General features: G+C 33.1%; 94 protein-coding genes and 3 tRNA genes (1 of these 97 running past the window's edge). 48 read left to right on the top strand and 49 right to left on the bottom strand.

Annotated elements, in window-relative coordinates:
• From RMO53_RS11345 to RMO53_RS11330, 4 genes are all read right to left on the bottom strand, one after another.
• Window positions 1–1,005 carry the 5' portion of a hypothetical protein gene (locus RMO53_RS11345; RefSeq protein WP_310380712.1) on the bottom strand. The gene continues 27 nt to the left of window position 1, outside the view, so 1,005 of the gene's 1,032 nt are visible here — the first part of the coding sequence; the start codon lies at window positions 1,003–1,005; its stop codon lies beyond the left edge, outside the window.
• Window positions 1,006–1,035: 30 nt separating this feature from the next.
• Window positions 1,036–1,752, bottom strand: a complete 717-nt coding sequence (locus RMO53_RS11340; RefSeq protein ID WP_310380710.1) for a hypothetical protein — start codon at window positions 1,750–1,752, stop codon at window positions 1,036–1,038.
• Window positions 1,739–2,299: an RNA polymerase sigma factor gene (locus RMO53_RS11335; RefSeq protein ID WP_310380707.1), complete on the bottom strand. Its 561-nt coding sequence runs from the start codon at window positions 2,297–2,299 to the stop codon at window positions 1,739–1,741. Before RMO53_RS11335 ends, RMO53_RS11340 begins: the two co-directional genes overlap by 14 nt.
• 118 nt (window positions 2,300–2,417) lie before the next feature.
• Window positions 2,418–3,395: a polyprenyl synthetase family protein gene (locus RMO53_RS11330; RefSeq protein WP_310380704.1), complete on the bottom strand. Its 978-nt coding sequence runs from the start codon at window positions 3,393–3,395 to the stop codon at window positions 2,418–2,420.
• Between the two features lie 263 nt (window positions 3,396–3,658).
• Between RMO53_RS11330 and RMO53_RS11325 the strand changes: the two genes are divergently transcribed.
• Window positions 3,659–4,537: a hypothetical protein gene (locus RMO53_RS11325; RefSeq protein ID WP_310380701.1), complete on the top strand. Its 879-nt coding sequence runs from the start codon at window positions 3,659–3,661 to the stop codon at window positions 4,535–4,537.
• Window positions 4,538–4,586: 49 nt separating this feature from the next.
• Here the strand turns inward: RMO53_RS11325 and rlmN are convergent, their stop codons facing one another.
• Window positions 4,587–5,630: a 23S rRNA (adenine(2503)-C(2))-methyltransferase RlmN gene (gene rlmN / locus RMO53_RS11320; RefSeq protein WP_310380698.1), complete on the bottom strand. Its 1,044-nt coding sequence runs from the start codon at window positions 5,628–5,630 to the stop codon at window positions 4,587–4,589.
• A 100-nt stretch (window positions 5,631–5,730) separates the two neighbouring features.
• Between rlmN and RMO53_RS11315 the strand changes: the two genes are divergently transcribed.
• Complete coding sequence (locus RMO53_RS11315) at window positions 5,731–6,372, top strand: O-methyltransferase (RefSeq protein WP_310380695.1); 642 nt, start codon at window positions 5,731–5,733, stop codon at window positions 6,370–6,372.
• Window positions 6,373–6,379: 7 nt separating this feature from the next.
• On the opposite strand, the gene RMO53_RS11310 is transcribed toward RMO53_RS11315, so the two are convergent.
• From RMO53_RS11310 to RMO53_RS11300, 3 genes are all read right to left on the bottom strand, one after another.
• Window positions 6,380–6,943: a phosphatase PAP2 family protein gene (locus RMO53_RS11310; RefSeq protein ID WP_310380693.1), complete on the bottom strand. Its 564-nt coding sequence runs from the start codon at window positions 6,941–6,943 to the stop codon at window positions 6,380–6,382.
• Complete coding sequence (locus tag RMO53_RS11305; RefSeq protein WP_310380690.1) at window positions 6,943–7,347, bottom strand: twin-arginine translocase TatA/TatE family subunit; 405 nt, start codon at window positions 7,345–7,347, stop codon at window positions 6,943–6,945. The genes RMO53_RS11310 and RMO53_RS11305 overlap by 1 nt, the downstream gene beginning before the upstream one ends.
• A gap of 148 nt (window positions 7,348–7,495) precedes the next feature.
• Window positions 7,496–8,230: a hypothetical protein gene (locus tag RMO53_RS11300; RefSeq protein WP_310380687.1), complete on the bottom strand. Its 735-nt coding sequence runs from the start codon at window positions 8,228–8,230 to the stop codon at window positions 7,496–7,498.
• Between the two features lie 136 nt (window positions 8,231–8,366).
• Between RMO53_RS11300 and pepE the strand changes: the two genes are divergently transcribed.
• Entirely contained in the window at window positions 8,367–9,074 is a 708-nt protein-coding gene (gene pepE / locus RMO53_RS11295) for a dipeptidase PepE (RefSeq protein WP_310380684.1), read from the top strand.
• A 29-nt stretch (window positions 9,075–9,103) separates the two neighbouring features.
• Here the strand turns inward: pepE and RMO53_RS11290 are convergent.
• Window positions 9,104–9,176: transfer RNA gene (locus RMO53_RS11290), tRNA-Gly, on the bottom strand.
• A 207-nt stretch (window positions 9,177–9,383) separates the two neighbouring features.
• A complete protein-coding gene (locus tag RMO53_RS11285) occupies window positions 9,384–10,106 on the bottom strand; it encodes a murein L,D-transpeptidase catalytic domain family protein (protein ID WP_310380683.1) in 723 nt (240 codons plus the stop codon).
• A gap of 186 nt (window positions 10,107–10,292) precedes the next feature.
• Between RMO53_RS11285 and RMO53_RS11280 the strand changes: the two genes are divergently transcribed.
• From RMO53_RS11280 to RMO53_RS11235, 10 genes are all read left to right on the top strand, one after another.
• Complete coding sequence (locus tag RMO53_RS11280; RefSeq protein WP_310380679.1) at window positions 10,293–12,689, top strand: DUF5916 domain-containing protein; 2,397 nt, start codon at window positions 10,293–10,295, stop codon at window positions 12,687–12,689.
• 184 nt (window positions 12,690–12,873) lie between these two features.
• Entirely contained in the window at window positions 12,874–15,291 is a 2,418-nt protein-coding gene (locus RMO53_RS11275; RefSeq protein WP_310380675.1) for a DUF5916 domain-containing protein, read from the top strand.
• A gap of 137 nt (window positions 15,292–15,428) precedes the next feature.
• Window positions 15,429–16,946 carry a 2,3-bisphosphoglycerate-independent phosphoglycerate mutase gene (gene gpmI, locus RMO53_RS11270; RefSeq protein ID WP_310380673.1) on the top strand — a complete coding sequence of 506 codons (1,518 nt, stop codon included), beginning with the start codon at window positions 15,429–15,431 and terminating at the stop codon, window positions 16,944–16,946.
• 145 nt (window positions 16,947–17,091) lie between these two features.
• The gene (locus RMO53_RS11265) at window positions 17,092–17,802 is read left to right on the top strand and encodes a DUF2490 domain-containing protein (protein ID WP_310380670.1); all 711 of its coding nucleotides are present in this window, start codon (window positions 17,092–17,094) and stop codon (window positions 17,800–17,802) included.
• A 7-nt stretch (window positions 17,803–17,809) separates the two neighbouring features.
• Window positions 17,810–18,484: a TetR/AcrR family transcriptional regulator gene (locus RMO53_RS11260; protein ID WP_310380666.1), complete on the top strand. Its 675-nt coding sequence runs from the start codon at window positions 17,810–17,812 to the stop codon at window positions 18,482–18,484.
• A 2-nt stretch (window positions 18,485–18,486) separates the two neighbouring features.
• Entirely contained in the window at window positions 18,487–20,163 is a 1,677-nt protein-coding gene (locus tag RMO53_RS11255; RefSeq protein WP_310380663.1) for an ATP-binding cassette domain-containing protein, read from the top strand.
• Window positions 20,156–21,505: a biotin/lipoyl-binding protein gene (locus RMO53_RS11250; protein ID WP_310380661.1), complete on the top strand. Its 1,350-nt coding sequence runs from the start codon at window positions 20,156–20,158 to the stop codon at window positions 21,503–21,505. Before RMO53_RS11255 ends, RMO53_RS11250 begins: the two co-directional genes overlap by 8 nt.
• Entirely contained in the window at window positions 21,505–22,899 is a 1,395-nt protein-coding gene (locus tag RMO53_RS11245; protein WP_310380658.1) for a TolC family protein, read from the top strand. Before RMO53_RS11250 ends, RMO53_RS11245 begins: the two co-directional genes overlap by 1 nt.
• 44 nt (window positions 22,900–22,943) lie before the next feature.
• The gene (gene map, locus RMO53_RS11240) at window positions 22,944–23,762 is read left to right on the top strand and encodes a type I methionyl aminopeptidase (RefSeq protein ID WP_310380655.1); all 819 of its coding nucleotides are present in this window, start codon (window positions 22,944–22,946) and stop codon (window positions 23,760–23,762) included.
• A 124-nt stretch (window positions 23,763–23,886) separates the two neighbouring features.
• The gene (locus tag RMO53_RS11235; protein WP_310380651.1) at window positions 23,887–24,657 is read left to right on the top strand and encodes a methyltransferase domain-containing protein; all 771 of its coding nucleotides are present in this window, start codon (window positions 23,887–23,889) and stop codon (window positions 24,655–24,657) included.
• Window positions 24,658–24,721: 64 nt separating this feature from the next.
• On the opposite strand, the gene RMO53_RS11230 is transcribed toward RMO53_RS11235, so the two are convergent.
• Window positions 24,722–27,532 carry an insulinase family protein gene (locus RMO53_RS11230; protein ID WP_310380649.1) on the bottom strand — a complete coding sequence of 937 codons (2,811 nt, stop codon included), beginning with the start codon at window positions 27,530–27,532 and terminating at the stop codon, window positions 24,722–24,724.
• A 183-nt stretch (window positions 27,533–27,715) separates the two neighbouring features.
• Here RMO53_RS11230 and RMO53_RS11225 point away from each other — a divergent pair, with 183 nt between their 5' ends.
• The 3 genes from RMO53_RS11225 to pruA all read left to right on the top strand — a co-directional run bounded on the left by RMO53_RS11225 (window position 27,716) and on the right by pruA (window position 31,292).
• Complete coding sequence (locus tag RMO53_RS11225) at window positions 27,716–28,960, top strand: DUF5103 domain-containing protein (protein WP_310380646.1); 1,245 nt, start codon at window positions 27,716–27,718, stop codon at window positions 28,958–28,960.
• A 79-nt stretch (window positions 28,961–29,039) separates the two neighbouring features.
• Window positions 29,040–29,426 (top strand): Co2+/Mg2+ efflux protein ApaG, encoded by a 387-nt coding sequence (apaG, locus tag RMO53_RS11220; protein WP_310380644.1) that lies wholly within the window; start codon window positions 29,040–29,042, stop codon window positions 29,424–29,426.
• Window positions 29,427–29,663: 237 nt separating this feature from the next.
• Window positions 29,664–31,292, top strand: coding sequence for an L-glutamate gamma-semialdehyde dehydrogenase (gene pruA, locus RMO53_RS11215; protein WP_310380642.1), 1,629 nt, complete (start codon window positions 29,664–29,666; stop codon window positions 31,290–31,292).
• A gap of 192 nt (window positions 31,293–31,484) precedes the next feature.
• Here pruA and rsmG read toward each other — a convergent pair whose 3' ends face one another.
• Complete coding sequence (rsmG, locus tag RMO53_RS11210; protein WP_310380639.1) at window positions 31,485–32,114, bottom strand: 16S rRNA (guanine(527)-N(7))-methyltransferase RsmG; 630 nt, start codon at window positions 32,112–32,114, stop codon at window positions 31,485–31,487.
• 109 nt (window positions 32,115–32,223) lie between these two features.
• On the opposite strand from rsmG, the gene RMO53_RS11205 reads away from it, so the two are divergent.
• From RMO53_RS11205 to fabD, 7 genes are all read left to right on the top strand, one after another.
• Window positions 32,224–33,324, top strand: a complete 1,101-nt coding sequence (locus tag RMO53_RS11205) for an acyl-CoA desaturase (protein ID WP_310380637.1) — start codon at window positions 32,224–32,226, stop codon at window positions 33,322–33,324.
• A 24-nt stretch (window positions 33,325–33,348) separates the two neighbouring features.
• Complete coding sequence (locus RMO53_RS11200) at window positions 33,349–34,533, top strand: pyridoxal phosphate-dependent aminotransferase (RefSeq protein WP_310380634.1); 1,185 nt, start codon at window positions 33,349–33,351, stop codon at window positions 34,531–34,533.
• A 278-nt stretch (window positions 34,534–34,811) separates the two neighbouring features.
• Entirely contained in the window at window positions 34,812–35,135 is a 324-nt protein-coding gene (locus RMO53_RS11195) for a DUF6370 family protein (protein ID WP_310380631.1), read from the top strand.
• A 7-nt stretch (window positions 35,136–35,142) separates the two neighbouring features.
• Window positions 35,143–35,718 carry a Crp/Fnr family transcriptional regulator gene (locus RMO53_RS11190; RefSeq protein ID WP_310380629.1) on the top strand — a complete coding sequence of 192 codons (576 nt, stop codon included), beginning with the start codon at window positions 35,143–35,145 and terminating at the stop codon, window positions 35,716–35,718.
• Between the two features lie 166 nt (window positions 35,719–35,884).
• Window positions 35,885–36,601: a pirin family protein gene (locus tag RMO53_RS11185; RefSeq protein WP_310380627.1), complete on the top strand. Its 717-nt coding sequence runs from the start codon at window positions 35,885–35,887 to the stop codon at window positions 36,599–36,601.
• A 175-nt stretch (window positions 36,602–36,776) separates the two neighbouring features.
• Complete coding sequence (locus tag RMO53_RS11180; RefSeq protein WP_310380626.1) at window positions 36,777–37,304, top strand: NAD(P)H-dependent oxidoreductase; 528 nt, start codon at window positions 36,777–36,779, stop codon at window positions 37,302–37,304.
• 93 nt (window positions 37,305–37,397) lie between these two features.
• Complete coding sequence (fabD, locus tag RMO53_RS11175) at window positions 37,398–38,270, top strand: ACP S-malonyltransferase (protein WP_310380623.1); 873 nt, start codon at window positions 37,398–37,400, stop codon at window positions 38,268–38,270.
• Window positions 38,271–38,493: 223 nt separating this feature from the next.
• Here the strand turns inward: fabD and galE are convergent, their stop codons facing one another.
• Together galE and RMO53_RS11165 are read right to left on the bottom strand one after the other, a co-directional pair.
• Window positions 38,494–39,507 carry a UDP-glucose 4-epimerase GalE gene (galE, locus tag RMO53_RS11170; protein WP_310380620.1) on the bottom strand — a complete coding sequence of 338 codons (1,014 nt, stop codon included), beginning with the start codon at window positions 39,505–39,507 and terminating at the stop codon, window positions 38,494–38,496.
• 49 nt (window positions 39,508–39,556) lie between these two features.
• A complete protein-coding gene (locus tag RMO53_RS11165; RefSeq protein WP_310380617.1) occupies window positions 39,557–40,687 on the bottom strand; it encodes a DegT/DnrJ/EryC1/StrS family aminotransferase in 1,131 nt (376 codons plus the stop codon).
• Window positions 40,688–40,871: 184 nt separating this feature from the next.
• Between RMO53_RS11165 and RMO53_RS11160 the strand changes: the two genes are divergently transcribed.
• Both RMO53_RS11160 and RMO53_RS11155 read left to right on the top strand, forming a co-directional pair.
• Window positions 40,872–42,098 (top strand): glycosyltransferase N-terminal domain-containing protein, encoded by a 1,227-nt coding sequence (locus RMO53_RS11160; protein WP_310380614.1) that lies wholly within the window; start codon window positions 40,872–40,874, stop codon window positions 42,096–42,098.
• 250 nt (window positions 42,099–42,348) lie between these two features.
• The gene (locus RMO53_RS11155) at window positions 42,349–42,507 is read left to right on the top strand and encodes a hypothetical protein (RefSeq protein WP_310380610.1); all 159 of its coding nucleotides are present in this window, start codon (window positions 42,349–42,351) and stop codon (window positions 42,505–42,507) included.
• Between the two features lie 213 nt (window positions 42,508–42,720).
• Here RMO53_RS11155 and RMO53_RS11150 read toward each other — a convergent pair.
• The 3 genes from RMO53_RS11150 to mutS form a co-directional block, all read right to left on the bottom strand.
• Window positions 42,721–42,806: transfer RNA gene (locus tag RMO53_RS11150), tRNA-Leu, on the bottom strand.
• Between the two features lie 284 nt (window positions 42,807–43,090).
• A tRNA-Gly gene (locus RMO53_RS11145) sits at window positions 43,091–43,163 on the bottom strand.
• 144 nt (window positions 43,164–43,307) lie between these two features.
• Window positions 43,308–45,887 (bottom strand): DNA mismatch repair protein MutS, encoded by a 2,580-nt coding sequence (gene mutS / locus RMO53_RS11140; RefSeq protein ID WP_409024832.1) that lies wholly within the window; start codon window positions 45,885–45,887, stop codon window positions 43,308–43,310.
• A 192-nt stretch (window positions 45,888–46,079) separates the two neighbouring features.
• Between mutS and RMO53_RS11135 the strand changes: the two genes are divergently transcribed.
• The 4 genes from RMO53_RS11135 (at window position 46,080) to RMO53_RS11120 (ending at window position 51,626) form a co-directional block, all read left to right on the top strand.
• Window positions 46,080–46,556: a DUF1573 domain-containing protein gene (locus RMO53_RS11135; RefSeq protein WP_310380604.1), complete on the top strand. Its 477-nt coding sequence runs from the start codon at window positions 46,080–46,082 to the stop codon at window positions 46,554–46,556.
• 68 nt (window positions 46,557–46,624) lie between these two features.
• Window positions 46,625–47,161 carry an RNA methyltransferase gene (locus tag RMO53_RS11130; protein ID WP_310380601.1) on the top strand — a complete coding sequence of 179 codons (537 nt, stop codon included), beginning with the start codon at window positions 46,625–46,627 and terminating at the stop codon, window positions 47,159–47,161.
• Window positions 47,162–47,223: 62 nt separating this feature from the next.
• The gene (locus RMO53_RS11125) at window positions 47,224–49,269 is read left to right on the top strand and encodes a T9SS type B sorting domain-containing protein (RefSeq protein WP_310380598.1); all 2,046 of its coding nucleotides are present in this window, start codon (window positions 47,224–47,226) and stop codon (window positions 49,267–49,269) included.
• Window positions 49,270–49,439: 170 nt separating this feature from the next.
• Entirely contained in the window at window positions 49,440–51,626 is a 2,187-nt protein-coding gene (locus tag RMO53_RS11120) for a T9SS type B sorting domain-containing protein (RefSeq protein WP_310380595.1), read from the top strand.
• A gap of 2 nt (window positions 51,627–51,628) precedes the next feature.
• Here RMO53_RS11120 and folK read toward each other — a convergent pair whose 3' ends face one another.
• Entirely contained in the window at window positions 51,629–52,762 is a 1,134-nt protein-coding gene (folK, locus tag RMO53_RS11115) for a 2-amino-4-hydroxy-6-hydroxymethyldihydropteridine diphosphokinase (RefSeq protein WP_310380592.1), read from the bottom strand.
• Window positions 52,763–53,061: 299 nt separating this feature from the next.
• Here folK and sppA point away from each other — a divergent pair, with 299 nt between their 5' ends.
• Both sppA and RMO53_RS11105 read left to right on the top strand, forming a co-directional pair.
• Window positions 53,062–54,825 carry a signal peptide peptidase SppA gene (sppA, locus tag RMO53_RS11110; RefSeq protein ID WP_310380589.1) on the top strand — a complete coding sequence of 588 codons (1,764 nt, stop codon included), beginning with the start codon at window positions 53,062–53,064 and terminating at the stop codon, window positions 54,823–54,825.
• A 116-nt stretch (window positions 54,826–54,941) separates the two neighbouring features.
• Window positions 54,942–57,512 (top strand): AsmA-like C-terminal region-containing protein, encoded by a 2,571-nt coding sequence (locus tag RMO53_RS11105; RefSeq protein WP_310380585.1) that lies wholly within the window; start codon window positions 54,942–54,944, stop codon window positions 57,510–57,512.
• 22 nt (window positions 57,513–57,534) lie between these two features.
• Here the strand turns inward: RMO53_RS11105 and RMO53_RS11100 are convergent, their stop codons facing one another.
• Window positions 57,535–58,329: a DUF2797 domain-containing protein gene (locus tag RMO53_RS11100; RefSeq protein WP_310380582.1), complete on the bottom strand. Its 795-nt coding sequence runs from the start codon at window positions 58,327–58,329 to the stop codon at window positions 57,535–57,537.
• Window positions 58,330–58,490: 161 nt separating this feature from the next.
• Between RMO53_RS11100 and RMO53_RS11095 the strand changes: the two genes are divergently transcribed.
• Window positions 58,491–60,017, top strand: coding sequence for a GH3 auxin-responsive promoter family protein (locus RMO53_RS11095; protein ID WP_310380580.1), 1,527 nt, complete (start codon window positions 58,491–58,493; stop codon window positions 60,015–60,017).
• Window positions 60,018–60,227: 210 nt separating this feature from the next.
• Here RMO53_RS11095 and serB read toward each other — a convergent pair whose 3' ends face one another.
• From serB to RMO53_RS11070, 5 genes are all read right to left on the bottom strand, one after another.
• Window positions 60,228–61,463: a phosphoserine phosphatase SerB gene (gene serB / locus RMO53_RS11090; RefSeq protein ID WP_310380577.1), complete on the bottom strand. Its 1,236-nt coding sequence runs from the start codon at window positions 61,461–61,463 to the stop codon at window positions 60,228–60,230.
• A 132-nt stretch (window positions 61,464–61,595) separates the two neighbouring features.
• Window positions 61,596–62,828 carry an ATP-dependent Clp protease ATP-binding subunit ClpX gene (gene clpX / locus RMO53_RS11085; protein WP_310380575.1) on the bottom strand — a complete coding sequence of 411 codons (1,233 nt, stop codon included), beginning with the start codon at window positions 62,826–62,828 and terminating at the stop codon, window positions 61,596–61,598.
• Window positions 62,829–62,942: 114 nt separating this feature from the next.
• The gene (gene clpP / locus RMO53_RS11080) at window positions 62,943–63,614 is read right to left on the bottom strand and encodes an ATP-dependent Clp endopeptidase proteolytic subunit ClpP (protein ID WP_310380574.1); all 672 of its coding nucleotides are present in this window, start codon (window positions 63,612–63,614) and stop codon (window positions 62,943–62,945) included.
• A gap of 205 nt (window positions 63,615–63,819) precedes the next feature.
• Window positions 63,820–65,145 (bottom strand): trigger factor, encoded by a 1,326-nt coding sequence (locus RMO53_RS11075; RefSeq protein ID WP_310380573.1) that lies wholly within the window; start codon window positions 65,143–65,145, stop codon window positions 63,820–63,822.
• Between the two features lie 85 nt (window positions 65,146–65,230).
• Window positions 65,231–65,575 (bottom strand): phage holin family protein, encoded by a 345-nt coding sequence (locus RMO53_RS11070; RefSeq protein WP_310380571.1) that lies wholly within the window; start codon window positions 65,573–65,575, stop codon window positions 65,231–65,233.
• A 96-nt stretch (window positions 65,576–65,671) separates the two neighbouring features.
• Between RMO53_RS11070 and RMO53_RS11065 the strand changes: the two genes are divergently transcribed.
• On the top strand, window positions 65,672–67,030 hold the full coding sequence (locus RMO53_RS11065; RefSeq protein WP_310380570.1) for a T9SS type A sorting domain-containing protein: 1,359 nt from the start codon (window positions 65,672–65,674) through the stop codon (window positions 67,028–67,030).
• Window positions 67,031–67,086: 56 nt separating this feature from the next.
• Here the strand turns inward: RMO53_RS11065 and RMO53_RS11060 are convergent, their stop codons facing one another.
• Complete coding sequence (locus RMO53_RS11060) at window positions 67,087–67,878, bottom strand: alpha/beta fold hydrolase (protein WP_310380832.1); 792 nt, start codon at window positions 67,876–67,878, stop codon at window positions 67,087–67,089.
• 94 nt (window positions 67,879–67,972) lie between these two features.
• Window positions 67,973–68,689 carry a pyridoxine 5'-phosphate synthase gene (locus RMO53_RS11055; RefSeq protein ID WP_310380568.1) on the bottom strand — a complete coding sequence of 239 codons (717 nt, stop codon included), beginning with the start codon at window positions 68,687–68,689 and terminating at the stop codon, window positions 67,973–67,975.
• 113 nt (window positions 68,690–68,802) lie between these two features.
• Between RMO53_RS11055 and RMO53_RS11050 the strand changes: the two genes are divergently transcribed.
• From RMO53_RS11050 to murI, 9 genes are all read left to right on the top strand, one after another.
• On the top strand, window positions 68,803–69,462 hold the full coding sequence (locus RMO53_RS11050) for a CBS domain-containing protein (protein WP_310380566.1): 660 nt from the start codon (window positions 68,803–68,805) through the stop codon (window positions 69,460–69,462).
• Window positions 69,463–69,538: 76 nt separating this feature from the next.
• Window positions 69,539–70,423: an NAD kinase gene (locus tag RMO53_RS11045; RefSeq protein WP_310380564.1), complete on the top strand. Its 885-nt coding sequence runs from the start codon at window positions 69,539–69,541 to the stop codon at window positions 70,421–70,423.
• A 216-nt stretch (window positions 70,424–70,639) separates the two neighbouring features.
• Window positions 70,640–70,834 carry an RNA-binding protein gene (locus RMO53_RS11040; protein ID WP_310380562.1) on the top strand — a complete coding sequence of 65 codons (195 nt, stop codon included), beginning with the start codon at window positions 70,640–70,642 and terminating at the stop codon, window positions 70,832–70,834.
• Between the two features lie 264 nt (window positions 70,835–71,098).
• Window positions 71,099–71,779 carry a DUF6089 family protein gene (locus RMO53_RS11035; RefSeq protein WP_310380560.1) on the top strand — a complete coding sequence of 227 codons (681 nt, stop codon included), beginning with the start codon at window positions 71,099–71,101 and terminating at the stop codon, window positions 71,777–71,779.
• A gap of 3 nt (window positions 71,780–71,782) precedes the next feature.
• On the top strand, window positions 71,783–72,523 hold the full coding sequence (locus RMO53_RS11030; protein ID WP_310380558.1) for an isoprenyl transferase: 741 nt from the start codon (window positions 71,783–71,785) through the stop codon (window positions 72,521–72,523).
• Window positions 72,456–75,203, top strand: coding sequence for an outer membrane protein assembly factor BamA (gene bamA / locus RMO53_RS11025; RefSeq protein ID WP_310380556.1), 2,748 nt, complete (start codon window positions 72,456–72,458; stop codon window positions 75,201–75,203). Before RMO53_RS11030 ends, bamA begins: the two co-directional genes overlap by 68 nt.
• Before the next feature lie 33 nt (window positions 75,204–75,236).
• A complete protein-coding gene (locus RMO53_RS11020; protein ID WP_310380553.1) occupies window positions 75,237–76,664 on the top strand; it encodes an OmpH family outer membrane protein in 1,428 nt (475 codons plus the stop codon).
• Between the two features lie 42 nt (window positions 76,665–76,706).
• On the top strand, window positions 76,707–77,207 hold the full coding sequence (locus RMO53_RS11015; protein WP_310380550.1) for an OmpH family outer membrane protein: 501 nt from the start codon (window positions 76,707–76,709) through the stop codon (window positions 77,205–77,207).
• 113 nt (window positions 77,208–77,320) lie between these two features.
• Window positions 77,321–78,103 (top strand): glutamate racemase, encoded by a 783-nt coding sequence (murI, locus tag RMO53_RS11010; protein WP_310380549.1) that lies wholly within the window; start codon window positions 77,321–77,323, stop codon window positions 78,101–78,103.
• Window positions 78,104–78,110: 7 nt separating this feature from the next.
• On the opposite strand, the gene RMO53_RS11005 is transcribed toward murI, so the two are convergent.
• Both RMO53_RS11005 and RMO53_RS11000 read right to left on the bottom strand, forming a co-directional pair.
• A complete protein-coding gene (locus RMO53_RS11005) occupies window positions 78,111–78,629 on the bottom strand; it encodes a gamma carbonic anhydrase family protein (RefSeq protein ID WP_310380547.1) in 519 nt (172 codons plus the stop codon).
• A gap of 13 nt (window positions 78,630–78,642) precedes the next feature.
• Window positions 78,643–79,641 (bottom strand): type IX secretion system membrane protein PorP/SprF, encoded by a 999-nt coding sequence (locus RMO53_RS11000; protein WP_310380545.1) that lies wholly within the window; start codon window positions 79,639–79,641, stop codon window positions 78,643–78,645.
• A 165-nt stretch (window positions 79,642–79,806) separates the two neighbouring features.
• Between RMO53_RS11000 and RMO53_RS10995 the strand changes: the two genes are divergently transcribed.
• The 3 genes from RMO53_RS10995 to RMO53_RS10985 all read left to right on the top strand — a co-directional run bounded on the left by RMO53_RS10995 (window position 79,807) and on the right by RMO53_RS10985 (window position 83,343).
• Entirely contained in the window at window positions 79,807–80,706 is a 900-nt protein-coding gene (locus RMO53_RS10995; protein ID WP_310380543.1) for a NifU family protein, read from the top strand.
• Between the two features lie 226 nt (window positions 80,707–80,932).
• Window positions 80,933–82,954 carry a thioredoxin domain-containing protein gene (locus tag RMO53_RS10990; protein WP_310380541.1) on the top strand — a complete coding sequence of 674 codons (2,022 nt, stop codon included), beginning with the start codon at window positions 80,933–80,935 and terminating at the stop codon, window positions 82,952–82,954.
• A 32-nt stretch (window positions 82,955–82,986) separates the two neighbouring features.
• A complete protein-coding gene (locus RMO53_RS10985) occupies window positions 82,987–83,343 on the top strand; it encodes a hypothetical protein (protein ID WP_310380539.1) in 357 nt (118 codons plus the stop codon).
• Here RMO53_RS10985 and tsaB read toward each other — a convergent pair.
• Genes tsaB through RMO53_RS10970 form a run of 3 tightly spaced genes read right to left on the bottom strand, consistent with a single transcriptional unit; the run spans window position 83,340 to window position 86,741 of the window.
• Complete coding sequence (gene tsaB / locus RMO53_RS10980) at window positions 83,340–84,008, bottom strand: tRNA (adenosine(37)-N6)-threonylcarbamoyltransferase complex dimerization subunit type 1 TsaB (protein ID WP_310380537.1); 669 nt, start codon at window positions 84,006–84,008, stop codon at window positions 83,340–83,342. The two genes, RMO53_RS10985 and tsaB, sit on opposite strands and share 4 nt — an antisense overlap.
• 55 nt (window positions 84,009–84,063) lie before the next feature.
• Entirely contained in the window at window positions 84,064–85,365 is a 1,302-nt protein-coding gene (locus tag RMO53_RS10975) for an efflux RND transporter periplasmic adaptor subunit (RefSeq protein ID WP_310380535.1), read from the bottom strand.
• 5 nt (window positions 85,366–85,370) lie between these two features.
• Window positions 85,371–86,741 (bottom strand): TolC family protein, encoded by a 1,371-nt coding sequence (locus tag RMO53_RS10970; protein ID WP_310380533.1) that lies wholly within the window; start codon window positions 86,739–86,741, stop codon window positions 85,371–85,373.
• 161 nt (window positions 86,742–86,902) lie between these two features.
• On the opposite strand from RMO53_RS10970, the gene RMO53_RS10965 reads away from it, so the two are divergent.
• The 3 genes from RMO53_RS10965 to RMO53_RS10955 all read left to right on the top strand — a co-directional run bounded on the left by RMO53_RS10965 (window position 86,903) and on the right by RMO53_RS10955 (window position 92,004).
• Window positions 86,903–88,312: a DUF4403 family protein gene (locus RMO53_RS10965; RefSeq protein WP_310380531.1), complete on the top strand. Its 1,410-nt coding sequence runs from the start codon at window positions 86,903–86,905 to the stop codon at window positions 88,310–88,312.
• A 158-nt stretch (window positions 88,313–88,470) separates the two neighbouring features.
• Entirely contained in the window at window positions 88,471–89,040 is a 570-nt protein-coding gene (locus RMO53_RS10960; protein ID WP_310380529.1) for an RbsD/FucU domain-containing protein, read from the top strand.
• A gap of 195 nt (window positions 89,041–89,235) precedes the next feature.
• Window positions 89,236–92,004 (top strand): GH116 family glycosyl-hydrolase, encoded by a 2,769-nt coding sequence (locus RMO53_RS10955; RefSeq protein ID WP_310380527.1) that lies wholly within the window; start codon window positions 89,236–89,238, stop codon window positions 92,002–92,004.
• Between the two features lie 54 nt (window positions 92,005–92,058).
• Here RMO53_RS10955 and RMO53_RS10950 read toward each other — a convergent pair whose 3' ends face one another.
• The 18 genes from RMO53_RS10950 to RMO53_RS10865 all read right to left on the bottom strand — a co-directional run.
• Complete coding sequence (locus tag RMO53_RS10950; protein ID WP_310380525.1) at window positions 92,059–92,325, bottom strand: hypothetical protein; 267 nt, start codon at window positions 92,323–92,325, stop codon at window positions 92,059–92,061.
• Entirely contained in the window at window positions 92,315–92,857 is a 543-nt protein-coding gene (locus tag RMO53_RS10945) for a DUF420 domain-containing protein (RefSeq protein WP_310380829.1), read from the bottom strand. The genes RMO53_RS10950 and RMO53_RS10945 overlap by 11 nt, the downstream gene beginning before the upstream one ends.
• Before the next feature lie 2 nt (window positions 92,858–92,859).
• Complete coding sequence (locus RMO53_RS10940; RefSeq protein ID WP_310380523.1) at window positions 92,860–93,546, bottom strand: SCO family protein; 687 nt, start codon at window positions 93,544–93,546, stop codon at window positions 92,860–92,862.
• A gap of 12 nt (window positions 93,547–93,558) precedes the next feature.
• Window positions 93,559–94,200, bottom strand: a complete 642-nt coding sequence (locus tag RMO53_RS10935; RefSeq protein ID WP_310380521.1) for a hypothetical protein — start codon at window positions 94,198–94,200, stop codon at window positions 93,559–93,561.
• Between the two features lie 75 nt (window positions 94,201–94,275).
• Window positions 94,276–94,626 (bottom strand): cytochrome C oxidase subunit IV family protein, encoded by a 351-nt coding sequence (locus tag RMO53_RS10930; protein ID WP_310380520.1) that lies wholly within the window; start codon window positions 94,624–94,626, stop codon window positions 94,276–94,278.
• Between the two features lie 18 nt (window positions 94,627–94,644).
• Window positions 94,645–95,673, bottom strand: coding sequence for a cytochrome c oxidase subunit 3 (locus RMO53_RS10925; protein WP_310380518.1), 1,029 nt, complete (start codon window positions 95,671–95,673; stop codon window positions 94,645–94,647).
• 42 nt (window positions 95,674–95,715) lie between these two features.
• Window positions 95,716–96,303 carry a cytochrome c oxidase subunit 3 gene (locus tag RMO53_RS10920; protein ID WP_310380515.1) on the bottom strand — a complete coding sequence of 196 codons (588 nt, stop codon included), beginning with the start codon at window positions 96,301–96,303 and terminating at the stop codon, window positions 95,716–95,718.
• 2 nt (window positions 96,304–96,305) lie between these two features.
• The gene (gene cyoE / locus RMO53_RS10915; protein ID WP_310380513.1) at window positions 96,306–97,208 is read right to left on the bottom strand and encodes a heme o synthase; all 903 of its coding nucleotides are present in this window, start codon (window positions 97,206–97,208) and stop codon (window positions 96,306–96,308) included.
• Window positions 97,209–97,297: 89 nt separating this feature from the next.
• The gene (locus RMO53_RS10910; RefSeq protein ID WP_409024831.1) at window positions 97,298–99,397 is read right to left on the bottom strand and encodes an energy transducer TonB; all 2,100 of its coding nucleotides are present in this window, start codon (window positions 99,395–99,397) and stop codon (window positions 97,298–97,300) included.
• Window positions 99,398–99,495: 98 nt separating this feature from the next.
• Window positions 99,496–99,879: a VanZ family protein gene (locus RMO53_RS10905; RefSeq protein ID WP_310380508.1), complete on the bottom strand. Its 384-nt coding sequence runs from the start codon at window positions 99,877–99,879 to the stop codon at window positions 99,496–99,498.
• Window positions 99,872–100,252 (bottom strand): glycine cleavage system protein GcvH, encoded by a 381-nt coding sequence (gcvH, locus tag RMO53_RS10900; RefSeq protein ID WP_310380506.1) that lies wholly within the window; start codon window positions 100,250–100,252, stop codon window positions 99,872–99,874. The genes RMO53_RS10905 and gcvH overlap by 8 nt, the downstream gene beginning before the upstream one ends.
• 81 nt (window positions 100,253–100,333) lie before the next feature.
• The gene (gene sprA, locus RMO53_RS10895; protein WP_310380504.1) at window positions 100,334–107,557 is read right to left on the bottom strand and encodes a cell surface protein SprA; all 7,224 of its coding nucleotides are present in this window, start codon (window positions 107,555–107,557) and stop codon (window positions 100,334–100,336) included.
• Between the two features lie 3 nt (window positions 107,558–107,560).
• Complete coding sequence (gene ruvA, locus RMO53_RS10890) at window positions 107,561–108,142, bottom strand: Holliday junction branch migration protein RuvA (RefSeq protein WP_310380502.1); 582 nt, start codon at window positions 108,140–108,142, stop codon at window positions 107,561–107,563.
• A 109-nt stretch (window positions 108,143–108,251) separates the two neighbouring features.
• A complete protein-coding gene (locus RMO53_RS10885; protein ID WP_310380499.1) occupies window positions 108,252–110,540 on the bottom strand; it encodes an NADP-dependent malic enzyme in 2,289 nt (762 codons plus the stop codon).
• A gap of 151 nt (window positions 110,541–110,691) precedes the next feature.
• Window positions 110,692–111,117 (bottom strand): CBS domain-containing protein, encoded by a 426-nt coding sequence (locus RMO53_RS10880; protein ID WP_310380498.1) that lies wholly within the window; start codon window positions 111,115–111,117, stop codon window positions 110,692–110,694.
• A gap of 153 nt (window positions 111,118–111,270) precedes the next feature.
• A complete protein-coding gene (locus RMO53_RS10875; RefSeq protein ID WP_310380497.1) occupies window positions 111,271–113,214 on the bottom strand; it encodes an OmpA family protein in 1,944 nt (647 codons plus the stop codon).
• An 11-nt stretch (window positions 113,215–113,225) separates the two neighbouring features.
• Window positions 113,226–114,140, bottom strand: a complete 915-nt coding sequence (locus RMO53_RS10870; protein WP_310380496.1) for a type IX secretion system membrane protein PorP/SprF — start codon at window positions 114,138–114,140, stop codon at window positions 113,226–113,228.
• 49 nt (window positions 114,141–114,189) lie between these two features.
• Window positions 114,190–115,343 (bottom strand): gliding motility-associated C-terminal domain-containing protein (locus tag RMO53_RS10865; RefSeq protein ID WP_310380495.1); only part of this gene is annotated, 1,154 nt, incomplete at its 5' end.

Raw genomic sequence — 115,343 nt, 5'->3', positions numbered from 1 at the left:
TGAAACATTATTTTGCTTGATAGCATTGTCTTTGAACAACGGATTCAAATCATATTTTAAATACAAACTCGTTTCTTTATAGCCTATATAAGTACTCAAACCGTAAATGAAATTACTGGTGTTGAAATCGCCTTTGGTTTTTACATTCGTTTTAAGATCATCATTGTCGTATTTAATAAACTGTTTTGATTTTAGATTAATTCCTGCATAACCGCCAAAACCTATTCGAACACTCTTGTGGCTCTGATAATAGGATTTATCTCCACTTGTTTTCTTTTCAGAGAAATCGAATTCTAAATGAACTGGCGCAACTAAATACACATTTCTAAAACGAGAATCATCTATATTTATAGCACTTGCTTGCAAATTTGTCTGGTTACCAGTAACTACAAATACACGATCATCTGTTGGACGTAAATTATTATACATTACAGAAAATCCGTATTTGAAATGCAATAAATTATGATCTTTTGCAATTCGTGTGTTTGAGGTAAAACCCCATTCGTAGAAATGAGAACCTAGAAAACGAAAATCCGAGTTTTCTATTTTTCCATCTGTGGCGAGATTGTTTAAACCTGTGGCAAAAACAAATTGCGAGGTCGTCCTTTTTTCGCCTACAAACTTCTTTTTAGAATTAAGTTTGTTATTCCAATGGATTACAATTTTTCTAGTCGAATCTGTTTCGGTGATTTTTCCGTCTACTTTTTCTTGAACCAATGCTCTTAAATCGTCTTGAACTAAATTCACTCTTGTTTCAATATTTTTTGCTCTTACTTCTGCTAATTGCATTTTTTGTTCATCGGCTTCTTTGGTAGATATTAACCCTTTTTCAAGTTGTTGATTTACAGCTTCGACCTCGACTTTAAGTGCCGATTTTTCCTCTTTTGTGATTTGTTCAATTTTAAAAGCAATAGTTTTTGCTCTTGATTCGAAGGTTTGTTGTGCATGAAATTTACTTACAAACAAGATTGTAAATGTGATTAGATAAAAGATAATTTTTGACATGATTGTTGATTTTTAAAGTGATTGATTGATTTACTCGTTGTTTCTGTTATTTACTGCAACTTTTACTTCTTTGTAATTTTTTGCTACAGTATTGATTACTTTTTCTCGAAATGAAAGTTGTAGTTCTCCATCAACTTGCGACAGTAAGCTACTTGCGTCAATTTTTATTGTTGATTTTTGATTTAATAGAATTTCATTTTTTGAAGGTTTTTCTGCAAATGTTATACGTTCGTCAACAATAAAATTTGTAGCTTTTTCTGTGATTGTTTTTTGTTCGTTTTTTTGATTGATGATTGAATTCTCTGCTAACTTTTCATGATTTATGCTGTTTTTTGCATTTACCTTATTAGATTTTGATATTCCCTTTTTTGACTCATTACTAACGGTAACACTTTTTGTTTTTAAATCTGTATTGGGTGTAATTATTTTATTTGAGTTTTTATCCATTTTATGGTCTAAAACAATAGGATTTATTGAGTTTTGATTCACAATTCCAGCACTATTAACTACAACTGAGCTGTCATTTTGATTAAAAAAAACTGTTATCGAAAGTAAAACACCAATAAAACTAGCTGCAATAAAAAGCCATGTAAGTTTTTTCTTTGGCTTTTGTTTCGCCAGTTCGCTGTAGCTCGGGTCAGCTATGGTTAACATGGCATCTAATCTATCCCAGGACTGAGCAGAAGGCTTAATTTCTCTTGAATTTAGTTTTTTTCTAAACTGATTTTCTAATTTATTCTGTTCCATTTTGAGTGCTATTTAGTTTAGCAATTTTTGTTTGCAATATTTTTCTGGCGTGCGACAACTGTGATTTTGAAGTTCCTTCGTTTATACCTAACAGTATTGCGATTTCTTGATGTTTGTATCCTTCGATGGCATATAAATTGAAAACCATTTTATAACCGTCGGGCAATCCATCAATCAAAAATTGTAGGTCTTGTACTGAAAATTGACTTTCGATATTATTAAAACTTTCCTCAAAAAAATCTTCCTCTTCAATGAATTTCTCTTTTTTCTGAACTCGAATAAATGAAATGCATTCATTTATCATTATTCTACGAATCCAACCTTCGAAACTTCCTTTGTGTTCAAAATTTTTTAAATTGGTAAACACTTTCATGAAAGCGGTAATCATTACATCCTCTGCTTGGTGAATATCTTTAATGTATTGTCGACAAACACTTAGCATTTTTGGAGAAAAATTTCCATAAATCTTTTGTTGGGCAGATCGATTGTTCTCGATTGCCAAATGAATGATTTTAGTTTCTTCTTGATTTAAGTAAAATACTTTCAATTTTGTTTTATAAGTGTATCTATTAGCATAGACGATTTAGAATGCAAAAAGGTTGCATGAAGATAAAAAAAAACAAAAAATAATGAGATTCCTCCTTTGTAGGAATGACAAACTAGGGTTATTTTTTTCTTTCAATAACGTAGTTTACCATCAAAACCAGAGCTTCTTTATAAACTGAATTAGAATAATTTTCTAGTAATAAAAGTGCTTCTTGCTGAAACTGTTGCATTTTTTGTTCCGCATAAATCAAACCGTTGTTATCCTTTACAAAAGCAATAACTGCTGCAACCCGTTTTTTGTCTTTGTTGTGATTTTTTATGGAATTGATTAGCCACGATTTTTCTTTAGAAGTACAATTATTCAAAACATGAATCAATGGCAAAGTCATTTTTTGCTCTTTGATATCAATTCCTGTTGGTTTACCAATAGCATCTTCGCTATAATCAAATAAATCATCCTTTATTTGAAAAGCCATTCCGATGAGTTCACCAAATTTTCGCATGTTTTCTACCTCATCTTCGTTTTCGATTACTGATTTTGCACCAAGAGCACAACAAGCAGCAATAAGGGTTGCTGTCTTTTTACGAATGATTTCGTAGTAAATAGTCTCCGTAATATCAAGCTTTCTGGCTTTTTCAATCTGCAATAATTCGCCCTCACTCATCTCTCGAACTGCTACAGAAATAATTCGAAGTAAATCAAAATCACCATTATCAATAGAAAGCAATAAGCCTTTGGAGAGTAAATAATCACCCACTAAAACTGCAATTTTGTTTTTCCAAAGTGCATTTATCGAGAAAAAACCTCTGCGACGATTGCTGTCATCTACCACATCATCATGTACCAAAGTTGCAGTATGAATTAGTTCAATAACACAAGCTCCACGATAAGTTCTCTCGTTTACAGTTCCATTAGAAACCATTTTTGCGGTTAAGAAAACAAACATGGGTCGCATTTGTTTTCCTTTTCGATTCACAATATAATAAGTGATTCTATTTAACAAAGCCACTTGCGAAGTCATGGATTCATAGAACTTTTTTTCGAAAAGTTCCATTTCATTAAAAATAGGCTGCTTTATTTGTAGAGTGATATTCATTTGAGTTCAAATATACTATTTTCGAATAAAAAAACGTTATCTATTTAAGGCAAGTGACATAATTATAAACTCGTGTTTACATTGCGCAATTTACATATTAATAAACTGATGAATTTGTTAAACAATTATAAATCAATTGTGTAGTTCGTCGATTTTAAATTGTTAAAACGCTTTGTTTAATTTTTTTAACATAATTTTGACTTTCACATTTAAACCATTTAATAATTTCTCTGTCAAAGAAATCAACCTTAAAACTATTTATTATGAAAACTAAATTATTATTAGGAATGTTTATAAGCATTCTTACCTTTTCAAGTTGTACTACAGATTCAAAATCTGAAACTACAGATACAGCACTTACAAATGAAGAAGTTACTGTAACCCAAAAAATGGATAATGACATTGATGATATATCCGTTATTGCCGATAATCAATATGAAATAAGCGAAGGTTCTCCAACTGGTAAAATTTCGTCAGGAGGTTATCATTCATTATTACCTGAATGTGCAACCGTGAGTGATTTAGGTTCTACCACTACTACTAGAGTTTTGACAATCACTTTTGGAACAGAAACTACAGCATGTAAATTTAGAGGTCGTTTTCTAAAAGGGAAAATCATTTTAACGCGAACTATTGGCATAGCATTTCCAAAAATTATGACTATTACCTTTAATAATTTTTTTATAAACGAAAATAAAATAGACGGAACCACTTCATGGAAAAGAGAAATGATTGGTGACGGAAGTTCATTACGTCCCAAAACAACATTAACCATGACCAATATGACTCTAACTACTAACAGCGGAGTTTACACTCGAAATGGCAATCGCGTGAGAGAAATGATTGCTGGTTTTTTGACACGAACTAGCCCAACAGATGATGTGTTTTCTACTTACGGTACTTTTACAACTACAAAAGGGGATGCAGTTTTCACTTCATTAATTAATGTAGAAACTCCTTTAATTAATAAAACGGCTTGTGGTATGCAACAAAATCCTGCGCCTTTTCCTGTATCTGGTATTTTGAAACTCTCAAGAAATTCACATTACGTAACAATTGATTACGGAAATGGTGAGTGTGATAAATTTGCCATGAAATCTGTTGATGGCGGTGCACCAGTTCAGATTATATTAGCAGACTAAAATTTTAATAGATTATAATACAAAAGGAGTTCAATAGGAACTCCTTTTTTTATGCTTCCTTGTTAGCCAGTTGACCACAAGCTGCATCAATATCTTTACCACGGCTTCGTCTGACTTTAACCACAATTCCTGAAGCTTCAAGCGCTTTGATGTAAGCATTTATTGCTTCATCCGAAGCTTGTTGAAACTCACCATCATCAATGGGATTGTATTCGATTAGATTGACTTTGCAAGGAACATATTTGCAAAATTTAACTAATGCATCAATTGAAGCTTTGTTGTCGTTAATATCTTTCCAAACCACATATTCGTAGGAAATTTTACTTTTGGTTTTTTTGTACCAATATTCTAATGATTCTCTCAAATCGGCTAAAGGAAAATTAGCACTAAAGGGCATGATACGAGAACGAATTTCATCGATTGCCGAATGTAAAGAAACCGCCAGTTTGAATTTTACATCATCATCAGCCAGTTTTTTTATCATTTTAGGAACGCCAGATGTAGAAAGCATGATTCGTTTTGGCGACATTCCCAATCCTTCTGGTGATGTAATCATTTCAATAGCTTTCAAGACATTGTTATAATTCATAAGTGGTTCACCCATTCCCATGAATACAATATTTGACAACGGATGATTATAATACAACCTACTTTCTTTATCAATAGCAATTACCTGATCGTAAATTTCTGCTGGCTCAAGGTTTCTCATTCTTTTTAACCGAGCTGTAGCGCAAAAATTACAATCCAAACTACAACCTACTTGGCTCGAAACACAGGCTGTTGTTCTAGTATTTGTAGGAATCAAAACACTTTCAACAACCAAACCATCGTGCAAACGAACCGCATTTTTTACCGTTCCATCCTCGGAGCGTTGAATCGTATCCACATTTATGTGATTAATAACAAAATTTGATTCCAGCATTAACCGAGTATCTTTTGAAACATTAGTCATGTCTTCAAAACTATGCGCACCTTTGCTCCACAACCATTCGTATACTTGGTTTCCGCGAAAGGCTTTTTCGTTTTTTGCAATAAAAAAATCACGTAATTGTTCCTTTGATAAAGCTCGTATGTCTTTTTTGTCGATATGCATGGTGCAAATTTAATGACAATTTGTTGATTTTTTTCATCAATTTGCAAAAATGCACGGGTGTTGTTTTGATAATTTAATAACTTTGATAAAAATTAAAATAATGCATTTCCTCTCTCAAGATTTAGAAGATTATATCGAGCAACATTCGCAAGTTGAACCAGAATTATTAGCACAACTCAACAAAGAAACTTATCAGAAGGTTTTGTTGCCAAGAATGTTGAGTGGTCGTTTTCAAGGGCGAGTTTTGAGCATGTTGTCTAAATTGATTCGACCCGTAAATATTTTAGAAATAGGCACTTATACAGGTTATTCTGCTTTATGTTTATGTGAAGGAATACAAGAAAACGGGCAACTCCATACGATTGACATCAAAGAAGAACTGGTTGATTTTCAGCGAAAATATTTTAATAAATCACCATGGTCAGAGCAAATTGTGCAGCATCTTGGCGAAGCAATAGAAATTATTCCAACACTTGATTTAAAATTTGATTTGGTTTTTATTGATGCTGATAAAGAAAACTACATCAATTATTTTAATTTAATTCTGCCCAAAATGAATAAAGGAGGAATTATTTTATCAGACAATGTTTTGTGGAGTGGAAAAGTAGTCGAGCCATTGCAACCAAATGATTTAAGCACCAAAACACTTTTAGAATACAACCAATTATTAATAAATGATTTGAGAGTAGAAACCGTTTTGTTGCCTATCAGAGATGGATTGACCGTAAGCAGGGTTGTTTAAATCAGAACTATACTGGAAAATACTTTTTTTGAACGGTTTGATATATTTTGTACATCAAAAACCCTATTGTAAATCCAAACAAATAACCACAAAAAATGTCAATTGGATAATGTAATCCTAGATAAATTCTACTGTAAGCAAAGATTAGTGGCCATAAAAACAACAGCCCAAAGTATTTAAAATGACGTTTTAGAATTAGGTATAAAAACCCAGCAACAGCCATGGTATTTGCCGCATGTCCAGAAAAGAAACTAAACGATTTTCTGACCTGAACTACTCGAATGAAAGAGTTAATTTCGGGATTATTACAAGGTCGCAATCGTTGAAATCCGTTTTTTACTAAATTGGTGGCTTGATCTGTAAAAGTTACTAAAATTGCCACAAATAGCAGTAAAAATAAGGTTTGTTTTGTTCCTATTTTTTTAAAAATCAAATAAAGTAAAAGCAGGAAAAACGGAGTCCAATTTGTTTGCTTGGTAATAAACAACCAAAATACGTCATACGTTTCTGAACCTAAACCATTTAAATAAATCAATAAATCAACATCTAAAATCTTTAATTTTTCTAGCATTACATTTGGCGTTTTACAGCACCTAAACTGTCTTCAATTTCTTCATCCATTTTAGCCTTTTGTATAGAAGCTTCACTAAACAAACTGTCTTTGGTAGTGTTTACTTCGGAAGTGATTTCATCCGAAAGTTTTGAGATTCCAGTTCCGTTTTCACCCAGAAGATTGTCTTTGGCTTTATTAATTTCGGCTTTTATGTTGCCTGTAAAATCGGTAAATACTTTTGTGTCAATGCCATTAGATTCGGCTCCTTTTTGAATTTCACTTTTTATATCGTTTGTTGCATTTTTTAATTGAGCCATAACTTTGCCCATAGTTCGAGCCATTTCTGGAATTTTGTCAGAACCAAAAAGCATGAGTATTATAAACACAATAAAAATTAATTCGCCACCACCTATTCCAAACATAATCTAATTATTAAATGTGTTAAAGTGCAAAGTTACAAAGTTGCAAAGTTATAAAATGTGCTAATTGCTAAAATTATACATTTAGCAAATTATTTTATACAAATTACTTTTAATAATTGTTCTAAAATAGAAATCGCATAGAGTAATTTTATTTTTCGCTTGCAAGAATTTCAAAGTATTTTGCGGTTAATTGTCCCATTACAAACTCAATATTGGTTTTATTTTTAGATTTTAAAACCCGTACAAACCTTTCATTTTCAATGATATAATATTGAAACCCCATGACATAATCGACAGGAATTTTTAACTTTTCGATAAAATAGGTCTTTTCAAATAAATTGCTTAGTTGTATTAAATAAAATTCTTTTTTCTCTACTTGTATTTCTTTTTTGAGCATCGCAGTTCGACCAGATAGTAAATTAAGCAAAGGATCTAAACCCATAGGGTTTAATTTGCTGGAAGCAGCGGTCAAATATTTTCTTTCCGCTGGTGTATAATGTCTTATCCCTTTTGGAACAATCCCTAGCGCAACTGCGTTAATATTGTCATACCTTTTAACTACAACTTCTTCGAGTTGATTTATTTTGGTTTGCAATTTTACAAAAAATAACTCTTTATCAAAATGTTTTTGTTCTAATACAATCTTTATTCCAATAAACTGTACTGAAGAAAACAGCAACGAATCTCCTGGTGTTGCTGTAATAGAAAAATAACCTCCGTTTTCTGTAATCGTAGTCGCTTCGGATTTTAAATTTATTACATAAACGCCATCAAGATCTGTGGTTGTGGCAGTAACTTTTCCTGCTAATTTTGTCCGATTGGGACTTTGAGCAAAAATAGGGGTACAAACCATTATAAATAAAAACAATAAAAATCTTTGCATAAGCAGTCTTCAAAAAAATGGTTATTCACAAAAGTATTTTAATACCTTCAAAATTAATTGCTAATGAGATTGTAAATATTTGTTAATTAAAAACCCTAAATACTATCTTTATCCCCGTTATATATCTAAAATGAATATGAAAAATATAATTATTGCAAGTACATCAACACTACATGAAGGTTCTTATTTAGAATATTTATTGCCCGAATTAAAAGTGCTTTTTGAACATTGTAAAACTGTTTTGTTTATTCCATATGCTCGTCCAAGTGGAATTTCACATGAAGAATATACTGCAAAAGTAGCTCTGGCTTTCGCCAAAATAAATAAAGAAATAAAAGGTATTCATGAATTTGAATATGCTGAAAAAGCAATCAATACTGCCGAAGGAATCTTTACCGGTGGTGGAAATACTTTTTTATTGGTCTCCCAATTATACAAAAACAACATCATGAGTGTGCTTGCCGAAAATATCAAAAAGGGAACTCCATATCTAGGAACAAGTGCTGGAAGCAATATTTGTGGATTGACAATGCAAACTACTAATGATATGCCAATAATTTATCCCCCAAGTTTTCAAACACTGGGGTTAATTCCTTTTAATATAAACGCACATTATTTAGATGCTGATTTACAATCAAAACACATGGGAGAAACTCGGGAAACTAGAATTAAAGAATTTCATGAATTCAATTCTGTTCCCGTTTTAGGATTACGAGAAGGAAGTTGGCTAGTTGTGAACGGAGAAGAAATAAGCTTAAAAGGCAACTTGTCCGCTAGGTTATTTAGACAAAATCAAAATCCTGTAGAAATTGAAATTGGTGCAGACTTGAGTTATCTTAAATAAAAAACCCCAAACTTTCGTTTGAGGTATAGAGCGAAAGACGAGGCTCGAACTCGCGACAACCAGCTTGGAAGGCTGGAGCTCTACCAACTGAGCTACTTTCGCATTACAACGGTGCAAATATAGATAATTACTTAGCTTCTTTGCAAGTTTTTTTTAAAATTTTTATATGAACGCACTATTTTATGTATAACAGTTTTAAAATTAAATTGTTAAAAATCTATTATTTTTATATTGAACAGTTTGGTTCGAAAACAGGAAATTGATTTTTCGAGACGAAATCTATAACCTAGACCACTATTTTATAGCATATTATGAAAATAAAGTTGAAGTTTTATTTAATCTTCTTGACGGATGATAAATAAACAAACACGATTTATTTTTTATTGTTGTAACAATTCCTGAAAGTAATTCTTCTGGAATGGCAGGACATCCTTGACTTCTTCCTAAACGTCTGTTACTCCTAATGAATGAATTGGAGACATAATTTGCAGCGTGCATTACCACACCTCTTTCTCTAGCATTATTATTGACTCCTCGTTCCAGACTGTCTAATCTAAGAGACATTCCGTGTTTTCCGTTATAGATTTCGCCAGTGACATAAAAACCCAAGCTGCTTTTAAAAGAACTATTTGAGTTCGAGAAACTATGGGCAAATTCCTCACCCGTATTTTTTCCGTGGGCAACTAATGAATTGTATACTATAGTATTTGTAGCCATATCGATTACCCAAAGTCTTTTTGTATTTGAAGATAAACTAAAATCGATCAAGGTCAAAACCTCTTTTTGAACTAAACCTTTTTCTTTCAACAAATAAAATCCTTTCAGGGCTTCTTTAAAAGTTTCGAAGCTGGGCAAATCAAAATAATTGGAATTCAACGAATTATAAACTATTTCGACATTTAAATCTACTGAAGGCTTGACCGCGATGCTGACATCTTGATTTATAGAATTTTCAGAATTGGTTAAATTTTCTTTGTTTGAATATTGCGAAAACAACAAAAACAAAATGGCAGGAAATATCTTATAAATCATTGAAAATGTATGGGTTAGAAATTGTGATTTAGTTGACAAATATACAATAGATCTGAAAACTTTAAAAAAACAAGGAAAACTTATGATTTTGTTACTCTTTTAGTGTTCATTATCAGGAGTTAAAATAACATTTTATTTGCTTTTTGTGTTAATTTTACTATTTTTGCTTATCGATAATCATAATATATGCCAAAATTTTACTCTTCCATTTTATTTTTTTTGGTTTTAACTAATTTTAGCTCCTACAGCCAAAAAAAGACACTTCAGGCAAAATCAATTTCAGAAAGTATAAGTATTGACGGAAAAATAAACGAAGAAGTTTGGAAAACTGCTTCAATTGCAACTGATTTTATAATGTTTGAACCCGATAATGGGAAACCCATAAGTGAGGATAAAAAAACAATTGTAAAAGTACTTTACGACAATACTGCAATATACATAACGGCAATAATGCATGATAATGAGCCCAATAAAATTCAAAAAGAATTAACAAATCGCGACGTATTTGGTGCTTCGGATCATTTTTCAATTTCAATAAATGGATTTAATGACGGGCAACAAGATTTTAGATTTTTTGTAAGTGCATCCGGAGTTCAGATGGATTGTATTGCTAGAGAAGACTATGAAGATTTTTCATGGGATGCTATTTGGGACAGTGAAGTTACTTTAACCGATTATGGTTGGGTTGTAGAAATGAAAATTCCTTATGCAGCTTTACGATTTTCTAAAGCCGCAAAACAAGTATGGGGATTAAATTTTATGCGCGAAATAAAACGTGATTTCCAGAAATATACTTGGAATTATGTTGATACTAAAATTGGTGCTGTAATAAACCAAGCAGGAATTCTTGAAGGAATCGAAAATATAAAAACACCAACAAGACTATTTTTAATTCCATATTCTTCTGTTTATTATCAACAAAACGATATTGGTTCTGGAACCACATTCAAAGCCGGTTTAGATGTAAAATACGGCATAAACGATTCCTTTACACTCGATGCCATTTTAGTGCCCGATTTTGGTCAAACAAAATTTGACAATGCCATTCTTAATCTAGAACCATTTGAGCAAAGGTTTGATGAAAACAGGCCGTTTTTTACAGAAGGAATCGATCTTTTTAGTACTGGTGGACTTTTATACTCCCGAAGAATTGGTGGTTTCCCATCGACTGAACCACAACTTGGCAACGATGAAGAACTCATAAAACTTCCTAGTTCTGTAGATTTGATAAATGCCATAAAAATATCTGGAAGAACTAATAAAGGTTTAGGGATTGGTTTTTTGAATGCAATTACAGAAAAAACATACGCTACAATATTAAATTTAAACACTAATGAAACCAGAAAAGAAGTTATTGAGCCTTTTACAAACTATAATATTTTAGTATTAGATCAACGCTTTAATCAAAACTCCTCTTTCTCCTTTACGAATGCAAATACAATGCGAAAAGGTAATTTTAGAGATGCAAATGCAACGGCATTAGTGCTCGATTTAAACACAAAAAAGAACACCTACAATTTTTATTCAGATTTTAAATACAGTACTGTAAATAATTTAAATAAAGATTACGATGGTTTTAAAGGCACACTTTTATTTGGTAAAACCAGAGGGAAATATCGTTACCAATTTAGTGGAAAATATTTCTCCGAAAATTATGATATAAATGATTTAGGAATTGTATTTCGTAATAATTATCATAACATGAGTGTTTTAACAAGTTATAGAATTGTAAATCCTACAAAATTTTTAAACACCTTTAAAATTGAACAAGATTTTAATTTAGACATTCAAAACACCACCGGAAAAACCCAGCAAGCCCATTTAAGAACATTAATCAAAGGAACCTTATTAAACAATGATTCTTTTGAATTTAATTTAACCATAAATCCTTTAGTTTCATATGATTTCTATGAACCTAGAGAAAATGGTCGATATGTTTATATCCCAAAAAGTATGAGTGGTTACTTCGGTTTTTTAACGGATCAAACCAAAGCATTAAGTTATGGCGCTGAATTTTCGGTTACTAAATTTGACGAGAATGACAGAGTGAATTATCTTTTAAATAGCGAAGTAAAATATCGTTTTAACGATAAATTATCCCTTGCTTACTTAGTGCAATACACGCGCAGAGTTAGTGATAGAGGTTGGGTAGATCAAGACAATACCGGAATTATTTTTGCGGAGCGCAACCGTGAAATTGTTCAACATGATTTCACCGGAAAATACTCCGTAAACAATAAGATGACATTTAATCTTACCGCACGTTATTACTGGTCGTATGCAGACAATCACAGTTTTCTTACGCTACAAAATGATGGCTATTTAACAGAGAACAACCTGTATTCTTTAAACAAAAACAGAAATTTTAATTCTTGGAATTTTGATTTATCTTACTCTTGGTGGATTGCTCAAGGAAGCGAACTATCTGTTTTATACCGTAATTTTGCAATTGATCCTACACGAGAGGTAGAGAAAAATCTTGGAAATAATCTGAAAAATGTTTTTGCGAACAACCTGACCAATATTTTCTCAATTAGTCTCCGGTATTATATAGATTATAATACTGTGAAAAATAAATTCTAGTAAATCTCAATAAAATTTCCTTTTACATTTCTTAAAATAAAATTGAAAATGTCCCGTTTTCAGTTTGTTAGTGGACCGCTACTGTTGTTATTTTTTTGTTAAAAAGTGTAACGTTTTCTTAAAACAATAGTCTATAAACAAAACTTTGTTTTGAATTCGTTTTCATCAATTATCAACAAACCAAATGAGAAAAATACTTTTAATCGTTATTTTGCTTTCTTCATTTTTGGGCTTCAGCCAAAAAAAAATACTTCAAACTAAATTTATTTCTGACAAAATAACAATCGATGGGAAAATGAATGAAACCATCTGGAAATCTGCTTCAGTTGCAACTGATTTTGTAATGTTAGAACCCGATAATGGAAAACCAATTAGTGAAAACAAAAAAACCGAAATAAAAGTTTTATATGATAATGAAGCGCTATACATTGTCGCATTATTATATGATGATGAACCTAATAAAATTTTAAAAGAGATAACACAAAGGGATGATTTTGGTACTGCAGATCAATTCGGAGTTTTTATAAATGGTAATAATGATGGACAACAAGATTTTCGTTTTATAGTATCGGCATCAGATGGACAGTCAGATTGTTTAGCAATAGACCGTAATGGTGAAGATTATTCCTGGGATGCAGTATGGAAAAGTAAAGCTCTAATAACAGATTTTGGGTGGGTTGTTGAAATGAGAATACCGTATGCTGCATTGCGCTTCTCAAGTGAAAGGAAACAAACCTGGGGAATAAATTTTTTTAGAAAAATAGAACGTGATCGTCAAAAATATACTTGGAATTATGTGGACGCAAAGCTAGGAACATTTACACAACAAACCGGAGTTCTTGAAGGAATTGAAAATATAAAAACACCTACCCGACTTTTTTTATTACCTTACTCTTCCTATTATTTAAATGCAAACGCCGCACAAAAAACCTATGGCACAATCAAAGGTGGATTAGATATTAAGTACGGAATCAATGATGCTTTTACACTTGATGTGATCTTAATTCCTGATTTTGGACAAACAAAATATGATAATCAAATTCTAAATTTAGGTCCATTTGAACAACAATTTAATGAAAATAGAGATTTTTTTACCGAAGGAACGGATTTGTTTAGTAAAGGAAGTTTATTGTATTCGCGAAGAATTGGAGGAAACCCATCAAATTATCCCACAAAAGCAGCAAACGAAGAGATATTAGACAATCCATCAAATGTCAATCTTATTAATGCCTTTAAAGTTTCAGGAAGAACAAAAAACGGATTGGGAATTGGAATTCTTAATGCGGTAACCGAAAAAACATCGGCCGTAATTCGAAATACAGATACACAAGAAATCCGTAGAGAAGTAGTTGAACCGCTTGCAAATTATAATGTTTTAGTTCTTGATCAACGTTTTCGTAAAAACTCCTCGTTAACATTAGTAAATACAAATGTAATCCGTGATGGAAACTTCAGAGATGCAAATGTTTCTGCATTATTATGGGATTTGAACACTAAAGAAAACACATTTAATCTTTCGGGTGATTTTAAATACAGTGATGTAAACGATATTATTGATAAAAAAGGAATAGCCACTTCGTTAAATTTTGGTGAAAACTCAGGAAAATATCGTTACTATATTAGCAGTGATTTTGTTTCTAAAAATTATGACAACAACGATTTAGGCATTAACTTTGAAACAAATTATTATAATTTAAGAGGTAATGCAAATTACAGAATACTCAATCCTACGAAACTATTTAATAGTTTTAGAACAAACGTATCTTTTTATAATCAATTTCAAAAAGAAACTGGAAAGTTACAGAAAACAAGAGTTGACTTAAATATTAATGCAAGTAACAAAAAAAATAATTCTTTTGGGTTTGGTGTTAACGCCAATCTATTTGAAACATACGATTACTATGAACCTAGAACAGAAAATAGATTTGTAATTATCCCAGAACGATATAGTTTTTTTGTTTTTTATTCATCAAATTATAATAAAAAATTCGCCCTAGATATTAATCCATTTATTGCAATTGCAAATGAAAAAAACAGAATATTTTATGAAATTGAAATTGGACCGCGTTATAGATTCAATGACAAATTAGCATTAAATTATAATCTTAATTTTTCGAGTGCACACAACAACAAAGGATTTGTAGATAGTATTGATCAGGATTTGAATAGTGTAACTCCAAATACTATAATTTTTTCTAATAGAAATTTAATAACCTACTCCAATTCATTATCGGTAAAATATTCTATAAGCAGCAAAATGAATTTTAATCTTTCATTGCGTCAATATTGGTCTTATGCAGAGAATAAAAACTTTTTATCATTAGAACAAAACGGGAGATTAAAAGAGTATGCAGGTTACACTGAAAACAAAAACTCCAACTTTAATTCTTGGAATGCAGATGTATCGTATACTTGGTGGTTTGCGCCCGGAAGTCAAATTTCAATATTGTACCGTAATGTAGCTGCTAATTTTGAACGAGATATTGACAAAAATTTTGGAAAAAATATAACTAACTTACTCAATAACGATGCTTTAAGTCATATTTTCTCTGTAAGTATAAAATATTTTATTGACTACAACGAATTAAAAAATAAAGCCTAAAACTCCATAATTTAGAAAAATCATTCTACAACAAATACTACCTTATTTGTTATTGTTAACCTATAAATCAATAATAGTCGTTTGGTTTGATTTAAACATTTTTAGAAATACTTTATCTTTGTTTAAAATTCAAACACATGAACAAGAAAGTAATCCTCATGATTCTTGATGGTTGGGGGAAATCTCCAGATCCAAAAGTTTCAGCTATTGATAATGCCAATATCCCTTTTATAAATTCTTTATATAATAGTTATCCTAGCGCTCAACTGCGCACTGATGGTTTAAATGTAGGTTTACCCGAAGGACAAATGGGGAATTCCGAAGTGGGTCACATGAATCTTGGAGCAGGAAGAATTGTCTATCAAGATTTAGCCAAGATAAATTTAGCGGTTCAAAACGACACCTTACGAAATGAACAAGTATTAATTGATGCGTTTCAATATGCTAAAGATAAAAAGGTAAATCTTCATTTGCTTGGTTTAGTTTCGGATGGTGGTGTACATTCTCACACATCCCATTTACGAGGTTTAATTGACACTACACAAGAATTTGGATTGCAAAAAGTTTTTGTTCACGCCTTCACAGATGGTCGTGATGTAGATCCAAAATCAGGGCAAAAATACCTTCAAGATTTAGAAAATTACATTGCAAAAACAACCGTCAAGATTGCCTCAGTCGTTGGACGATATTATGCAATGGACAGAGACAAACGCTGGGAAAGAGTTAAACTGGCTTATGATTTATTAGTCAATGGAAAAGGACAACATTCCAAAAATGTAGTTCAAAGTATAGAGCAAAGTTATCAAAACAATGTTACCGATGAATTTATTAATCCAATAATCGCAGTGGATACTAATGATAAACCATTGGCTACAATTGCAGATAACGACGTTGTAATTTTCTTCAATTTCAGAACTGATAGAGGAAGAGAATTAACCGAAACTCTTTCGCAAAAGGATTTTCATGAGCAAAACATGCACAAACTGAATTTATATTATGTTACACTCACTAATTATGATGAAACGTATCAAAATGTGAAAGTGGTTTACAATAAAGATAATATCACAGAAACCCTTGGTGAAGTAATTGAAAAAGCGGGTAAAACTCAAATCCGTATTGCCGAAACCGAGAAGTATCCTCACGTAACCTTCTTCTTTTCTGGAGGAAGAGAATTGCCTTTCGTTGGTGAAAGCCGCATTCTTAAAAATTCTCCAAAAGTTGCCACTTACGATTTACAACCCGAAATGAGCGCTTTTGAACTTGCCGATGCTTTAATTCCGGAACTCGAAAAAGAGGAAGTCGATTTTGTTTGTTTGAATTTTGCTAATGGCGATATGGTGGGCCACACCGGAATTATGGAAGCCGCAATCAAAGCATGTGAAGCTGTTGATGCTTGTGTAGAAAAAGTAATTACTACCGCATTGAAAAATAATTATACTACGATTGTCATTGCAGATCATGGTAATTGCGAAACGATGATAAACCCCGATGGTTCACCAAATACGGCACACACTACCAATCCAGTTCCAATTATTTTAGTGGACAAAGATTTAAAAACAATACACGATGGTGTTTTGGGCGACCTTGCCCCTACAATTTTAGAATTAATGGGAATCGAAAAACCAGTTGTAATGACCGGAAAGTCGTTGTTGTAAGCAACAATAACATAAAAATATCTTTTAAGAGATTCAGTAACTGAATCTCTTTTTTTTATAAATAAAAGTTAAAATTTCATTATTAATAGTAATACTATTATATTTGCAATAAAAATAATTAATGAACATTCTATAATTTAGAAACATGAAAAAAATAATTGTCCTTTTACTCTTTTTTATTACAACTGTAACAAAATCACAAAATGAATTGGGTTCTTGGAATATTATTAATGTCAACATGAAGATAGACTCAAAAATTAATGTTTTTACAGAAGCACAATTACGAAGTTTATCTTTTTATAATCAGTTTCATTATTATGAATTTAAAGCTGGTGTTTCTTATAAAATTAATCCAAACTTTTCTGTAACATCAGGAATTGGATCTTACAACACCTACAGTGAAGGTGGAGATTTTGAATTACCCATGAAAAACAAAGAAATTCGAAGTTGGTTTCAAATCAATATGAAAAATCCATTACAATTTATAACATTTGAACACCGCTACAGAGCTGAACAGCGATTTACTTCAAACGGATATAGAAATCGTTTCAGATATAGGATTGGAGCAACAATGCCATTAAATGGGAAGAAAATTGTTCCAAAAAGCTTTTATCTATCCGTTTGGGATGAACTTTTCTTTACTGATAAAGAACCTTATTTTGAACGAAACAGACTTTTTGTGGGTGGAGGATATGAGTTTAATAAAAAAATTGCCTTTCAAATGGGATACATCTACCAATTTGATTATAAAATAAATGATGAGTCTGGTCGTGATTTTCTAAATATTGCGCTATTATACAACTTTGATTTAACCAAAAAAGAAGAAAAAGAATTTACTCCTGCCACAACTGATTAATACTACTATGGAAAATTTATTCACCAATATAAAAATTCAAGTCAATAATAAAATTTATGTAAAAGATCCTGAAACCTCAACTTTAGGAAAAAAAATCATAGAACAAAGTATAGTTTTGATTGAAGAAATTGGCTTCGAAGAGTTTACTTTTAAAAAACTTGGAGATTTGATTGGCTCCAATGAAAGTTCAATCTATCGTTATTTTGAAAACAAACACAAACTATTAGTCTATTTATCTTCGTGGTATTGGAGTTGGATGGAATACCGATTGGTTTTTGCAACAAATAACATTTCAAATTCTTTAGAAAAACTAAAAAAAGCAATCACTATTGTTACCGAAAAAATCGAAGATGATCATGCAACAGCACACATCAACGAATCCATTTTAAATAAAATTATTATTGCCGAATTCACCAAAACATTGCATACGAAAGAAGTTGATTCTGAAAACAAAGAAGGGTTTTTTCTTATTTACAAACGAGTGATTAATAGAATTGTAGTGATGATAAATGACGTAAATCCGGATTATCCTTTTGCAAAAAGTTTAGTATCAACTATCGTTGAAGGTGCATTACACCAGCATTTTTTAAGAAATCATTTAAAAACCATAACTAATTGCAACGAAACAATTAGTCCAACTGATTTTTATATCAACTTAGTCGAAAACACTTTACGAAAATAACAATGAACGAAACGCCTTTAAAAAGATTCTTTAACCTTTTACGATTAGACAAAAAAGACATTAGTCAACTGTTTTTCTATGCCATTTTTGCTGGATTAATCAGTTTATCGTTACCGCTAGGAATACAAGCAATTATCAACTTTATCCAATCAGGTAGAATAAGTGCTTCGTGGATTGTATTAGTAATATTAGTAGTAATAGGCGTTGTTTTTGTAGGAATTTTATCTTTGATGCAACTGAGAATTACCGAAAACTTACAGCAAAAAATATTTGTACGTTCTTCTTTTGAATTTGCATATCGATTACCAAAAATAAAATTTGTAGAAATATACAATACCTATCCACCAGAATTAGCCAATCGTTTTTTTGATACTATTTCTATTCAAAAAGGAACATCAAAATTACTTATTGATTTTTCGGCGGCTCTTTTACAAATTGTTTTTGGTATTTTGTTGTTGTCATTATACCACCCATTTTTTATAATTTTCGGGTTGTTTTTGATAATTCTATTGTACATTATTTTCAGGTATTCCTATCGACCTGGGCTTGAAACAAGCCTCAAAGAGTCAAAATACAAATACAAAGTGGCGAGTTGGCTTCAGGAAATGGCTCGAAATAATTTTAGTTTTAAAAAGCCACAAAACTTTGATTATGCACTTCAAAAAAACGATAAATTAGTGAGTGATTATTTAAGTTATCGCGAGAGACACTTTTCTATTATTAAAAGACAGTTTACGCAACTGATTATTTTTAAAGTTATTATAACTGCAAGTTTGTTGTTAATAGGTGGTTTTTTAGTCATTAATCAACAAATGAATATTGGGCAATTTGTTGCATCAGAAATCATTATTCTATTGGTGATCAACTCGGTTGAAAAAATTATATTAGGTTTAGAAACTTTTTATGATGTATTAACCTCAATCGAAAAAATAGGTCAAGTCACTGATATGAATTCAGAATCAGAATCAGATAAAGAATATACTGATTGCTATACCAATATCACTTTAGAAACAGACAACTTGAACTTTAAGTTTCCCGATTCTAATGATGATGTACTTAATTCCATTACTTTAAAAATGGAACAAGGCGAAAAAATATTGTTGAATGGAGAAAATGGCTCAGGAAAAACAACATTAATCCGATTACTATCTGGATTAATACAACCCACTTCGGGTTCCTTTTTTATAAATGATGACACCTTTAATAAAATAGATTTAAAACAATACCGATCCCATATTGCTAGCATAATTCAAGGAGAAACGCCTTTTGAAGGAACAATTCTAGCTAACATTACTTTTAATAATCCAGCAATAACAAATGCTGACTTAAAATGGGCGTTAGATGCAGTGCAACTCACATCGTACATCAAAACATTGCCAAAAGGATTGGATACTCGAATTTTTTCGGAAGGTAAACAATTATCATCGTCTAATGCTCAAAAGATACTTTTAGCAAGAAGTATCATCAATAAACCAAGGCTGTTGTTTTTTGAAGACCCAACTGATAAAATGGATGAAAAAGTAGCCAATGAAATCATTGATTTCATATTGTCAGAAAACAATCAATGGACCGTGCTTGTTTCCTCAAAAAACAAACATTGGAAAACAAAAGCAACCAGAGAGATTACCTTGAGAAATGGAGCGATTTATAATGATATAAAAAAACAAAAGGATGCTTAATTTATCAAAAAACAATCCAATACCACATAGCTTATTAGTCAAATATTCAACGGTAAAAGAGTTGGGAAATAGACCACATTACAAAATTCTTAATAGAATTATTTTAGCGTTTTCAATAATTGGATTATTAGTTCTTTTTCTTCCTTGGACACAAAACATCTCAGGAGCAGGAGCAGTAACTACTTTAAAACCCAATCAACGACCGCAAACTATTCAATCTTTAATATCCGGACGAATAGAAAAATGGTACGTTCAAGAAGGAGATTTTGTTAAGAAAGGAGATACCATTCTTTTTATTTCTGAAATTAAAGAAGATTATTTGGATCCTAATTTGGTAAAAAACACCAAAAACCAAATGGATGCTAAAAAAATGTCTGTACAATCCTATGATGGAAAAGTAAACTCACTATCATCACAAATACAAGCTATTGAAAGTGAGAAGAGATTAAAATTACAACAAGCCCAAAATAAAATTCGACAAGCTTTTTTAAAAATAAAAAGTGATAGCATCGATGTAATTGCTTCTAAAACACAAGTTAAAATTGCGACAACACAATTCAATCGTTCGGTTCAATTAAATAATGAAGGATTAAAACCCTTGACCGATGTTGAAGAAAAAAGATTAAAACTACAAGATGCCGAAGCCAAAATTATCACTCAAGAAAACAAATACCTTACGAGTAAAAATGAAATGATAAATGCACGTGTAGAAATTAATAGAATTTCTGCCGAATACAACGAAAAAGGTTCGAAAGCACAAAGCGATCAATTCACGGCTTTGAGCAATCAATTTGACACCAAAGCACAAGTCAATAAACTCGAAAACCAATACGCAAATTATAGTATTCGAAACGGAATGTATTACATCAAAGCACCACAAGATGGTTATGTAAACCGTGCTTTACAATCTGGAATTGGTGAAAACATTAAAGAAGGAACTTCAATTGTAAGTATCATGCCTTCTGTTTATGATATTGCTGTCGAAACCTACATTGCTCCTATTGATTTACCACTTATCAAAAAAGGAGAAAGAGTTAGAGTTTGGTTTGATGGTTGGCCAACAATCGTTTTCTCGGGTTGGCCCGATATGTCTTATGGAACATTTGGAGGAAAAGTTGTTGCCATTGAAAATTTCATAAGTGATAACGGAAAATACCGAGTGTTGATTGCTCCCGATAAAAATGAAGAAAAATGGCCTAAGCAATTAAGTATTGGCGCTGGAGCACAATCTATTGCCTTATTAAACAATGTCCCAATTTGGTTTGAGTTGTGGCGAAGTCTAAACGGATTTCCTCCTAATTATTATCAACCCAAAAGCAAAACAGTTAAAGAGAAAAAATAATGAAACATTTTATTTTACTTTTCTTATTCATTAGTGCTGAAATTATTGCACAAAACACAATACCAAATGGCAAAGAGCTCACCTATAATGAATATTTAGGTTATGTGAAAAAATTTCATCCCTTGGTAAAAAGTGCCAATCTAAATATCAGTAATGCACAAGCCAACTTGATGATGGCTCGTGGTGGATTTGATCCCAAAATAGAAATCGATTTTGATAAAAAACAATTCAAAGGTTCGGAATATTATTCGATTTTAAACAGCAGTTTCAAAATTCCAACATGGTACGGAATTGAAGTCAAAGCCGGATTTGATAATAGTGAGGGAATTTATTTAAATCCTCAAAACACACAACCAAACCAAGGGTTGACCTCACTTGGAATAACTGTGCCATTGGGACAAGGTATGTTTATTAACCAACGAATGTCTGATTTACGCAAAGCAAAAATCCAAATACAACTCAATGAATCAGAAAGAAAATTGCAAGTAATTGTTGTTCTTTACGATGCATCTGTAGCTTACTTTAATTGGAAAAGAAATTTTAGCGAAGTACAATTGTATGAAGCGTATTTAAAAAATGCCGAAATTAGAATGAAAGGCGTTTCGAGTTTGATTTTAAATGGAGACAAACCAGCTATTGATAGCATTGAAGCCGGAATTATTGTTAGAAATAGAAAATTAAATTTAGAAGATTCCCAATTAAAATTAGCAAAATCCAAACTAGAATTAGCAAATTTTCTTTGGCTCGAAAACAATATACCTTTTGAATTACAAGAGGATATAATTCCTGAAAAAGAATTAGAATCAACTTTAAAAGAATCCTTAAAAATCAATGAATTTTTACAAGAAATTCCAACATTAGAAAATCATCCTAAAATAAATGCACTTCAAAGTAAAATTGGCATTTTAGAGGTAGAACGCAAACTTAAAGCCAATTCTTTATTGCCAAAAATTGATATTGGTTATCATTATTTATCTGAACCAAGCTCTTTTAATGAAACAAATTTTAACGATTACAAAGTTGGTTTAAATTTTTCGTTTCCCCTTTTTTTAAGAAAAGAGCGAGGAAGTTTGCAAGTAGCAAAATTTAAAATTCAAGACACACAATTTGAATTGGATATAGAAAAAGTAGCTTTAAAAAATAAAATCAAAGCGCAACAAACCGAACTCAACTCGTTAGAAAAACAAAAAAAATTAATCGCCAAGTTAGTCATTGACTATGCAACAATGCTAACTTCAGAGGAACGATTGTTCTCCTTTGGCGAAAGCTCTATTTTTTTAATTAATTCCCGTGAGAATAATTTGATTGCTTCACAACTTACCGCAATTCATTTAGAGAATAGATATTTCATTTCCAGTGCCGATTTGTTTAAAGTTATGGCAAATCCAGATTAATTTATTATAAATTGTTACTTTTGCCAACTCAAAATTACCAATTTATGATTATCCAAAAAACAAGGGAACAAATCGAATTAATGCGGGAAAGTGCCTTAATAGTTTCGAAAACCCTAGGCATGATTGCTGCAGAAATAAAAGAAGGTGTTACCACATTATATTTAGACCAACTAGCCGAAGAATTTATACGAGATCATGGTGCAGTTCCAAGTTTTCTTGGATTATATGGTTTTCCAAACTCACTTTGCATGAGTCCAAACTCACAAGTAGTACACGGAATTCCGAACAATATTCCCCTAAAAAGTGGCGATGTCATCTCTGTAGATTGTGGCGCTTTTAAAAACGGTTATCATGGTGATCATGCTTATTCCTTTGAAATTGGTGAAGTCGCACCAGAAATAAAACGGTTGTTGCAAGTTACCAAAGAATCCCTTTACGTTGGAATTAGAGAATTTAAAACAGGAAATCGTGTAGAAGATGTGGGTAATGCCATTCAAAAATATACCGAAAGTCACGGTTATGGTGTAGTTCGAGAATTAGTTGGTCATGGTTTAGGGCAAAAAATGCACGAAGATCCAGAAATGCCAAATTATGGTAAAAAAGGTCGTGGAAAATTATTTGTAGAAGGAATGGTGGTCGCAATTGAACCTATGATTAATATGGGAACCAAAAACATCAAACAACATAAAGACGGTTGGACAATTACTACTGCTGACGGAAAACCAAGTGCACATTTCGAACACGATGTGGCTATTATAGACGGAAAACCAGAAATTTTATCGACTTTTGCTTATGTATATCAAGCATTGGGAATTGTGAGTAACGAGGAAGATGAGTTTAGAAAACAAGCTTTAGTGCTTTAAATATTGATTAGAATTAAAAACTTAAATGACCTTAAATGCCTTATATTGTTTGAAAAATTATTTAACCATATAAGGCATTTAAGGCCATTTAAGAAAATATAAAACCTGTACTCGTTAAATAACTATGAAAAAAGTATTCAAGTTTATCCTCAATACCATTCCGCGTCCGCTTTTAATTCGGTTGAGTTATGTTGTCCGTCCTATTTTAGCTTTAGCCTTAAGTGGTACTAAATTCACCGACCCAATTGACGGAAAAAGTTTTCGCATGTTCTTGCCTTATGGTTATGGAACACAACGAAACAATGTATTATCACCCAGTACTTTATCTCTTGAAAGACATCGATTGTTGTGGTTGTATTTGAATAATGAAACTAATTTTTTTAAGTCAGCCGAAAAGAAAAAAGTCTTGCACTTTGCACCAGAGCAAGCTTTTTACAAACTCTTTAGAAATCAAAAAAACCTCAATTATACCACGACTGATTTGTTTTCTCCTCTTGCAGATGTAAAAGCAGATATTTGCAATTTACCTTTTGAAGACAATCAATACGATGTAATACTTTGCAACCATGTTTTAGAACACATTCCAGATGATACCAAAGCGATGCAGGAATTGTACAGAGTTTTAAAACCCGGTGGAATGGCAATTCTACAAATACCACAAGATTTATCTCGAGCTACAACTTTTGCTGATGACTCTATAACGGATCAAAAAGAGCGCGCCAAAATTTTTGGACAATACGATCACGTTCGGATTTATGGTCGTGATTATTTTGAAAAATTACGAAGCATAGGTTTTAAAGTTATCGAAGAAGATTACACCCATAAAATCTCTCCAGAATTAGTAGAGAAATATTGTTTAGCAAAAGGAGAAATTATCCCAGTTTGTTTTAAATAATAATTTTACATTCATAAAAAAAACCTGCTATTAGCAGGTTTTTTTAATTAAAAACAGTGTTTCTCTATTTTGTTTCAGGCATTAGCATTGCGATTACTTTATCTTTTGTGAGATATTTTTTGGCAACATCTTGAATGTCTTTTGCAGTGATTGAATTTATTTTTTCTTCGGTTTGAAGTACATCCGATGGATTTGTAGCATTTGTAAAAGATTTAGTAAAATTACTCAACCAAAATCTGTTTTCTTTGCTATTCTTTTTAAAATCAAGCAATTCGCCTTCTTTAAATTTAACCACATCTTTTGCTTCTGGTCCGTTGTCAATAATTTTTTGCAACTCTTTTAATGCTGAAGCTATCAATTTTTCGGAATTTTCTGGTCCACAAGGAAACCCAATATTGAAATTATACGAACCATAAGGTACTTTATTCATGCTTCCTCTTGCACTAACTCCATAAACGCCGCTTTCATTTTCTCTTAACTCTTCAATTAATTTAATCGTTAAGACTTCGCCTAATGCTTGCATGGTTGCAGCTTCTTTTGCAGTATAAACCGCTTCGCCGTAAAACATTATTGACACCGTACTTTTAGGATCAGTTCCTTTATTTATAACTTTTTTCAGATCTCCTTTTATCAGTCTATATCCTAAATCGGTTGCTTTTTCTTTTTTATCTGACGCAGGTAATGAAGCTAAATATTTTACCGAAAATTCTTCGATTACTTTTTCATCTACATTTCCAACAAAATAAAATTCAAAATCTCCAGCATTTGCAAATCGCTCTTTGTATTTGTTATAGGCTAATGTGTAATCGGTTTCTCCCCATGTTTTTTCGGTAGGAATCAACCCATTAAATCTTGGATTCTCTTTACTTAAATACGCTTGTAATTCTTGTTGAAAATAAAATGCAGGTGTTGATGACATGTTATTATAAACAGCAGACATTTTTTGTTTAAAACCTTCAAAAGCTGCAGGATCTAAATTTAAATCCGTGAAATAAGCATACACCATTTGAAATAAATATTCTAAATCTTTAGGTGTTGCATTTCCTCTAAAACCCTCGGTAGTGTTATTGATATACAGGTTTAGATTTGCAATTTTGCCAGCCATAAACTTATTGATATCATTCAATTTCAAACCAGAAAAACCTGCTTCGGCAAGTGCTCCATTTGCAAATTGTACTTTTTTAATATCCGTATTCGAATACAGGTTTGTTCCACCAAAACTGATGGCCTCCATTATTACTTCATCATTTTTGAAATCTGTTTTCTTAAAGGTTACTTTTGCTCCGTTAGACAAAAACAAAGTAGTTGACCCGATTTTAGAATCGGATTCTTTCTTTAAAATTGAACCAGCCTTTACTTCGTTTCTTAACAAACTAGCAGCTATTTTTGAATCTTGATAAGGTGTAATTTCGTCTGAATTTACTTTTAAAGCATTTAAAACTTCTTGCTCTGTTACTTTTTTCAATCCTTCTTTTTCAGGCGAAGTGATGATTACAACTCTATTATCCTCTTTTACATATCCTTTTATAAAGTCATTTGTTTCTTTCAATTCAATTGTTGGAAGTAATTTTTTTACCATTTCAAACTCCCATTCAATTCCAGCAACTGGTGTGTTTTCTAAAAAATTAGATTGGAATGCTTGAACAAATCGATCGGATTCGGTTTTATCTTTATCCTTAAAAGCACTTTCATATTGTGCACTATATTCGGATTTTGCTCTATCTAATTCACTTTGGGTAAACCCAAATTTTTTAGCTCTTTCGTTCTCTGTTACTAATACTTTTAGGGCTGAAAGTTGCTTATCCTCTTGAACCATTGCAAAGGATTGATACGCTTCTTTTGACCTTGCATAGGTTCCGCTATGAAAGGAGAAGCCATAAGTAAATGGAGGAGTTGCTGAATTTGTTAATTCATTTAATCTATTATTGAGCATTGTGGTAAACAATCCTTCAACTAGATCTTTTTTATAATCTCCAATGGTAACCGTTGGTTTTGGCAAATCATAATCTTTATACAACAATTGAATTTGTGTTCCTGAGGCTTCTTTATCACTCTCTACAGCGACAAAAGTTTCTGCATGATTAGGCACTTGGTATATTGTGCGTGGTTTTGGTTTTTTTGGATTTTTATATTTTCCAAAATGGGTGATTATTTTTTGCTCCATTTCGGCAACATCAACATTACCTACTACAATTACACTCATTAAATTAGGACGATACCAATCCTTGTAGAAACTTATTAATTTATCGTATTTGAAATTTTGTAGAATTTCTTTTGTACCTATCGGAAGTCTATCTGCATAATGTGATTTGTACATCATTTTTGGCATATACTTATCCAACATTCGCTTGTCAGCACCAAGTCCTATGCGGTATTCTTCGAGAACTACACCTCGTTCTTTATCTATTTCTTCGGGAGTTAAATTGGCATTAAAAGCCCAATCTTCGATGATATTAAATCCGTTTTCAATTTTCTCTGGGCTATCAATTGGAATGGGTAGAAAATAAACGGTCTCGTCAAAACTGGTATAGGCATTGAGATGTTGTCCAAATTTCACTCCAATACTTTGCAAATAATCAACAAGTTTATTTTTAGGAAAACGTTTTGTTCCATTAAAATTCATATGCTCCATAAAGTGAGCTAATCCTAGTTGTTCGTCACTTTCAAGAATTGAACCTGCATTTACTACTAGCCTCAAAGTAACTTTACTTTCAGGTTTGGCATTTTTCTTGATGTAATACGTTAAACCGTTTTTAAGTTTTCCGGTTTTTACATTTGGATCAAAAGGAAGGTTTTTTGAATAGTCAATTTCTTGTGCAAAAATCGTTGTCGAAAAGAATAATAATCCAAAAGTTAATCTAATAAGTTGTTTCATAAGGTTAAATTTATATTTTTGATAAAGTTATGTATTTAACTAGTAATTTGCGTTTTTATTATACATAAATTAACAGAAATTACGCACATTTAATTTATGCGACCTAAAATAATATTTTTCGAATTACAAAAGTTAATTAATACATTTAACGGTTTTTTGACCCGAACTATAAGTACTCCAAAAATGAAAAAATATTTAATTACTCTACTACTAACTGCTCAATTCTGTTTTTCTCAAGTAGAAAATGAAATAGTGCCTCCTTTCAATATTAAAACCATTTCATTTGTACAAAACAATCAAAATCAAATTCCAATTTTCAAATTAGGAGAGGGTTTTCAGTTGCAATTTGATGATTTGTTTGGCAACGAAGCTGATTATTATTATGAAATTATTCATTGTGATTACAACTGGATTCCATCTGCAATACCAAAAAACGAATATTTAAAAGGATTTGACAATCAAAGAATTATTGACTACAGTAACTCGTTTAACACCTTACAAATCTATTCTCATTACAAATTAGCTATTCCAAATCAATTTACTCAACTGCGCATTAGCGGTAATTATATTTTAAAAATATTAGACAAGGATAAAGAAGTGCTTTTCTCTAGAAAATTTATTCTTTACGAAGAACTAGTTACCGTGCCAATTCAAATAAAGCGGGCGAGAACAGTAAGCAATTTAGAGTATAAACACAATTTAGAATTTGCAATTAGATCAACCGCTATCACTTTTCAAAATCCTTTAAAAAACGTTAAAGTAGTTTTGTTACAAAACGGACAATTTAATAATGCCATTACAAACATTGTCCCACAATACACCATTGCCAATGATTTAATATACAAGTATGATACTGAAACCCAGTTTTGGGCAGGAAATGAATTTTTATATTTTGATAATAATGATGTACGAGTTTCAAATAATAATGTATCTAGAGTAGATTCTGGCAAAGATATTTACAGCGCTCATTTATTCACAAATGCTGCCAGAACTAATTTTCCTTATTCGTTTACACAAGACATCAATGGTAATTTTATTGTTCGTAATATTAATGCAAGCAACAACGAGATTGAAGCCGATTATACCTGGATCTATTTTAGTCTTTCGGCTCCAACATTTAGATCAAAAAAATCTATTTACATCACTGGCATGTTTAATAATTACCAACTTTCGCCAGAAAATAAATTAGATTATAATGAACAAACTCGCCTTTTTGAAAAAGCAATCTTATTAAAACAAGGCTTTACAAATTATCAATTTCAAGTTTCAGATGATAAAGGAACACTTGATCACGAAAACGCAATCGACGGCAATTTTTATCAAACAGAAAATGACTATTCCATTTTAGTCTACTACCGAGAAAACAATTACCGATACGACCGTGTGATTGGTAAAGGAAATGCAAATTCAATAAATACTATAAACTAAAAAAAGAGTTAAAAAAAGTTAAAACAAAAGCTAAATTTTGTAATTTTGCAATTATTAAACTCATATTTAGACTATTAATATGGTTTCACAAATAACAAGAGGGATAAAAATTTCGGTTTTAACTAGTTTTGAAGGTACTTATTTCAAAAACTATAGAATTCATTTTGCCTTTAGTTATCTAATCACAATCGAAAACCACAGCAAAGATTCCGTACAATTAATTTCGCGTCATTGGGAAATTTTTGATTCCCTTAACGATTTAGAAACAGTTGATGGCGAAGGAGTTATTGGCAAAAAACCCGTTTTAAAACCCGGCGAACAACATACTTATAATTCCGGCTGCTTACTGTCTTCCCCATACGGTGCAATGAAAGGCTACTTTAATCTAGTGAATTTTACAACCACTCGAAACTTCAAAGTTATTGTTCCCAACTTTAGATTGTGTGCGCCTTTTGCTTTGAATTAGGAGCAATTTCCAGCTGTTCATTACAACTCCTCGCTCAAAAAGCTTTTTTTCTAATACAATTTCAGGAGCTTCCGCTGGTCGCTCTGCAATTGTATGAAAAAATAACTTTTTTCACTGTGGGGTTTTCATTTCCATCTAGGCTAAAACCACACAACAACCATCTTTTTTTACAGCATTAATTAACTATTATTCAAACAAACCTTTGTACTTTTGTGAAAATTATTTAATTAAACTATTATGTTAAAAGGATTTTTCAATGCCCCAAAAGCCGTAAACGAACCCGTAAAATCGTACGCGCCCAATTCACCCGAAAAAGCTTCCGTGCTTGCCGCTTACAAACAAATGTGGAATTCAAAAATCGATGTGCCACTATACATTGGAAGCGAAGAAATTAAAACTGGAAATACTAAAAATATGACCGCGCCACACGACCATCAACATGTCGTAGGAACGTATCATCTAGCCGAAAAAACACATGTAGAAAGTGCCATTGCCAACGCTTTAGAATCAAGAACCGCATGGGCAAACATGGCATGGGAACAACGTGCAGCGATTTTCCTAAAAGCTGCAGAACTCATTGCTGGTCCATTTAGAGCACGAATAAATGCCGCAACAATGATCGCGCAATCCAAAAATATCCACCAAGCCGAAATTGACGCTTCGTGTGAACTCATCGATTTTTTACGCTTCAACGTGGAATTTATGACTCAAATTTATGCAGACCAACCGGCATCAACTTCGGATATGTGGAACCGTTTAGAATACCGTCCGCTCGAAGGATTTGTTTATGCTATTACACCATTTAACTTTACAGCTATTGCTGCAAATCTTCCAGCAAGTGCTGCCATGATGGGAAATGTCGTGATTTGGAAACCAAGTGATAGCCAAGTTTTTTCGGCTAAAATTATTATCGATATTTTCAAAGAAGCAGGCGTTCCTGATGGTGTTATCAACGTGGTTTTTGGCGATGCTTTGATGATTACTGATACTGTTCTGGCAAGTCGCGATTTTGCTGGAATTCATTTTACAGGTTCTACTCATGTATTCAAAGACATTTGGGCAAAAATTGGAACCAACATTCACCACTACAAAACATATCCAAGAATTGTAGGCGAAACGGGTGGAAAAGATTTTATAATTGCACATCCAAGTGCTAATCCAAAACAAGTTGCCACAGGAATTGTTCGTGGCGCTTTTGAATTTCAAGGTCAAAAATGCTCTGCAGCTTCCAGATCTTATGTTCCTAGAAGCCTTTGGAATGAAATAAAAGAACAACTAATCACGGATGTAAAATCAATGAAAATGGGTTCGCCGGAAGATTTCGGCAACTTTATTACAGCAGTTATTCATGAAGGTTCGTTTGATAAATTGGCGAGTTTTATAGATCAAGCCAAAAAAGATTCGGATGCCGAAATCATCGTGGGCGGAAACTACGATAAATCTGTTGGATATTTTATAGAACCAACAATAATCGTAACAACAAACCCACATTACACAACAATGTCTACCGAATTATTTGGACCAGTTATGACGATTTTCGTTTACGAAGATGACAATTGGGAAGCAACTTTAGAGTTAGTTGACACGACTTCGGAATATGCATTAACTGGAGCCGTTTTTAGCACGGATCGTTATGCGATTGAACAAGCGACAACTAAATTACAAAACGCAGCTGGAAACTTTTACATCAACGACAAACCAACAGGAGCAGTTGTAGGAATGCAACCTTTTGGAGGTGCGAGAGCATCTGGAACCAATGACAAAGCGGGTTCACCATTGAACTTATTGCGTTGGGCTTCACCAAGAACTATTAAAGAAACGTTTGTAACTCCAGTCGATTATAGATATCCGTTTTTAGGAGAATAATGTCATTGCGAGGAGTTGCGAGGTACGTGGCAAAGCAATTTCACTTTAAGCTATTTAAAAACCCACAAGAGTCAAGTTATTTGAGTTCTTGTGGGTTTTGATTTTTCTGTCATTGCGAGGAGTTGCGAGGTACGTGGCAAAGCAATCATATTTGTTGATCACGTTATGAGATTGCTTCGTTCCTCGCAATGACTAATTCGTAAATTTAAGTGGCACATGCACCACTTTCTTAGTTTCAAAAAATTCACCTTCAAAATAATCAGATAAATTGTATTCTGTAGCTTTTTGGAAATCCTTCAATTCTTCGGTTAAATCGCCACCTTTGAGATAGAGAATTCCGTTATGAAATTCGTGTTTGTTCTTCTTTTTGATTTTGGTTTTAACCCATGAAACAAAATCAGGCATATTAGTCACAGCTCGGCTCACAATAAAATCGAAATCTCCTTTGACCAATTCGGCACGCAATTGTTCCGCTTTTACGTTTTTGAGTTCCAGAGCTTCGGCAACAGCTTGAACTACTTTTATTTTTTTGGCAATAATATCAATCAAGAAAAAACGCGTTTCTGGAAACAAAATCGCTAGTGGAATTCCGGGGAATCCACCGCCAGTTCCCACATCAAGAACATAAGTTCCGGGTTCAAATTTGATGATTTTGGCAATTCCTAACGAATGCAAAACATGTTTGGTGTACAATTCATCAATATCTTTTCGAGAAATAACATTGATTTTGGCATTCCAATCGTGGTATAAAAAATCCAATTGGGCGAATTGTGCTTTTTGAACATCCGTCAAATTTGGAAAATACTTTAAAATTTCTTCCATTAATATAATTTTTAACAAAAGTACAGTTTTTAGTTTTGAATATTTAACTCAATTTTAGAGATTGAAAATTTATAATAATTATCTTTGTTGCTTATTACAAATTGTATCTATGGACAACACAACCCCAACATTCGCAAAACAAGACAATTTAAAATTCTTCAGAACCCTAAATTCAAGAGTGAATAATTATTTTAAAGAAAATAATATTCAAAAAACAGGAAACTGGAAATTATATTTAAAAACCATTATTCTGTTTTCCGTTTTTTTAACCCCTTATTTTTTGATCATCACGTTAACAAATATGCCGTTTTGGCTTTTCTTTTTATTGTCGATAGTTATTGGTGTTGGAATGGCAGGAATTGGAATGAACGTGATGCACGACGGCAATCATGGTTCGTATTCGAATAAAAATTGGATCAATAAATTTATGGGTGGAACCATTTATATATTAGCCGGAAATGTATATAATTGGCAAGTACAACACAATGTTTTGCATCATACTTATACCAATATTCCTGGTCACGATGAAGATCTTGACGCTGGACGTGTAATACGCTTTACTAAAGATGCAAAGTGGTATAATTTTCACCGTTTTCAACATTATTATTCTATCTTTTTATACGGTTTATTGACTTTCAATTGGTCATTAACTACAGATTTTAAACAAATGAGAGCGTATTTAAAAAGAAAATTATCTTATGGAGAAGCGAAAAGCAAAAAAACACTTTGGACAACATTAGTCATTACAAAAGTTATCTATTTTTCGGTTTGGATAATGCTTCCAATGCTTTTGGGCGTAACTTGGTGGAAAGTCTTAATTGGTTTTTTTGTGATGCACTATACTGCAGGATTAATCTTGAGTGTTGTGTTTCAACTAGCACATATTATTGACGAAACTACAAATCCACAACCCAATGAAACTGGCGAAATGGAAAACACATGGGCAATACATCAATTGTTTACAACTGTAAATTTTGCTCCAAAAAGTTGGATTGTAAATTGGTACACTGGTGGATTAAATCATCAAATCGAGCACCATCTTTTTCCAAACATAAGCCATGTTCACTATGGTAAAATTGCTAAAATTGTAAAGGAAACCGCAAAAGAATGCCAATTGCCTTACCACGAATATAAATCCATGCGAAGTGCAGTAATCGCTCATTTCAAACATTTGAAAGAATTAGGTCAAAAACCAGTTTTATCCATATAATTTTTTAACTACAAACCAGAATATATGAATCCGCTTTCAGACAGAATAAACAACTTATCAACTTCACAAACCTTGGCAATGGCAGCATTGGCAAGAGAATTAAAATCACAAGGAAAAGACATCATTAGTTTAAGTTTGGGCGAACCAGACTTTAATACACCAGACTTCATCAAAGAAGCGGCAAAACGTGCCATCGACGAAAATTACAGTACCTATTCTCCAGTTGAAGGGTATGCTGAATTAAAAGAAGCCATTTGCAGAAAATTCAAAAGAGATAATAATTTAGAGTACAAACCATCGCAAATTGTAGTTTCAACAGGAGCAAAACAATCGTTGTATAACATTGCTCAAGTGATGTTAAACGACGGCGACGAAGTGATTTTGCCTGCTCCATATTGGGTTTCCTATTTCGAAATTGTAAAATTATCCGGTGGTGTTCCCGTAGAAGTTCCTACATCTGTCGACACTGATTTCAAAATCACACCCGAACAATTAGAAGCAGCGATTACACCAAAAACAAAAATGATGTGGTTCAGCTCGCCTTGTAACCCCAGTGGTTCTGTGTATAATCGTGAAGAATTAACGGCTCTTGCCAAAGTATTAGAAAAACACCCCAACATATACGTTGTCGCTGACGAAATCTACGAACACATCAATTTTTCAGGAACTTTTTGTAGCATTGGTTCTATTCCAGGAATGCTCGAAAGAACCATTACTGTAAATGGTGTTGCCAAAGCTTTTGCCATGACAGGATGGAGAATTGGATATATTGGCGCACCAGAATTTATTGCAAAAGCCTGTACCAAAATTCAAGGTCAAGTTACAAGTGGTGCAAATAGTGTTGCGCAACGTGCCACAATCACAGCGGTCGATGCTGATCCAAGTGTTTTAAAACACATGGTCGATGCGTTTCACAGCCGTAGAGATTTAGTAGTTGGATTATTAAAAGCCATTCCAGGTATCAAAATCAACGTTCCCGAAGGCGCATTTTATGTGTTTCCAGACGTTTCATCTTTCTTTGGAAAAACATTAAGAGGTACTTTTATCAAAGATGCCAATGATTTTTCGATGTACCTTTTGGGCGAAGCAAATGTTGCCACAGTAACAGGTGATGCCTTTGGAAACCCAGATTGCATTCGTTTTTCATATGCCACAAGCGAAGAATTATTGACAGAAGCTTTGCGCAGAATCAAAGATGCAGTAGCTTAATTAAAAAAGTTTCAAGTTTAAGGTTTCAAGTTTAAAAGTGATTTTAAATTTGAAACTTTTTTTTGGCGTGACCAGTTTGCTTCGTGCCTCGCAATGACTGGTCGGGCTATCCGTTGCAATCTTGTCATTGCGAGCTTGCGTTGCAATCTCACAATAACAAGGATTTCCACTTCACACGAGCGAAGCGAACTGGCGAAGCAATCCCTCACGCAAACGCGACACATAAAAACACGCGTCAAGAAAAAAAATAGTTGTACTTTAGTAAAAAACTTAAGAAGATGAAAAAACTACTATCAATTGCATTCTTATTTTTAGCATTATTCGTTAATGCACAAGACAAAACAACACCACAAAAAACTCAAATTGTTGAAGTTTCATGCGGGCAATGCCAATTTGGAATGACAGACAAAAAAGGATGCGACCTTGCGGTTCGCATTGAAGGAAAATCCTATTTTGTAGTAGGAACTAAAATTGATGATCATGGTGATGCACATGCAAAAGATGGATTTTGCGAAACTATTAAAACCGCAGAAGTTGTTGGCGAAGTAAAAGACAATACTTTTGTAGTGACTTATTTTAAATTACTTCCTCTAAAAAAATAGCCTCAAATTGGCTCAAATACTTTCAAATATTTCTAAAATAGTAACCCTTTCTCCTGAAGAAGAATTACTATTTTTGTCTAAAATCGAAATTAAAAATTACAAAGCAAAAACAATACTTCTAAGCGCTGGTGAAGTTTGCAAATATTCCTATTTTGTAAATTCAGGGTTGTTACGAAGTTTCAATATCAACGATAATATCGTAGAGCATGTTTTGAGTTTTGCTTGCCAAGGTTGGTGGATTGGCGATATGTATAGCTTTCTTTCACAAAAACCAGGAAATCTTTTTATAGAAGTTTTAGAAGATGCCGAAGTGGTTTTGCTTTCCAAAGAAAACCAAGAATTACTCTATAAGCAAATCCCTAAACTAGAACGTTTTTTCAGAATTCTAACCGAAAATTCGTTGGTCGCCAACCAAGAGAGATTAATGGATAACTTAAGTTTATCTGCCGAAGAACGCTTTGAAAAATTTTGCAATAAATACCCAACATTAATTCAAAAAGTTCCTCAAAAACACATCGCTTCCTATATTGGTGTAACGCCAGAATTCTTCAGTAAAATGAAAAGTAAACTTTTGAGAAAGTAATCAGTCCTAATAAGAGTCTGTTTTATAGTGAACAGTTATATTTTTTGTAAAGTACTATATTACTGAATACTAAATCACTGAACACTATTTTCTTAATCTACATTAAGAGCTTACCTCGCAAACACGCTGTAAATTTGTGTCGTAATAATTACTAAATTTATACCTCATGAAAAACACCCTTTTACACAAAGCAAACACTCGTGGTCACGCAGATCACGGCTGGTTAAATGCTTATCACAGTTTCAGTTTTGCGAGTTGGTACAATCCAGAGCGAGTTCAGTTTGGTGCGCTTCGGGTTTTGAATGATGATACCGTTGCTGCAGGAATGGGTTTTGGCGAACACGGACACGATAATATGGAAATTATTACTATTCCGCTGGAAGGAGATTTGGCTCACAAAGACAGTATGGGAAATTCCGAAACCATAAAAACTGGCGATGTTCAGGTTATGAGTGCCGGAAAAGGGATTAGACATAGCGAATTCAATCCGAATGCTAATCAACAAACCAAATTATTCCAAATTTGGTTGTTTCCAAAAGTTAGAAATGTAGCACCAAGATACCAACAAATCACATTAGACAAATCGGAACAAAAAAATAATTTTGCTCAAATTCTTTCGCCAAATGCTGATGATGCTGGAGTTTGGATCCATCAAGATGCGTGGTTTCATTTGGCTGATTTCGATAAAGGATTTTCTAAAACCTACGAAGTAAAGAAAGCTGGAAACGGCATGTATGTTTTTGTAATTTCAGGCACTCTAACTGTTGATGGTCAAGAATTAGAAACTCGGGATGGTTTTGGAATTATTGATTTTGAAACTTTAGAAATAGCTGCTTCAACTGATGCGAAGTTTTTATTGATGGAAATCCCCATGAATTATTAACCATTTGACAACTCAAGATCGATACATTTAATGAGGGATAATTCCCCTGCTTTTGTCATTTTGACGCAGGAGGAATCTTAACAAGAATGAGTAATCACAAAGATTCTTCCCACGTCAGAATGACAAAAGACTTATCTTAATGACATTAGAATCAAAAAAAAACAAAAAAACTATTATGAAAAAAATTATCGCTTTTGGCGCTTCGTCAAGCAAAAACTCTATCAATAAAAAACTAGCAACTTATACGGCAAATTTATTCGAAAATGCTACTGTTGAAATGCTGGATTTGAACGATTATGAAATGCCGCTATACTCTGTTGATAAAGAAAAAAAAAACGGAATTCCCGAACTAGCACATGCTTTTTATACTAAAATTGGAGGCGCTGATTTTGTAATAATTTCGTTTGCAGAACATAATGGAGCTTATTCTAGCGCATTCAAAAATGTTTTAGATTGGACTTCTCGAATTAATTCCAAAACATTTCAAGAAAAACCAATGCTTTTATTGGCAACTTCGCCTGGCCCAAGAGGAGGAAATACAGTTTTAGAAATTGCTAAAAATAGATTTCCGTTTCAAGGCGCAGTAGTAAAGGGAAGTTTTTCGTTACCGAGTTTCAATGATAATTTTGATGTTGAAAAAGGAATTGTAAATGCTGATTTGAAAAGTCAGTTGCTAGAAATTGTAAATTCAATTGAATTATAATAAAAATGTTATTTTTGTTAAAGTTTAGAATAAATTTACAAAAACAAATAACCATTCAGTATTGATGAGATGCTGAAATAAATTCAGCATAAAATGAAAGCATACGTATTTCCAGGTCAAGGCGCACAGTTTACAGGAATGGGCAAAGAGTTATATGAAAATTCGGCTTTAGCCAAAGATTTATTCGAAAAAGCCAATGAAATATTAGGTTTCCGGATCACTGACATCATGTTTGAAGGAACTGCCGAAGAATTGAAAGAAACCAAAGTTACCCAACCCGCAGTTTTCTTACATTCGGTAATATTAGCTAAAACATTAGAAAATTTTAAACCCGAAATGGTTGCTGGACATTCGTTAGGCGAATTTTCGGCATTAGTTGCAAATGGTACTTTGTCATTTGAAGATGGCTTACGATTGGTTTCAAAACGCGCTTTGGCAATGCAAAAAGCCTGCGAAATCAAACCTTCGACAATGGCGGCAGTACTTGGATTAGCTGATGAAGTGGTAGAGCAAGTTTGCGCTTCGATTGACGGAATTGTAGTGGCTGCCAATTATAATTGTCCGGGTCAATTGGTTATTTCTGGTGAATTTTCGGCAGTCGAAAAAGCTTGTGAAGCCATGAAAGAAGCAGGTGCAAAACGCGCTTTGATGCTTCCTGTTGGTGGCGCATTTCACTCCCCAATGATGGAACCAGCAAGAGAAGAATTGGCCGCAGCCATTGAAGAAACTACATTCTCGACTCCAATTTGTCCTGTGTATCAAAATGTTACCGCAAGTGCAGTTTCTGACGCAAACGAAATCAAGAAAAACTTAATCATACAACTCACAGCTCCAGTTCGTTGGACGCAATCTGTACAACAAATGATAAAAGATGGAGCAACTAGTTTTACCGAAGTTGGTCCAGGAAAAGTATTGGCTGGTTTGATTGGAAAAATTGACAGAGAAGCGGAGACGGCGAACGCTTAATTCAGGTTACTTCGGGAGCAGTTTTCAGTCATTACGAGGCACGAAGCAATCTAAAATTTAATCCTCATAAACTTATTGTTTGTGAGGGTTTTTTTAAGTCTAAAACCAAAAAATCCCAAACTATAATTTCGATAATTTGGGAGTTATATTTATGAGATTCCTCCTTTGTCGGAATGTCAAATTGCGATTGAAAACTCTAACTATAAATAAAACACTAAAAAGATCAGTTCCTAATCTTCTGTTCCCATTTCCAAGCACTAGCCATCGCTTCATCGAGTGAAAAAACTGTTTTCCAGCCCAGAATAGTGTTTGCTTTTTCGGTATTGGCGTAAGCTTCTATAACATCACCTTCGCGTCGTGGTACAATTTTATAGGGTAATTTTTGACCACTTACTTTCTCAAAACTATGAATCACTTCTAGCACGGAACTTCCTGTACCTGTGCCTAAATTGAAAGTTTCTACTTTGTCTAAATTTTGCTTATTTAATAAGCGTTGCAAGGCAATTACGTGGGCTTTCGCCAAATCTACTACGTGAATATAATCGCGAATACATGTTCCGTCTGGCGTTGGGTAATCATCGCCATAAACGGCTAATTCTTGGCGAATACCAAAACCCGTTTGTGTAATAAATGGCACTAAATTTTGCGGAACGCCAATAGGCAATTCGCCAATTTCTGCTGATGGATGTGCGCCAATTGGATTAAAATAACGCAATAAAATGGCTTTGATATTTGTTGCTTTGGCTACATCAATTATTATTTCTTCTCCTATTTGTTTGGTATTTCCATAAGGTGACATTGCCGGTTGAATAGAAGCGTTTTCGGTAATTGGCATCACTTCGGCTTGACCGTAAACGGTGCAAGAAGAACTAAAAATAAAGTTTGCTTGTGGCAAATCCTTTAATTCTTGCAAGATATAAACCAGCGTATTGATGTTGTTTTCGTAATACAATAACGGATTGCCAACACTTTCACCAACAGCTTTTGAAGCTGCAAAATGAATCACACCAGCAACATCATTGTGCTTCTTGAAAAAATTATGAACAGCTGCTTTTTCGCGCAAGTCCATTTTTTCGAAAATGGGTGTTTTGCCTGTAATAGCAACAATTCCTTTTAAAACTGCTTCGGATGAATTAGAAAGATTGTCAATTATTACAACTTCAAAACCTTCGTTTTGCAATTCGACAACGGTGTGAGAACCAATAAAACCTAATCCTCCAGTTACTGCTATTTTCATGTTAATGTATTAAAAAATAGAGACGTTGCGCTGCAACGTCTCTACGATATTATTTTAAATATTCTAAAACCGAATCTGTTATAAATTTAATTTGTTCGTTGTCTAACTCGGTGTGCATGGGCAATGAAATCACTTCTTTGACCAATTGATTTGTTACTGGAAAATGGTCTTCTTTATATCTTGCATCTAAATATGCTTTTTGCGAATGCAACGGAATTGGATAATAAATTGCACAAGGAATTCCTTTTTCGAGTAAATGTTGCATCAATCCATCGCGGTCTGCATCGATAATTCGGAGTGTGTATTGATGAAAAACATGGCAGTCGCACATATCACAAATCATTGGCGCAACAATGTTTTTATGTCCTTCAAAAGCCGCGGAATATTTTCTGGCTGCATCTTGACGTGCTTTTCCGTATTGATCTAAAAATGGTAATTTAGCATTCAAAACCGCAGCTTGTATACTGTCTAAACGTGAATTTACACCTACAACATCATGATGATACCGCTCATACATGCCATGATTTACAATGCCTCGAAGTTTGTGAGCCAAAGCATCGTCATTAGTAAAAATCGCTCCGCCATCACCATAACAGCCTAAATTTTTGGATGGAAAAAACGACGTTGAAGCCACATGACCAATCGTTCCCGCTTTCTTTTTGGTTCCATCCGAAAACTTACAATTGGCACCAATAGCTTGCGCATTATCTTCGATTACATACAAATTATGCTCCTTTGCAATAGCCATAATGGCTTCCAAATTGGCAGCACGACCAAATAAATGTACCGGCACAATAGCTTTGGTTTTTGGTGTAATCGCTTTCTTAATCGCTTCGATAGAAATATTCATATTGTACAAATCCACATCGACTAAAACGGGTGTAAGTTGCAATAAAGCAATTACTTCGACAGTTGCTGCGAAAGTAAAATCGGCAGTGATAACCTCATCACCTGGTTTTAAATCCAGTCCCATCATGGCGATTTGCAAGGCATCGGTTCCGTTAGCACACGGAATTACATGTTTTACATCGAGATATTTTTCTAAAGATTTCTGAAAAGTATGTACTTGTGGACCGTTGATGTAGGCATTAGCATCCAAAACTTCTTGGATAGAAGTATTTACGGTATCTTTTATTTTTTCGTATTGACTTTTTAGGTCAACCATTTGGATTTTTTTCATATTGTCATTGCGAGGCACGAAGCAATCTCATTTAAAGTTTTAATCAATTTACTTAAAAAAACAAGTTCTCAATCTACGAAAATAAAATCTCGTTTTAAAGTCACAACAAAAATAAGAATTTTAAAAGAAGGATTAAATAAATAATTTAAAAGAAAACGTATTTTAGCCACAGAAATTTTTTGATATGCATTTTCTTTATAATTTAACAATCGAAATTGCTGGTTTTCTGTTGAAAATCACAGCACTTTTTAGTCCAAAAATTAAACTATTTATAGATGGCAGAAAAAATGTTTTTGCTACTTTAGAACATAAAATACAGCCTTCGGATAAAACAATCTGGTTTCATGCTGCGTCATTGGGTGAATATGAACAAGGATTACCTGTGATTGAAAAAATAAAAGAAAAGTATCCTTCTCACAAAATTGTACTCACTTTTTTCTCGCCTTCGGGTTATGAAGTACGAAAAAAAAATGCTGTTGCTGATGTTACCGTTTATTTGCCTTTGGATACTAAAAAAAATGCTCGAGAGTTTCTAGCATTAGTTCATCCGGAGCTTGTTTTCTTTATTAAATATGAATTTTGGCTGAATTATTTGAGTGAACTTCAAAAAAGGAACACACCAACCTATTTGATTTCGGGAATTTTTAGAAAAAATCAACTATTTTTTAAATGGTATGGCGGATTTTACAGAAAAGCATTGGATAATTTTACTTACTTTTTTGTACAAAATGAAAGTTCTAAGAAATTATTACAACTATTAGGAAAAACTAATGTAACTGTTTCTGGAGATACTCGTTTTGACAGAGTTGCTGCCATTTTAGAGAAAGATAATACTTTGGATTTTATATCGAAATTCAAAAACGAAACTTTAACCGTTGTCATTGGGAGTTCATGGCCAAAAGACGAAAGTTTATTGGTGAATTTTATTAATTCTAATACTAAGAAAATAAAATTTGTAATCGCACCACATAATATTAAAGCATTGCAAATTCTAGAATTGAAAAATTCTATTACTAAAAAAGTAGTTTTATTTTCGGAAAAAGACACTAAAAACCTAGCTGATTTCGATGTTTTTATTATTGACACCATTGGGATTTTGACAAAAATATATAGCTATGCTGATATTGCTTATGTTGGTGGTGGTTTTGGGAATCCTGGCGTTCATAACATGTTAGAACCCGCCACTTTTGGCGTACCTATAATTATTGGCCCAAATTACAGCCATTTTGCCGAAGCTACCGCATTAGTCAATCTCAAAGGCTGCATTTCGATTTCTAATCAAGAAGAACTGAATGAGGCTATTTCAAATTTAGTTTTTAATGAATTCATTCGTAGTGAAAAAGGACCTATTTGTAGCACCTTTGTACAAATGAATAAAGGTGCAACTGCAATTATATTGAATTGCATTTAATAAAATCTATTTAAGATCCATTCGCATCGTTAATTTAAGCCTGTAATTGCTTAATAAATTTAATGTTAAATAATAATTATTCAAAAAAAGCATCCTAAATAACAAGTTTACAACGAATAATTAATAACACAGCTTGAAAAGAGCGTTATAATTGAATATTATTTTCAAAAAAAAATAAAAAAAATATTTTCCTATTAAAAAATTTATATCTTTGCCAAGAATTAATAATTAACCTTTTATATTAAGTAAGATGAAAAAAGTATTTTTAAGTTTAGCCGTTGTAGCTGTTTTAACTGTTGTATCATGTAAAAAAGAAGCTGCTGCTGAAGAAGTTGTAGCTGATACTACTGCTGTTGCTGTTGACACTGCTGCTGTTGTTGCTGACACTGCTGCTGCTGTTGCTGAGTAATTTTAAATTACATCAAAAAAAATAAAGCTACGCATTGCGTGGCTTTTTTTTGTATTTTATAAAATCGTAATTTACTGATGAAATTAATTTACTTTATTAAAAACACAAAAAGCCATACTGATCAATAATTGTATGGCCTTTTTGTTTTTTATATTTTTTTTTGACAAAAAAACCGCAAAGAATTAAAATTTAATTCTTTGCGGTTCAACTAAGTACTCAGAGCGGGACTTGAACCCGCACGAACATTGCTGTTCACTGGATTTTAAGTCCAGCGTGTCTACCAATTTCACCATCCGAGCGATTTGCTTTTTTGATGTTATATCTAATTTTTAGAAAAAATTAATTAAATACAGCACCATCCGAGCGTTCTCATTATACTTTTAAATATTATATCTAATTTTTAGAAAAATTAATTAAATACAGCACCAACCGAGCGTTCTCATTTTACTTTTAAATGTTATACCTAATTTTTAGAAAAAATTAATTAAATACAGCACCATCTGAGCGTTCTCATTATACTTTTAAATGTTATATCTAATTTAAAAAAAATTAAATCCACATTCATTCAAGCAGTATGATTTTGAGCGAAAAACGGGGCTCGAACCCGCGACCTCGACCTTGGCAAGGTCGCGCTCTACCAACTGAGCTATTTTCGCGTTTTCAATATAAAAAGAACTCAATACTTAATCGTATTGCGGATGCAAATTTAATACATTAATTCAATTACACAAGCGTTTTTTATAAAAAATGTACAGACTAAAGCTAAGCTTCTGATAACCTAAACTTTAAAACCATTGAAACTATTTTTTTATCAACATTCTCTTGATTTCATTGAGTTTCATCAAGGCTTCCATCGGTGTTATCGTGTTGATGTCAAGGCTTAAAATCTCGTCTTTAATCTCTACCAATAAAGGATCATCGAGATTAAAGAAACTCATTTGCATTTCATCCTTTATTGATTTAATTCCATTTAACGCTTCACTAGCCCCGAATTCTCGGGAGCTTTTCTCTAGTTTTTTCAACAATTTTTGAGCTTTCAAAATCACGATTTGTGGCATTCCCGCCATTTTAGCTACGTGAATTCCAAAACTATGAGCGCTTCCTCCTTTTACCAATTTCCGAATAAAAAGTACGGTATCTTTTAATTCTTTTACCGAAACATTATAATTCTGAATTCGAGGCAAGGATTCACTCATTTCATTCAACTCGTGGTAATGAGTGGCAAATAATGTTTTGGGTTTCGAAGGATGTTCGTGTAAAAACTCTGCAATTGCCCAAGCAATAGAAATTCCATCATACGTACTGGTTCCTCTCCCTATTTCGTCTAATAGTATTAAACTTCTATCGGAAATATTGTTCAGAATTGAAGCTGTTTCGTTCATTTCGACCATAAAGGTAGATTCTCCCATCGAAATATTATCACTTGCGCCTACTCTGGTAAATATTTTGTCGATAACTCCCATTCTCACGCTGTCTGCAGGCACAAAACTACCCATTTGAGCCAAGAGCACAATCAAGGCGGTTTGACGCAAAATAGCCGATTTTCCAGACATATTTGGACCTGTTATCATTATCAACTGCTGGGTTTCTCGATCTAAGAAAACATCATTAGCAATGTAAGGCGTTCCAACAGGCAATTGCTTTTCGATTACAGGATGCCTTCCGTTTTTAATTTCTAATTCGAATGATTCATCAAATTCTGGACAAACGTATTTATTCTCGATTGCCAATTGGGTGAAAGAGCACAAACAATCCAGTTGTGCCACCAAATTAGCGTTCATTTGAACGGGTTTGATATAAGTCGCAATCCAAGCCACTAATTGTTCGAATAATTCGACTTCTATTTTATGTATTTTTTCTTCGGCACCAAGAATTTTGGTTTCATATTCTTTTAATTCCTCTGTAATGTAGCGTTCCGCATTGACCAAGGTTTGTTTTCGAATCCATTCGGTTGGGACTTTATCTTTGTGCATATTCCGAACTTCGATATAATAGCCAAAAACGTTATTGAACGAAATTTTCAAGGATGATATTCCAGTTGACTGTGATTCTCGTTTTTCTATTCCTTCTAAAAATTCTTTGCCAGATGTTGATATAGCTCGCAAATCATCAAGTTCTTCGTTAATTCCTTTGGCAATCACATTTCCTTTGGCAACAGCCACAGGAGCATCTTGATTTAAAACGGATTTGATTTTTTCTCGCAATAAATCGCAACTGTTCAGGCTGTCGCCAATGATTTTCACGGCTTCTTGCGGACTTTCGAGAGCCAATGTTTTTATTGGAATAATAGCGTCTAAAGATGCTGCGAGATAAACCACTTCACGCGGCGATACTTTTCCGGTGGCGATTTTAGATATCAAACGCTCCAAATCCGAAATTTGTTTGATTTGCTTTTGAATATGCTGCAAAACATTCTGATTTTCTTTCAAATAAGCAACTACTTGGTGACGGCTTTGTATTTTGTTGGCATCTTTCAAAGGCAAAGCCAACCAACGTTTTAATAATCTTCCACCCATTGGCGAAAGCGTTTGATCAATGACATCGAGCAATGTAACGGCATTGGGATTATAACTGTGATACAATTCGAGATTCCGAATCGTGAATCGATCCATCCAAACGTATGCGTCTTCGGCAATGCGTTGAATGGACGTGATGTGTTGCACTCTATTGTGCTGCGTTTCTGATAAATAATACAAAATGGCTCCCGAAGCAATAATTCCTTCTTTTAATTCTTCGATTCCAAAGCCTTTAAGAGAAACGGTTTGAAAATGTTTGGTCAAAATTTCGAATGCATAATCTTCTTTATAAATCCAATCTTCGAGATAAAAACAATGAAAATCTTCTCCAAATGTTTCTCGGAAATCATTTTTACTATGCTTTGGAATTAAAACCTCACTTGGATTAAAATTTTGCAATAACTTATCAATATACTCTGCATTGCCTTGAGCGGTTAGGAATTCGCCGGTGGAAACATCCAAAAAAGAAATTCCTATGGATTTATTGGCAAAATAAATGGCAGCCAAAAAATTATTAGTTTTAGACTGCAAAACCTCATCGTTCATAGAAACACCAGGAGTCACCAATTCAGTTACGCCACGTTTCACAATGGTTTTGGTCATTTTTGGATCTTCGAGTTGGTCACAAATTGCCACTCGAAGTCCAGCTTTAACCAATTTGGGCAAGTACGTATTGATTGAATGATGTGGGAAACCAGCCAAAGCTGTTTCAGTTTCGGAACCCGCACCTCTTTTTGTCAACGTTATCCCAAGAATTTTTGAAGCCCGAACTGCATCTTCACCAAATGTTTCGTAAAAATCACCCACTCTAAACAATAAACAAGCATCAGGATATTTCCTTTTGATCTCGTTATATTGTTTCATTAACGGTGTTTCTTTGATTGCTTTTTCTTGAGATGGCAAAATTTATTGTTTAAATTTACTAGGTAGCGAATTTATATATTTTAAAGCGAATAATGAACTCTGATTTGTCTTAAAAATATTTTTAAGACAAATTTATATCGATGTCAAAAAAATTTATATAAATTTGTTGCTAAATAATAAAAACAATTAAAAATGAAAAAAATAATTACACTTTCAATAGCACTGTTAGCATTTACTTTTTCAAATGCACAAGAAACTGCTAAAATTAAAAAAACAATAAAAAAAGCACCAGTAAAAACTACAAAAGTTGCTGCAATCGTAGCTTCTAAAGTAGAAGGTGCTGGAATGGTTTTTGTTTCTGAAACTATTGATTACGGGACAATTGCTGCAAACTCTGACGGTAAAAGAGAATTTGTTTTTACTAATAATGGAACTAAGCCTTTAATAATTACAAATGCAGCTGGTTCTTGCGGATGTACTGTTCCTACGTATTCAAAAGAACCTATTGCACCTGGCGCAAAAGGAGTTATTGGTGTAAAATACGATACTACAAGAGCTGGTCAACCATTTACAAAAACAGTAACTATAACCTCTAACGCAGAAGGTGTTCCTACAAAAGTACTAACGATAAAAGGCACAGTACTTGCGGCAGATGCTCCAAAAAGCTAAATTTTAAAACAAACAAAAAAAGCTTCCATTTTTTAGGAAGCTTTTTTTTTGAACTAGCTCAAATTAAAATGAGAAAAATAGAGAATTGTGAATTAGAACGTAAATCGATTGACGCTTTTAAAAACTCTGAAAAAACACCCCTAATTATAGTTTTAGACGACATTAGAAGTTTGCACAACATTGGTTCGGTGTTTAGAACAGCTGATGCTTTTTTGATAGAAAAAATATACTTGTGCGGCATTACTGCAACTCCACCAAATAAAGAGATTCACAAAACGGCTCTTGGTGCTACAGAAACTGTTGCTTGGGAACATCATAAAAATGTTCTAGAAGTCATTAAAAATCTAAAAAAAGAAGGCGTTATTACATTAGCTATTGAACAAGTTGAAAACGCTACCTTATTGCAAAATTTCGAAGTTCATACCTCCCAAAAATATGCTTTAATTTTTGGAAATGAAGTTTTTGGTGTATCTCAAGAAGCTGTAGCAATTTGTGATGGCTCTATCGAAATTCCGCAATTAGGAACCAAACATTCCTTGAATATTTCTGTCAGTGTAGGAATTGTGGTTTGGGATTTGTTTCAAAAATTGAATTATACTAAATAAAGACTTTAGTTTAAATTTGGTACTTTTATGAAATGAAAATTAATTTTTTATTTAAAATAGTTATGTTGCTATTTTATTTCATTCCAAAAAGCAGCTATGCAATTGATCCACCAGTTATTATTGCAACTGGAAATCAAGTTTATTGCCCTGGATTAGCAATGCCAATTGTTGAATCTATTTCTATAACAAACGATCCATTAGAACCCAGTGTTGATGCTATATATATTCAAATTTCTTCGGGATACGTAAATGGGCAAGATATATTAATTTTAAATGGTTCACATCCTACAATTACTTCGAGTTGGGATATTAGTGCTGGAAAACTAAAATTGTATAGTCCTACTGGAATTAAAGTAACATATTCTGACTTTGTAAATGCTATAAAAGATGTTCGATTTAATAATTTTTCGGTTTCTGCAACTGGCATACGACAATTCTCCATAAGTATTGGTCAGGCTAATTATCTCCCATTGACTGGACATTATTATCAATTTATTTCTAATGTGGGCATTTCTTGGACTGCCGCAAAAATCGCTGCCGAAATGAGCACCTATTTTGGAATTTCGGGTTATTTAGTTACCATTACTTCTATGGAAGAAGCACAAATAGCTGGTGCACAAGCATCAGGTGCGGGATGGATTGGTGGAAGTGATGCTGCAAATGAGGGCGAATGGAAGTGGGTTACAGGTCCAGAAAACGGCACTGTTTTTTGGAATGGAGCTGTTGGAGGTTCAACCCCTAATTTTGCTTTTTGGAATTTAAACGAACCCAACAATTTTGGAAATGAAAATTATGCACACATAACAGCTCCGGGAGTTGGCATGCCTGGCGCGTGGAATGATCTACAATTAAACGGGGATTTATCTGGAAATTATCAACCTAAAGGCTATATCGTAGAATATGGTGGAATGCCTGGAGATCCTATATTACAAATTTCGACAAGTACTAAAATTACAATTGCTCAAATAACAGCGACAACAGCAGCAGAAAGATGCGATTCTGGGGTTTTATCACTTTCAGCAAATTCTTCAGTTGGCATTGTAAACTGGTATGATTCCGCAGCCGGAGGTGTTTTGTTAAATACCGGAGATAATTTTGCAACTCCTTTTCTAAATGCTACAACTACCTATTTTGTAGATTCAGGATGCGGTTTAAGTCGTACATCGATTATTGCAACAATAAATACAATACCAATTATAGCTTCAACAAATAGTCCCGTTTCCAGATGCGGTTCTGGAACTGTAACGCTTCAAGCAAATTCTAGTACTGGCACTGTAAATTGGTACAAAACTGCAACTGGCGGAAACATTGAAGCAACTGGAACAAATTTTACAACCCCAATTATAACAACAAGCACTACTTATTATGCAGAAGCTTTTAACAATGGTTGCAGCAACGGAATACGGTTTCCCATTGATGCTCTGGTTTACACTTATCCTATTGTTGTGGATCAAGAGATTATTTTATGTAAATTGAGTACGGTAACTTTAGACGCTTTACTTCCTAACCAATCCTACACGTGGTCAACCGGAGAAAAATCACAAAAAATAACTGTTGCAACACCCGGAATATATACCGTTGAAATTACTAGTTTATCCCCAGAAAATTGTACCAGCACAAAAAAAATAACGGTTGTAGAACACAACATACCTGAGATAAATCGAATAGAAGTTAATGAAACTACTGCTGTGATTTATTTAAAAAAAGAAGAATCTTATTTTGAATATTCTACAGATGGAATTAACTATCAAAATTCAAATGTATTTAATAATCTTTCGTCAGGTCTAAATGTAGCTTATGTCAGGGAAATAAACCTTTGTAGCATTGATAGTCAGACTCTTATTATTCTTGTTGTCCCCAAATTTTTTACTCCAAATAATGATTCGTATAATGATTTATGGCATATAAAAGGCTTAGTTTATTATCCAGAATCACAAGTAACTATTTTCGACCGCTATGGAAATTTTTTAAAGCAACTATTCGCAACAAGTCCGGGATGGAATGGTAAACTCGATGGAAAAGAATTATCTGCCACAGATTATTGGTATGTATATAAAATTGATAAAAATAGCCAAGAATTTAGTGGTCATTTTTCGCTAAAACGATAATTTTATTTTTGATATTTTTTATAATAATATGTTAATATTAAAGGTATTATAAAAAATAAAAAATTAGAAGCTTACTTTTAAGCATGAAAAATTATGTGCTTTTTAAAATTTTCATATTGCTATTCTTTTTTAATTTAAAAATAGCATCCGCCAGTGCCCCAATTAATCAAATGATTCAAAATCTTGACTCTATAATTAATTTGGACAAAAGCAAAGCATCATCTTTAATTCTTTCTAAAAAAACTTCTAATTCAATACCCATAATTAATGCGACAGGTGATCAAATATATTGCCCACAAACCAGTATTAAAATAGTTACTGATGTCAGTATTATGGATGCTGACGACAGCAGTATTGACTCAGTTTTTATACAAATTTCCACAGGATATAATATCGCTCAAGATTTATTATCTCTTTCTGGCGCACATCCAACTATTATATCAAATTGGAATCAAAATAGAGGATTGCTTATACTTTCTAGTTCAACTCCCGGAAATCAAGTGCCTTATATAGAATTTATAAATGCTATAAAAGATGTAGAATACACCAACATATCCTTAAAACCTACAGGAAATCGTTCTTTTTCAATAAGTTTAGACAAGCTTGGATATTTGCCCTCGAATAAACATTATTATGAATTTGTTCCAAAAAATGAAATTCCGTGGGATCTTGCAGTAGTTGCTGCAGAAGCAAGAACTTATTTTGGAATAAAAGGCTATTTAGTAACTATTTTATCACCTGACGAACAACAACTCGCTGCTGAACAATTAGATGGAGAAGGATGGATTGGTGGCTCTGACGTTGAACTCGAAGGGAGATGGAAATGGATGACTGGTCCAGAGAAAGGATTAGCTTTTTTTTCTAATCTCGAATCTACACCTATAGCTGGATTTTTTATATCAAAACCGAGATCTACAGGCGCAAATCTTATTTATGCAAATTGGAATAGGTCTACAAAATATTGGTACGATGGAATCCCAATTTATGAACCAAACAACCTCAGAGATACTGATGGTTTTGATGAAGATTATGCTCATATAACAGTTCCTGGAATAGGAACAAGAGGCACATGGAATGATTTAAATAATTTAGGTTCTACCAAAGCACCGCATAAACCAGTGGGTTATATTGTTGAATATGGTGGAATGCCCGGAGATCCTTTGATTCAAATTGCTACAAGTACTGTATTGACTATTCCACAAATTACCGAAATTACCGAAAATTCAAGATGTGGAACTGGTACAATTGGATTAGGAGCAAAATCAAATTTAGGAATTATACAATGGTACGATCAAGAAACCGGAGGTATAGTTCTTGGAACCTGTGAAATTTTTATAACTCCTACAATATCTAGTACAACAACTTATTATATCGAAACAAAATATCCTTTTTGTGCAAAGTCATCAACAAGAACTCCTGTCGTTGCAACCATATTAAATATACCTGTAATAACAACTCCAAACTCAAAATTTTCTTTATGCGGAGAAGGTTTTTTGACACTTTCCGCTGCTACTACTGAAGGTACAATTTATTGGTATAGCGAACCAACGGGTAGTTCACTATTTGCAGTTGGCACAAGTCTGACACGGTTTTTTAGTTCGAGTACCACGCTCTACATAGAAGCCGTAAATGACTATTGTACCACTGGAGCAAGAATTCCAGTAGAAGTAGTTGTTTATGATTTACCTGTATTTGAAGATCTAGAAATCATAAAGTGCAAAGCAGAAGAAGTAACACTTTCGAGTACGCTAAATGGAATTGATTATTTGTGGTCCACGGGAGAAAAAACAACAACTATTAAGACCCTAATTCCGGGCTTCTATAACGTTGCAGTGACAAAACCTGCACCGGAAAGCTGTACCTTAATTCAAAATATTACAGTAATTGAACGCCCAATACCTATAATTAAAAATGTACTTGTAGATGAAAACACCGTTACAATCAATCTAACAAATCCCGCAAATTTTTACGAATATTCTATTGATGGAAGTTATTTTCAAAGCTCTTCTATTTTCACAAATGCGCCTAGTGGTTTACACACAGCAATTGTTCGCGATACTAAATCATGCAGTTCCGCAAGCCAACAATTTGTTGTGATTATTATTCCCAAATTTTTTACTCCAAATGAAGACAACTATAATGATTATTGGGAAATTAAAGGATTGTTAAATTATCCTGATGCCGAAGTAATCATTTTTGATCGTTATGGCAAAATATTAAAACAACTTTATGCAACAAGTCTGGGATGGAATGGTAAACTCGATGGAAATGAATTACCTGCCACAGATTATTGGTTTGTTTTTAAAATTGATAAAACAAGCCCAGAAATTAGAGGGCATTTTTCCCTAAAACGATAATTTTAGCGGATTTTATTTTTAATTTCACCCAAAATATAAAGGTAATCTTTCTGGTTTTTTACAAAATCACGATCCGAAACATCAATTACTAATACATTTAAATCTACTTGAGATTTGATATAATCGAGATACCCTTTATTGATTTTATCTAAATAAGAAGCTGCAATTTTTTGTTCGTAACTCCTACCTCTTTTCTTAATGTTTTGAAGCAATCGATCGGTATTTTGATATAAATAAATATACAAATCTGGTTTTGGCATTTCTTTGTAAATAATATCAAAAAGTGTTTTATACAACCTGTATTCATCTTCTTGCAAGGTCACTTTTGCAAAAATCAAAGATTTAAAAATATGATAATCGGCAATTATAAAATCTTTAAATAAGTCAAACTGGGCCAAATCATCAGACAATTGCTTGTATCTATCGGCCAAAAACGACATTTCTAATGGAAAAGCATAGCGGTTTTGATCTTCATAAAATTTTGGTAAAAAAGGATTATCAGCAAAGCGTTCTAAGACCGTTTTTGCATTAAAATCTTCGGCTATTTTTGCTGCCAACGTTGTTTTTCCAGCGCCAATATTTCCTTCAATGGCTACATAATTATATTTATCCAATGAAATTTTATCCAATGGATTTTCTAGAGTCTGCACAATATCACAAGTGGATTCGTCCGTAGTTTCTTCTAGTAATTCTGAGATATTTTTATGAAAAACGGGGTGTTTCCAGTCTAAATTTAAATCTTGAATTGGGACTAAAACAAACTTCCTGTTTTGCATCAATGGATGCGGAATGATAAGTTCCTTTGTATTTAAAACAGCTTCGTCAAAAGCGATTAAATCAATATCTATAATTCGGGAATGATACTCATTATCATTATTGCGGATTCGCCCCAGTTGGGTTTCAATACTTACTATTTGGGTTAATATTTTTTGGGCTGTGCCAAAAGTATGTAAAACCAAAGCACAATTATAGAACTCCGCGCTATCAAAACCCCAAGCTGGTGTTGCGTATAATCTAGATATTTTGATAACTGTTCCAATCTCTTGATGAATCATTTGTATACAACTGACAATGTTTTCCAGACGATTGCCTAGATTACTTCCTATTGATAAAATGACTTGATGTTGTGATTCCATATTAGTATCTGTTTTGAAATAAACCCTGCAAATTTTGCGAAGTTATTTTGTTTTTTTTCAAGGCAAAAATTATTTTAATAGTACCGCTATTAAAATAATTTTTAACACAGAAAAAGAGCAAAAGTACGAGTCAAAATGTAGTGTTTATTTTGAAACATATACTTGACCACAAATAAACTAAAATATTTTTAGAATAAAAGTATATTTGCACTGCGTGTTGATAACTATATTTTGAATGTTTTAACGAATAGATTTGTAACACTTCACCTTTTTTTACTACTTATATACAAAATGTAATTATGAGATTTTTAGGAAATGTATTGGCAACAATTATAGGAATGTTTGTTTTCTTTATGATGCTGTTTTTTGGAATACTACTTATTGGCGCTATTTTCAGCACTGATTCTGTGGCTGTTTCTACCGAAAATAATTCGGTTATCGAGCTAGATTTATCTCAAGTATCCGAAGATTATGGTGGAAAAATTTTCTATAAAGATTTTGATCGTTACGAATCGAATCATGATGGATTGATTGATGTTATAAACGGAATCAAAGCTGCAAAAACAGATGATGATATTAAAGGAATTTCTATTTTAAATAATGTATCTTCTTTAGGAATTGCTCAAACCAAAGCATTACGAGATGCATTGGAAGATTTTAAAATGTCGGGAAAATTCATCATGGCATTTTCAAATTCATATTCTCAAAAAGAGTATTATTTAAACTCCGTTGCCAACACTTTGTATATCAATCCAATAGGAGAATTAGATTTCAGAGGATTATCGACTGAAATTATGTTTTTCAAAGATTTTCAAGATAAAACAGGAATCAAAATGGAAGTGATTCGCCACGGTAAATACAAAAGTGCCGTAGAACCCTTTCTTGAAAATAAAATGAGTGAAGCGAATAGAGAACAAACCACTTCGATGCTAAATTCGATCTGGAATTCCGTTATTTCTGATATTTCTAAAAGCCGAAATATTTCAATCGCACGATTAAATGAAGTCGCAAATGGACTGCTCGCCCGAACTCCTGAAATGGCAAAAACCGAAAAACTGATAGACAAAATTGCTTATGAGGACCTCTATCATGACGATATCAAAAAAGCATTAAAGGTTGATAAAGACGAAGATTACAACAAAATTTCGATATTAGATTATTCAGATAAAGTTGCAACAACATCCGAAAGTGATAGTTCAAATGACAAAATTGCCATAATATATGCCCAAGGAGAAATTCAAAGTGGCGAAGGTGATCTTACAATTATTGGCGAAGGATCAATGAGACGTTCCCTTCAAGAAGCCAGAAAAGACGAAGAAGTGAAAGCAATAGTGTTGCGAATTAATAGTCCAGGCGGAAACGCATTAACATCGGATTTGATTTGGAGAGAAATTGAATTGACTAAAAAAGTAAAACCCGTAGTTGTTTCGATGGGAAATTATGCTGCTTCTGGAGGTTACTATATTGCTTGTAATGCAAACAGAATTTTTGCTGAGAAAAATACGATTACAGGGTCAATTGGAGTTTTTGGAATATTACCAAATTTAACTGAAATAGCCACCAGAAATGGGTTGCATACCGAACAAATTAGAACTCATGAAAACGCTTCAGATTATAGTCCTTTTGTACCACTTGATGAAAAGTTCAGAAATTTTAGCCAAGAAAGTGTAGAGCAAATTTACAAAACCTTTGTTATGCATGTTGCCAAAGGCAGAAAAATGACTTTTGAAAAAGTTGATGCAATTGCTCAAGGTCGTGTTTGGACTGGTTCCGAAGCTTTAAAACTGGGACTTGTAGACGAAATTGGAGGAATGGATGCTGCCTTAAAATATGCTTCAGGTCTGGTAAAAATAAAAAAATATTCTACCGTAAATTATCCTGAGTATGAAAAGAATTTCATGGATTATTTTCAAAAATCGGGTTTCCCATTTGCTCAAACAAAAGAAACTTTTATAAAAGAAGAAATCGGGAATGAAAATTATAAAATCCTAAAACAATTAAAAAAAATATATTCTCAAAAAGGAGTTCAGGCCATTATGCCATTTGAAATCAATATTCAATAGCTTTTTTTAAATTTTATACAAAATCAAATCCGTCTGAGTTTAATTCTTAAACGGATTTTTTTTTACTTTTGTTAATCAGGCACCATTTTTGTTTTCCATTTAAAAATAAAAAAATCATGTTAAAGAAAATATTAAAAATTGCAGGAATTGTAATGGTCTTATTAGCAATAGCTTTATTTGCCGTTCCCTATTTTTTTAAAGATGAAATAAATGCCAAAATAACCCAAGTCATCAACGAAAAAGTAAATGCAAAAGTCAGTTTTTCTGAAGCTGATTTGAGTCTCTTTAAAAATTTTCCGAACGCAACAATCACATTAGACAAACTTGTCATTATCAACAAAGCTCCATTTGAAGGCGATACATTGGTCTCAATAGGCGAATTGAATTTAAAAATGTCTCTCAAAGAATTATTCAAAAGCAAAGACCAAACCATGGAAATTCAAGGAATAACTTCTAGAAATGGGTTTATAAACATTCTCTTCAACAAAGACGGAATTGGGAATTATGACATCGCTTTGAAAGATAAAAACCCCAATGACAATACTAAAAGCAACCCATTGGCACTAAAAATTCAGGATTATAAATTAGAAAATTTTAAGTTCAACTATTTTGACGAAAGTTCCCAAATAAAAATGGTAATTGACAGTTTAAATCACAAAGGAACTGGAGATTTTACCAATTCAATATTAGATTTAGACACTAAATCTACAGCAAATGTATCGCTGGAAATGGATAAAGTCAATTATATGAAAAATGTAAAATTGACTCTTGATGCGGTACTAGGCATTGATTTAGAGAAAAGCAAATACACTTTTAAAGAAAATAAAGCTTTAATCAATCAATTGCCCTTAGAATTTGATGGTTTTATTCAAATGGTCGATGCAGGTCAAAACTATGATTTGAAATTTAAAACCCCAACATCCTCCTTTAAAAATTTTCTAGGTCTAATTCCCGCAGCGTATTCATCGAGTTTAGACAATGTGAAAACCACTGGCGATTTCACTGTTGTTGGTTTTGCCAAAGGTTTGTATTCTGATCAGTCAGTGCCTAAATTCAACATTGCAATAGCTTCTAATAATGCCTCATTTCAATATCCAAATTTACCAAAATCAGTCCAAAATATTGTTATAGACACGAAAATAATCAATGAAACTGGCGTGCTAAACGACACTTATATCAATCTTGATAAATTATCTTTTTCTATAGATCAAGATATTTTTAATGCCAAAGCCAATGTTAAAAACATATCGCAAAACGCATTAGTTGATGCCGCTTTGAAAGGAACAATAAATCTAGGAAACCTTTCAAAAGCGTATCCCATAAAACTAGACAAACCATTATCTGGAATTTTAAAAGCCGATGTTTCTACCAAATTTGACATGCAATCTGTAGAAAAAAGCCAGTATCAAAACATCAATAATGCAGGAACAATGAGTCTTTTTGGTTTTAACTATACCGATGAAAATGGCAAATCGATGAAAATCAGCAATGCTTTGGTACAATTTAATCCAAGTCAAATTAATCTAAAACAATTTAATGCAACTACTGGAAAAAGTGACATTAATGTAACTGGAATTTTAGAAAATTTCTACGGATTTATGTTCCGGAATCAAGAACTGAAAGGAAATTTTAATATGAACTCCAATCAATTAGCCGTAAATGATTTTATGTCAACTGCAACGAGCAGTGAAACTAAAAAAACGGAGGCAATGAAAATTCCAGCCTTTTTAAATTGTTCCTTCACTGCCAAAGCAAAAACGGTTTTGTATGATAATTTAACATTGAAAGATGTTTCTGGAAAACTAATTATAAAAGACGAAAAAGTAACATTAGAAAACGTAAAAACCTCCGTTTTTGGTGGAAATATTGGAGTTAATGGTTTTGTCTCTACAAAAAGTAAAACCCCAACTTTTGATATGAATTTAGATTTAAATCAAGTTGATATTGCGCAATCATTTACCCAACTTGAAATGCTAAAAAAAATAGCTCCAATTGCAGGAATAATTAATGGTAAATTAAACTCGAAAATTAAACTTAACGGAAACTTAGATTCTAATGAAATGACACCTGATTTAAAATCCATAACTGGAGATTTATTAGGACAAATGTTATCCACAACCGTAAATTCAAGCAACTCAACTTTGCTAACTGCTTTAACTTCAAACTTAAAATTTTTAGATTTAAAAAAATTGAATTTAAATGATGTAAAAGCGGCACTTTCGTTTAAAGATGGCAAAGTAAATATAAAACCTTTTGATATAAAATACCAAGACATAAAAGCCACCATTGTTGGAACTCATGGTTTTGACCAAAACATGAACTATAATGTAAAGTTTGATGTCCCAGCAAAATATCTTGGATCTGAGGCAAATGCTTTACTGGCAAAATTATCACCTGCCGATGCTGAAAAATTAGATAATATTCCAATTAACGCATTGATGACCGGAAATTTTAGTAGTCCAAAAATTGCTACTGATATGAAAAGTGCGGTTACAAATTTGACTACACAACTAGCAAATCAACAAAAAGACAAATTGGTAAAAAAAGGTTCATCAGCATTGACAGATTTAATCAATAAAAACACAAAATCAACCGATACTACAAAGACAGGAGCTCAAAAAGAAGATATCAAAACCAAAGCGTCCGATTTGATTAATGGTTTATTTAAGAAAAAGAAAAAAGAGTAATTTTTAGAATTTCAGCAATTTTTTATAAATCTATTTTAACTATCAATCCTTCGGAGCTGCGAACATTAAAAACCGTTCCGTCTTCAAAAATTAAATATTGTCCTTTTATACCTTTTAATCTTCCTATGAAATTGGGGGTTTTTTCTAGATTTAAACTGTTGATTTTTTTTGGATATTCAAGAACCGGAAAATGCATTAGGTATAAATCTTCCTTTTCGGAATAGAAAAATTCTTGAACTTCCTTTGGAATAATATATTTCAAACTCGCTTTTTCTTTGATTAAATCTGCAGCCTGTACCTCGTTTTTGAGCATTTTCTGCCAATTGGTTTTATCGGCATACATTTTTTTTAAGGCTACTTCGGTAATTCCTGCCAGATAACGATTAGGAACTTCAACAATCGATATTGCTTGAGTTGCGCCTTGATCCATCCATCGAGTGGGCACTTGAGTTTTGCGAGTCACACCCACTTTTACTTCACTCGACAAGGCTAAATAGACAATGTGTGGTTGTAATTGCACTTTTTGCTCATAAACTAAATCTCTATCTTGAATACCCAGATGCGCAGTACTTAGCTCAGGTTTCATGATCCAATCTCCAACGGCTGGACTTGAATAAAAACAATCGTAACAAAATCCTTGACGAAAAATTTTCTTTTTCTTACCACAATTCAAACATTGATAACCCAAAAAACTAATCTCAATATTTTTATTCAGCAATTGATTTACGTTCAAAAAACTATCTTCAAAAACCAGATAATATTGAATTGGATTTCCAAACTCGGTTTGCATTTTTGTAAGAACACCTTCGTAAGTCATTATAGATTTTAGATTTTAGATTTTAGATTCAAGAAATAGAAATTAGAAATTTCCAAAACTTTAAAAAAAAACACTATTTTTGATTCGAATGCAAAGTTAGTATTTTCAAGCGACATTAAAATCTAAAATCTAGAATCCGCATTCTAAAATCTAAAATCGCTATGCCGTTACCGATAATCAATTCTTTTGCTTCATGGGTTTTAAAACAACGAATCCATCAAATTGAACTATTCATAAAATACCCTAATGAAGTTCAAGAAGAATTACTGATGAACCTACTTCGGGCATCAGAAAACACAGTTGTGGGCTTACAATACGACTATGCATCGATAAATTCCTATACTACATTTGCTCAAAGAGTTCCCGTTTCTACTTATGAAGAATTGCAACCATTGATTGAACGCACACGCAAAGGTGAGCAAAATGTTTTTTGGGAAACACCCATAAAATGGTTTGCAAAATCGAGTGGAACCACTAATGCTAAAAGCAAATTTATACCCGTTAGTAACGAAGCTTTAGAAGATTGTCATTACAAAGGCAGTAAAGATTTACTTTGCATGTATCTCAATAATAACGAAAACTCTGAGATGTTTCTTGGCAAAAGCCTTCGCCTTGGCGGAAGCTCTCAAATTTATGAAGACAACCATACTTTTTTTGGAGATTTATCAGCAATACTCATAGAAAACATGCCTGCTTGGGCTGAATTTAGTAGTACACCAAGCAGCAAAATTTCGCTTATGGGCGAATGGGAAACTAAAATTACTGCGATTATTAACGAGGTAAAAAACGAAAACGTAACTAGTTTTGCTGGTGTTCCGTCGTGGATGTTGGTGTTAATGAATAAAGTACTCGAAGAAACCGGAAAGACTAATCTAATGGAAATTTGGCCCAATCTCGAAGTCTATTTTCATGGCGGAGTAAATTTTGAACCCTACCGAGATCAATATCAAAAAATTGTACCCAATAAAGATTTTAAATATTACGAAATATACAATGCTTCCGAAGGTTTTTTTGCCATTCAAGACTTAAACAATTCTAATGATTTATTGCTCATGTTGGATTACGGTATTTTCTATGAATTCATTCCAATGGACACTTTTGGTACAGATAGTCAAAAAATCATACGTTTAGCTGATGTAGAATTGTTTAAAAATTATGCTATTATTATTACCACAAATTCTGGATTATGGCGTTATTTAATAGGCGATACGGTTCGTTTCACATCAATAAACCCCTATAGAATTCGAGTTACTGGTCGAACCAAACACCATATTAATGTTTTTGGCGAAGAATTAATGGTCGAAAACTCCGACCAAGCCATTGCCAAAGCTTGTCAAATTACAAATACCGAAATAGTGGATTATACTGTTGCTCCCATTTTTATGAAAAACAAAGAAAAAGGAGCACACGAGTGGATGATCGAATTCAAGAAAAAACCAACAGATATTATTTTGTTTCAAAAAACACTTGACGAAACTTTGCAATCTTTGAATTCTGATTATGAAGCAAAAAGATACAATAACATGACCCTTAATCCGTTAGTGATAAATATAGCCCGAGAGCATTTATTTTATGATTGGTTAAAAGAAAAAGACAAATTAGGTGGCCAACATAAAATTCCAAGGTTGTCAAATCAAAGAGACTATTTGGAACAATTGAAAAATATGCAAGCAACTGTAAATCAATAATATGAAAAAAATAATTTTAATATCAGTCCTACTTCTATTTTTAACATCATCCTGCGGACCACATAGAATGAGCTGTGGTGCAAGAGGAATTTGCAGCAGTAATCTTAAAATTATTGAAAAAAATTCTTAACCGTATAATTACAACATAAATGAATCCCGTACTGAAATTTTCAATACGGGATTCTGATTTTAAACCTTTAGAATAATGTTCTATTCCTCAATCATATCAATATGCCTGTCGTGATAACCTAATAGATATAAAACCCCATCAAGACCTAAACTAGAAATTGAAGTAGCTGCATTTTCTTTTACCTTCGGTTTGGCATGAAAAGCAATTCCTAAACCAGCCAAGTTCAACATTTGTAAATCATTTGCGCCATCACCCACAGCTATGGTTTGGTTGATGTGAATTCCTTCTTTTTCTGCAATGGCTTTTAGATATTCGGCTTTTTTTGCACCGTCCACAATTTCTCCCAAATAGTTACCCGTCAATTTTCCGTCTTTAATTTCCAATTCATTAGCATAAACGTAATCTATCCCTAATTCCTTTTGCAAATAATCTCCAAAATAGGTGAATCCTCCTGATAAAATAGCCGTTTTATAACCATAATATTTCAAGGCTTTCATCAAGCGATGTGCTCCTTTTGTTATGGGCAGATTTTCGGCTACATTTTGCAGTACATCCTCACTCAAGCCTTCTAACAAGGCCATTCTTTGTTTGAAACTTTCACTAAAATCAATTTCGCCATTCATCGCCGATTCTGTGATGGCTCTAACTTGTTCTCCCACACCATTCAATTCAGCCAATTCATCGATTACTTCGGTTTGAATCAAGGTAGAATCCATATCAAAACACACCAATCTCCTGTTTCGTCTGTACATATTGTCTTCTTGAAAAGAAATATCTACATCTAAATCACCCGAAATTTCCATAAAACGAGCCGTCATCAATGTTTTGTCCTCAATTTCTCCCGTTACCGATAATTGTATGCAAGAACGAGGATATTCTTCTTTATCAACTACTGAAACTCTACCTGTTAATCGTATAATAGAATCAATATTCAAATTTTGATCTGACATGATTTTGGTCACAGCAGCTAATTGTTCTGCCGTTAATTTTTCGCCCAAGACATTTATGATGTAGCGTTGTTTTCGTTGTCCTTTTACCCAAATTTCGTAATCTGGTATAGAAATCGGAGTGAACTTGACCTTTATTCCCAATTCATATCCTTTGAATAACAAATCTTTCAAAACTGGTCCAGAACTAGATCCTGATTGTATTTCGAATAAAATACCCAATGATAATGTATCATGGATATCAGCTTGTCCAATATCTAAAATAATCGCATCATAAGTTGCTAATATGGAAGTTAAGCCTGCAGTTACTCCAGGTTTGTCTTGACCGGAAACTTTTAACAAAATTATCTCTTTATCTTCTATTACCATTTTTGTATTAATTTAACAGGAACAAAAATCGACAATCTATTGTTTATAAAAAAGGATATTGGGGGTTTTTTCACAAAGAAACCCGACAGGTTTAAAAAAACTATCGGGTTTGAAATTGTATAAACTAAAAATTTACGAAGCGATTTCCAATCGTTTCAATAAATTTCTGTTCAAAGTTTCTTTGGCGTAATCCACGTCAATTTCTAAAAATTTATCATCTGAACTTGGTAATTCATACATGGCATCAGTCAAGATGGCTTCGCACAACGAACGCAATCCACGTGCGCCAAGTTTGTATTCTAGTGCTTTCTCGACAATAAAATCCAATGCCTCATTTGTAATAGTGAATTCAACCTCATCCATCAAAAACAATTTTTGATATTGCTTTATTAAGGCGTTTTTAGGCTGTGTCAAAATCGCTCTCAAGGTTTCTCTGTCCAAAGGATCCATGTGTGTCAATACAGGCAAACGTCCAATGATTTCAGGAATTAATCCAAAATCTTTGATGTCTTTTGGGATAATGTATTGCAATAAATTGTCTTTGTCGATATTATCCACATTTTTAGATGTAGAATATCCAACAGCTTGACGGTTCAAACGTTTTGAAATAATTCGCTCAATTCCGTCAAAAGCACCACCAGCTATAAACAAAATGTTTTGGGTGTTTACTTCAACGAATTTCTGGTCTGGATGTTTACGTCCTCCTTTTGGTGGCACATTAACCACAGTTCCTTCTAATAATTTCAACAAAGCTTGTTGCACTCCTTCACCCGAAACATCACGAGTAATGGATGGATTGTCGCTCTTGCGAGCAATTTTATCAATTTCGTCAATAAAAACAATGCCTCTTTCGGCTTTAGCAAGATCATAATCAGCAGCTTGCAATAAACGTGTCAAAATACTTTCGACATCCTCTCCCACATAACCTGCTTCAGTCAATACGGTAGCATCTACAATTGCCAATGGCACGTCGAGCATTTTCGCAATGGTCTTGGCAACCAAAGTTTTACCCGTTCCGGTTTGTCCTACCATTATGATATTGCTTTTTTCAATCTCAACATCATCATGCAATTCTTGTTGCATCAAACGTTTGTAATGATTGTAGACCGCAACTGCCATTACTTTTTTGGTTTGGTCTTGCCCAATAACATATTGATCCAAGAAAGCCCTAATTTCTTTTGGTTTTCTCAACACCAAGTCTGATGGCAAATGCGCCTTTCCGCTTGATTTTAATTCTTCGATTACAATTCCGTGGGCTTGTTCGATACATTTATCACAAATGTGCGCATCGATTCCGGCAATCAATAAATTGGTTTCCGGTTTTTTTCTTCCACAGAAGGAACATTCTAATTTTGGTTTTGCCATCTTTTTATTTAGTGGTCAGTGGTCAGTATTTTATTTTTTAGGGATTAGTGGTCAGTTCTATAATAAATCCGACAAATAACTGAACACTAAAAAACTGAACACTGAATACTGAATTTATCTTCTCAACACTTCATCAATCATTCCGTACTCCTTAGCTTCATCGGCAATCATCCAATAATCGCGCTCGCTGTCTTTGTGCACTTTATCGAAAGTTTGTCCTGAATGATGTGAAATAATTTGGTATAATTCGTCTTTTAATTTCAACATTTCACGCAAGTTGATTTCCATATCTGTCGCAACACCCTGTGCTCCGCCTGATGGTTGGTGAATCATTACTCTTGAATGTGGTAATGCCGAACGTTTTCCAGCTGCACCTGCGCATAACAAAACTGCTCCCATTGAAGCCGCCATTCCGGTGCAAATTGTAGCTACGTCTGGTTTGATGTATTGCATCGTATCGTAAATTCCCAGTCCTGCGTATACACTTCCTCCAGGAGAATTCAAGTAAATCTGAATATCTTTTGAAGCATCGGCACTTTCAAGAAACAATAATTGTGCTTGAACGATATTTGCTATTTGATCATCGATTCCTGTTCCTAAAAATATAATTCGATCCATCATCAATCTCGAAAAAACATCTAATTGTGAAACATTCAACTGGCGTTCTTCAATAATATAAGGCGTCATATTCGTTGGATTCATCGCTGCTACGATTTTGTCGTAATACATGGCGTTTACACCTTGGTGCTTTGTAGCAAATTTTTTAAATTCCTTCCCGTAGTTCATTTTTTTATAAGTTTAAAAGTTTGGTTAAAGCTTCCAGCCTTTAAAAGGCTGGAAGCTTTAAAAAAAGAGCGTCAAAAAATATCTTTTGACGCTCAAATATACTTATTTTTTATGGTTTAGACTTTGTAATAAAATCATAAAGTTATTTGGTTTTTGTTTTGAAGTCTTACTTCCAACTCCAAACTTCTGGCTTCCAACTTCGAATTTACTCTCCGTACGAAGCCGCTATAAATTCTTCGTAAGTCACTTCTTTTGTTGTTGGATTTGCTTTTTCTTTGAACAAGTCTAACAGTTTCTCTGCAACCACTTGATCCGAAAGTTTTTTTACTTCATCTTGGTTCGACAAAACTCGTGCTACAATTCCTTGCACTTCTGCATCTGTAGGATTTGTTTGTCCGAATTGTGCCATTTGTTGACGGATATTTTTGGTAGTAAAGGTTTTCAAATCTTCAAATGTGATTTGAATATTGCTTTGTGCCATTGCTCTACCTTCGATTAATTGAAAACGCAATCCTCTTTCAGAACGAGCATATTCTACCTCTGCTTCTGCTGGAGTCAATTGTTTTTCGCCAACGGTTTGCAACCATTTTTTCAAAAATTCAGAAGGCAATTCGAATTTTGTGCTTTCTATTAAAAAATCTTGAACATCAGCTAATAATTTTTGGTCTGCTTGTTGCGCAAATTGATTTTCAGCATCTTCCTTGATTTTTACTTTCAATTCGTCGAGTGTAGCAACTGTTCCAGCTCCAAAAAGTTTATCGAATAATTCTTGATTTAATTCCGCTACTTCTGAACCGTTAATTGCTTCAATAGTAAACATAACGTCAACTTCTAAACCATGAACATTATCGTGACCTACTTTTAGGTAATCCATCAATTGGTGATCGTCTTCGAACAAACCTTTTGTATTTACGGTAACGACATCGCCTACTTTTTTACCAATAAATTGATCCCCAGTTGCTTTATCTTTGAAAATTGCCAAAGCTATTGTGGTTGTATTGTTAATTCCTTCGGCTTCATTAGCGAAAGTTCCAGTAATATCAGAACCTGCTTCAACTGTTTCTTGAGGAATTGCTTTTCCAAATTGTTTTTGAATGCGCTCCACTTGGCCATCTATTAATTTATCATCTGCAGAAACTACATATTTTATGATACTATTTTCTGCTTCTAGATTCAATTCAAAACTAGGAACTAGACCAATTTCATATTCAAATGTCAATTCTTCGTTATCCCAAGAAAAAGCTTCGTTTGCTTTTGCAAGTGGCGTTCCTAAAAGATTCAAACGCTCAGATTGTACAAAACGCTCCAAAGCTAAATCAACTACTTTTTGAACTTCTTCTACTTTTATGGCACGACCGTATTGTTTTTCGACAAGATCTTTTGGCACAGCACCTTTTCTAAAACCTTTTACCGTTGCCAAAGGCATTTTTTCGTTGATTCTTTTTGCTACTTGTCCTTTGTAATCCATGTGAACAACCGTCATTACAATCGTTTCATTCACAGCGTCTAATGCTACTCTTTTGATATCCATCTTCTTCGTTAATTTACATAATAAAATTGGGTTGCAAAATTATGAAATTTTTGCAACCCAAACAAGTATTAAATCGATGTATTTTTTATTTGTCTTCTTTAGTCAATCTAAACATTATTGACTGGCAAATGGAGAGAATAATACTAAAAATCATAGCAGTCCAAAACGAATTTACTCTAAACCCATCTACTAATCTTGAACATAATAAAATAATTACCGCATTGATTACAAATAAAAATAATCCTAACGTAAGTATCGTTACGGGTAATGTTAAAAGCACTAATATGGGTTTTACAAGCGCATTAAGTAAGCCCAAAACAACTGCAACTATAACAGCAGTCGTAAAATTTGCAACATCAACACTAGTCATAAAGTGTGCGATAAGCATAACTAATCCTGATGTGATAAGAATTCTAATGAGTAGCTTCATAAGTTATTAATAAGTTTATGTTATCAAATATAAATAAATATTGACATACTATCTACATTTTCTTACCTTTATATTTTATTTCTAAATCTTATAACTATGAAAAAAACAGTACTTTTTATTTTATTAGTTTGTTCATTTAGTGTTAACGCTCAATTTTGGACAACCAAAGCGACAGGATTTGCAACACCTTCCAGAAGTTTAAATAGTATTTCCATCGTAGATGCGAATGTAATTTGGGCTAATGCCTTTGATAATGCAATACCCGCAACGCCAGATTATAGTATTAAAGAATTTACACGCAGTACAGACGGTGGTGCTACTTGGACACCGGGAACTATGAGTTTAGGTGCGAATACTGCTGGTTTAGGAATATCTTCTATTACTGCAGTATCCAGCTCAACTGCATGGATTTCTGCTTTTCTCGACACTGGCACTACTAATGGTGGTATATGGAAAACTACTGATAATGGAGCAACGTGGAATAAACAACCAACTGCTTTATTTAACGACGCAGTAGAATCTTACGCTAACTTTGTTTATTTTTGGGATGCTAATAACGGCATAGCACAAGGCGATCCTGAAAGTAATGAATTTGAAATCTACACCACAACAAATGGTGGGGCTAATTGGACAAGAGTACCTGGAGCCAATATACCAGACCTTATATTTACAGATGAGAATCCAGATCCTATTATAGTTGATCTAGTAGGAGAATATGGGTACAATAATCTGTATACCGTTGTTGGAAACACCATTTGGTTTGGAACCGATAGAGGCAGAATTTTTAAATCTGTAGATAAAGGGTTGAATTGGACTGTAGCAACTTCTCCAAGTTCAGACTTTGGAAACGACCGTTTTACTTTTTCGGATGCAAACAAAGGGCTTTTGATGATTTATAATCCTCCTAAACTTCATAAAACCACAGATGGTGGTGCTACTTGGAACCCAATTACCACTACAGGATTCTATAATACTGATATTGCTTATATTCCTGGCACTTCGAAAGTAGTTTCGGCAGCATCAGTAAGTCCAATTGGATCTGCGTACAGCAAGGACGATGGTTTGACTTGGACTAATATTGATGGTGTAGCTCATAGCACATTAGCTTTCTTAAATGACACTTTTGGATTTTCGGCGGGATTGAACACAAATGCAACAACAGGTGGGATTTCTAAATATACTGGAACACAGTTAGCTGTTGAAAAATTTGATGTTAAATCCCAAATTTATGCTTACCCAAATCCTACAAACGGTCAATTAAAATTAGATTCGGCTGTTGCTCAAATTAACGAAGTTGTCGTTTTCGATTTATTAGGAAAGCAAGTCTTTGATGCTAAATTTTTGGGATTAAACAATGTAGATTTAGATTTGAATTCACTACAAACTGGCATGTACTTTTTGAAAGTAACAACTGACACTGGAACTATTGAAACAATGAAGGTTGTGAAAAAATAAAGGTTATTTTATTTTAACCAAAAAACCCTTTTCAATCTAGACTGAAAAGGGGTTTTTTATTTTAGAAACGAACTGGTAATTTCATAAAACACCTTCGGGTTTTCGGCGTGAAGCCAATGCCCAACAGCTGGAATGGTTGCAAATTGCGCCAGAGGAAAATGATGTTTTATAGGCTCAAAATCTTCATCTAGAATATAATTAGAATTTCCGCCACGAATAAAAAGCGTTGGATTATTGAAGTTGTTTTCTTGTGGTAATGGTTTTCCTATTTCGTCTATTTTTTTATTAAATACGGCGAGATTAAATCTAAAGCCGAGTTGCCCAGGTTCAATCCAAAATAAACTTTTTAGCAAGAACTGCCTTGTACCAAAATCCGGAATGTGTTGCGACAGAATTGTTTCGACATCACTTCGGCTTGGCTTTTTTGAAAAATCAACTGCATTTAATCCTTCCAGAATACTTTGATGGTGTTGTGGATAAAATTTTGGGGCAATATCAGCAATAATTAATTTTTCAACCATTTCTGGGTAAGTTGTTGCAAAAAGCATGGCGACTTTTCCGCCCATAGAATGTCCAATGATATTGACTTTTTCGAGATTATTTGCTTTGCAATAGTCATAAACATCCTGTGTCATGAGTTCATAGCTGAATTCTTCGGAATGAAAACTTTTGCCATGATTGCGCAAATCCAATAAGTGAACTTGAAAACCTTGTGTGGCGAATTGCACTCCCAATGTTTTCCAATTGTCTGACATTCCAAGAAATCCGTGAAAAATTAAAAGGGGTTTTGCTTCGCACGATTCGCCGTCGGCTCGGGTGCCTTCGCCTTCTATTTTTGAATACAACATTTTAGTTTTTTTTACCATATAAGGCATTTAAGTTCCTATAAAATTTTAAATCTCCCAACAACTTAAATGACCTTATATGCCTTATATGGTTAATTTATTTTAGTTTTTGTAAATACATATTCACTACGTTATCTAATCCGAGATAAATGGCTTCGGAAATCAGTGCATGTCCTATTGAAACTTCGAGTAATCCTGGTATATTGTGTTTAAAAAACTGAATGTTGTCTAGGCTCAAATCATGTCCGGCATTGATGCCTAATCCCAGTTCGTTTGCAAAAATTGCCGATTTTACAAAAGGATCAATTCCGTTTTTGTTTCCTAAATTGTATTGGTGTGCAAAAGCTTCGGTATACAATTCAATTCTTTCGGTTCCAATACTTTTTGCTCCTTCAATCATTTCAATAACTGGATCTACAAATACAGAGGTTCTAATATTATTTCGTTGAAATTCTTGGATTATCTCAATTAGAAAATGCTTATTTTTTATAGTATCCCATCCTGCATTCGAAGTTAAATTATCGTTTGCATCTGGCACCAAAGTAACTTGAGTTGGTTTTGTTTCTAGAACTAAATCAATAAATGACCGCTCCAAAGGATTTCCTTCAATATTATATTCGGTATAAACTATCGATTTTAAATTCCGTGCATCTTGATACCTGATGTGGCGTTCGTCTGGACGCGGATGAATGGTGATTCCTTGCGCCCCAAATTTTTGAATATCCGAAGCTACTTTTATTAAATCAGGCACATTTCCACCTCGAGCATTTCTCAAAGTTGCTATTTTATTAATATTTACACTTAACTTTGTCATTGGAATACGATTTGATGCTTTATTTTGAAATTAATTTGTGCAAAAATACAAAGTTAAATTAGCTGATATCGTATAAAATTGATTATTTTGCAGTAACTATTGGTTCGCTAACTATGACAGAAATTAAAGATTATATCAACAACAATTACAAAGCAATTGACAGCCAACAAACTATTGCTGTTGTTCAAGGCTTTTTTGATGATTTGAACTTTTCACACTTTCCGGTTATTGAACAGGAAATCTATATTGGGAGTATTGCTTCTGAGGATATCGAAACTTTTGATATTGATAAAAAAATCATTGATTACAGCTATACTCTTGAGGGTTTTTTTGTGAAAACTGATATGATTTGGATTGATGTTTTAGCCGTTTTTGCAAGAAACCACACAAATCTAGTTCCAGTTCTAGATCAAAGCAATAAATATGTGGGTTATTATGAAATTGATGATGTAATAAAGTTTTTTACTGAGACTCCATTTATAAATGAACAAGGTGGTGTTATTATTGTCAAAAAAAAGATTGTAGATTATTCTATGAGCCAAATTATACAAATCATTGAAAGCAATGATGGTAAAATTTTAGGTCTTTTCATTTCTGAGGCAGATTTAGAGTTTATTCAAGTAACTATAAAGTTAAGTTTAGGAGTAATGAATGATATTATACAAACTTTTAGACGCTATAATTATGAAATAATATCTGAGCATCAAGAAGATAATTATATCAACACCCTGAAAGAGCGCTCCGAATATCTAGAAAAATACCTTAACATATAGTTTTTTGAGGATTCGTTGATTTGATTAATATCTAAATCGAATCCATTTTTAACAAAATCACCGAACAATAAATAAAATGAAAGTAGCTATTTACGGTCAATATTATCAAAACAGTACAGAACCTATTATCAAAGACATTTTTGTTTTTTTTAATAGGAATAACGTTGAAATGATAATTGAATCTAGTTTCTTAGAAGTATTATACGAAAAAAAAATTGTACAAAAAGAGTATAAAACGTTTAGTTCCCATCTAGAATTAGACAAAAGCTTTGATGTTTTGATAAGTATTGGTGGTGACGGAACGATTCTCAGAGCTGCCACACTGGTAAGGGATTCTGGGGTTCCTATTTTAGGAATAAATGCCGGTCGACTTGGTTTTCTGGCCACAGTTCAAAAAGAGAATATTGCAGCGTTTATGCAATTTGTAATTGATAAAAAATATACCGTCTCCAAACGGTCATTAATAAGTTTATCCTGTTCTCCAGAAAATGAAGCAATTAAAGATATAAATTTTGCAATGAATGAGATTTCTGTGAGTCGTAAGGATTCTGCATCGATGATTACAATAGAAACCTACTTAAATGATGAATTTTTAAATACCTATTGGGCCGATGGATTAATTGTATCCACACCCACTGGATCCACTGGTTATTCATTGAGTTGTGGCGGACCAATATTAACTCCTGATGTAAAAAGTTTAGTAATAACTCCTATTGCTCCTCATAATTTAAATGCTCGCCCATTAGTTGTTCCTGACGAAACAGCAATTAAATTAAAAGTTTCTGGTAGAGAAGAGCAGCATTTAATTTCGTTAGATTCTAGAATTTTATCTGTAAAAAACGAAACTATATTGACCATAAAGAAAACTCCATTTCAAATTAATATGGTTGAAATCCCAGAAGAAACATTTTTAAAAACACTACGCAACAAATTGTTTTGGGGCGAAGACAGAAGAAATTAATAGTTTTAGGTTATTTTATTATTCCTTATCCAGACAAACTTTAACAACAATAAACGACAATGCCAATCGTATTGCCAGAAATAACAATTCATGCACCGCTTACAATGTTAACGAATTCAATAGCATAATACAACAAATGATAAATTTTATCTTTGCTGAATTATGAAAAACTTCGCAGAAAATTAACCTCAAAAAATTAATTAAGAGCAAATAAACATGGATCAACTAAAAACAATAAAAATAAAGAACGGCGACCAATGTAATGTAACTAGCGGAACCCACAAAGGAAAGTCTGGCATTGTTCAGGACTTAAATACAAGCCAAACGGGAGCTACAACGATAACCGTTTTGCAGAAAAATGGAGTTCGATTTAAAACACTTGGTAAAAACGTAGAAGTGGCAAAGTATTAATAAAAAAGTACGATGACACTTGTTTTATTTAGGCAATTAAGGTTCAAACTACGAGGTTTGTACTTTTGAACCCGCCAAAACGCGAAGCTCGAAAACTATTTTTAGCCCTAAGCTATACGAATATCCTAATATTTCTCGTTTCTGTAGAAATGAATTCCTGTATTTTATTAAACTAGGTGTCGATTTATTAAAAAAACGAACATTTAAATTAATGGGTATTGATTCGAATTGTTTATTATTATATTTGCACGCAATTTTAATTAAATGTATAAAAGCTTTTATTTACTATTTTTATTTCCTTTTATGATTCTGAATGCTCAGATTCATGAAGTAGGTGTTTTTCTGGGTGGAAGCAATTACATTGGAGATGTTGGTCCTACGACCTATTTTTCGCCTAACGAACCCGCCATAGGATTATTATATAAATGGAATAAAAGTCCAAGACATGCATATCGCTTTTCGTACATGCAATCAAAAATAGCTTCGAATGATATAGATTCAAGTGAACCTAGCCGAAATCAAAGAGGGTATCGTTTTGAAAACAGTATAAAAGAACTATCTTTCGGGCTTGAATTTAACTTTTTTGATTTTAATTTACATGAAGGAAAAAGAAAAATTTCTCCTTATGTATTTTCTGGATTAAGCTATTTTAGACACGACGAATTGTATGTTTTATCAGGAGAAACGAAAAAAGAAAAAAGTAATGGATCAATTGCTATTCCTATGATTGTAGGTGTAAAATCGAATATTACACCTCAATTCATTTTAGCTTTTGAACTTGGAGCTCGATATACATTTACTGATAATTTAGACGGAAGCAATCCAAATAATGAAAATTTAAAATTGTTGCGTTTTGGAAATATAAATAATTCAGATTGGTATGTTTTTACAGGTATAACCTTGACGTATACCTACGGAAATAAACCATGCTATTGTGCAGATTGAAAAATGAATTTAAAAAATACTATAGATACTACAAACTTGCCAAAACATCTAGCCATTATTATGGATGGGAATGGTCGATGGGCAAAACAAAAAGGACTTTTACGAGCTTTAGGTCATGAAAACGGAACAAAATCTGTAAAAGTAACTATCGAATATTGTGCAAAATTAGGAATAGAATTTCTTACATTATACGCTTTCTCTACAGAAAACTGGAACAGGCCACAACTAGAAGTTGAAACTTTAATGAAATTATTAATAAATTCACTAAAGAAAGAACTTAAAACCTTACAAGACAATAATATCAAATTAAATGCAATAGGGAATTTAGAAAAACTACCTAAATCTGCCCAAAAAGAACTGCTAGATGTTATTTCAAAAACTAAAGACAATACAAGAATGACATTGACTCTTGCATTAAGTTATGGTTCCAGAGAAGAAATCGTAAATGCGGTTAAAATCATTAGTAATAAAGTTAAAAATAATATAATTTCAATAGATACTATAGACGATTCAATTATAAATGAGCATCTTTACACGCAAAGTTTACCAGATGTAGATTTATTAATAAGAACAAGTGGCGAACATAGAATAAGTAATTTCTTATTATGGCAAATAGCCTATGCAGAATTATATTTTACTCCTATACTATGGCCTGATTTTAAAGAAGAAGATTTATATGAGGCTATCATTAGTTATCAAAAAAGAGAACGACGATTTGGAAAAACAAGTGAACAAATTAAATAATTTTTTAGTGTTAAATAAAAGCATAAAAGCAGTCCTTACTGTATTGATTTTTGGAAGTTTTTTTCAAATAAAAGCACAAGAAAGAGTTCCCTTTGATCAAGGAAAAACATATAAACTAGGAGCGGTAAACATTGTTGGAAAAATAAGTTTTAATGCACAAACAGTAGTGACTTTCGCAGGCCTAGAAAAAGGGCAAGAGGTTACTGTTCCTGGCGAAGAAATTAGTAATGCAATAAAAAAACTTGGTAAATTAGGGCTTTTTGATGAAATTTCATTTTATGTAAATAAAATCGAAAACGACAGCATCTACCTTGATTTATTCGTTGAAGAATTACCAAAACTAAACGAAGTTAAATTTGTAGGCGTAAAGAAAAACAAAACCGAAGGTTTAATAAAAGATAACGACCTTAACAAAAGTAAAGTAGTAAATGAAAACCTAATTACTACCACAAAAAACTACATAGAAAATAAATATAAAAAAGACGGTTATTTTAATACCAAAGTAACCATAAATACCGTTATTGATACTTCAACAGTTAACCAAGTCAATATGGTTGTGAAAATTGATAAAGGCGAAAAAGTAAAAATTGAAAAAATAGATTTTGTTGGCAATACGAAAGTTTCAGACAAAACCTTACTCAATTCAATGAAAGATACCAAGCAAAAAAAACTTACTCGAGTATTAAAAGCTTCAAAATTCATTAAAGACAAATACAAAGCCGATTTAGAAAAAGTAATCGCTTCCTACAAAGAAAAAGGATATAGAGATGCCAGAATAATTTCAGATTCCGTAACCTATAACAAAGACAAAAACACGCTCAATGTAAAAGTAAATGTTGAGGAAGGAAATAAATACTATTTTGGGAATATTAAATTTTTAGGAAACACAGTCTACACAGATCAAGGTCTTAATAGCTTATTAGGCATCAAAAAAGGAGAAACTTACAACGGAGTTCTACTTGAAAAAAGAATTGCAGATAAATCAAAACCAGATAGCGAGGATATAACCAATTTATATCAAAACAACGGATACTTATTTTCAAACATTAATGCAGTCGAAGTTAAAACTGCAAACGACACTATAGACTTTGAAATACGAATTAACGAAGGTCCAATAGCTTACTTTAACAAAATTACTGTAACAGGGAATGATAAAACAAATGACCATGTAATTTACAGAGAAATACGAACTAAACCAGGAGAAAAATACAACAAAGATTTATTGATAAGAACCATTCGTGAAATAGGACAACTAGGATTTTTTGATCCAGAAACTATAGAACCAAAATTTAAAAATGTAGATGCTGCGGCTGGAACTGTAGATATTGAGTATCCATTAACCGAAAAAGGTGCCAGTCAAATAGAGCTTCAAGGTGGTTATGGTGGCGGTGGTTTCATAGGGACTTTAGGATTGTCATTCAATAACTTTTCGGCAAGGAATCTTTTCAAGAAAGAAGCATACAAACCTCTACCCATGGGCGATGGACAAAAAGTATCGCTACGATTACAAGGCAGTACTTATTTTCAAACCTATAGTTTATCCTTCTCTGAACCATGGTTTGGAGGAAAAAAACCCGTGTCATTTAGCACTTCATTGTCTTACAGTAAACAATTTTTAAATAATTTTCAAACACAACGAGCCGATAAAACCAAAAGTTTTAACATTATAACATTATCTGTAGGATTATCAAAAAGACTTACCGTTCCAGACGATGATTCCTATTTATCGCAAACTTTAAGCTACCAGCACTATGATTTAAATGACTACAATACCGGTTTATTTACTTTTGGAAATGGAACTTCAAGAAACTTTGCATACACCATTGGTTTAACTCATACGAACAAAGGTAACAACCCTATATTCCCAACTTATGGTTCTGAGTTTAGCCTTTCGGCAAAATTGACACCACCATATTCCTTAATTAATGGAACAAATTATGCGACATTAGGAGATAAAGAAGAATATAAATTAAAATATCAAGGTACAGCTCCATATCAAGGTCCAAATGGTCAAATTGTTAATACAGGTGATTATTTAGAAGCAAGTCCTTCGGCAACAAATCCACAACCAAATAAAGTAGCTACTTATCAAGAGGCGGCTGCAGATCCTGCATTAGTAGATCAAAAGAAATTTGATTGGTTAGAATATTATAAAATAAAGTTCAAAGCGGATTGGTACACCAAAATTTATGGTAAATTAGTGCTTCGAACATTGACTGAATTTGGATTTTTAGGAGCATACAATCCAGATCGAGGTGTAGTTCCCTTTGAAAGATTTTTTCTAGGTGGTGACGGATTAGCAAATTTTGCCATGGATGGTAGAGAAACCATTCAGTTGAGAGGTTATCCTAACAACTCGTTAACTCCAACTGGTGTTAATGGAGAACAAAATGGAGCTACAGTTTATAACAAATTTTCGTTAGAACTACGTTATCCTATAACCTTAAAACAATCAGCGTCAATCTATGCATTAGCATTTATGGAAGCAGGTTCGTCTTATGAAAATTTTAGAGGATACAATCCTTTTGCGTTGAGTCGTTCTGCAGGATTTGGATTGCGTGTATTTATGCCCGCTTTTGGTTTGCTAGGCATCGATTTTGGTCATGGATTTGACAGCACAACTCCAGGAGGAAAAGCAAATGGTTGGGAAACACATTTTATTATAGGGCAGCAATTTTAAAAAAATTGATATATTTTCTAAAAACCTAATGTTATGAGAAAAACACTTTTATTTCTATTTTTAGCCGTTATTGTAGTAAATACAAATCAGGCTCAAACCAAAGGAACCAAAATAGGTTATATTGATATGGAGTACATTTTACAAAATGTCCCCGATTATACAGAAGCACAAAATCAATTAGAGTTAAAAGCGGAGAAATGGAAACAAGAAATTGAATCCAAAAAAATAGAAATCAATAAACTTAAAGAAGCACTCAAAGCAGAAAAAGCCCTATTGACTAAATCGCTTATCGAAGAAAGAGAAACAGAAATAACCTTTCTTGAAAATGAATCTTTAGATTATCAACAAAAAAGATTTGGCCCTAATGGAGATTTAATGACGCAAAAAATTGTATTGATAAAACCAATACAAGATCAAGTGTTCACTATAGTTCAAGATATTGCAACAACAAAAAAATATGACTTTATATTCGATAAATCATCCGATTTAACAATGCTTTTTGCGTCAAAAAAATACGATATTAACGATCTCGTATTGCGAGTTTTAAATCGTACTGAAAAAAGAGAGCAGCTTACAAAAAAACAACAAGCAATAGAAGATGCTAAAGAAGCTAAAGAAGATGCACTAGACGAAAATCCAGTTTTGGCTGATCGAAAAAAAGCATTAGACGAGAAAAAAATTACAAGAGATCAAATTATTGCTGACAGAAAGCTTGCTCAAGAAGAAAAGAAAAAAGGATTTGATGAAAGAAGGCAACAATTACTTGCGGATAAAGAAGCTAAAAAAAATGGCGCCGTTTCTTCAAATACTAAAGTTACAGACAGCAAAATCCCAGCGGTTGATGAAACAAAAGCAGAGCAACAAGCCGAAGCCAAGCAAAATTTAATTGATCAAAGAGCCAAAATTCTCGAAGATCGTAAAAAAGTAATTGAAGACCGTAAAAAAGATTTAGAAGAAAGAAGGATAAAAGCGCTTGAAGAAAGAAACGCAAAAAAAACGGGAGCAGCAAGTACTACTGATACAAAACCAGAAGAGACGAAAGAACCTTTGGCAAATGCTACAAAAGCCTCACAACTTGCAGAATCTAAACAAAAAGCAATTGATCAAAAAGCCAAAACAATTGAAGATCGCAATAAAGTAATCGAAACTCGTAAAAAAGAAATCGAAGAAAAAAGAAAACAAATACTCGAAGAAAGAGTTTCTAAAAAAAGTGGCACGGTTTCTGAAAGTCCTAAAAAAGTAGATACAACTTTAATCGTAAAAGATTCTGTAAAAGTACCTACGAAAAGTCTAGCAGAAATTGCTAAACAAAAACAAATCGACGCAAGAAACAAAGCTTTAGAAGATCGCAAAAAAATAATTGAGGATCGCAAAAAACTTTTAGAAGAAAAAAGATTAAAAATACTTGAAGATAAAGAAGCTTTAAAAAAAGCAAAAGAAGAGAAAATTAAAAATAACTAAAGAGAATACAAACAATAATTAATTACTAAATATTTTAAAACGATGAAACAATTCAAAACTTTACTAATTGCTGCAATACTTATTTTAGGAGCCAGCCAAACAATGAATGCACAAGCAAAAACAGCACATGTTGATGTAAGTGAAATTATGTCAAAAATGCCAGCAATGCTAGATGCACAAAAACAGTTGGAGAAATTGAGTGTAACTTATGATGCAGATTACAAAAAAATGGCAGAGGAATTTCAAGCTAAATTAAAAAAGTATGACTCCGAAGTAGCAACAGTTTCTGAAGCAATAAATGGAGAACGTCAAAAAGAAGTTCAAGACATGCAAAAAAGAATTCAAGATTTTGGTCAAAATGCTCAAAAGGAATTGCAACAAAAACAAGAAGATATCACTAAACCAATCTACGAAAAAGTAAGAGCTTCTATTCAAAAAGTAGGAAAAGCTAAAGGTTTTCAATATGTGCTAGATGGCGCAACACTTTTACTCGCAGACGGACCAAACATAACTGTTGATGTAAAAAAAGATTTAGGTTTTTAATATAAAATCATTTCATATAAAACTGCTCACCAAATAAATTGGATTGAGCAGTTTTTTTTTGATTAAATATAAATTAATAGTATATTTATTGCATAGCACGTAACTTTATTTCAATGCATAATAATCAACCAATAGGAATTTTTGACTCTGGAATAGGTGGAACTTCCATCTGGTCGGCTATAAATGAATTACTGCCTTATGAGAAAACCATTTACCTTGCAGACAGTAAAAACGCTCCCTATGGTCAAAAATCAAAGGCCGAAATTATTGCACTAAGCATAAAAAACACAGAACTACTACTTGATTTAAATTGTAAAATAATTGTAGTAGCATGCAATACAGCAACAACAAACGCTATAAGAGAATTAAGAGCAAAATACACCATCCCTTTTATAGGAATTGAACCCGCAATAAAACCTGCAGCTATTCATTCAAAAACGCATACTATAGGAATTTTAGCCACACAAGGCACTTTAAATAGTGCGCTTTTTAACAAAACTACTGAGATGTTTCACGATACTAAAATTATGGAACAAGTAGGTCATGGATTAGTTCAACTTATAGAAAGTGGAGACATTAATTCCCCCGAAATGACTCGATTACTTAATTCCTATCTCAATCCGATGATCGAAGCCAATATTGATTATCTTGTTTTGGGTTGCAGTCATTATCCCTATTTAATTCCTCAAATAAAAAAAATACTGCCAAAAAACATTCAAATTATTGATTCTGGACAAGCTGTTGCAAAACAAACACAGAACATATTACGCGAAAAAGTAGGGTTTTCATCAAACAATAACAATAAGAGTGAGTCTCTTTTTTATACCAACACAAACCCAAAAGTACTCACAGAAATTTTAGAAAATAAATACAATGTGATAGAAAAAGATTTTTAAGAAAAAATTATTCCTCTTTTTTAAACCAACCCGAATACATGACATAATTGTTTGAAATTCGCTCAATTTCTCCAGCAAAATCAGACTGATCAATGTCCTTTACCTTCTTTGCAGGAACACCTGCATAAATACTTCCTGAAGGTACAACGGTGTTTTGAGTAACAACAGCACCCGCAGCAACTATAGCATTGCTTTCTACAATACAATTATCCATTACAATTGCTCCCATTCCTATCAACACATTGTCATGAATCGTGCAACCATGCACAATTGCATTATGACCTATGGAAACATTATTGCCTATAATTGTTGGGTGTTTTTGATACGTACAATGAATAATAGCTCCGTCTTGAATATTTACTTTATTGCCAATTTTTATAAAATGTACATCGCCTCTAATAACGGCATTAAACCAAACACTACACGAGTGACCAAAGGTTACATCTCCCACAATAGTAGCGTTTTCGGCAACATAACAATCTTGAGGTACGATTGGTGTTTTTCCGTTTACTGATTTTAGTAACATTTATTTTTGGAAATTAATTAATGGCCGGACAGTAACACTCGTATTTTTCGCGTTTGCAAAACAGGTTAATTCCCAAAGTAATTTGATGATATGCTCCATTATCGAACTTTACGGCACCCGAAAGCTGAGAATAAGTATAGGCAAACATAAATTTATCAAAATTTACTCCAATAATTGGTGTAATATATTGCAATTTTTGAACTGAAACACCGCTACCGTTTTGATATTCGGCACCATCAAAACTTCTACGATAGGATAAACCGCCCCAAAGTTTTCCAAAGTCTAATTCTTTGTAAACTTTCAAATTCAAGTCAATAGATTTCTCTTTCGTTTTTTCGACAAGTTGAAACAATATTGAAGGTTCCCATAAAAGTCGATCTTTATTTCCATATACATAACCTGCGCTCAATAAATACTTTCTTAAATTATCACTTTCATATTGAGAATAAATGTCTCTTCTTGTTTCCAATGCGTTTTTAACAGTAGCATGAACATAATAATCTAAATAAAAATACGAAGCGCCAAAATCCACATTAAAATAGGAATCTTTTTGAACTATCGTTCCATCAATTATTGGGTCAAAATCACCTGATTGTAAAAAGGCAGTTTCGTCAAGTTGACTTTGAATTAAACCCGCACTTAAACCAAAAGACAATTGATTTAAGTCAATTTCATCTCTAGAAAATAGGATGTGGTGTGCGTAAGATAATTTAAAACCTTTTTGAGAATGATACCCATTTTTATCATTAAAAATTATAATTCCTGCACCATCTTTTTCACTTACTCTTCCATTAAAACTCACCGTTTGAAGTGCTGGAGCCTCAGATTGATCAAACCACTGTTTTCGTGCTGTAAAGCGTAGCTTCGAACAATTTGCTGCGCCAGCCATTGAGGGATGAAGCAAATAATAATTATCCGATAAATAATCAGAATACACAGCAATACCTTCTTGGGAGAAAGAATATTGAGATAGTAAAAAAACGATTATAAAAAACTTAATTTTATGAAACATTCAAATAGAATTATGTTTAAATAATGAAGCACTATTTTAGTTAACGCAAAAAAAGAAATAATATTTAAAATCTTACGAATTTAAAGTTAATTTATTCATTAAAAAACCAAATATAGGTATTAGTAGAAAATAACTTCGTTAAATTTGTAAAAAATTTCAGTAATCATGTCAAAAATAACAATAAAAGAAACACAAAATCCAAGCATCTTAAAATTTGAATTTGAAGATTTTATTACAAAAAACGAAAGTTTTGAGTTCAAAAACATTGACGAAGCCCATAATTCTCCACTTGCACAGCAATTATTTTATTTGCCATTTGTAAAAACAGTCTATATATCTGGGAATTTTATTGCTATAGAGAAGTATAACATTGTCGAATGGGAGGATGTGAAATCAGCCGTAGCAGAACAAATAGAATCATTTGTGTCCAATGGTGGAATAATTATTTCTGTTGAAGAAACTAAAACCAAAAAACAACCCATCACCGTTTATGGCGAATCAACTCCTAATCCAGCAGCATTAAAATTTGTGGTAAGCAAAATGCTGACTAAAAACTCTGTTGAATTCAAAAATATAGATGAAACAGCCGCATCACCTTTGGCAAAAGAGTTATTCAAATTTCCGTATGTAAAAGAGGTTTTTATTGATGAAAATTATATTTCTGTAATCAAGTACGAAATCAATGATTGGCAAGATATAACCTTAGAATTGCGCAGTTTTATTAAGCAATATATCGAAAATGGCGGGATTGTATTAGACGAAAGTTTACTCGTTGCCAAAGGAATTTCTGAAGATGCAAAAGCTCAAGATTTTGACAAACTCGATGTCACGTCGCAACAAATCATAAACATTCTTGAAGAATATGTAAAACCTGCAGTTCAAGCAGATGGCGGAAATATTCTTTTTGAATCCTACAATGAAAACGACAAAACCGTAAAAGTTATTCTACAAGGTGCATGCAGCGGATGTCCATCATCGACTTTTACTTTAAAAAGTGGCATCGAAAATATGCTTAAAAGCATGTTAAACGATGAAGCCATTAAAGTCGAAGCAGTAAATGCATAATGTTTTAGTTCCGAGGCTTCGGAAGCAGGTTACTGATTACAGATTGTAGATTAAAAAATAGGATGATCCGATACTAATACAAAAAAGAAAAACTTGCCACAGATTTCACAAATTCATACTGATTTATTTAAATTTTGAGTATTTACTCTAAAATCTGTGTGAATCTTTGAAATCTATGGCAAAAATCATTTGTACAACTTAATGAAAGCCATTAAAAAAACTAAAAATGAACAAACTTTCACTTGAAACCAGTCCTTATTTATTACAACACGCCAACAATCCAGTACATTGGAATGCATGGAATGCAAACTCATTGGCTCAAGCCAAAGAAAATAACAAATTAATTATAGTAAGCATTGGCTATTCAGCTTGTCATTGGTGTCACGTAATGGAGCATGAAAGTTTCGAAAATCATAATGTTGCACAAGTTATGAACACACATTTTATCAATATAAAAGTCGATCGTGAAGAACGACCTGATGTAGACGCAGTTTATATGAAAGCCGTTCAAATCATGACTGGTCGTGGCGGTTGGCCACTTAATATTGTTGCGCTTCCAGATGGAAGACCAGTTTGGGGTGGAACCTATTTTAGAAAAGAAGAATGGATCGATACGTTAGATCAATTGCAGGAACTGTATCAATCTAAACCTGAAAAAATGATTGAATACGCTGAAAAACTTCATCAAGGAATAAATTCGCTCGGAATTGTTCAAAATGAAAATGGCATCGCAAGTGAAATTGACGAACAAAATCAAATAATGCTTTTAGTCGAAAAATGGAAACACTATTTCGATTGGGAATTTGGCGGCATGGCGAGTTCTCCCAAGTTTATGATGCCCAACAACTATCATTTTTTGATGCGTTTTGGACATCAAAACAATGATGCAAAACTTCTTGAATTTGTAAATCTAACCCTCACAAAAATGGCTTATGGAGGTGTTTTCGATACCGTTGACGGAGGATTTTCACGCTATTCGGTAGATCATAAATGGCATGTTCCCCATTTTGAAAAAATGCTTTATGACAACGGTCAATTGGTTTCTTTGTACAGTGATGCCTATAAATTAACTCAAAATCCACTCTATAAGGAAGTTGTTGAAAAAACGCTTTTGTTTGTAGAAAAGGAATTAATGAATACCGAAGGCGGATTTTATTGCGCACTTGATGCCGATAGTTTGAATGCCAAAAATCATTTAGAGGAAGGTGCTTTTTATGTTTGGAAAATTCCTGAATTAAAACTGATTATTGGCAAAGATTTCGATTTATTCAGCCAAGTTTTTAACATCAATACATTTGGTTTATGGGAACATGAAAATTATGTCTTAATTCAAAATCAAAGCCTAGAAACAATTGCAAAACAAAATAAAATCACAACTTTTGAACTCGAAAACAAAAAGAGAATTTGGGAGAATAAACTTTATTTAGAAAGAGAAAACCGCCAAAAACCAAGACTAGACGATAAATGCTTAACTTCCTGGAACGCCATAATGCTCAAAGGATATGTTGATGCATACAAAGCATTTGGCAATAGTAATTATTTAGATTTAGCCCTTAATAATGCTTCTTTCATTATTAAAAATCTTTGGTCAAGTGATGGGAATTTATTTCATAATTACAAAAATAAAAAAAGTACTATCAACGGGTATCTTGAAGATTATTGTTTTGTAATTGCAGCATTTATTGCTTTATATGAAGCGACTTTTGACGAAAAATGGTTGCATAATGCTAAGCAACTAACCGATTATAGTTTGGAACATTTTTACGATACCAAAACAGGATTTTTTGCCTTTACCTCAAATTTAGATGACGCATTAATCACATCGCATTATGAAACCGAAGACAATGTAATTCCCGCTTCAAATTCAATGATGGCAAAAAACTTATTCCAATTGGGGATTTATTTTAACCACACACATTATGAAAATGTGAGTCAAAAAATGTTACAAACAATTTTATCAAGCATTGAATATCCGTCAGCTTACTCCAATTGGATGGATTTAGCTTTGAATTATTCCAATAAAAATAAAGAACTCGCCATTTGTGGCCCAAACGCTTTGGCTTTTGGCAAAGAAATAAATCAAAAATACATTCCCAATATTATATTATCCGGAACCCATAAAAACTCAAATCTTCCGTTCTTGCAATCGCGTTATCAAGAAAATAAAAATGTTTTTTATTTATGCGAAAACAAAACTTGTAACCAACCTGTATCCAGTTTTGAAGCGATATTGAAAAAAATTATGTAATATTGTACTTTAACCAATAAAATTCAAACAAAATGGGAATAGGTAGTTTTTTTAAAGGATTGTTTGGCAAAGCCAATATTGATGTAGATGCATTAGCAGATAAAGCACAAGATTTTGCTGGAGAAGCAATTGAAAAAGGAAAAGTTATAGCCGGTGATTTAGTAGAAAAAGCAGAAGGTTTTGCTGATGTTGCTAAAGAAAAAGTAAACGAATATGTTCCTGCAGCTAGCGAAACCATTAATAATCTGGTTGATACAGTAAAAGTAAAAGCAGGAGAAGCAATTGAAACCGCAAGCACTTTTGCAGAAAATACCGTTGAAACTGTTAAAGAAAAAGTAGCTGATTTAACTAGTGATGAACCAAAAGCTGCTGACGAAAACGCTGATTAGTTTTTTGGTTTTGTTATCAAAAAATCTTTTAAATAATAAGGTTCAAAATAAGCGACATCTACAGTGTCGTTTTTTTTGTGTTTTTCAAAACTCAACAAACTCATTTCCTTTGCCGAAGGATATTTGATTTCTTCCAAGAAAACAAAGTTTTCTTTAGTTAAAATGGTTTTGCATTTCTGGGAGCAATCACCAACAAAATAAAGCGTTCCCTGAACATCTTCAAAGGAATTTTCAGTGATGATTTCGGCTTGAACTTCACGTAATTTATCAAAAGTTGAGGAAAATATTGCACTGTATACTTCCATTCTTCGCGCATCAATCATAGGAACAATTAATCCGTCTGAAACTGCTACTTGTCTTGCCAGAATTTGCAAAGTATCAACAGCAATCAACGGGATATTTAGTGCATAACACAATCCTTTTGCTGCTGAAACACCAATACGTAATCCTGTATATGAACCTGGACCTTGACTGACAGCTACAGCAACAAGATCTTGAAAAGTAATTCCTGCTTTGTTAATTATTTCTTCAATAAATACATGCAACCGTTCTGCGTGAGAATAGCCTTCTTCGGCAATTTCTATACAAATTATGGTTTTTCCCTCTTTTGCAAGAGCAACAGAACAGTTTTTGGTAGCGGTTTCAATATTGAGGATATACGCCAATTAAAGTGAATTTAGGATTGCAAATTTAGTATTTATTAACCATCAATACTAATTTCTATTTCTTCTCATCAGATTTAATTTTTTCTTTATCGGTTGTAACTTTATCTCCCGAATTTAAATCTTTTGCAACAGTTGTGTAAGGTCCAGTGATAACAACATCGCCTTTTTTAAGTCCACTCAAAACCTCAATATTTGTATCGTCTTGAATCCCAGTTTTTATAATTCTTATTTTTGCCTTATTACCTACTTTTACAAATACGCATTCTAATTTTTTTTCGCTTTTAGGTGCTTTTTCCTCTTTAGATTCAGAATCTTCAACTTTAAAATCTTTCACAGCTGTTGTATCGGTTTTTACTACAACAGAACTTATTGGCACTGCTAATATGTTTGTTTTTGTTTTAGTAATGATATCAACTGTCGCAGTCATTCCGGGTCTAAATGGAGAATAGGTAACTGGTTTTCCTTCTAACAAATCTTGATACGAGTCTTTTACAATACGTACTTTCACTTTAAAATTTGTTACTTGATCTGCTGTCAATGTAGTACTTGCGGAATTAGAAATACTGGTTACGATTCCTTTAAACTGCTTTTTTAAATAAGCATCAACCTCAACATTTGCTTCATCTCCTACTTTTATTTTTACAATGTCATTTTCATTTACATCAACTTCAACCTCCATATTATTCAAGTTTGCTACTCTAAGAATTTCGGTCCCTGTCATTTGTTGTGTCCCAAGAACACGCTCACCTAATTCCACATTTAGCATCGAGATTGTTCCGTCTGCAGGTGCATAAATAGTTGTTCTTCCCAGATTATCTTTGGCTTCATTTACTGTTGCCGTTGCGCTTTGCACATTATAATAGGCAGATTGTTTTGTTGCTTTTGCCACTTCAAATGAAGCTACTGATTTATCCCAATCTGATTTAGAAATAATTCCTTTATCGTACAAGGTTTTACTCCTATCGAAATTCGATTTAGATTCTTTAAACTGCGCGTCGGCTTGACTTAAACCTGCTTTTGTCCCGGATAAATTTGAAACAGAACGGTTGTAACCCGAAGTATATAAATCTGGATTTATTTTTACTAATAAATCTCCTTTTTTAACAACTTGTCCTTCTTTTACGTTCAAAGAAATGATTTCTCCAGAAACTTCAGACGAAATTTTCACTTCAATTTCAGGCTGAATTTTTCCTGTTGCCGATACAGTTTCTATAATTGTAGTTGCATTTACATTTGTTATTTCTACAGATTTCCCTTCGTCTTTGTTGCCAATAATTCCTTTTTTAGAAAGTGTAATTAATGTGCCAATGATTAATATAGCTGCTCCAATTATGTAATAAATAGTTTTTTTTGACATGGTAATTAGTTTTTAATGATAGCAATTCCAAAATAGAATTCCAATATTTTTATTTTAAAGATATAATCGTATTTAGTTCGAATCACTTCGGATTGTGAGTTTGAAAGTAAAGTTTGTGCTTGATTAAATTCGAATGAATTCATTAATCCTACTTCATATTTTTCTTTGGCATAATCGTACGCAGATTGTCTTGCTTCGAGAGCGACAATAGCGGATTCATAGGTATTCAAAGCGCCATTAGCATCCGTAAATGCGGTATACACATTTCTTTGTAGGTTAACTTCTTGTTGTTGCAAGGCTATTTTTGTTTTCTCTAAATTTACTTTGGAACGTGCTACATTATTTCTAATTGAAAATCCATTAAAAATAGGAATTGACAATTGCGCGCCAAAGGATTGTCCTTTATTATCGCTAAATTGATTCCAAAAAGGCGGTGCTGATTGTGTCCCAATCAAAGTGCCATTTGAAGAAAACAAAGGAAAGTCAGCATAAGATACACGACTGTTAAAATTATAAAACCCTTGCAAGCTAGGCTGAAAACCGCCTTTGGCTATAGCCAAATCTTTCCTAGCGATTTCTAAATTTGTTTGGGCAATTTTAAGTTCAGTTCTATTTTCTTTTGCTTTATCATAAATTGCTGTAGGAGTTTGAGTTAGAATGTTGTTCTCATCTTTAGCATTTGTATCGTCTATAACATCAAAATTTTCAAAATCGGGCAATTGTAATAATTGAACCAAGCTTAATTTTGAAATTAACAATGCATTTTCGGCAGAAACGATTCTTTGCTTGTCTGCTGCAACTGTTGCAACTATCTCTAATAAATCACCACGAGGAATTGTACCTGCTGACACAAACTCTTGTGAGCGTTTGAGTTGTTTTTCATTTATTGCTAATTGTTGCTTTTGAACTTTTAGGCTTTCTTTACTAAAAAGCACTTGCAAAAAAGCATTTGCTACGTTTAATGAGATGTCTTCTTGCATTTTTAACAATTGGTATTTAGAGGCCACAATTGCAAGATTCGCTCTACGCAACCTGTTTTGATTTTGCAAACCTTTATAAATATCCACACCCAGACTTGCACCAGCCGAAGTGTATTGTGTGGTTTGATTTTGCAAAAGCCCAGTTGTAATGTTTTGGTTTAAACCAATATTCCAGGAATGTGACGCATTTGCATTAAACGATGGAATAAAATTTCCAATAGCTCCTTTTTTATCTATATCAGCGGATTTAGTATCTAACTCGGTTTGTTTTATTGAAATGTTATTTTGCAATGCATATTTTACACATTCTTCCAAAGTCCATTTTTTAGTTTGCGCCTGAGTAGCAAAGCTAAAAACGAACAATAAACCCAAACTAAAAAAACTTTTTATTTTCATATTTATTAAATTAAGGTGTTGCAAAACCACCACAAAACAGATCGTTTTTTTTACTAATAATTTCCTTTAAAATCAATTAGACTTTTAAAATTTGAATTTGTTACAATAAAACTAAAAAATAGCGTTGTTTTGTTAATTTTGCACTTTCAATCTAAAATACAATGACAAAAAAACATTCGTTTCTATCGCTTTTACTCTTGATTCTTTTACAATCTAGTTGCGCCACATCAACTAAAATAGCTGCACTAAAACCAGAACCGGATGATGCTAGCCCATTGACTTACGACAACACGCCATCGTTTATTAATTTACCCATTAGCATTAAATTAAAAGATATTGAATATCAAACCAACACGTTATTAAATGGTTTAATCTATGAGGATAATGACATTACAGATGATGATATTGAAATGAAAATTTGGAAACTTGCTCCAATTACTATTGAGAATGCCAAAGAAAATGATGCGGAAAAGATAAAAACAGTTTTACCCTTAAAAGCAGTTGTAAAATATAGAATTGGAACCGAAAAACTAGGAGTAGCAATTTATAATACCAAAGAATTCTATTTCAACGGGACAGTAACTTTGATAAGCGAAGTGGGTTTATCCAATTGGAAATTAAATACCAAAACCGTTTTAAAAACATTAGAATGGAATGAAAGTCCATCGATGATGGTTTTTGGAAAAAGTGTACCGGTAACTTATTTAATTAACCCAACCATAAAACTTTTTAGATCAAAAATTGAAAGAAAAATAGACGAAGCTATTGCAAAATCTATGGATTTTAAACCTAATGTTCTAGAAGCTTTGGACAAAATTTGCACCCCTTTTCAAACGAGCGAAGCCTATGAAAGTTGGTTACGAGTTGTTCCAATCGAAATTTATTCCACCGCAGCGAAACTCAAGAACGATTCGTTCTTGTTAGAAATGGGTGTAAAATGCAACATGGAAACCTTGATAGGGCAAAAACCAGAATCAAAATTCGATGCCTCAAAAATAGTATTGAAAGCAGTAACCAAAATTCCTAATAAAGTTACGGCAAATATTGCTGCCGTTTCGACTTATGAAGAAGCTTCAAAAATAATGACTAAGAACTTTGCTGGACAGGAGTTTGGATCGGGAAGTAAAAAAATAACGGTCCAAAAAGTGGCCATTTGGCACAAAGAAGGAAAAATGATAATTGCTTTGGATGTTTTAGGAACTATAAATGGGACACTCTATCTTTCGGGTTTCCCACAATATAATGAATTGACCAAAGAATTGTTTTTTGACAAATTAGACTATGCTTTGGATACAAAAAATAAATTAATGCGAACCGCAAACTGGCTTGCCCAAGGATTAATTTTAAAAAAAATTCAGGAATCGTGTCGTTATTCTATCATCCCAAATCTGGAAGAAGGAAAGCAAAACATGATGCCTTATTTAAAAAATTATTCGCCTATGGCTGGAGTTTTCGTCAATGGAAAAATGGATGATATTCAATTTCAAAAAATTCAATTGACTAACAAAGCTATTATTGCTTTTATAAAAGTAAATGGCACTGTCAGTGTAAGTGTAGATGGGTTGAAGTAAGAGGGAAGTTGGGAGTTAGAAGAAGGAAGTTATCATTTTCATTACTTTATTCATTTTTTGGGGCAATTCACAATTAAATACAGATAAAATTGCATTATAAATTAAAATAATTTCATTGTATTTTTACTTTTATTGTAAACTACCCAAAACCCAAAACCGTGATTCAAAAAACATTCCTATTCTTCACAGTGTTTCTGCTATTTTCTTGTACAAAACCAATTCCAAAACTTGAAGAAGTTATCCCTTCAAAATCTCAAAATTGGAAATTTGAAGTTGAAAAAACCATACAATTATTTGGTCACCGCAATTGGATTGTTGTGGCTGATGGTGCGTATCCCAAACAAAGTAATCCCGCCATAAAAACCATTACAGTAGATGCCAATCAACTAGAAGTGGTTCAATTTGTAAACGAAGTTGTCAAAAAATCAACGCACGTAAGAGCCAATATTTTTGTAGATAAAGAAATGGCTTTTGTAGCTGAAAAAGATGCAAAAGGAATTGAAAATTACAAAACTGAACTGGGTAAAATCATAGATAAAAATGATATAAAAACCCAACTTCACGAGGCTATTATCAAAGAGTTAGATAACTCAGCCAAACTATTTGATGTGTTAATTATCAAGACTAATTTGAGCATTCCTTACACTTCGGTATTCTTTCAATTGGACTGTGGCTATTGGAACGCCGAAGCAGAAAAAAACCTAAGAACCAGTTTGTTGGCAAATTAATGAAAGTAAAAAAATCACAATATAGAAACATAGAAAAAAGGATTTGATAGCCCAAATATTTGGGTCCAACATAGCTATATGTACTCTCAAATAAAGTGGAACGACTTTTTATTATTTTTCTAACTATGTTTCTATGTGGTAAAAAAAACTAAAATTGAACTTTAAAAACCTAAGAACCAACCTAAACCAATAAAAATGAGTGATTCAAATAATTGTTGTGATCCCAATTCTGGATGTTGTTCGCCAAAAGAAGTTATAACAACCCCAATAGAAAGCGGTATTCTTAGAAGAGATTTTCTGAAAGCGATGGGATTAGCAACAGGTGGCGTTTTGATAGGTTTTCCTGCTTTTGGAATGAGCAATTCACAGTCCGAATATACTATTCCAGTCGATAAAGGACTGTCTGCTGAATGGTACAAAAGCTTGTACGAAAGAGGTAAGCCTGAAGTTTACACCGGAGCAACATTAGCCTATATTGGCATGCCCATTGGCGGAATTTGCACAGGAACAGTCTATCTTGGTGGCGATGGAAAACTTTGGTTATGGGATATTTTTAACGAAACCAAAGAAGGAATAGTTGACAAAACGTACAAAGATTGGCAAGGCAAAAAAGAGATAAAACCCAGAGATGGCGCTAATTTTATTTTCCCAGTAGCTCCAGAGTATCCTTTTGAGCAAGGATTTGGAATAAGAGTAATACAAAAAGATACCGTTTGGAATAGAAATCTGGACTTCAAAGGTTTTCAAGACATCAGTTTCAAAGGGCAATATCCAATGGCGGAAATCAACTATCGTAATGCTCAACTTCCTGTAACCATTGATTTGCAATCCTTTTCTCCCTTTGTTCCTTTGGATGTAGAAGCTTCGAGCTATCCAGCCACGATTATGCGTTTCACGGTTACTAATACGAGTAACCAAAAAGCAACCGTAGAACTTTCGGGTTGGTTAGAAAATGCGGTGTTGAATAATTCCGAAAATAATCAAGATTTAAAATTGGTCAATACCATCGAAAAAAAATCGGGCAATACGATTTTATCTTGTACCTCCGTGACCAATTCCGAAGAAGTAAAAAAACAAAGTGATTTTGGCACTATGGCATTAATGCTTTATAATTCGGGCAAAAAAAACAAAGCCGAAGCTGGAATTAAAATCAACAGCACGTTACTTTTTCCAGAAAACGAGCAAACCACCGCCGAAGCCAATCACGGGGAACAATTAGTTGGTGCCTTGAGCAAAACGGTGAAATTAAAACCTGGAGAATCTAAGGATATTACCTATATTATTAGTTGGTACTTTCCAAACCTAGTCTTGCCTCAAAACAAAAATTCAAAAGGAGAAAACAAAGGAAGATATTATAGCAAGCGTTTTAAAAATGCTGCAGCAGTCGCAACAGCTATTGCTAAAAATTTCGATGATTTATACACAAAAACCATTGCTTGGAAAAACTGTTTTTATGATGATGCCACTTTACCTCATTGGTTTTTGAACCGAACATTTGCCAACACTTCCATTTTAGCAACAGAAACCAGTTTCTTGCTCGAAGACGGTCGTTTCTGGGGTTGGGAAGGCATTGGTTGTTGTGGTGGAACTTGCACCCATGTTTGGCATTATGCCCAAGCATTAGGTCGAATTTTTCCCGAATTAGAAAAAAATTTAAGAGAACGAACCGATTTTGCTGTCATCGACAATGCATCTGGAGGGATTGATTTTAGAGGATCATTGGCTAATAAATATGCTGCAGATGGACAAGCAGGTGTGGTATTGCGTTCGTATCGCGATTATTTGATTTCTGAAAATAACGCAGCTTTTTTAGATAAAAATTGGGCTAACATAAAACGCACTTTGCAGTATTTAGTCGATTTAGATGCAGAAGAAGGAGGCGAAGCGAATGGTACTATTTTTGGGGAACAACATAATACTCTGGATGCAGAATGGTACGGAAATGTGCCTGTAATTACTTCGTTGTATTTGGCTGCATTGGCATCATCAGTAGAAATGGCAAAAGCTATGCAAGACACAAAAGCCGAAAAGGAATATTCCAGAATCCTAGAAGCTGGAAAATTAAATATCGAAAAATTGTTTAATGGTGAGTTCTTTATTCAAAATGAAGACCCAAAACATAAAAAGGCAATTGGTATTGGTTCAGGCTGTTACATTGACCAAGTATTCGGTCAAAGTTGGGCTTTTCAACTTGGACTAGGTCGTTTGTACAACAAAGAAATGATTCAAACTTCGCTAGAATCCTTGTGGAAATACAATTTTGTTCCTGATATGGGATTGCTACGAGACAGCATATCGCCCAAAAATAATGGAAGACCTTATGCCTTGTCAGGAGATGCAGGTTTAGTAATGTGCACATGGCCGAAAGGTGGCAAAAGAGACGATTGGGAAAAACATTGGCAGTTTGGTTATTTCAATGAAGTGATGACCGGTTTCGAACATCAACTGGCAAGTCATTATATTTGGGAAGATAAGTTGGATTATGGATTATCGTTAGTCAAAGCAGTACACGAACGCTACGGAGCAAACAAAAGAAATCCATACAACGAAATAGAATGTAGCGACCATTACTCCAGAGCAATGGCGAGTTATGGCGCTTTTATTGCCGCTTGTGGTTTTACCTACAACGGACCAAAAGGTCAATTGGGCTTTGCGCCAAAAGTAAATCCCGAGAATTTCAAAGCCGCTTTTACAGCAACAGAAGGTTGGGGAAGTTTACAACAAACCAGAACAGCGACGTCGCAAACCAACAGTTTAAAAATGGTTTATGGAAAATTAAGATTACAAGAAATGGAACTCGCGGTACCGAAAGGAAAAACAGCAAATAAGCTGGAAGTTACTGTAAACTCAAAACCTATTGCAGGCTCTTTTAAAAATGTAGACGATAAAACAGTGGTGGTTTTTGAAAGGCAAGAAGTAAAACAAAAAGATGTTATATCTATTGTAATAAAATATTTATCCTAAGACTACTAAATATAGAGCAGATTGGCTATTAAAATGGTAATACCCTAGCAATTGTTATTTATTTTTCTTCTTATACATTCTATAAATGATATAGGCAATAATGACTACAAGTAAATAGGGTATCACCATCAAGTAAACTATTCCATCATTTACGGCTTGTGCTTTCACGGCATTTCCCTCGCTCGTCAAAGCAGCGCGACACATGGCGCATTGGGCGTTTGAAGAAAGAGAATAGAATATAGAAAATAGAATATAGAAATATACTCTTTGTCTACTGCCTCTTTTCTCTATTTTCTTTACTCTATTTTCTCTACAAAACATAATAAGGTGAAATCATTAAATAAACAATTACTCCAGTTAATGCTACATACAACCAGATTGGAAACGTAATTTTGGCAATTTTTTTGTGGGTATCGAATTTTTCTGCTAAAGCTCGAACGTACGTTACCAATACCATTGGAATAATTGCTATAGACAATATAATATGTGATATTAAAATAAAGAAATAAACCGTTCTAATGGTTCCTTCTCCTCCAAACTTTGTCGAATCAGTTGTCATATGATACGCCACATACATTACTAAAAAAACAACCGAAAGTGCGATTGCAGTAGTCATCAATCGTTCGTGAAGTTTTCTTTTTCCGTTCTTGATTGCCAATACTCCGGCAATTAAAACCAAAGCTGTTAGCCCGTTTATGGTCGCGTAAATTGGTGGTAAAAACGAAAGTGGTTTTACATTTATACCAAAATCTTTGAGCTTAACTGTAAATAGTATAGCTACAACTACAGGAATTATAATTGAAACCGCTATTATAAACTTGCTGAATTTTTTTTCTAACACATTATCTTTCATCATTATTCTTTTAATAAAATTGCTATATCTTGTTGAATATCACGTACCCCTTTTTTATCTAAACCATCATAATATAAAATTGGGTTTCCATAATTGTCCCTTCTACAACGAATATTCCCTTTTTTGTCAATCAAAGCAAATAATCCCGAATGTTCAAAACCACCATTTACTTTACTGTTTTCGCCAACATAAACGTTAAATCCTTTGTTGGCCAAATTATAAATATAGGTTTTATCACCTGTCAGGAAATTCCAGTTTGATGATTTTACGCCTAATAATTCTCGATGTGCTTTTAAAACAGCTGGCGTATCATTCAATGGGTCAATGGTAATGGATACGATTCCAAAATTTGGATTACCAAAAAAAGATTTCTCAAGTACTAACATGCTTTGATTCATTTTTGGACAAATAGTAGGACAGGTGGTAAAGAAAAACTCTAAAACATGTACTTTGCCAAAATACGTTTGGTTGCTAATTTTTTGATTGTCTTGGTTTATCAATTCGAATTTTGGAGCCAAACCAATCTTTTCTAATTTTTGAGCTTCAGTAGTAGATTTTCCAATTTTGTCCAATCGATCTGCTTTTACTATATCATTATTTTGGAATCGATCCAGTAATTTTGGAATGGCATAAATTCCAAAAACAAGAATAATAAATGATATCCCAATATATGATTTGTTCTTAAGCATAATTTCTAATGACTAAAGTTGTTTAGTAGCGTTATTGTTTTTTTTAAGTGCAGCGCGATATTCGTAGAGTATAACTTTAAAATCATCTAACATTTCATTACTTAACTCAGAAGGATGAAAAGTGCTATAACCTTCTTTATAGGTGTCTACTTTTTTTCTACCTCTTAAATTTCGTTCCTTGTCAATAATATAAACATTTGGTGTCCCAAAATAGGAGTCGAGTTTTCCTTTTAATTTTAATTGACTGTAATAAGCCGTAATCTCATCAGTAGAAGCAAATACAAAATGCCATTGACTAATATCCGTAAAAGCAGCCAAAGCAGTAATTACTTTTGTAGCGTCTTTTTCTGTTCCTAGCGGACATATTACAACAAATTGCAAGTCTTTGAAGGTATGATAACGCTGATAAATTTTTTCGTTAAGATTAAAATAATTCCCTCTATTTTTTAAAATTTCTAAACCCGAAAAACCTAAAATCGTGATTTTATTATTCAAACTTACGGTATCATTGTTTAACGATTTCCAGTTTCCAAAGTCGGCAATTTGTTTCGTAATCACGGGTAGCTTTGTATAACTATTTATTCCAGATGCAAAAAAAAGGTAGGCAACAATGGGTAAAATAAAGAGGACGAAAAGGACTATATTTTTTTTCATTATGAAATTAAAATTTAAAGTACAAAAATAAAAAAAGGTACGCAATGCGTACCCTTTTTTTGAATTAATATCTTGTTAAAAATTCCATTTTATGGTGGCATTTTTAAAAACCTCGAAAATATAATCAGCTTCAGTCAAAAGAATGAAGAGTAAATACAAAACTAAAAAAATTACCGGAGTTACTACTGCCCAACGAAGACTTCCTCTTTCGCCTTCCATGTGCATAAAAGCCCAAACAATATAGTACGCTTTAAAAATTGTTAAAATGTAAAATATCCAATTTAGAAGATTCATTCCTAAAAAATGATTCAAATAAAATAGTTCTGGTTTAACAATTCCTAAGAAAACCTCAACTGTTGTTACAACTGATAATAAACCAAAAACAAACCAAATTCTTTTTATGTTAGAAACATGTTCGTGTGACATAATGCTATCTTTTGAAAATTAAACTAAATAGAAAACTGTAAATACAAATACCCAAACTAAATCCACAAAGTGCCAATACAATCCCACTTTTTCGACCATTTCATAGCTTCTCCTTTTTTCATAAGTTCCAATAAGAACATTGAAAAAAATAATGATATTGATAATTACTCCTGAAAAAACGTGGAAACCGTGAAATCCTGTGATGAAGAAAAAGAAATCAGCAAATAATTTGCTACCATACTCGTTTCTTTTAAGATTTGCACCTTCAACTACCAAACTTGCATTGGCTAATCTTAATTCAGATTCTGCTCTAGTAAGGATTGTTTTGTGTCTTATTTTATTTAAAGTATGGTCTATTTTAGGATCTGCTTTAGAAACTGCATCATCTTCATAAATCACTTCGGTTCTAATCAACACATCAGGATGCGCTTTGAAACCAGCTTGAACTTCGGCAACCGAAAAGCTTGGCAGAGCACTTTCTTCCATGAACCAACGCCCTTTATCTCTTGTCAATTGTGTTCTTTCTTCATGTAGTGTTACTGCAAAATCTTCGAGTTTGATATGTTTTCCTGTTTTATCTACAAACTGCAACAAACTTCCTCCTTTGGTTTCTATCGCACCATATTCACCTTGAATAAAATTTTTCCATTCCCAAGCTTGAGAACCAACAAATATTAAGCCCCCAATTATGGTAAGGAACATATAGAAAGCTACTTTACTTTTGTTTAAATGATGCCCTGCATCAACAGCTAATACCATCGTTACAGAGGAGAAAATCAAAATAAATGTCATCAATGCCACATAATACATTGGTGCCGAAACGCCATGCATGAACGGAAAGTGAGTAAAAACTTCTTCGGCTAAAGGCCAAGTCTCAATAAATTTAAATCTTGAAAATCCATAAGCGGCAAGAAATCCAGAAAAAGTTAATGCATCTGATACAATAAAAAACCACATCATTAATTTTCCATAACTTGCTCCCATTGGCTCATTTCCGCCACTCCAAGTTTTTTCTTCGTTATTTGCAGTTGTAACTGTCGCTCCCATAAAATGTAATAGTTAAAAAGTTCCCAAATTTACGTTTTTTTCTTATTTAAAGAAATATAAAAATAAAAACAAATAGACCCACAATATATCAAGAAAGTGCCAATACATTGCACCTAGTTCAATACCAAGGGTTTGAGTTGAATTGTATTTTTGTTTAAAATGATTATAAATTATAATTAAAAGAGAAATTAGCCCACCAGCAAGGTGTAACAAGTGGACTACCGTAACAACATATAGAAATGTTGTGGTAATAGAACTTTCGCTTCCTGTGAAATAATATCCATCTTCAACAATTTGTCTGAACCCAGCAAATTGTAAAATGACAAATAAAATTCCCAATGCTAAAGTAGCAAAAAGTAATGAAGTTGTTGCATTTCGATTGTCTTTTTGAATGGTTTTTTTGGCCAAATGAAAAGTAACACTACAGCCTATTATTACAGCTGTGCTGTAGAAAAAAGCGGCAGGCAATTGAAAATCTTTTAACCAATCTACTCGGGATTTACTTACTACAAATGCGCTCGTTAATCCTGCAAAAACCATGGTCATACTCACCATCGCAAACAACAATAACAATTTATAAGATCGATCTGTTTTTTGTTTGTATTCGTTTTTTGTCATTATCGTATCCATAACTATCTTAAAAATTTATCAAATATATAAACTAATTGTAACAATGTAATATAAGAAACGCTCACTAGCATCAACGTTCTTGCAGCTTTTGCGGTTCTCAATTTATAAAGTTTTACTGCATAAAAGAGCATCCAAATACCAAGCAAAAATACTAAAATTGTAGCAATTTTCGAAATAAATAATTGCCCTGTAAAGCCTAATGCTGGCAATAGCGATGCTATTATAAGCCAAACCGTGTATAATATTACTTGCAAAGCGGTTCCTTTATCCTTTTTGCCTGTGGGCAACATAAAAAAACCTGCTTTTTCATAATCTTCATATAAAAACCACCCTATAGCCCAAAAATGAGGAAATTGCCAGAAAAACTGAATTAGAAATAAAGTTCCAGCTTCAATACCAAAATTTCCTGTCGCTGCTACCCAACCCAACATAAAAGGAATAGCACCAGGAAAAGCACCGACAAAAACAGATAATGAAGTAACTGTTTTTAATGGCGTGTAGACACTAGTATACAAAAATATAGAAATCGCACCAAACATCGCTGTTTTTGGGTTGATCATATAAAGCAATGTAATCCCAATAATGGTAAGTACACTGGCTATAAACAAAGCGACATTAGGCGACATTCGTCCAGCTGGAACGGGGCGATTTTTAGTTCGATCCATCAACGCATCGAGGTCTTTTTCGATAACTTGATTGAAGGCATTTGAAGCGCCAACCATGCAATAACCACCAATAGATAGTTTTAATAATACCATCCAACTGAATGGATTTGTATCATTAAAACCTAACAAATATCCTGCAATCGACGAAAACAATACACTTATCGCCAAGCCAGCTTTAGTTATTGCTTTGAAATCTATGGCTATAGATTTTATCGAAATTGGGTTTAGTGTTGCGCTCAATATTTATGGATAATTGCTTTGTAAAACTTTTGCAAAAGTACGGTATCAAAAGTGATTTGACAAAAAACAATTCATAAAAAATTTAGAATTTAATAATCAAAATACCAGTTAAACACATCCGAGCGAATTCCTACTGTAAACCAAGTCGTGTTTTCCTTGAATGTGGTCAAAGTATTTTGTGTTGGGTCAAAATTTCTATAAATAAAACTGCCGAAAAGTTTCAAATTTGTGGTTGGATTTACTAAATAACCGCCTTGTATATCCGCAATAAACACGGCTGTTTTATTCCCTTGACCTATTTTTACACCAGAATCAAAAGGTCTATTTACATCATAATCTTTGTAAATATTGCCTCCGTAATTATTCGCATCAAGTGTAGTGTCAAAATCCAATCCTCGTGTTCCAATGGTTACTTTGGCATCACCAAAAAGCCTTCCTTTATGATAACGAGCAATAGCAATTAATTCGTTAAAATTTCCTCCCCATTGATGTCCTAAACTTTGATTGTTGTGCCCGTAATTTGTAATTGGATCGCTGTGAGAATAAACATAAGGTCGCACATGATTGTATTCCAGTTGCAACAACAAATTGTCAACATTGAAGGCATTGTAATATTTTGCACCCAATTGATAACCGTATTTGTTTTTCCAACTGTTCTCTCCTTTTTTGATGTCTCCAAGCGAAAATTCATCTAATAAAAATTGCCCGTAAAAATTAATCTGATTGTTCCATTTGTATTTTGCAGTCAAACCCAAAAGTGCATTTCCGGTTCTAGCCGATGATGCAAACTCAACCGAACGGTAAAATATAATTGGGTTTACGAAACTCATATCAAATCCTCTATCATTAGTATTCGTCCAGATTACAGATTCGAAAAAACCAAGATTCAACTTGTTCGAAACATTCCAACTCAAATAATGATTCGCCATGAATTTTGTTGCATACGTGCGCTCGAGTGTAACTTCTGGACGAACATCTTTGAGCCACATATAGGTATTGGTGTATTTTATTTTCCAAAAATTGGTGTTTATTTTAAAATAGGGATACGGACTTGCGCCATCACTTTCTAATAAAGATCGATAGCCATCACCTATAAAATTTCGACCATAACCCATTTGAAAATCAAAATGTTTACTTGGCGTGAAAGTCAAATTAGCTTCTGCCAAAGGGAAATCATAAGCGTCCGATTTGAAATCTTTGGCTATTCCCATTCCTGGAATAATGGCTGGGTTTCCTCCTTGTGGTTTTAAGGATTCAGCATACCGATTGTAATAATCTGCAAAACGTCCTTGGCTTTCAAATATGGTACTCGTGAAATTAAGTTGTTTCCCTAATCCGCCTCTAAAATTAATGCCGCGTGTATTTATAAATGTATTTACTTGGGTATTACCCGATGCCGTTCCTACTTGTAAATCTAGAATTGGATTTACGGTAAACCAATAGCCATCACCTTGAATTTCGACAGTGTTTTCGTTCCATAATTTTCTTGCCCACCAACCCGAGGTGTTTTTCTTTAGCTTTTCATTTTCGCTTTTGAGATCATAATATTTAGAAACTTCGGAATACGTATATGGTTTTGAAGCAGTGTGATTGTTGCTCCCAACTTGGTTTACGGCAGCATCAAACTGGGCATAATAACTGTGTGAAAAAGGAATGTTTAAATGGCTTTCGAACAAGGGATTGTTGAATTTTTTATAGGCAATACTGTCTAATTCGGTTAAAGCAGTTGTATTGGTTTTAGTAATTGCTGTAGCGGCAATAACTTCTGATTGAATTTGTTCTGGACTTTTTAAAGGAATTGCAATTGTAATAGTATACTTTGAATACGTGGGTTTTCCGTTATATGTTGGTGGCTTGATTTTGGGAAATTTACTAAAAACATTTTTTGATTCTTGAATTAATGCTTCATCAATTGCATTTACATAAATTACATTGAAAGTGCCGTTACTATCTACTTCAAAAAGTACTTTTATAGTTCCTTGAAAATTATTTTGTTTCAGGTTTTCTGGGACTTCAAAATTTTGAAATACAAAATCCTGAACTTTAGTATAAAAACAAGCTTCAATTGCCGCAGGTTGTAGATTTTCACAGTCTGGAAAAACAGGAAATTGTTCTACTATTGGATTAGATTGTGCTAACGAAAATAAAGTAGAAAATAGTGTGAAAAAGGCAAAAAATACTTTTTTCATAGTAGTATTGAATAAAGAATTAGTACTCATGTTGAAGAATTTTTTCTTTTAGAATTTCTTTGTCAAGCAAATTCATATTGCATCACTATTTTTAGAAATCATATTTTAAATAAATTAGTATACTTTCTGATAATTATTATTACCAAAACAGCTGTGATTGCACCAATTGAATTTGCTAAAACATCCAAAAAATCTCCATTTCTAGTTGTGGTAAAATACTTTTGAAGCAATTCGATGCTTATTCCAAAAAAAACAGAAAATAAGAACGAAAATAGCAAAAGTCTCGTTTTATCCCTACCCATTAATTGTTTTTGAAAATACAAAAACCAAAGTATCGTAAAGACAAAATGAAAAAATACATGAACTAATTTATCTAAATTTGAAACTCCTCGAAATGGAACTGCGCTGAATTGTACCAAACAAAAAAAAGTGATGATTCCAGTCCAAAATAAAGCGGTCAAAAAATAGATTTGTTTACCCACCAATAAGCGCTTTGTAGGCTTCACTCGAAAGTAACTCCTCTATTTCTGAACTGTTTGAAATTTTTATTTTTATCATCCATCCTGCGCCATAAGGATCAGAATTGACGTTTTCAGGCGTACTTTCTAGAGTATCATTGAACTCAATAATTTCTCCAGACAACGGAAGAAATAAATCTGAAACGGTTTTAACTGCTTCAACTGTTCCAAAAACTTCATCTTTTTCTAAAGTTTGATCCAGGGTTTCGACTTCAACATAAACGATATCGCCTAACTCTTTTTGTGCAAAATGGGTGATTCCCACAGTTGCAATAGCGCCATCAAGGCTAATCCATTCGTGATTTTTTGTGTACTTTAAATTTGCTGGAATGTTCATGATACTAGTAATTAAATATTTTAAAAATTTATGCGACAAATGTAACTATCTTCTATACAAATTTCGAATAATTATTAGAAATTAATTTCCAAAATTATATCGAAGTGTAAACCCAGAACGAATATTTGTTAAAGGAAATGAAGTAGAAATTACTGCTTTAGAAAAAGAGTGATCGTAATAGAAAATAGCCGTTAAATTTTTACTAAACGAATAATCAGCCGTTAGTTTCAAAGACCACAAATTTTGTCCACCTGCCAGTTGATTGTTGTCATAATCTAAATATCTCACAATAGTTTGATTGTTTCTATAGGATACATCTGCTTTTAAATTGATATCGCTTTTTATTATTCCAGTAGGATCATCGGCCAATCTAGAGGAAAAAATCACATCTTTAAAACGATATCCAAGACCAACTATATATTCTATTCCTTTCACTTCGGTCAATAAATTATTATCAAAACTCATGGATAGCGCTCGGTCTTTCTTGATTTCGGTAAGTACTTTTAAAGAACTTTTTAACTCAAAATCCATTCTAATTAGCGGACTAAATTGTTCCACTAAATTGATGTTGGACATGATGGTTTCGTTGAAATAATTGCCGCTGGCATCCTTAACTGTTTCAGGTTTACCATTCTTTTTCCAATCATCATATTCAAAATTAGACCTGAAAGCATTCACCGTATAAGATGCTCTGTAATTGTGTTGTAAGGAGAATCGTTTGAAATTTTCTTTAAAAAACCCCATTCGCATCAATCCGCTGTATTTCACAGACCAGTTAGGTGCTGGGAAATTTCTAAACAAGCCGAGTGAAACTCCGGATGCATTTCCGCCAGTATAAGCTGCCATAAAAGCAGGTAATAATACAGCTTGATTGTTTTTCCCAAATCCTTTTGGAAAACCATCAACATCAATATTAATTGGATTGGTAATATCAATACCTCGTTGTATTGCGAGACGATTTGCCACAGTGAGTCTGTTTGTTCTAAAATCATCAAATGCTGCAGAAGCGTTTTCATCACTTGTTGAAAAAGAAGATTTTATCAAAATAGCAGATATAGAAAAGTTGCCATAACTATAAGGTGATTGCGGTGTATACCCCTTAATATTATCAACCCGATATTGTTCTGAAAAATTTTCCGAATAAGCTCTATCCAAAGTCAAATCTATTTTTAAATCTGGCAACAAGTCTATGTTTGCTGTTGCCTTAAATATTTTATTCGTTACTTGTGTAAAACTCTGATTGAATTCCTGATAATTTGTAAGCCAACCATTTCTAGCGGCTTCATATCTCACATCGTCTTGGCTTCCAAAAATAAAACCAAAAGATGGTCTTGAAGAACCTAAAAAGCCTACTCTTGGCAAATAACCCGGCAACATAGTTCCGCTGTTTTGTGTGTAATTTATTTGTACATTTTTCACACTAGTCAAAACTCCTAACAAACCGTCTACAAAAGGATTTGCTTGAGTTTCAGGCGCATTTGTATTTACAATTTTCTCTCCAGGTTTAGGTACAGAAGTTTTTGGTTTAGCAGTTTTAGTTGTGCTTTTTATCAATCCTACATATTTGTAAAAGGTATCCATATTAAAGGTTGCATTCAAGTTGCTTGAGTTTGCGTTTTGAACTGTATTTCCTAGGTTATAATCGGTTCCTCCAATATTTATTTCTGATAATGCGGTTGAGGAACGTTGCCAATTGTAGTCACCTGTGTAAGTATAATTTGCTTTTATAAAACTAAATAGCGGTATTTTATTGATAGGTATTTCATAATTAACCACTAATTGTTGCATGTGTTGAAATGGATCGCCAATGTCCCAATAACTATCCCAAATCGTAAAACTGTCAATAGGCTCGTTGTTTTCATTTAAATAGTTTTTAACAATATTATTTGAAGATGCGGTATAGTTTAATTTTAAAGATTTTGTCAAATTATAATTAAAACCATATTGATAATTAAAGGCAAAATTTCTTCTATATAGTGGATCAAGTCCAATACCTTGAACACCATCCACTTGTCTAAATTGCTGGCGATTAAATTGTCTAATGATACTTGTATTAAAAGATACGGTTGAGGGCAAATAATTAAAATTAAAATCACTCAATAGTTTCCAATAACTACTTTTTTTCATGAACTTGGTTTTTTTGAAAGGTTCTATTGAAGCGGGTTTAAAACTATAGGCATAATCTACAGCGGTGTTAGATTGTTTGTCAATATAGTTTTCAATTTCAAAATCGTGTCGCTCTACTTCATTGAATGATTGCGAAAATGTAAAATTTTCTGGATCATAAACATGTTGTTTTTGTTCAGCAGCTCTTTGTTTTCTTACACCTATAAAATTGATGCTTCTTCTTCTAGTGTAATCTATGGCTCTACGAGCAATATTATCTCTATCTGATTCATTCGCCGTATTGTCTAATAATTGCTTTAATTTAATATCTTGATTAAAAGGGTCGTACTGTGGAGTTATTTTTTCTTCTCCAATAGCGTAATTAAAAGGCAAATTAATTCCCCATTTTACTGGTAAAAGCTTGCCTAAATTTATATTAGTTACAATATTATATTGTTGTGTATCTTCTCGGCTTCGTTCATTTGGACCTTGTTCTAACGCTCCGAAACCAATAGTGCTTTTCTTTCCAGTTGCAGAAATAGTTGCAAAATCGGCAAGATTCGTATCAATATTTAATACGGCTGCCATTCCACCTTGATTGTCCATGTCTGCTAATCGAAGCTCATTAAACCAAACTTCTCCTCTTAGATCTTCACGAACCGTATTGTTTTTTAGACCTACCATTAAAGTTCGTACTAATCCAAAATTTGGATTTCCTTTTATCCCTAAACGCAATTTACTATCCCCATCACCATCAGGATAATTCGTCAAATCGTCATCAGGATAATATATTCCGTCCAAAGCTACTGGCACAGCACCATTTGGAGCTTGAATTTTCATTTTTGTTAATAATGATACTGATAAATCAATTTGATTGTCTTCTGGCCAAACTAAGTCTGCACTTAATGGAGTACAATTTGAACCTGAAGGAGATGAAGGAGATGTTACTTTTAAAGGTATTTCTACTTGATAAAAATTTTGTGTAAAATCATTTCCAAAACGAATAAAACCTGACATTTCATCGTCACGCAAAGCAACTTCATTTGGTAATGATTCTGCATGTAAAAACATTTTCAGTTTTTTGAACTGACGCATATCAATACTTACATTTTTAAAAACGGCTCTTGAATCTTCAGGTTCCAAGCCGTCACCAGATACTCTTAAAGAAAGGGATTGCTCGTTTTGATTTATAATCGTATTATTATTATACAATTGTTCTCTTTGTACACCAGGTGGAACGATGTAATTTATAGGACATCTCTCGTTGTTTTCTTGAACATTGACCGCTAATACGTCTAGATCTGTACCATCATTGGAAAGGTCTGGTTCATTATCGAGCGTATTTGTATATCTTCTCCATTCTCCTCTTACTAAATCTAATGCTCCAAAACGAACTGTAACTTCATCGCTGAAACCGGTCATGAACATTCTCATAAAACGAATTGATCTAAAATCAGAAATATTACCAATAGTGTTTTCAGGAATCGAAACGGGTATTTTAAATTGAATCCATCTTGCATCGGTTGTTGAACCATTGGCTAGTTTTACTTGTGTATTTCGCACATCGGTAATGTAATTTTGCCCTACGTTCATTCCAGGCATCACATCAATACTATATTCATAATAAGCATTGATCGTATTCATGGTGTTATCCCGATTAATATCTTCGACATCTGGCACTGTTGATGAACCTCTATTTGCGTTATTAATGTCAACTGGGGAATTTCCATCTAAACCATTATAGTTTCTATATCTATCTAAAATTGTTCCTGTAGTATTCAGATAGTAAGTGTAATCATCTGCTGCTGGATCGGGTTGCAAGGCAAAATTGGTATAAATCGTTCCCTCTTTTGAATTTGGCAAACCGTCGAGCCCAATATCTTGATTTTTTCTATTGGCTGCATTAGCATCAAAGGCATAAATTAATGATTGAGAAGCGGGCACATCACCCCAATTTGCTACACCAGGAGACGGATTTACTATGATTTGATCTGGTCCAAGTCCGTTTTCGTATTGTTTTCTTCCATCTTTTAAAACATCCTCTGCAATTTCTCCTAAATTGAAATAAATTTTCCCTATATTGTTTGTTGGAGCATTTCCATTTCCAACATAAGGATCTAATATCCAAAACTGGATGTACTCTACATTTCCTTGTTCAAAATTAGTAGAATTTAATGACCGCATAATTCCACCAAAGTTATCTCTTGGATTTGTAGCCACATTCAAACTATTATTATATGGTCCTCTTTCTAAAGGATAATAACTTAAATCTAATGTGTTTATAACTTGTGATTGGCCTTGAGCAATATCAGTCAATGGGTACAACTCTTCACTAAAAACTCTTCGTGTGGTATTTAAAGATAAGTCATCATTAGAAACTCCATCTGGTTTTTGAGTATAAAATACAGGATCAATTGTATACCAAGCTAACTTTGCTCTTTTAAATCCATAACTTAAATCATTTGCGCTTGCATTAAAATCATAAGTACTTGAAACATTTTTTTCGGGTGTTGATGACATGCTCCAAGAATAGGCTGAACGCATATCAATAGTAGACTGTGATCCTTCAAAATCATCAACATATATGGTAGATTCGCCCTGAAAACGATCTGCTTTTGGAGAATCTGGTTTTAAAAATGCTACTTCTCCTCTTACTGAAAGGTTTGAAGGAACATCGGTATCAATATTGGGTAATTTGTTTACTAATCGAGTTAAAAAAGGAACTTCGGTTGAAAAATTAGTATTAAATCCAAATATAGTATTGTTCACTGATTCCTGACCAAAACTAGATTTTTGGGTAAATGGTCTTTCGGTCATTTTTAAATAAGTTGCGCCAACCAAGAAGTTTTCAGATATTTTACGTTCTATATTTACACCTATAAATCTTCTGGTTTGCTGTCCAAAAATAGAATTATTTTCGAGTGAAACATTTATAGGTGTGTTTGATGCTTGAAGCGAAGGATCGAGAATTTGTACTCTACCCAATTGATAATTTACACTATAATCGATTCCTTCTACAAGAATTCTTCCGCCAGCTGTAACTACTACAGAACCTCTAGGCACATTGAATGCTCCAATAGGGATTCCGTCTCCGCCGGATGATTTGTATTTTCCTCTTAACAAGAACTTGTTTTTTTCGCTGTCTTGTAATGCTCCAGATTGTGTACTTGTATACATGCTTCTAAAAACGTACTTTTTTTGATTTTCATTATAGGTGCTAGCATTTTTGTAGTCTTCACCAGCTCCAGTATTTGATAATTTAGAAAACAATAATTCTCCAAAAGGTTCTTTGGTTGTAAATATAATTCTACCGTTTTGAGCATCAATAGTTAATCCCGGCATAAAGTCAAAAAAACCATCACCGCCTGTTTGTGGATCATTATTGTAATTGAGTTTATCTAAATTGAATACCTTTAATAATGGAGTTAGTTCCACTTGGTTTTCTGGTAATGGACTTGGTGGAAAAGGAGTTCCTGGAACTTCGGTGATATAATTTAATGGCGAAGGATCTGTGTAGAGAATATTAAATCTAAAATCTTCTTGTTTTAATTGGTATCCACCCGGAATTTGATAGATGTTTTTCATCATCAGGTTCCAAACTGGGTTTTTGACATTGGTTAAATTACTTTTCAACATTTTTAAGATCAAACTATTAGTAATAATAGCCTGATTTGCGTTGTTATTTCCTCCAACAACGCTTGTAGCATCAATACCGTCGTTTCCAAATTCTCCAACTTGATATATTTGATCGCCAATCGTGTATTGAAACGCAACCGCTAATACTTCGTCATTTGCTAATCGTTGTTGCAATGATAAATACCCTAATTGTGGATTGAATGTATATTCGTTTGGGTTTAATTTTCGTGCGTTTTCTAGCTTTGAGTAATCTTGCCCTTCACTTACGGTAACCCCTGTAAATCCGGCACCCGAAGTTGCAATTTCTCTAATCTTACCATTTAAAAAACCGCCATTATCAATTAATGCTGGATCGTATTTATTGTTGGTGTTGTCAGATGGAGTATTGATTGGAGCAATGAAAAATCCAGTTGTTGGACTTACTACTACAACTTCATTTTCTGTCAATCCCGTTAATTGACCTTCACCCAAATCCTGAAGTGCAATAATATTTCTTAAATTATTACTGTTGTTTACATTTCCTGGCGCAACATTAAGTCTATTTTGTTTATTGGTTATCCAAACTTCTAATCTTGAAATTTGAACTCTACTGTCTATATAAGGATAATTCCTAAGTGAGGAATCATACTTGTTTCTGAAATATTGGGAAAGGAAAAAGTGCCTGTCGTTATCATAGTCAAGAGCAAACATGTCAAAGTCTTGAATAGTTCCTCCGCCTTGAGATACTAAACTTTTGGTTTGTGATTTTTGTTCAGAGAATACTCCTGTAATTGTCGTTTTACCAAATTGCAATTGGGTTTTTACACCAAACAAACTTTGTGCTCCACGAATTAAGGAACTGTTCAAGGGCATGCTCACGTTTCCTACTTCTATTTTTTGAATGATGTCATCTTCCGAAGGGGAATATTCTAACTTTATTAAGTTTTGAAAGGCAAAAGTGGATTGTGTGTCATAATTTGCATTTACGGTCAGGCGTGTTCCTACCTTTCCTATCAAACTCATGCTTATTCTTTGATTAAAATCAAAAGTTGTACTCGATCTATTTCGGGTGGAGAAAGCGGGATTGTCTTGTTTTGTGTAACGAGCGCCAAAATCCATTTCTATTGACCCTGTGGGTTTTACATCGATGGTATTGCTTCCAAAAATTGATTCAAAAAGTCCCGATTTTACATAATATCTGGGCAATAAATCTTTTTTTGCTTCTTCACTTCCTTCTTTTTTACCCTCAATGGCGTCTAGTTTTTTCTTGAAATAATTTCGTGTAGATTCTTTCAGCACTAGTGCTTCGTATTCTTTAGGAGTAAGAATAACGGGGTAATTTATAGGAAACCCGTCTACTTTATTTGTATAAATATACCGGTCAGTAACCGGATCATACTGATAAGATGCAAGGATACTTTTAGGGTCACTTATTTTAATTTTACCTACTGAAAAACCTGTCTGAGTGGTATCTGTAGTTACTGGATTTACTTGTGCTTGAGAGATAAAACTACAAAATGAAACTAATAAAAATATAAAAATTTTATATAGGGATTGCGCTTTTATTAAGTAATGTATTTTCAATTTCTATAAGTTTTTTAATGCTTTTTTTATAATTGATTCCACTGAACTGTTTGGATCCTCTTGAATGATTTTTTCAACTATTCTTTCAGACGCTTTACGAACAAAACCCAATACCTCCAAAGCAGATAACGCTTCATCTCGATTTGTATTGTTTTGTGACATAGAAACTTCGTCTAAATCATACAATTTTAATATTTTTTCCTTTAAATCCAGTATTACTCTTTGCGCTGTTTTACTTCCTATTCCTTTTATAGATTGAATAGTTAGAACGTCTCCAGAGGCAATAGCATTTGTAATTTGTTTTGGATCTAATGATGATAACATTGTTCTAGCTATACTTGCTCCAATACCGGATACTGATAATAAGAGTTTAAAAATTTCTCTTTCAGATTTTTCTACAAATCCAAACAAAGTATGGGCATCTTCCTTTACTTGTAGATGTGTAAATAATTTTATAAAATCAGTTGATGGTAATAATGAATAGGTGTGCAAAGAAATATTTACATGATAACCAACACCACCACAATCTATTACAACTTGAGTTGGTGTTTTTTCTACTAATTTTCCGTGTAAGTGTGTAATCATATATTTTTAATGTGTTTCCAAATATAATAAAGTTTGTGTTTAAATGATAAAAGACACTTATAAAATAGATTGGGCATGATGATGCATTACCATTTCTAAAAATTATTATTTAGGATTGTCTCATTTTTTTCTTTTCTTTTTCTTGAGCGTCTATTACTGCTATTGCTGCCATATTTACCATTTCTTCAACGCTTGCTCCTAATTGAAATAAGTGAACAGGTTTACCCATTCCTAACATTATTGGTCCTATTGAATCTACTTTATTCAACTCTTTTAAAAGTTTATAAGTGATATTTGCAGCTTCTAGATTTGGAAAAATTAAAGTATTCACTTTCTTTCCCGCTAATTTAGAAAAAGGGAATTTGTTTTTTAGCATCTCTGGATTTAAAGCAAAATCTGCTTGAATTTCACCGTCAATTATCATGTCAGGATAATATTTATGCAAATAAGTAACGGCTTCTCTCACTTTTATGGCGCTTTCATTTGTTGATGACCCGAAATTTGAATACGATATCATTGCTATTACGGGTTCAATTCCAAACATTTTAGCTGTATTTGCGGTCATAATCGCAATTTTTGCTAAGTCGTCTGCGGATGGATTAATATTAATAGCGGTATCAGATAAAAACATTGGCCCACGACTTGTAATCATCATATTAGTTGTTGCAACGAGAGAAACTCCTGGTGCTTTTTCTATAAGCTGTAGCATTGGTTTTACTACTGATGGATAACTTCTGGAATGTCCTGTTAGTAATGCATCTGCTTCGCCTTCGTTAACCATCATTGCGGCAAAATAGTTTCTTTCGCGCATTAATTTTTGAGCGTCTAATAAGGATATTCCTCTACGTTGACGGGTTTTCCAGTAGGTTTTTGCAAATTTATTTCTTCTGGCTTCTTCTTCTTTAATTTTTGGATCTATAATTTCAACATCGGCATCAAAACCCAGTTCTTCTTTTAGTTCCAATATAATTTCTTTATTTCCTAATAAGATAGGAATTCCGATTCCGTCTTCTAGAACAATTTGAGCTGCTTTGAGTACATCTAAATGGTCTGCCTCGGCAAAAACGATTCTTTTGGGATCTAATTTGGCTCTATTAGTAATTAATCGAACCATTTTATTGTCATTCCCCAAACGATCGAGAAGTTCTTCTTCATATTTGCCCCAATCTGTAATTGGGTTTAATGCCACTCCTGAATCCATTGCTGCTTTTGCGACAGCTGGCGCAACAATAGTTATTAATCTTGGATCAAATGGTTTTGGAATTATATAATCTCGTCCAAAATTGATTTTGATTTCACCATAAGCGATATTTACTTGTTCTGGAACGTGTTCTTTTGCCAATGCGGCCAAAGCTCTAACGGCAGCCATTTTCATAGCTTCGTTAATTTTTGTGGCTCGAACATCTAATGCACCTCTAAAAATATAAGGAAAACCCAGTACATTATTCACCTGATTTGGATGATCTGATCGTCCAGTTGCCATAATAATGTCCTTACGAGTGGCAATTGCAAGATTATAATCTATCTCTGGATCTGGATTTGCCATTGCAAAAACGATTGGATTTTTTGCCATTCCCAATAACATGGGTGCCGTCAAAATATTTGCAGTTGATAATCCTAAAAATATATCTGCTCCATTTAGAGCTTCATCAAGAGACATTGGTTCAATATCCTTTGCATATTTTTGTTGTAACTCAGACAATGACGCATTATTTTTGGTGAGTAAGCCTTTGCTGTTAAACATCAATATGTTTTCTATTTTAATACCTAGTAAAACATATAAATCAGCACATGCAATTGCTGCCGATCCTGCTCCAGAAACTACCATACGAACGTTTTCGGCTTTTTTATGCGCGAGTTCTAATGCGTTTAATAATGCCGCAGAGGAGATTATTGCTGTTCCGTGTTGATCGTCATGCATCACGGGAATATTTAATTCTTCGACTAGTCTTCGCTCAATTTCAAATGATTCTGGAGCTTTGATGTCTTCAAGATTTATACCTCCAAATGTGGGTGCAATGTTTTTAACGGTTTGTATAAATTGTTCTACATCTTTAGTTCCAATTTCAATATCAAAAACATCAATGTCAGCAAATATTTTAAACAATAATCCTTTGCCTTCCATGACTGGTTTTGAAGCTTCTGGCCCAATGTCACCAAGTCCTAAAACTGCTGTTCCATTTGTAATTACGGCAACAAGGTTTCCTTTGGCTGTATATTTATAGACGTTGTTTATATCTTTTGCAATTTCTAAACAGGGCTCAGCAACTCCTGGTGAATAGGCTAATGACAAATCCCTTTGTGTAGCGTATTTCTTAGTTGGAACGACTTGAATTTTTCCTGGAGTGGGTTTTGCGTGATATAATAATGCTTCTCTTCTTTTGCTGTTTTTGTTCATTTTATACTATTTATTCTGATAGACAAAGATATAAGACTTGGTTTAAAAAGGAAGCTTTTATGACATTCATTTAAAAAAAATGTCCTTAATTTAATATAAAAAAACAGCTGCAATACTTTGCAACTGTTCGTTATTTGTAATTTTTATAATTTTATTGAGAAATATAAGAGTCTAAATGTTTTATGGTTTCTTTTTGCATCTCGATTATTGCTTTTACAACGTCGCTTATAGATATAATACCAATAATTTTATCGTTTTCTGAAACGGGTAAATGTCTTATCCTTTTTGTACTCATCAATTCCATACAGTAATCTAAATTGTCTGAAGGTTTAACGGTTACAACTTCATTTTCCATGATTTCATGAACAAAGGTTTCTTTTGAAGACTTATCTTTCAAAACAATTTTACGCGCATAATCTCTTTCAGACAATACTCCTTTTAAAACATCATCTTCTATAATAAGTATTGCTCCAATATTTTTTTCTCCCATCACTTTTAGAGCGTCATACACTGTAATTGTTGAAAGTACGGAATAAACTTCTTTTCCCTTTGTGCTTAATATTTGGTTTACTGTCATAATAATAAAATTTAATGAACTATAAATTTAGAAAAAAATGTACACAAAAAACACAATTAGTAAAATTTATTTGTTTAAAATTACTATTTCGATGGTGAAATTATAACTCTGCATAAAAAAAGCCTTTCTAAAAGAAAGGCTGATTGTTAAAAATTATTCCATTGAAACTACAATAAATTCGCTCCTTCTATTAGACTGATGCTCTGTTTCATCACACTCAATTCCATCTGAACAACGATTGATAAGTTGCGACTCGCCAAATCCTTTACTGGTTAATCTGTTCGTTTCTATACCGTTTTTAATCAGCCAATCCATAGTCGCCTTGGCTCTACGATTGGATAATCCTTCGTTATATTTTGCTGTTTGTCTGCTGTCTGTGTGGGAACGAATATCCACTTTCATTAATGGATTTTGTTGCATTATCGAAACTATTTTTTCTAATTCTATAGCTGCATCCTCTCTAATAATCGATTTGTCTAAATCAAAGAAAATCATTGGTATATCTACTGTTTTGGCTAAATCGGTTCCAACTACAATTGGAATAATACGCTTGTCCAAAGCTATTGGAAAATCTGTTTTGCCTGGTGATCTTGCAATGATTATTTTAGTTTCTTTGGTTTCGTAATCCTCTTTTGTTGCTCTAACATAATAGGTATTATCACATTCTACATTAAAGGTATATTTTCCATTAGCGTCTGATGTGGTTTCTGTCATGTTTTGAAACTTTTCATCAGACAAAACTACTTTTGAACCTACTATTATTTCTCCTGTTGCTCTATCAGTTACAATTCCTGACAAAATTTGTTCGCAAATCATTTTGCGTAATTCTGTAAATTTATAGATGTCATCTGAACCTATTCCGCCTTCTCTATTTGAAGTGAAGAATCCTTTATGGCTTTTGTTGTCTATAATAAATGCAAAGTCGTCATGAGTTCCATTGACTGGTGAACCCACATTTTGAACATCAGTAAAACTATTGTCTTTTTCTATTTTTGTAACATAAACATCCAATCCTCCTAGACCGGGACGACCGTCTGTTGAAAAATAAAATTCTTTTTCGCTAGAGATAAAAGGAAACGACTCTCTACCTTCGGTGTTTATTTTTGCTCCTAAATTTAGTGGTGTAGAATAGCTACCATCATCAAATACGGTCACTTTATACAAATCAGATTGCCCTAGTGTTCCTGGCATATCTGAAGCAAAATACAATGTGCTTTCGTCTGGGCTAAGTGCTGGATGAGCAACGCTATAATCATTGCTATTAAATGGTAATTCTACGATATTTACCCAACGCTCGTTTTCTTTAGTTGCTTTGTATATTTTCAATAAAGTGATTAAATTACTGTCTTTTCCTTTTTTTCCATCTAAAAAATTATTTCGAGTAAAATACATGGTTTTACCATCTTTTGTAAAAATAGGTGTTGATTCATGAAACTTTGAGTTTATTTTATTGCCAAATCGCTCTGGCTTTCCAAGAGTTTCATCTATGCCTAACTCAGCACTATAAAGATTTGTAAAGGCTTGATTGTTCCATTGAAAAACTCTCTTTACTACTCCACCTGTGTCTCGTGCTGATGCAAATACTAATTTATTTCCTGAAAAAGAGCTACCATAATCTGAAAACTCTGAATTAATTCCAGCATCGGAGACTTCAAAGCGTCCAGAATTTGCTTTAATTTCTTCGAGGTAATTTTTGTGGTTTACAAATAATTTTGCTCTTTGATCACCACCTGATTTTAATGAAAATTGCTCTAACATTTTATCCGATTTGGTATAATCTCCTATAGATTTTAAAGACTGTGCATACCTATAATAATATTCTGATTCTTGATTTTGATTCATCAAAAAAAGTTCAGCATACCATTTTGCTGCTTTTTTATAATCGGAATTAAAATAAAATGCGTTTCCAAGTTTCTGAAACATTTTCTCCTCTTTGTATCCTTTTAATGCGATGCGTTCGTATGTTGCAATTGCATCAACATATGCATAACGACTGTATTTTTTATCTGCAGCTGCTATTGAAGCTTTTTGAGCACATCCTTGATTTGCAAATAGTACACACAAGATAGTGCTAAAAACGAGAGTTTTAATTTTCATATTGTTTGGTATTAAAAAAATCTTGGGGATGTTATTCTGTTTATTTTCTTGAACAATTCGTAACGTAAAAATATTTCGTGTGATCCTGAATTATAACTACCTAGATTTGTAGTATCTAAGTCGTAACCATAACCAATAAACCAAGAATCATTAGCTTTAAATCCAACCATAGCACTAACGGCAGCACTCCATCTATAAGAAACCCCTGCTGTGAATTTTTCGTTTATCAAGAAATTTCCGGAAACATCTACTTGCAATGGTGCGCCTTGAACATATTTTGTAAGTAGCGATGGTTTAAATTTTACACTTTCATTTAAATCAAACACATGACCCGCAATCATATAATAATGTATGCGTTCATAAGCCACTGATGAGGTATTGTTTTCAAAATGTTTGGTTTCGAGTAAACTTGGCGCTGATATTCCAATATAAGATCTATCAGAGTGCAGATAGAAACCAACACCAAGATTTGGCGAAAATTTATTATCTATATTATTCTGAAATATAGGATCTCCTGGATTAATTATAACTAATTTATTGAAATCAACATCTAATATGTTAGCACTTGCTTTTATACCAAATGATAATTTGTATACCTCAGAAACTGGAATAGTATAAGAGAAATCAACCGCTATATTATTCTCAACGGATGGTCCGATTTTGTCATTTATTACTGATACACCAATACCTACTTTACTGTCATTTATAGGTGTATGAATTGACGCAGTTGTAGTTTTTGGTGCGCCATCAAGTCCTACCCATTGCGCACGATGCAACATAAAGATACTCATAGCTTCTCTAGAGCCTGCATATGCTGGGTTTATATTGATGGTATTGTACATATATTGAGTAAACTGTGCGTCTTGTTGTGCATAAGTAATACCCGATAAAAGCAGTAAAACCAATCCCAATAATTTAGTTTTCATAAGTGTGTGTTTATTAATCCTGAGTATATTTTGTTTTCAGGTGTTAAATTTATCGATTTATATACAAATATCCCGCTTTTTGATAAGTTTTTGCTTCACTATCTTTATATTTTAAAATATAAAAATAGGTTCCGTCTGGTAATTCTTCTTTTTGATTTATGGTACTTCTACCTTCCGAAACTCCTTTAAAAGATCTATCGGCATTGTTGTACTGCTCTCTTTCAAAGACTAAAACTCCCCAACGATTATATATTTCAACTGTATTATCGGAATAACATTCTAATCCACGAATATAGAAAAATTCATTATCACTATCATTATTTGGTGAAATAGCATTAAAAACTTCGATTACACAACCTATTAGACCAAGAACTGTTGCGTCATCTCCGTTCTCATCATCTCCATCTGAATAATCCTGAACAATAGCTCCTGAAGGAGTTGTTCCACTAACTAATGCTTGATTAGAAACTGTTCCAAGAATTATATCCGTTTGTGTAATTTGATATGTAGCCGAGAATGATGTTGAATCAGTTGCTCCTGGAAGTAACGCAATTGGTCCGCCTTGCAATACAACTCCCGGTAATGGATCTGCAATAGTGATATTCGTCAAAGGTATATCTCCAGTGTTTTTAATAATAAAATTAAATGTAACTGTTTCGCCTGCTTGTGCAAAACCGTCTCCATTATCATCGTTAAAAACCGCCGTCTTGATAACTGCTATTTTTGGGATTCCTACAACCGGAATTGTTACTATTGCTGGTGTTAAATTTACCGCTCCTAGATTATCAGTTACTCTGAATGAAAAAGTATCATTTCCTGCAAATAAACCACTTGGATCATATGTTAAAGTTGCAACTTGCGCTGGTGTTAATACCTGACCTATAGTTACAGGAACTCCGCCTACGTATAGAATTCCATTTAAAGGTAATGTCAATATAGTATAACTTGTTACTGTTCCATCGACATCAGTTCCAGCTAATGAATTAATGGCCGTTGGCCCAGCTGTTGAAGGAATACTTGGATTAATAATACTTATGGCAATAGGCGGATCATTTACTGGAGTTACCGTAATAGTCAAAGTTTGGTTCACACATACTTTTGGTAACGGACTTCCTGAATCACAAACTTCGATAGTGATTACATCCGTTCCACTGAAATCTGGATTTGGTGTGTAAACATACGTTCCATCGGCGTTGATAACAA

This window comes from Flavobacterium sp., from assembly GCF_031409475.1.
Lineage (GTDB): Bacteria > Bacteroidota > Bacteroidia > Flavobacteriales > Flavobacteriaceae > Flavobacterium.
This window is presented reverse-complemented; position numbering and strand designations above follow the sequence as displayed.

What these genes read in the sequence shown, in the direction of transcription:
- RMO53_RS11135 (WP_310380604.1), top strand. Translation starts at nt 46,080, where the DNA reads ATGAAAAAAATAATTACACTTTCAATAGCACTGTTAGCATTTACTTTT.
- galE (WP_310380620.1), bottom strand. Translation starts at nt 39,507, where the DNA reads ATGAAAATAGCAGTAACTGGAGGATTAGGTTTTATTGGTTCTCACACC.
- RMO53_RS11045 (WP_310380564.1), top strand. Translation starts at nt 69,539, where the DNA reads ATGAAAGTAGCTATTTACGGTCAATATTATCAAAACAGTACAGAACCT.
- RMO53_RS11155 (WP_310380610.1), top strand. Translation starts at nt 42,349, where the DNA reads ATGAAAAAAGTATTTTTAAGTTTAGCCGTTGTAGCTGTTTTAACTGTT.
- RMO53_RS11130 (WP_310380601.1), top strand. Translation starts at nt 46,625, where the DNA reads ATGAGAAAAATAGAGAATTGTGAATTAGAACGTAAATCGATTGACGCT.
- RMO53_RS11340 (WP_310380710.1), bottom strand. Translation starts at nt 1,752, where the DNA reads ATGGAACAGAATAAATTAGAAAATCAGTTTAGAAAAAAACTAAATTCA.
- RMO53_RS11205 (WP_310380637.1), top strand. Translation starts at nt 32,224, where the DNA reads ATGGACAACACAACCCCAACATTCGCAAAACAAGACAATTTAAAATTC.
- RMO53_RS10990 (WP_310380541.1), top strand. Translation starts at nt 80,933, where the DNA reads ATGAACAAACTTTCACTTGAAACCAGTCCTTATTTATTACAACACGCC.
- RMO53_RS11020 (WP_310380553.1), top strand. Translation starts at nt 75,237, where the DNA reads ATGAGAAAAACACTTTTATTTCTATTTTTAGCCGTTATTGTAGTAAAT.
- RMO53_RS11160 (WP_310380614.1), top strand. Translation starts at nt 40,872, where the DNA reads ATGCATTTTCTTTATAATTTAACAATCGAAATTGCTGGTTTTCTGTTG.
- RMO53_RS11305 (WP_310380690.1), bottom strand. Translation starts at nt 7,347, where the DNA reads ATGTTTGGAATAGGTGGTGGCGAATTAATTTTTATTGTGTTTATAATA.
- RMO53_RS10950 (WP_310380525.1), bottom strand. Translation starts at nt 92,325, where the DNA reads ATGTTTTGTAGAGAAAATAGAGTAAAGAAAATAGAGAAAAGAGGCAGT.
- RMO53_RS10870 (WP_310380496.1), bottom strand. Translation starts at nt 114,140, where the DNA reads ATGAAAACTAAATTATTGGGATTGGTTTTACTGCTTTTATCGGGTATT.
- RMO53_RS11285 (WP_310380683.1), bottom strand. Translation starts at nt 10,106, where the DNA reads ATGATTTATAAGATATTTCCTGCCATTTTGTTTTTGTTGTTTTCGCAA.
- gcvH (WP_310380506.1), bottom strand. Translation starts at nt 100,252, where the DNA reads ATGAACATTCCAGCAAATTTAAAGTACACAAAAAATCACGAATGGATT.
- RMO53_RS11165 (WP_310380617.1), bottom strand. Translation starts at nt 40,687, where the DNA reads ATGAAAAAAATCCAAATGGTTGACCTAAAAAGTCAATACGAAAAAATA.
- RMO53_RS10970 (WP_310380533.1), bottom strand. Translation starts at nt 86,741, where the DNA reads ATGAAAATAAAAAGTTTTTTTAGTTTGGGTTTATTGTTCGTTTTTAGC.
- sppA (WP_310380589.1), top strand. Translation starts at nt 53,062, where the DNA reads ATGAGATTTTTAGGAAATGTATTGGCAACAATTATAGGAATGTTTGTT.
- RMO53_RS11330 (WP_310380704.1), bottom strand. Translation starts at nt 3,395, where the DNA reads ATGAATATCACTCTACAAATAAAGCAGCCTATTTTTAATGAAATGGAA.
- RMO53_RS11260 (WP_310380666.1), top strand. Translation starts at nt 17,810, where the DNA reads ATGGAAAATTTATTCACCAATATAAAAATTCAAGTCAATAATAAAATT.
- RMO53_RS10965 (WP_310380531.1), top strand. Translation starts at nt 86,903, where the DNA reads ATGACAAAAAAACATTCGTTTCTATCGCTTTTACTCTTGATTCTTTTA.
- RMO53_RS11310 (WP_310380693.1), bottom strand. Translation starts at nt 6,943, where the DNA reads ATGCTAGAAAAATTAAAGATTTTAGATGTTGATTTATTGATTTATTTA.
- gpmI (WP_310380673.1), top strand. Translation starts at nt 15,429, where the DNA reads ATGAACAAGAAAGTAATCCTCATGATTCTTGATGGTTGGGGGAAATCT.
- RMO53_RS11250 (WP_310380661.1), top strand. Translation starts at nt 20,156, where the DNA reads ATGCTTAATTTATCAAAAAACAATCCAATACCACATAGCTTATTAGTC.
- RMO53_RS10885 (WP_310380499.1), bottom strand. Translation starts at nt 110,540, where the DNA reads ATGAACAAAAACAGCAAAAGAAGAGAAGCATTATTATATCACGCAAAA.
- RMO53_RS11230 (WP_310380649.1), bottom strand. Translation starts at nt 27,532, where the DNA reads ATGAAACAACTTATTAGATTAACTTTTGGATTATTATTCTTTTCGACA.
- clpP (WP_310380574.1), bottom strand. Translation starts at nt 63,614, where the DNA reads ATGAACTACGGGAAGGAATTTAAAAAATTTGCTACAAAGCACCAAGGT.
- fabD (WP_310380623.1), top strand. Translation starts at nt 37,398, where the DNA reads ATGAAAGCATACGTATTTCCAGGTCAAGGCGCACAGTTTACAGGAATG.
- RMO53_RS11095 (WP_310380580.1), top strand. Translation starts at nt 58,491, where the DNA reads ATGCCGTTACCGATAATCAATTCTTTTGCTTCATGGGTTTTAAAACAA.
- RMO53_RS11065 (WP_310380570.1), top strand. Translation starts at nt 65,672, where the DNA reads ATGAAAAAAACAGTACTTTTTATTTTATTAGTTTGTTCATTTAGTGTT.
- bamA (WP_310380556.1), top strand. Translation starts at nt 72,456, where the DNA reads ATGAGGCTATCATTAGTTATCAAAAAAGAGAACGACGATTTGGAAAAA.
- RMO53_RS11040 (WP_310380562.1), top strand. Translation starts at nt 70,640, where the DNA reads ATGGATCAACTAAAAACAATAAAAATAAAGAACGGCGACCAATGTAAT.
- RMO53_RS11030 (WP_310380558.1), top strand. Translation starts at nt 71,783, where the DNA reads ATGAATTTAAAAAATACTATAGATACTACAAACTTGCCAAAACATCTA.
- RMO53_RS11245 (WP_310380658.1), top strand. Translation starts at nt 21,505, where the DNA reads ATGAAACATTTTATTTTACTTTTCTTATTCATTAGTGCTGAAATTATT.
- RMO53_RS11100 (WP_310380582.1), bottom strand. Translation starts at nt 58,329, where the DNA reads ATGACTTACGAAGGTGTTCTTACAAAAATGCAAACCGAGTTTGGAAAT.
- RMO53_RS11315 (WP_310380695.1), top strand. Translation starts at nt 5,731, where the DNA reads ATGCATTTCCTCTCTCAAGATTTAGAAGATTATATCGAGCAACATTCG.
- ruvA (WP_310380502.1), bottom strand. Translation starts at nt 108,142, where the DNA reads ATGATTACACACTTACACGGAAAATTAGTAGAAAAAACACCAACTCAA.
- serB (WP_310380577.1), bottom strand. Translation starts at nt 61,463, where the DNA reads ATGGTAATAGAAGATAAAGAGATAATTTTGTTAAAAGTTTCCGGTCAA.
- RMO53_RS11070 (WP_310380571.1), bottom strand. Translation starts at nt 65,575, where the DNA reads ATGAAGCTACTCATTAGAATTCTTATCACATCAGGATTAGTTATGCTT.
- RMO53_RS11265 (WP_310380670.1), top strand. Translation starts at nt 17,092, where the DNA reads ATGAAAAAAATAATTGTCCTTTTACTCTTTTTTATTACAACTGTAACA.
- RMO53_RS11005 (WP_310380547.1), bottom strand. Translation starts at nt 78,629, where the DNA reads ATGTTACTAAAATCAGTAAACGGAAAAACACCAATCGTACCTCAAGAT.
- RMO53_RS10995 (WP_310380543.1), top strand. Translation starts at nt 79,807, where the DNA reads ATGTCAAAAATAACAATAAAAGAAACACAAAATCCAAGCATCTTAAAA.
- RMO53_RS11275 (WP_310380675.1), top strand. Translation starts at nt 12,874, where the DNA reads ATGAGAAAAATACTTTTAATCGTTATTTTGCTTTCTTCATTTTTGGGC.
- RMO53_RS11300 (WP_310380687.1), bottom strand. Translation starts at nt 8,230, where the DNA reads ATGCAAAGATTTTTATTGTTTTTATTTATAATGGTTTGTACCCCTATT.
- murI (WP_310380549.1), top strand. Translation starts at nt 77,321, where the DNA reads ATGCATAATAATCAACCAATAGGAATTTTTGACTCTGGAATAGGTGGA.
- RMO53_RS11185 (WP_310380627.1), top strand. Translation starts at nt 35,885, where the DNA reads ATGAAAAACACCCTTTTACACAAAGCAAACACTCGTGGTCACGCAGAT.
- RMO53_RS10930 (WP_310380520.1), bottom strand. Translation starts at nt 94,626, where the DNA reads ATGTCACACGAACATGTTTCTAACATAAAAAGAATTTGGTTTGTTTTT.
- mutS (WP_409024832.1), bottom strand. Translation starts at nt 45,887, where the DNA reads ATGAAACAATATAACGAGATCAAAAGGAAATATCCTGATGCTTGTTTA.
- RMO53_RS10875 (WP_310380497.1), bottom strand. Translation starts at nt 113,214, where the DNA reads ATGAAAATTAAAACTCTCGTTTTTAGCACTATCTTGTGTGTACTATTT.
- RMO53_RS11060 (WP_310380832.1), bottom strand. Translation starts at nt 67,878, where the DNA reads ATGTTGTATTCAAAAATAGAAGGCGAAGGCACCCGAGCCGACGGCGAA.
- rlmN (WP_310380698.1), bottom strand. Translation starts at nt 5,630, where the DNA reads ATGCATATCGACAAAAAAGACATACGAGCTTTATCAAAGGAACAATTA.
- RMO53_RS11035 (WP_310380560.1), top strand. Translation starts at nt 71,099, where the DNA reads ATGTATAAAAGCTTTTATTTACTATTTTTATTTCCTTTTATGATTCTG.
- RMO53_RS10940 (WP_310380523.1), bottom strand. Translation starts at nt 93,546, where the DNA reads ATGCTTAAGAACAAATCATATATTGGGATATCATTTATTATTCTTGTT.
- pepE (WP_310380684.1), top strand. Translation starts at nt 8,367, where the DNA reads ATGAAAAATATAATTATTGCAAGTACATCAACACTACATGAAGGTTCT.
- apaG (WP_310380644.1), top strand. Translation starts at nt 29,040, where the DNA reads ATGGTTTCACAAATAACAAGAGGGATAAAAATTTCGGTTTTAACTAGT.
- RMO53_RS10985 (WP_310380539.1), top strand. Translation starts at nt 82,987, where the DNA reads ATGGGAATAGGTAGTTTTTTTAAAGGATTGTTTGGCAAAGCCAATATT.
- pruA (WP_310380642.1), top strand. Translation starts at nt 29,664, where the DNA reads ATGTTAAAAGGATTTTTCAATGCCCCAAAAGCCGTAAACGAACCCGTA.
- RMO53_RS10955 (WP_310380527.1), top strand. Translation starts at nt 89,236, where the DNA reads ATGAGTGATTCAAATAATTGTTGTGATCCCAATTCTGGATGTTGTTCG.
- RMO53_RS11055 (WP_310380568.1), bottom strand. Translation starts at nt 68,689, where the DNA reads ATGACAAAGTTAAGTGTAAATATTAATAAAATAGCAACTTTGAGAAAT.
- RMO53_RS10945 (WP_310380829.1), bottom strand. Translation starts at nt 92,857, where the DNA reads ATGAAAGATAATGTGTTAGAAAAAAAATTCAGCAAGTTTATAATAGCG.
- RMO53_RS10920 (WP_310380515.1), bottom strand. Translation starts at nt 96,303, where the DNA reads ATGGATACGATAATGACAAAAAACGAATACAAACAAAAAACAGATCGA.
- RMO53_RS11200 (WP_310380634.1), top strand. Translation starts at nt 33,349, where the DNA reads ATGAATCCGCTTTCAGACAGAATAAACAACTTATCAACTTCACAAACC.
- RMO53_RS11125 (WP_310380598.1), top strand. Translation starts at nt 47,224, where the DNA reads ATGTTGCTATTTTATTTCATTCCAAAAAGCAGCTATGCAATTGATCCA.
- RMO53_RS11075 (WP_310380573.1), bottom strand. Translation starts at nt 65,145, where the DNA reads ATGGATATCAAAAGAGTAGCATTAGACGCTGTGAATGAAACGATTGTA.
- RMO53_RS11105 (WP_310380585.1), top strand. Translation starts at nt 54,942, where the DNA reads ATGTTAAAGAAAATATTAAAAATTGCAGGAATTGTAATGGTCTTATTA.
- RMO53_RS11180 (WP_310380626.1), top strand. Translation starts at nt 36,777, where the DNA reads ATGAAAAAAATTATCGCTTTTGGCGCTTCGTCAAGCAAAAACTCTATC.
- RMO53_RS11325 (WP_310380701.1), top strand. Translation starts at nt 3,659, where the DNA reads ATGAAAACTAAATTATTATTAGGAATGTTTATAAGCATTCTTACCTTT.
- RMO53_RS11015 (WP_310380550.1), top strand. Translation starts at nt 76,707, where the DNA reads ATGAAACAATTCAAAACTTTACTAATTGCTGCAATACTTATTTTAGGA.
- rsmG (WP_310380639.1), bottom strand. Translation starts at nt 32,114, where the DNA reads ATGGAAGAAATTTTAAAGTATTTTCCAAATTTGACGGATGTTCAAAAA.
- RMO53_RS11280 (WP_310380679.1), top strand. Translation starts at nt 10,293, where the DNA reads ATGCCAAAATTTTACTCTTCCATTTTATTTTTTTTGGTTTTAACTAAT.
- RMO53_RS10880 (WP_310380498.1), bottom strand. Translation starts at nt 111,117, where the DNA reads ATGACAGTAAACCAAATATTAAGCACAAAGGGAAAAGAAGTTTATTCC.
- folK (WP_310380592.1), bottom strand. Translation starts at nt 52,762, where the DNA reads ATGGAATCACAACATCAAGTCATTTTATCAATAGGAAGTAATCTAGGC.
- RMO53_RS10975 (WP_310380535.1), bottom strand. Translation starts at nt 85,365, where the DNA reads ATGTCAAAAAAAACTATTTATTACATAATTGGAGCAGCTATATTAATC.
- RMO53_RS11235 (WP_310380651.1), top strand. Translation starts at nt 23,887, where the DNA reads ATGAAAAAAGTATTCAAGTTTATCCTCAATACCATTCCGCGTCCGCTT.
- RMO53_RS11195 (WP_310380631.1), top strand. Translation starts at nt 34,812, where the DNA reads ATGAAAAAACTACTATCAATTGCATTCTTATTTTTAGCATTATTCGTT.
- RMO53_RS10935 (WP_310380521.1), bottom strand. Translation starts at nt 94,200, where the DNA reads ATGAAAAAAAATATAGTCCTTTTCGTCCTCTTTATTTTACCCATTGTT.
- RMO53_RS11000 (WP_310380545.1), bottom strand. Translation starts at nt 79,641, where the DNA reads ATGTTTCATAAAATTAAGTTTTTTATAATCGTTTTTTTACTATCTCAA.
- clpX (WP_310380575.1), bottom strand. Translation starts at nt 62,828, where the DNA reads ATGGCAAAACCAAAATTAGAATGTTCCTTCTGTGGAAGAAAAAAACCG.
- RMO53_RS11225 (WP_310380646.1), top strand. Translation starts at nt 27,716, where the DNA reads ATGAAAAAATATTTAATTACTCTACTACTAACTGCTCAATTCTGTTTT.
- RMO53_RS10910 (WP_409024831.1), bottom strand. Translation starts at nt 99,397, where the DNA reads ATGAAAAAAGTATTTTTTGCCTTTTTCACACTATTTTCTACTTTATTT.
- RMO53_RS10925 (WP_310380518.1), bottom strand. Translation starts at nt 95,673, where the DNA reads ATGGGAGCGACAGTTACAACTGCAAATAACGAAGAAAAAACTTGGAGT.
- RMO53_RS11120 (WP_310380595.1), top strand. Translation starts at nt 49,440, where the DNA reads ATGATTCAAAATCTTGACTCTATAATTAATTTGGACAAAAGCAAAGCA.
- map (WP_310380655.1), top strand. Translation starts at nt 22,944, where the DNA reads ATGATTATCCAAAAAACAAGGGAACAAATCGAATTAATGCGGGAAAGT.
- RMO53_RS11255 (WP_310380663.1), top strand. Translation starts at nt 18,487, where the DNA reads ATGAACGAAACGCCTTTAAAAAGATTCTTTAACCTTTTACGATTAGAC.
- RMO53_RS11050 (WP_310380566.1), top strand. Translation starts at nt 68,803, where the DNA reads ATGACAGAAATTAAAGATTATATCAACAACAATTACAAAGCAATTGAC.